Origin of the sequence: Chloroflexus aurantiacus J-10-fl (genome assembly GCF_000018865.1) — a bacterium.
Taxonomy (GTDB): domain Bacteria; phylum Chloroflexota; class Chloroflexia; order Chloroflexales; family Chloroflexaceae; genus Chloroflexus; species Chloroflexus aurantiacus.
Genome location: NC_010175.1, coordinates 4,152,348 through 4,267,690, shown reverse-complemented (window position 1 = coordinate 4,267,690; position 115,343 = coordinate 4,152,348). Strand labels below are relative to the sequence as shown.

Below are 115,343 nucleotides of genomic sequence, written 5' to 3'. Positions count from 1 at the left end.
TTCACCATTGAGTAGCGGTGGTAGTTCGCAAACTGAAACAACACCGCCGGGTACGACCAACGTCTTCGGGTTCTATACCTTTGGCACGGTCAGCGGACGGGTCTTCTTTGACGGCACCGCCGGCCCGGCAGACAACCTGGCCAGTGGTGAGCCAGGGATCAGTGGGGTAACGGTACGATTGCTTGATACAACAGACACCGTCGTATCAACCACAACAACCGATAGCAACGGTAACTTCACCATCAATAATGTTGAGGGAGCAAGCTATCGGCTCGAATTTGTCAATCCCGACTCGACCAATGTCAGCTTCGTGGCAGCGAATACCGGCGACAACAGCGTTGCGACGCTTGTTGGAAACAATGGACGCACCGATCTGTTCACGGTCACCGATGGTCAAACCACGAATCGCTCGGCAGCCATGATCGGCACCGGTACTGTCAACGGTATCACCTTCGTTGACGGCGACTATGATGGGCAGCGCGGTGGTACCAACGACGAACTGCTGGCAAATGTCACGGTCAATCTGACGGCAACAGTCAGTTTGCCCAATTTGAACACTACCATCACACGCAGTGTAGCCAGCGATAGCAGTGGAAACTACAGCTTTAGCGGCCTGCCTGCCGCCACCTTCTCGCTGAGTTTCACGCCGCCGACGGCGACCCCAGCCTATCAGATCACGCCGGCCGACCAGGGAAGTAATGCAACCGACAGCGATGGGACGGCAGAACTGACTAATCAGACGCTGAACGCCGGTGCGACCGAAAGTCGCGACCAGGGGTACTATCAGAATGTCACCGTCAGCGCACGGGTATTCAACGAAACAGTGACGATTAACAATACTTTTGAGAGCGGTGAAGCCGGCATCCGACTGATTCCAGTGTCGTTCAACGGCCCGGTTAGTGGCACGATACAGACCGATCTCTCTGGCATTGCGACCTTCAGCGGCCCGCCCGGCACCTACACGGTAAGCATCGTTAGCGATCCTTCCGGTTTCACTCGTTCGCCGGGTAATACCGGCACGGCCAGCACTGGCCCGGTTTTGAGCGGGCAAACAGCAGCAGTACCGTTTGGTTACTACCGCACAGCCCAGATCAGTGGCACTGTCTGGTTCGATACCGACAGCGATGGCCTGTTCGACAGCGGTGAACCTGGGATGGAAAGTATCAGCGTCAGGTTGATCGGAAGTAGCAGCGGCCCCGGTACTCCGGTTACGACTGACGTGAACGGTGCATTCGCCATCACCGGCATCGAACCGACCGGTCTGACTAACACGACATACCAGATCTGTATCACGCTTCCAACCGGCTTTACGCCAACAACCCAGGGTAGCACACTCACGACCGACAATAACAGTGATATTGACTCAAGCGGTTGTACTGCTACCTTTACCGTTGCCTCAGCGGCAAACATTACCTACATTGATGCCGGTCTGCGCGGTACGCTAGCCATTGGTGACCTGGTGTGGGAGGACACCAATGCCAACGGCATCCAGGATAGCGGCGAGCAGGCGCTCGATGGTGTAACGGTGACAGTTCTCGTCACGACGACCGGTAATGTCATTAACACAACCAACCCATCGTTCACATTGAGCACCGTCTCGACCACTGCCAGTGGTTTGAATCCTAACTACACCATTGGCAACATTCCACCCGGCAGCACAGTAACGATCCAGACAGTTGAGCGGTTCGGTTATCTCTTAAGTGCAGCTAACCAGGGTGGTAACCCGGCCACCGATAGCAATGCCGTTGGCAGTAGTGTCACGCTCAACGCCAACAACACGACAATTGACTTTGGCCTCTATCGCACAACGGCTGTTGGCGATACCGTCTGGCTTGATGTCAACGGTAACGGACTGTTCGACAGTGGTGAACCTGGCCTGCCTGGCATCACCATCACGCTGCGTGATGGTGGTGGAACAGCGGTGGCAACCACACAGACTCTGGCAAATGGGAGCTACACGTTCAGCAATCTCACCCCAGGCAGCTATTCGTTGCAGTTGAGCCTGCCCGCCGGCTACGCGACCACCAACAACGGCAGCGGTTCCATCACCGTTGACAACGACAACGATTTCCGCAATGATGGCACAACCGCGACCTTCACTCTCACCAGTGGACAGGCGTTGGCAGGCATCGACGCTGGCTTGCGCGGAACCGGCAACGTGAACGGTATCGCATGGTTCGACACCAATGAAAACAACATCCGTGATCCATCGGAAACCAACCGTGCCAGCAGCGTCAGAGTCACCGTCATTTACACGCCAACCCTGACGCCAACACTGCCGCAGACAGTTGAAGTCGCCACCGATACCAATGGTACCTACTCCGTAGCCGGTTTACCGCCGGGTCAGGTTACTGTTATCTTTGTCAATCGGCTCGGTTACCTGTCGGCACAACCCAATGTCGGCGATGACGCTACCGATAGTGACGGACCTGAAGTAACCTTCACGCTCAATGCCGGACAGAGTGTCACCATAGATATGGGTTACTACCCGCGGGTCATGCTCTTCTTGCCAATGACCATCGCGCAAGGTCCGCCGGATCTGATCGTCAGCGTACAGGCAACGCCAACCAGCCCGAACAAGAATATACCGGTCACCTATCGCGTCACGGTCACCAATGTAGGCCGCGAACCAGCCAGCAACTTCTGGGTTGATCTTTACGTCAACCCCAGCCGACCACCGAACGTTAACGAGCCGTGGAACGAGCTGGCACGGCAAGGACTCGCCTGGTTCTTTGATGGCACGCTCCAGCCCGGCGAGAGCGTGACCCTGATCAGCTTCCCACGCAGTACGACTAACCCGTTCGGATATGATCCGGCTGCCAGTTCACCGACGTGGAATGGACGCCTGCCACCTGGCCGCAACACAATCTATGTCTACGTCGATAGCTGGAACCGCAACGTATCGGGTGATATACGGTCACCGTTCGGCGCCATCGAAGAGGGTAATGAGACAAACAATCGCGCTGACATCACTATCGTGGTATCAGAATAGGTCAATACCCTGCGGGTTGTCAGCACACCTGCCATACAACCCGCAGGACACAACGGTGATATAGCATAACAGAGCGGCTGATGTTACAATTGTCTCCGTGGCGATTGTTGTCTGCGCCAGCCACACTTGCAACCGCTAAAGGGGTAAGGAGTTGCTTATGCAACGACGAATGATCAGCTTTGGTATGATGATTTGCGGCGTGATCGCAATGGTCATTGGTTTTACGTTGCTACCACTTCCCACGCCGTCGACCGCAGCACCAGCGCTGCAACCATCGCCACGCCCAACTATACCGCCGGTCAATATCGTGCCTACCAGCGAGCCAACGGTAGTACCGATGGGTCGGGTTACCGGGACGATTATAGATCTGCGAACCCATGCACCTGCACCCAATATCGCTGTGCAAGTTGGTGATGCAGTAGTTTACAGTGACAATAATGGTAATTATGATCGTTGGGTTGAGTCGGGGTTCTATGTGCTGGCCCTGCAATTAACCCCAGAGCAGGGATCACCCGGCCAGCCACCGCTGGAGATTGCCGTTGGCCCTGGCGATACGGTGGTTGCCCATCTCTTCTTTACCAGTCCGGCTCCCAATAACGCCACAGAGTCAGGGCTGACCGTGGAAGCTCCAACGGCGGCACCAGTTCCACCACCAGCAGTAGCTCCGGCCATACCTGAGTCCATTCCACCAAAACTGCCTTTTACCGGTATTGATACCGACAGCGAGTCGGCACCAGCAGGGAATAGCAATCAGTTGCCGAATCGCCTGCCCCGCACAGCCACAAACACACCGTTCAACGCCTCATTCTGGTTCGTGGTTGGCTTCATCTTGCTGGTCGGAGGTCTGGGGTTGCAATTCTGGCCGGTGCGTCGCCCTTCGGCGCCGCGCGCAGATCAGCTTCTCGCCGAATTGTTGACCACACCACCGGCATCAAGGGAAGAATTGTTGCGGCAGCTTCTCTCCAATCCGACCGAGCGCTGAAGAACACCGGCAGGAAGGAGTTACCCTTCCTGCCAATCTCCGTTTGCCCAAAGCATTTCGCACCGATAGTAACGTCGTGGTAACATCACATCAGTAGGGGCGCACGACTGTGCGCCCCTGTTCTACGCTCTGATGATCCATCGCGATGGCAATGTAGTCTGGAACACACAACGACCGTAGGGGCGGGTTCGGAACCCGCCCCTACCACCACACACGCCAAACATCAAGGATCGCAAGCTGCCGTATCATCCGGGTCAACATTACCGGGCAGACAAGGCCATGCCTCTACCTGCCCGGTAATGTGACGTGCCCGATTATCCCAATGACAACGGTTCAGCCTATCGCCTAGGGCACAATCACCGCTCTACCGGCAATTCGTCGGTTCTTGAAATCGTCAATCGCCTGGTTGATCTGATCAAGCCGGTATTGCTGACCGTGAAGCTTAACCCGACCTTCGGCATTCAGTTCCATCAGTTCAACCAGCTCGACGTAGTTACCGACCAAGCTACCTTCAATGGCTATTTCGGTAATGATCATGTGCACGGTTGGCACGTGAACCGCCCCACCATAGCCAACCACAAAATGGGTTCCGCCCTGTCGCAGCATTTGCCACGAGACCTGTTCAGCACCCAGTTCACCGACGAAGTCAATCACCACGTGAGCGCCACCGTGCGTTAGCTCCTTCACCTCTTGCACAATGGTATCACTGCCATCGAGCACGTAGTGCGCCCCCAAATTACGAGCTAACTGACGAGCCGCCTCTGAACGATCAATGGCGATAATGCGTGCCCCGCACAATTCGCGTACCGATTGCAGTGCAATATGTCCCAATCCACCAACACCGAGAATAACACAGTACTGGCCGGGATTTAATTTCCGGGCAGCCTTTTTGGCTACCCGATAGGCGGTAATGCCCGCATCGGCCAGGGGTGCAACATCAACCGGAGCCACGTTGGGATTGAGCTTAATCAACGCCCGTTCGTTGGTGAGCATGTACTCGGCGAACCCACCATCACAGTTGAGACCGGGGAAACTACCGTGCTCGCAGTACATGTCCTCACCGCGCCGACAACCAAGGCAGACGCCACACGAGCGTAACGGATGGCAAATAACTGGATCACCGACCTTGACTGAGGTCACGCCAGGCCCAACCTCTTCGACCCAACCTGCGTTCTCGTGGCCGAGGATGTAGGGGAGCAGCGTGCGTTGGGGGTCTTGAATATCTTTCCAAACCCCTTCGATGATGTGCAGATCGGTACGACACAGGCCGGCTGCACCGATGCGAACGATAACGTCACCGGGTTTGGTGATCTTCGGCAATGGCACGTCTTCGAGTTGCAGTTGGACATTAAGATGTTCATCGTACTCGTGGAGACGGGCAGCACGCATAGGTTTGTCCTCTCTATCCAATCATCAGGCGATCACCCACACTGGAATAGTCGTACTGACGTTCAGGAAAGAACTGTGTACGCAACAGTCCTTCACAAAGACTGGTGTTGAAGGCAATGTTGAGCCGGGCCGAGCGCGAGTAGCGCAGATAGGCAGGTAGTTCAGCTTCTGTAATAGGGCGATCTTCAACGGTTGTGAACAGGTAGGCATCGGCGGTTATTGCCAGATGCAACCGGCGTCGTTTGTGAAGATACCGGCGTAAATCGGCTGCGGCCAGCGCCACTCGCTGCGGTGGGGTCGTTTGCAGCAACAGATCCTCTCCCTGTACCATCACGTCACCGATGCGCAAGGCCAGAATCACCGCGTCGGCCAGGCCGGCCTGACGCATTCGCCGAATCAAGACATCCTGCCGCGCCAGAAAACCCTTGACGGTGAACGTATGACGCAATGCTTCAAGATCGGCCTGTCGATCAACGTCGTCGGGGAAGGTCTCGGCGAAGCTGCGACCGGCATTCACCCCACGGTTGATCTCGTCTTCCAGACAATTGTTGTGGACGATCACGGTAACCTGGGTCACGCCCGGAACCTGCGCTACCTCGTGGCGAATGTCTTGCGACATCATAAAGACGAAGTTTGGCGCACACCAGAATGTAGGCACCGTGTAGGTCACCGTGACATGACCATCGGCCACATGCACCTCATTGACAAACCCCAATTCGGTGATCGGTGTATCAAGTTCGGGATCGTACACCTCGGCCAGCGCACGATAAATCTCGGTAAGTGTCGGCATTGGCAGGTACCTTTCACGCAACCGCAGGTGTCGCACCATCAAGCACAACCGGCATATTCCGCAGTTGAGCCTTCTTCGCCTCAACATCGATACCGTAGAGACGGGCAGCATTCAGACCGAGAATCTTCTCCTTAGTCTCCATGGTGAGCTTTACTCCAAACTCAGCCTCGAGATCCGCCGGTAACTCAAACGCCATGAACTTATCGATCAGCCAGCCCGGCGTCCAGAGAGCGTAATCGCTGGCAAAGGTCAGCTTATCCGGGCCGAGCCAGTAGAGCAGATTCGCCATCACTTCGGCAAAATAGCGCGGGCGCGAGTGAATGAACGGCATTGCCACCGCCAGGCCACCCCAGACATTGGTCTCCTGGGTTGCAATCCAGCAGAAGTCTTCCAGGCGCGGCAAACCACAATGCTCGACGATAAAGGTCAGGCCGGGAAAATCGGTCGCCACATGATCAACATCGGCAACATCAAACGCATCGCGATCAAGCGGCCAGATGGTGGGGCCTTTGTGGATGTGAATGTTCCTGATGCCAAGCCGCTCACACTCTTCAAAGAAGCGGTAAGCTGCCGGATCATTCAACTTCCAGCCACGCGAGCCATTGTGCCACTCTGCGGTGTAGAGCTTGACACCCTGAATGTCATATTGTGCTTTTGCCCGGCGCAGGGCATTCAGACCAAGTGGGCCGTCTTCGCCATGGCGTGGATCGAATGAACCGTTCAGGATCACCCGCTCAGGAAACGCCTCTTTCAACTGGGCATTACGTTCGATAGGGTTAAAGCCGGTGTGGTAGAAATCAAAGAGGTTCGTTGACTGAAGAATGCACATATCAACGTACCCTTCGACAAACAGATCACGCGCCATATCGGTCACCGAATAGCGCTGATAGTGTTCGAGCGTCCAAACCTTATCGGCGGGTGACAGATTCTTGTGGTAAGCGTAGAAGCAATCGATCCAGCCTTTCCCCAGCTTACCGCGCTGATTCTCTGGGCTGGCATCCCACAAATGGGTGTGGGCATCAATAACGAAGATCTCACGACCATCAGCAGTGCGATACATAAGCGCCTCCTGTCCTCAATGACACTGATCACCGACCTTGTGACTGGATTCGTGGGAAGTGGGATGGCTTCATCGTAGCAGGGGCGGAGATGGGGTGCGGTGAAAAAGTGGTGAAAAAACGGGTGCAAGTGGTAGACGCTCTGATTGAGGTGTGGTATAACCAGATTACCGCAACCAGACAGGTGGATAACAGGTTTCAGGCGCAGGGAGGCGCTATGAGCGGAGCAACGCTGCATATAACGACCATGGCCGATCTTGACCCCCTGGTGTGGCAGATTGCGACGCTACGTGAACAGTTTCTCGCCAATACCGAGGTCGATCTCTCACCGATGCGTACCGTCATCCGCGAGTCGTGGCAACGGTGTCGGGCATTCGCCGTCAATGCCGATCTCAATCTGGCCCGCTTTGCGACCACCAGCGATCAACAATTGCGCGATCTGCACGAGCTGAACGTGGCATTCCTGCGTGCTGCCAGTCCGGTATTGCTCCGCTTACGAGCAACACTCGGTAATGCTGGCTACGTCGTTGCGATCAGTGATGCCGAGGGAACGCTGCTCGATGTCGATGGCGATCCTGCCTGTCGCCGTAAACTTGCTCGCAAAGGCTTACTGCCGGGTAGCAACTGGAGTGAAGCGGTAGCCGGAACCAATGCGATAGGTGTGGCGCTGGCCACCGGCCATGTGGTGCAACTGGTAGGCGCCGAACACTATTGCAGCGGCTGGCAAGACGTAACCTGCACGGCGGCACCGGTGTTCCACCCTGATAATGGGTCGTTGATTGGCGTGCTCGATATTACCGGCGACTATCGGCTGGTACGCCCTTTTTTAACCGGCATTATGGCTGCTGCTGCGGCTGAGGTTCAGCGTCGGTACCGCCTGGAGCGCATCAAACAACCGATCCGACCACGCACCTTTCCCGGCTGGACACCACCAGCAACGACCAATGCAACAACGACGAGTGGTGAGCCATCGAACATTCTTGAGCGCCTAACCGATGCGATACGGATTGTGAGTAGTGTGATCGATCCAGCTCACGCCCCCAACGTAATCACAGAACAGATGGGTCGCTTACTCAATGCCAGTGGTGTGATGCTCGTGGAAGGTCCTCCGGGAGACACACTATGCACGCACGTCTGGCATGCACCAGGAGAAATTGGACGTCACGCGCTGGCCTCGCTCCAACGGGCTATCAATGATCCAACCATTCTGACCTGGCGCGCTTCGCCTGGCCCGTTTCTCAAGCGTACATTAACCCCCACCGCCGAAGTCATCGGATTCCCACTACCCGACATTAGTGGCGTCATCCTGGCCGTTCGTCTACCGACACAGCCCTGGACCGAGATTGACCAACAGAGCGGCGCAACGCTGGCAACGCACAGTGCAGCCATCTTGCGGCATGCGCGTCTCTACACCGACTTACAGGCATACGCAGCACAGACCGAAGTGCTGAATACCCTGGCCCTGTTTCTCAGCACCCTCCTCGATCCGATTCGCCAGATCGATATTGTCCTGCAACGCATTCTGGCGCTCACCAATCTCGATGTAGGGATTATTGTGCTCAAAGAAGAGAAACAACTGGCAGTCACTGCCGTCCCGCAGATCGCCATTGATCAGACGCACATGCTGGCCTTAATCGACACCGTCATCAGCACAGGCCAACCGATCTGGCTGTGTCGTCAACACGCTGTTGCCCCTGAAGCCGCCCTGTTGCCGCTTCATGGATTTTGTGATCTGGTGGCGTTGCCCTTGATCCTCCACGCCACCAATGCCGGTGCCCTGGTAATTGGAAGTCGTGCGCATCGTCATATCAGCGGTGAAGACCTGACGCTGCTGTTGACCATTGCCCAACAATTGGGGCTGACCCTGAGTAATGCCCGCCTGCGTCAGGTAGCAAGCGAGAATGAAGCCCTACGGCAAGCGAACCATTTGAAGAGCACCTTCCTGGCCGGTGTATCGCACGACCTTCGCTCGCCGTTGACCGCAATTCGCGCCTCGGTCGAAGATTTACTAGAGCGGCAACATCACGTATCACCTGGTGAACATCGTGCCCTGCTATCGAATATTGCTCGGGAAACAGCACGCCTGAGTCGATTTGTCGATCAACTGCTCGATCTCTCGCGAATTGAAGCAGGGACACTCCCGCTCGACCGCGAGTGGGTGGAATTCAATGCTCTGGTACAAGACGTTGTCACCAGCTTTCACCAGCAATATCCGACCTGTCGCGTTGAGGTATGCGTATCACCGACACTGCCACTGCTGTATATCGACCCGTCACTTATCACGCAGGTGCTATGGAATTTGCTGGAAAATGCTCAGAAGTATGGGCCATCTGAGGGGCCGATTACGCTGGAAGCCTTCTGTACCCATACCGATCTGGTGCTGAGTGTTGGTGATCGCGGGCCGGGCATTCCGGCCAGCGAACGGCACCGCATCTTTGACCGATTTTACCGCTTAGAGCGTGATCGACGCAGTCACCGGAGCGGGAGTGGGTTAGGGCTTGCGATCTGTCATGGTATCGTTACTGCCCATCAGGGAAGCATCTGGGTAGACGAACGACCGGGAGGTGGCAGCGTATTTCGGATTACCCTACCGTTCATCAACGACCAACCAACTGCGTGGTGCCCGTTGGAGTTTCACGGAGGAGAGCAGGTATGAACCAGCGCATCCTTATCGTCGACGATGATCCGGGAATTGTTGCTGCGATCACGCCTTCACTGCGGGCACAGGGATACAACATTGCTATCGCGCACGACGGCGAGAGCGCATTGCAGAAGTTTAGTCACCTTGTTCCCGATCTGGTGCTCCTCGATCTCGTCATGCCATCGCTGCACGGCATTGCTGTCTGTCAGCGAATCCGCCAGCAACGTTCAACCCCGATCATTGTGATTAGTGTGAAAGGTGCCGAAGCGGATATTGTCACCGCCCTTGATAACGGTGCCGATGATTACCTGGTTAAGCCCTTCCGGTTGAGCGAACTGCTGGCCCGCATCCGGGCAGTCTTACGTCGTGGCCGTAGTGAACAGACGGTTATTCAATGTGCCGATCTGGTGATTGATACAAACCGCCGTATTGTGCAGCGTCAGGGGGAGACGATCAATCTAACGCCGATAGAATACGCGGTACTGGCCGAACTAGTCGCGCACCGCGATGGTGTCGTCACTGCGCGACAGATAGTGCAGAGAGTATGGGGGCCACAGTATACCGATTCAACTGACTACGTCAAAGGGGTTATTCGCCGTTTACGGGTGAAGATTGAACCAGACCCTTCGCATCCGCGCTACATCATTACCGAGCCACATGTCGGTTATCGATTCAATGATGGTGGGTAGAAGGCTACCGCATCGCCCACTTGTCGTGCCCATGACCGGCGAGCAACGTACCATCATACGCCTGGTCGCTCGTGGGTTGTCGTCGGCGTGCGGTAGGGGAACGGCGTGCCGCTGGCACATCTGGCTGCATGTGACCGATCTGCCGGATTTTCGTCGGCGTAGACGTAGGGGCACGGCTGCACGTGACCGATCTGCCGGATTTTCGTCGGCGTAGACGTAGGGGCACGGCATGCCGTGCCCCTACAAGGCCCGCCGTATGACATATACTACTCACCCTTCAGCATCCAGCGCCGTTGCAACTCGTGTAGCACACCCTGTTCCTTCAGCCGATCCAGCGCACGATTAATTTCACTTTCCAATTGAAAAGCTGACGCCGGCATAACCAGCACATACGGCTCGTAGCTGAGAGCGGTAGCAATCCGCAGATCACCGGTCGCCAATGCACCCAATGCGGTAACGTGGTCGAGAATAATCGCATCAACTTCACCGCGCTGCAATGCCTCGATCAGGGGGGCGGCTTCATCAGCGGTATAGCGGTGCAGCGGAGTTGTCTGCGCGAAGCGATACGCCAGCGCGTCACCCTCACTTCCCAGTACCACACCGATACGTTGCCCTCGCAGATCGGCAAGATCAGCGATAGTGCTATCGTTCCTGGTCAGTAGCATCAAGCCACCATCGAAATAAGGCTGGGAGAAGCGCGCACGGTACCCTTGCTCTGGCGCGTAAGGCAGAGCCGAGGCAATCAGATCGGCCTGACGACTGGTTAACTGGTCGTAGAGTGCATCAAACCCACTCCGCACGAACACAACCTCAAACCCTAATTCGTTGGCCAGCGCCGTAATCAGATCGATGTCAAACCCCACCAGCCGGCCACCTCGCTCCTCGACAAAGGGCCGGTAACCGGCATCAACCGCTACCCGCAATACCCCACGCGCACGGAGATCGGCATAAACCGGATCAATGGCAGTCGTACCAGTTTGCACACTCCAGGCCAGCCAGCCATAGGCCAGCAACACAACTACTGACAGACCATCAAGCCATCGCCGCCAGTCGCGCCACTGCATTTCCTTAACGCTTTCTCATTTTTCTCGCCTTGACCGAATAATACTCTGTCGGTATACTTCATTATAAAGCTATTGCATCAATCACGGCCTATTCCCCTTTGTAATTACTGTCGTCATACGCAGTTATTACGTCAATTCAGAAATGGGAGTCGCGCATGGCAATTGAGCCTTACCGCCCAACCCCCGATTCTTCCGCTACCAATCGCGAGCAAGAGCTGGAGAAGAAGATCGCCAAGCTCTTCGAGCGCTGGAACTGGAAGCTATTCCGTTTCCTGCGAGCAATGATCTTCCTGGCGATTGGTATCTGGCTGGCGGCTAATCTCCTACCGGGTATCTTCAACATCATCATCACCGGTGAAATCGGTGATCTCATCTTGCAGATCATCCCGGTGGCCGTTTACCTCTTCTTCTTTATCGGCTTTCAGTTCTGGCTCATGTACTTCTTCATGGCCCGTACCCGCATCTACTGGGTTAAGCCGGGAGAGACAGGCGTGAGCTTTAAGGATTATCGCGGTAATCCAGAGGTACTAGAAGCGGCTCGTCGGGTGGTTACCCTGTTGAAAGGTGCCAAAGAGTTTAAGCAGATGGGTGGTGAAGTCACCCGTGGCATTCTGCTGATTGGCCCACCTGGTACCGGGAAGAGCTATCTGGCGCAGGCTATTTCGACCGAGGCCGGGGTGCCGTTTGGGTATCTGAGCGCGCCCTCGCTACTCTCGGCCTGGATGGGCATGGGCAATATTAAGGTGATGAATCTGTACCGCAAAGCCCGCCGTCTTGCCCGTGAGTACGGTGCCTGCATCCTCTTTATTGATGAAATTGATGCGATTGGAATGGCGCGCAGCTCAAACCTGATGGGGACAGGAGCTGCTGGTGCCGGGATGAATAACCGCGAGAATGTGGTGATGGGGGTTGGCGGTATGATGGGTGGTGGTAGCAGCCTGCTCAATGAGTTGCTGCTCCAGATGGATCCACCGCCGCAAGAGCAGACCTGGTGGGGTAAGCTGCTGCGTCTGGTCGGTTTACGCCGTGGTAAGGCAGAGATGCCACCAGTGCTTACGATGGCAGCCACTAACCTTGCCGAGACTCTCGATGCCGCACTGCTCCGTCCTGGTCGCTTTGATCGCAAGATCGCGGTTGAGCCGCCCGATGCCGATGGACGCCGTGAGGTGATCGAGTACTATCTGAGCAAGGTGAAGCATGAACCAATGCCTATTGACCGGATGGTTGCCGACACCATTGGCTACACCCCGGTTGCGATCAAGTACGTGATCAATGAGGCAACCATTCATGCGCACTTTGACGGTCGGGCTGCAATCAATTATTGGGACTTCACCCAGGCGCGTGAAATTCACGAGTGGGGCTTGAAGCAGCCGATTCGCAGTATGTCGTATGAAGAGCGGCGCCGAATCGCGTATCACGAAGCAGGTCACGCCTACGCTGCGGTGAAGCTGTTGAAGAAAGAGCGCCTCACGAAGGTGACTATTGTCCGTCACGGCAATGCCCTTGGCTTCGCGGCATGGAAACCGGAAGAAGAGATTCACACCCGTACCCGCGAGGAGCTGCTGGATCGGATCAAGATCTCACTGGCCAGCCGGGCTGCGGAAGAACTCTTCCTCGGTACCCAGATGAGCGGTGTAACCGGTGATCTACAGAGCGCTACCGGCATTGCGGCGATGATGGTCGGTGCGTATGGGATGGATAACAGCTTCTTCTCGTACCTGCTCTTTGGGATGCAGGGCTTGTCGGCACCTGATGTCAAACCGCGCGTAGAAGCGATTCTGCAAGAGCAGTACCGCATCGTGAAGCAGATGCTCGAACAGAATCGCATGGCGGTGATTGCTATCGCTGAGGCGCTGATCCTGCGTAACGAGTTGACTGACATCGATGTGAAGGAGATTCTGGCACGGGTGGAGGCAGAGCATCCTTACCTACCACCGAACGAGAAGCCTGAACGACCGGCCTTCGGTTTTGCCGCTGCCCTGTCGCGCTCGCAGACCACGCTGGTACGCCGTCGCCGTGAACCGGTTGTGTTGCCGGCTCCAGAGCGGCCTGCACCGGAGATTACGATCATCGATGCTCAGCGGCGCAATGAAGCCGGCGGTGAGACGCCACCTGCTCCGTCTAACGGGTAATAATGTACGCAATCGGGTGGCGACGAAGCGGGGCGATGAACATTCGCCCCGCTTTGTGTTGTATAGACCATACCACCACCGCAGCCGGTATGGGTATCTGTCCGCCCCCTACGTTCCATGGGAATATCCACCTGCCGCGTTGGCATTGCCGCTGCTCCACCCGCACCCGCTAGGGGCGGGAAGTGCCGGGGCCGGATGGCTCTCGCTAGCGCGAGCTGGTGCAGGAGGGCGATACTCTGGTGGAAGTAGACATAGCTTGCCGCACCTGGTTGGATGCGCGCCGGAGGCGTGCGCTCATGGCCGTGTTTCCAGGAGGGGGCGCACCGGAGGCACGCGCTCCCGGTTGTCTCTCCAGTGGGGTGCGCCGGAGACACGCACTCCCAGATGTGCTTGTACACCACTCCACGCTACACGATATGGACATCACCGCCCACAGATGAAGCTGATAAGTTAACCGTTGCAGTGTCTATCCTGTTACCGGATTGTCGCGCAGTTTCGTGTATAATCGGCATATCTTTGACTTAACAACCAATCATGTAGAGGAACCATTATCTATGACCGATACCACAACCACAACGCAAGAACTCTTACACCAGCGTTACGGCAATGATATTCCGCCATCCATCATCAGCACCCCGATCATCGACCTGTTACTGAGTCACCGTTCTGTACGTTCGTACAGTAACGAACCACTGCCGGAAGGCACGCTTGAAACGATGATTGCAGCGGCCCAATCTGCGGCCACATCATCAAATCTCCAGACGTGGAGTGTGGTTGCGGTGACTGACCCCGAACGAAAGCATCGCCTGGCGACCCTGGCCGGTGATCAAAACCAGATTCGGCGGGCACCGCTTTTCCTGGTCTGGCTGGCCGATCTGCACCGCATTGCCCAGGCGGCTGATGCCCGGCAGATGCCACACGAGGGGCTTGACTACCTGGAAATGTGGCTGGTGGGTGTGATAGATGCGGCCCTGGCAGCACAGAATGCTGTCGTTGCCGCCGAGTCGCTCGGCCTCGGTACCGTCTACATTGGCGCCATTCGCAATCATCCACTGGAGGTAGCGGCTGAATTGCAACTGCCACCGATGGTGATGCCGGTGTTCGGGATGTGTGTGGGTCGTCCCAATCCGGCACGACCGGCAGCGATTAAACCACGTTTGCCCCAGGAGGCGGTACTTCACCGGGAAGTCTACCGGCCAGAGCAGATACCACCTGCTGTCGAACGTTACAACGCGACAATGAGCGCCTTTTACGCGGCCCAACAGATGAATGTAGAAGGCGATTGGGTCGATCACTCGGCACGTCGGGTTGCCGGGCCGCATACCCTTTCGGGTCGTGATGTCCTGCGTGAAGTGCTGCATCGACTCGGTTTTCGGTTGAAATAAGACAACTTTACGCATAAGTACGCGCTTCTCCCGCTGTATCGTCTTTGGTGCAGCGGGAGATATGTTATACTTTGAATAGGTTTAAACAGATTTAACAAGACTCCTATGAGCGACAAGGAAACAGCAACCTATCTTTCGCTGTCGGCAGCAAGTAAGCTTCTCGGCGTGCATGCCTCAACCCTCCGGCTCTGGGCAGATGAAGGTGCCGTGCCGGTGTATATCACGCCGGGTGGACACCGTCGTTTTGCCCGCGCCGACATTCTGGCCTTGGCTTCGCGCCGACCATTACCATCGCAATCGATCAGTAGTGTCCTGGCCAGCAAAGCATTGGCCCAGACCCGTAATGAACTGGCGCATTCGTCGTCGGCACCAGCCTGGATGCACGCGATGAACGAGCAGGAGTGGCTGGCATGGCGACGGGTTGGCCAGCAGTTGATGGGTGTTGTGTTGCGTTACGTCAGCACCCACGACGAACAGAGTCCACTCCTTGATGAGGCACGGGCGATTGGTCACAGCTATGCCCGTCTGGCCCGTGCGGCAGGACTGCCGTTAACAGATGCGATTGCCGCAGCGCTCTTTTTTCGCGATTCGCTGGTTGAGGCGGCGATGGATTTGCCTGAAGAAGCTCGTGTACGCCCCTCGGAGAGTGCGCGGCTGCTGCGACGCATCAGTCGCGTGGCTAATGAAGTCCAACTGGCTGTTGTGAGCGGATATGAAACAACAGAGGAGTAAAGTGTGGAACCGACGACTGAGCAACGATTGAATGTCCCACGGACTCTCAAGCTGGGTACTTTTCATATCGGTTCATCGTTCATCGATTTGTTGACATCAGGGGTTCTCAATCGAGTGCTGATCACCGACCTGGCGCTGGCTGCGACACCGGTTGCCCTTCTCTCGGCGTTGCGCTACCTGCTTGCTCCGCTCAGCATCTGGGCCGGTTACCGCTCTGATCTGCGCCCGCCGGGCACTTTACGCCGGCTCCCATTCATCTGGGGTGGGCGCTTGCCGATGCTGCTTTCACTGCCTTTATTGCCGATAGTGACGGCTCTGCTGGCAACCGATCCGGCATCGGTTGCAGGGTGGTCATTAGCATTTTTTGCCTTTCTCATTTACGGTGTTGGGACGCTCATTTCAGGGAGTACCTATCTCAGTCTGGTGCGCGATAGTGCACCGCCGGCCCGGCGCGGGCAGGCACTGGCGATTGTCCAGGTGTTCCTGGTGATCAGCTTCCCGGTGGCCGGTGTTATTTATGGTCGTTTGATGCCGGTGTACGATCAGGCCAGCTTCTGGCGGCTGGTGTTGATCGGGATGAGCATCGCCTTTGGCTTTATTGCCTTTGCACTCTGGCGAGCCGAACGACCGGCCAGTGCGGTCGAAACTGACCCGACTCCACCAGAGCCATTCTTGCCCCTCCTGCGGCAGATGTGGTCTGATGTGCGTGCGCGCCGCTTCTTCCTTTTCCTCGCTCTTGGTGCAGTCAGCGCCTTCGCCCAGGATGCCGTACTCGAACCGTTTGGTGGCGATGTGTTTGGGCTGGACAATGGTCAGACAACACGCTTCAATGCCTACTGGGGCGTCGGTGTGGTGATCAGCCTGCTGGCAACCGTCTACTTTACCCGTCGCCGGGCAGCCCACGAGCAGACCGGGGTGGCAATGCTGGGTCTTGCCCTGACTGCGCTGCCGCTCTTCCTTCCTGTTGAGTGTGCTGGCGATTACCGAATGGCAGGCACTGTTGATCCCGGTGCTGGTCATGTTCGGGCTTGGTTTTGGCATCTATACAGTCGGTGCGGTCTCGCTGCTGGCCGCAATGACCACCGAACGCCATGCTGCGGCCTATCTTGGCCTCTGGTCGATGACCCAGCTTCTCTTCCGAGGTCTCGGCATCTTCGCCGGCGGCGCAGTACGTGATGTTGCGCTCTGGATGAGCGGATCGCTGCCTCTTGCTTACGCCAGTGTCTTCCTGTTGGAAGCAATTGGGTTGCTGGTCTGTATTGTGATTTTGCAACGGGTTGATGTGCCCGGTTTTGCCCGTGGTGAAACCAAACCATTGGGTGCGGCAACGGCGCTGGCCGCCGCCGACGGGTAGAGGGTGGCAGTCGGTCAACACGTTGGTGTCGAGTTGTAGGGGCGACGCATGCGTCGCCCCTACTGCGCTGCAACCCGCGTCTGCGCAAGAGGACGGCTGTGCGGCAGCATGGCTGCCGCACTCCAAACGCTGCAACACGGGCAACCTGGTCGGGAAGCTGTATCCACGCCAGCGGGTGATTCTACGGTGTGAGCGGGAAAAGGTCGCCAGTCCGCGCTCGTGCATTTCGGTCAGCAGTGGGGCGGATCGGTATGGGTATGCGCTGCACCACGCGCCTGGGCAAGAGGATGGTTGGCGCGGCAGCGTGGCTGCCGCACTCCAAACTCGCGACACGGGCAACCTGGTCGGGAAGCTGTATCCACGCCAGCGGGTGATTCTACGGTGTGAGCGGGAAAAGGTCGCCAGTCCGCGCTCGTGCATTTCGGTCAGCAGGGGGGCGGATCGGTATGGGTACGCGCTGCGACCCGCGTCTGCGCAAGAGGACGGCTGTGCGGCAGCATGGCTGCCGCACTCCAAACTCGCGACACGGGCAACCTGGTCGGGAAGCTGCATCCACACCAGCGGGTGTTCCTACGGTGTGGGCAGCGAAAGGCTGTTGGCCTGTATTCGTGCATTTCGGTCAGCAGTGGGGCGGATCGGTATGGGTATGCGCTGCACCACGCGCCTGGGCAAGAGGATGGCGGTGCGGCAGCATGGCTGCCGCACTCCAAACTCGCGACACGGGCAACCTGGTCGGGAAGCTGTATCCACGCCAGCGGGTGATTCTACGGTGTAAGCGGGAAAAGGTCGCCAGTCCGCGCTCGTGCATTTCGGTCAGCAGGGGGGCGGATTGGTATGGGTACGCGCTGCGACCCGCGTTTGCGCAAGAGTACGGCTGTGCGGCAGCATGGCTGCCGCACTCCAAACTCGCGACACGGGCAACCTGGTCGGGAAGCTGCATCCACACCAGCGGGTGATTCTACGGTGTAAGCGGGAAAAGGTCGCCAGTCCGCGCTCGTGCATTTCGGTCAGCAGGGGGGCGGATTGGTATGGGTATGCGCTGCGACCCGCGTTTGCGCAAGAGTACGGCTGTGCGGCAGCATGGCTGCCGCACTCCAAACGCTGCAACACGGGCAACCTGGTCGGGAAGCTGTATCCACGCCAGCGGGTGATTCTACGGTGTGAGCGGGAAAAGGTCGCCAGTCCGCGCTCGTGCATTTCGGTCAGCAGGGGTGCGGATCGGTATGGGTACGCGCTGCGACCCGCGTCTGCGCAAGAGGACGGCTGTGCGGCAGCATGGCTGCCGCACTCCAAACTCGCGACACGGGCAACCTGGTCGGGAAGCTGTATCCACGCCAGCGGGTGATTCTACGGTGTGAGCGGGAAAAGGTCGCCAGTCCGCGCTCGTGCATTTCGGTCAGCAGGGGTGCGGATTGGTATGGGTATGCGCTGCACCACGCGCCTGGGCAAGAGGACGGTTGGCGCGGCAGCGTGGCTGCCGCACTCCAAACTCGCGACACGGGCAACCTGGTCGGGAAGCTGTATCCACGCCAGCGGTGATTCTACGGTGTGAGCGGGAAAAGGTCGCCAGTCCGCGCTCGTGCATTTCGGTCAGCAGGGGTGCGGATTGGTATGGGTATGCGCTGCACCACGCGCCTGGGCAAGAGGACGGTTGGCGCGGCAGCGTGGCTGCCGCACTCCAAACGCTGCAACACGGGCAATCCGGTCGGGAAGCTGTATCCACGCCAGTACGTGATGGCACTGGAGGCAGTCGTTAACACTCCTCGCTGCCATACCGGTAGACTGGGAGCATGATATACTGTCGTTAGTGATTGGCAAGGGTTCATGCGCCTGTGCGATGGTCGGGTAGCACGGCCACTCAGTTTGTATGAAATACGTTCCAGTATATTACCTTCACGACAAAATTATGCGCTTTTCTTTACTCCTGATACTCGTGTTCGTTGTGACCGGCTGTGGCAGTGCAGTACCACCAGTACCGACCCGCTCGGCAGTGGAACTTCGCCAGACTCAGGTAGCCTTGCAAGGTTTGCCTACCGTTCCCCCGGCCCCAACTGAACTGAGCCGTCCGACACCTACTCCTGCGCCACCTGTTGATTTGGTCGAACTGCTGAAGCTCACCGACGACGATCCACGGGCGATGGGTGATCCGAATGCACCGGTGCTTATGATCGAGTTTACCGATTATGAGTGTCCATTTTGTGCCCGCTTCGTTAGTGAGTCGCGCCCCCGGATTGTGCGCGAATTCGTTGAAACTGGCGTTGTCAGGCTCGTTGTACGTGACTTTCCGCTGACTTCGATCCACCCTTCGGCATTACTGGCAGCCGGCGTGGCCCATTGCGCCGCTGCACAGGGGCAGTTCTGGCCGGTGTATGAGATGCTGTTTCAAACCCACAATGTTGAGTGGGGCGGGGTGCCCAATCGTGACCGGGATGTGTTGATCGAGCTGGCCGGAAAACTCGGTGTGGATACAGCGCAGTTGCGTGCCTGTCTCGACGATCCGGCGACTGAGGCGACTATCATCGCCGAGGTTGAGACGGCTACCCGCCTGGGAATTAACTCAACGCCGAACTTTATCATTAACGGTCGGATTGTGCGTGGTGCGTTTCCGTTCGAGAGTTTTGCCAGTCTGATCCGACGGTTGGCCGAACTGCCGTGAGTCTTCCGCTTTGATCCCTCTCTGGATTGGCAGGGGCGAGCAGGTGGCCGGCGTATGCTATACGCCCCTGGCAGATGGACACGGAAGTGATGCGTCTATACACCAAATCCGAAACATACGGATGCGAGACCTGGACGAGTAGCGTTTGTTGCCCGGCGTAGTGTGGTATCATTATCAGCGATAACGCTCTCAATCTACCCGTTAGATAGTCACAAGGAGTAGTGTTTCCTATGCCACGCTTAAGCGAAGCTGAAATTGCCGAACAGTTGGCTCAGCGACCCGATTGGAGCCTTGAGAACAACGAGATTGTCCGTACTTTTCGGTTAGCTAATTTTCCGGCGGCGATTGCGTTCGTGACCCACGTTGCGTTTCTGGCTGAGGCTGCCGGCCATCACCCCGATATTGATATTCGTTATAACCGGGTGCGACTGGCGCTCACCACCCACGATGCCGGCGGGTTGACCGAGAAGGACTTTGCGTTGGCCGCCGCGATTGATGAGATTATGGGCTGATGCCACTCGTGACGACAACAGCCGGCGATCTGTTTGTGATGCGGCGAGGCACGAACGGGGTGCCGTTGATTTTTGTTCACGGTGCCGGGGGGAGTGGTCGCCATTGGGGCCGGCTATTTGCCCTGTTGCCGCCAACAGTTCAGTTTATCGCCGTTGACCTGCCGGGTCACGGTCGGTCACCACTGGCCGGCCCGATTACGATTGAACGCTATGCAGCGCAGATCGCTGCGCTTCACCAGGCACTTGCCCTACCACCAGCCCTGATTATCGGTCATTCGATGGGCGGAGCGATTGCCTTGCAGCTTGCAATCACGACGCCGCAGATCGTTGCCGGTCTGGGCCTGTTCGGCAGTGCTGCCCGTTTGCGAGTTGCTCCTGCGCTGCTCGATGGGTTGGCCGGCGACGAGGCTACCCGACAGGCAACCATCACCACACTGGTTACCTGGCTCTTTAGCCCTGCCGCCGACCCAACGCTTTTTGCTGAAGCCAGGGCCGAATACGCCGCGCTTGACCCGGCGATTCTGCTGGCCGATTTTCAGGCGTGCGATGGGTTCGACGTGCGGAACCGGCTCGGTGACATCCACTGCCCGGCGCTGGTGATCACCGGCAGCGACGACCGCCTTACCCCGCCCAAACTCGGCGCCGAACTGGCGAGCGGGCTTGGCGTACCACACCATCTCCTGGCCAATGTCGGCCATATGCCAATGTTGGAAGCGCCCGATCAGCTAAGCGAGCTGCTGCGTGAATGGCTGACAACGCTTGCTTGAGGTGAACAGCTCGCGTAGAATGGGATATAGCGGTCAGCGCAAGCGCAAATACGAATGAAGGAGGCGATCATGGAGTTCCAGCTTACCGAAGATCAGCAGATGCTCCGCGACATGGTGCGCCAGTTTGCCGAGAAAGAGGCCAAACCAACTGTCGCTGAACGTGATGAACATGCCCGCTGGCCTGCCGAATTGGTGCGCAAAATGGGTGAACTCGGTCTGATGGGTGTCGCCGTTAGCGAAGAGTACGGTGGCGCCGGAATGGATTATGTCTCGTATGCGATAGTGATTGAAGAACTCTCGCGGGTTGATCCGTCACTGGGTGTGATCGCCTCGGTGAATAACTCGCTGGTGTGCTACGGGATCGAGAAGTTTGGCACCGAAGAGCAGAAGCGTGAGCTGCTGGTACCGCTGGCAAGTGGGCGGATGCTTGGGGCATTCTCGCTCAGTGAACCGGGCGCCGGTTCGGACGCCGCAGCCCAACGAACAACTGCTGTGCGCGATGGCGACTATTACGTTATCAACGGCGTCAAGAACTGGGTTACTAACGGTGATCACGCCGACACCATTATCTTGATGGCGATGACCGACCCCAGCAAGGGTACGAAAGGCATCACCGCATTTCTGGTTGACACCCACGCGCCAGGTTGTCGGGTGGTCAAAGTCGAGAACAAGCTCGGCATTCGCAGTGCACATAGCTGCCAGATGGCGTATGACGACTACCGCATACCGGCGTGGCGGCGGCTCGGCGAAGAGGGTCAGGGTTTCAAGATTGCGATGACGATTCTCAACGCCGGTCGCATCGGGATTGCGGCACAGGCGGTCGGGATTGCGCAAGGCGCGTTCGAGGCGGCACTGGAGTACAGCAAAGTTCGTGAACAATTCGGCAAACCGATCCACGAATTCCAGGCCGTCGGCTTTACGCTGGCCGATATGGCAACCCGTATCAAAGCGGCCCGTCTGCTCACCTACGAAGCCGCCTGGCGCAAAGATCAGGGGCTTGATTTCATCAAAGACGCCTCGATGGCGAAGCTCTTTGCTTCCGAGACGGCGATGTGGGTGGCGACGAAGGCGGTGCAACTGCACGGTTCAAACGGCTACTCGAAAGAGTATCCGGTGGAACGGTTCTTCCGTGACGCGAAGATTACCGAGATTTACGAAGGGACAAGTGAGATTCAGCGCCTCGTGATCAGCCGCGAACTGGTACGCTGATCAGAGTAGACGGCGGCGCTGCGTCGCCCAACAGGAGTTATGCGTCTCATTCTTGTGCGACACGGCGAGACGCCGTGGAATCAAACGTTACAGTACCAGGGTCACGCGCCGATACCGCTCAACGAGCGTGGGCGCGAACAGGCCCGACGGGCAGGGATACGATTGGTTCGGAGCGGGGCAGTTGCTCTGTACAGTAGCGATCTGCCCCGCGCATGGGAGACAGCCGAGATTATTGGGTCACACGTCAATCTGCAACCGGTTGCTATGCCGGATTTGCGCGAGATTGATGTCGGGTTATGGGAAGGGCTAACCCCCGACGAACTCTATCAGCGCTTCCCCGACCATATGCGCGAATACGACCGCGACCCGGCACGAACTGTGCGTCTCGGCGGCGAAAGTTATGCCCAATTGCAAGCAAGGGTGCTGCGGGCGTTTGCCCGGATCGAGGCCGCTCACCGCAATGGTGAGACGATTATCGTGGTTTCGCATGGCGGCTCCATCCGCGCCTTGTTCTGTCACATCATCGGTCTCGATCTGGCAAACTTTAGCAAATTGTGGCTCGACAATGGTTCGTTGAGCGAAATCGTCCGCGGGCGAAGTGGCTGGCGGCTATTACGGATGAATGATGTCGCCCACCTTGAGGAACTGGTGGCGGAAGGCGGCGAGTAAACGTATGAGCGGACGAACCACTGCTAACGAACATGATCTGTTATCGGCAAACATTCGCGCACTAGGCGATGCACTTGGCCGGGTCATTATCGGTCAACACGGTAGCGAAGCACTGGCACTGGTGGAACAGGTGCGCCGGATGGCTAAAGACCTCCGCAATGCACCAACCAACACCGATCCACAGGCACTTCCCCAATTGATTGCCGATCTGGATTTGCCACAATTACGCAGTCTGGTCAAGGCATTCACGCTCTATTTTGGATTGGTCAATCTGGCGGAAGGGGTTGAACGTCTGCGCGTTTTGCGGGCGCGCGATCTACGCCATGCGCCCGCCCCCCGTGCCGAGAGTATTGCCGACGCTATCGAATTGCTGAAGCGTCACGGAGTACCGGCACCTGCGATCCAGGAATGGCTGGATCACGCGCTGATTATGCCGGTGTTGACGGCGCACCCGACCGAGTCGCGCCGGCGCACAATCCTGATTAAACTGCGGCGCATTTTTGATACGCTGGTCGATTTGACATTTGGAGAGCGGTTGGTCTTACCTGCCGACCGGCAGGCCGCGCTTACCCGCATCGAGCGGGAGATCGTCGGGTTGTGGCAGAGCGATGATGTGCGTAATCGGCGACCATCGGTGCTCGACGAAGTGGAGAATGGACTGTTCTTCTTTCAAACCGTCCTCTGGGAACTCCTACCGCACATCTATCGTGAGATGAGTGATGCGCTGCAAGCAGCATATCCGGATCACCCCTGGCGTCTGCCGCCATTTCTGCGCTTTGGAAGCTGGATGGGCGGGGATCGCGACGGCAATCCCTTCGTGACGCCAGAGGTAACGGTCGAGACGGTACGGCTGATGCGGAGCGCAATGCTGCGTTATCTGATAGATTGCCTTGATCGGCTGATCACCGATTTGAGCCAATCGGTGCAGCAGGTGAAGGTGGATACGGCGATCATTGATCGCATCGCCGAATATCGCGAGTTGATGCCAGATGCAGCAGCGACGCTCAACCCGCATTACCGCTGCGAGCCATACCGCCAGTTGTGCCATTTTATTCAGGCCCGGCTGCACAACACCCTTCAGTACACGTTGGACTACACGCCTCGTTGGGGGATCGATCCACCGCTCGCACGGCGACCCGACATCTACTACCATAGCCGCGAACTCTTAGCCGATCTCGACCTGATCGATGCCAGTCTGCGCAATAACGGCAGTACGTTAATCGCCGAGGGTCTGTTGCGCGATGTACGAACGCTCGTGGCAGTTTGCCATCTGCACACGGCCACCCTCGACGTGCGCCAGCACGCCAGCCGGCACACAGCAGCCCTGAGCGAAATCCTGGCCGCTGCTGGTGTGGTCGACGATTACGAAGCGCTCGATGAGGCAGAGCGGATTGCGGTGTTGAGCGTGGAAATTCGCCGACCGCGCCCACTCACGCCCAGCCGACTCAGTCATTTCAGTCCGGCGACGGCGGAAACCATTCACACCTTTCGGGTCATAGCGGCAATCAGCGAACAGCTCGACCCAGAAATCTTTCAGACGTACATCATCTCGACCACCAGTCAGGTCAGCGATCTGCTGGCAGTGTTGCTGCTCTGCCGCGATGCCGGTCTCTACCAGCCCGGTCAGGCCAGTCAGTTGCATATTGTGCCGCTGTTTGAAACGGGTGACGACCTGCAACGCGCACCGGCGCTCCTGGATGAACTGCTCCGCTTGCCGGTGTACCGTGAGCATCTGGCGCTACGCGACAACCTGCAAGAGGTGATGCTCGGTTATTCCGACAGCAACAAAGAGGGTGGCTTTGTGGCTGCAAACTGGGCACTCTACCGGGCACAGGTGGAACTGACAGCGGTCACAGATCGGCACGGCGTCCGCTTGCGCCTCTTCCATGGCCGCGGTGGCGCTGTTGGCCGCGGTGGCGCTGTTGGCCGCGGTGGCGGCCCTGCCGGACAGGCCATCCTCGCCCAACCACCCGGAACCCTCCACGGTCAGATCAAGGTTACTGACCAGGGTGAAATGATCTCAGACCGTTATCTCGATCCGCGGACTGCCCATCGTCACCTCGAACAGGTGGTTAATGCCGTGTTGCGGGCGGGCTTTCCCGGCATGGCGCGGCAGCCCGAACCAACCTGGCTGGCCGCGATGGAGGAGATGGCGACTACGGCACGTACTGTCTACCGGCAACTGGTTTACGAAGACCCGGATTTTCTGATCTATTTTCGCAGTGCCACACCGGTGGCCGAATTCAACCGGCTACGCATCGGCTCACGTCCGGTCTCGCGCCGCAAGAGTGATCGGATCGAAGACCTGCGGGCCATTCCATGGGTCTTTAGCTGGATGCAGAGTCGGCACACGATTCCGGGCTGGTTTGGCCTGGGCAGTGCGCTGGAAGCATTTGTGGAAGCCGATCCGCATCACCTGCATCTATTGCGCACCATGTACCAGCACTGGCCCTTTTTCAGCACGCTGCTGGATAACGCGCAGATGATCATGCTGAAAGCCGATATGAACATTGCCCGCGCTTACGCCAGCCTGGTGCCGGATCGTCATCTGGCCGAACGGATCTTTCAGCGGATCGAGAGCGAATTCCGCCGCACCGAACGTATGATCTGTCAGATCACCGAACGCAACGATCTGTTGGCCCATCAACCGGTACTTCAGCGGGCGATTCGGCAGCGCAACCCGTACATCGATCCACTCAGCTTTGTCCAGATTGAACTGCTCCGCCGATTGCGCGCTGCGCCGCCCGAAGAACAGGGCGAATTGGAAACGGTTTTGTTGATGTCAATCAACGGCATTGCTGCCGGATTGAAGAATACAGGCTGATGCATACCAAACGGCTCGACACCTCACCCGCTGCAATTGCCATGGCCGGCGAACTCCTCCGGCGTGGCGAACTTGTCGCCTTCCCGACCGAAACGGTCTACGGGCTAGGCGGGCATGCGCTCGACGAGCGTGCCGTAGCGGCCATTTTTACCGCGAAGGGGCGTCCGGCGAATGATCCGCTGATCGTCCACATCACGGCAGCCACCGATCTGCCACTGGTGGCTGCGACAGTTCCACCACTTGCCGGCAGGCTGGCAGCGGCCTGCTGGCCAGGCCCACTCACGCTGATCGTACCGCGCCATCCTCGTGTACCGTTGACAGTGACTGCCGGACGTGAAACGGTCGCGGTACGGGTACCTTCACATCCGATTGCCCAGGAGCTGCTGCGGGCTGCCGGTGTACCGGTTGCCGCACCAAGTGCCAACCGCTTCGGACACACCAGTCCAACCACTGCCGATCACGTGCTGGCTGATCTCGATGGACGGATCGCGGCGGTGATTGATGGTGGGGCGACGCCGATTGGCATTGAGTCAACCGTGCTCGACTGCACCACCGATCCGCCGACACTTTTGCGCCCTGGCGGGATTAGCCTTGAAACGTTGACCGACCTGATCGGCGAGGTGCAACTCCGTTCACAACCTACCGCCGATGAAGCGCATGGCCTGACCGCGCCCGGTCTCCTGGAGCGCCACTATGCCCCCGATCACGAATTATGGTTGTTTAGTGGCAAACCGGACTCGGTTCTCGCCCGGCTACGCGCCGAAACCGAAGCAGCGCTGGCCCGTGGACTGCGCGTTGGTCTCCTTTTGCCAGAGGAAGACCTCGCGCTGATGCACGACTTACCAGTTGAGCGGGAATCGCTCGGCCCAACTTCTGATCCGGCGATCATTGCCCGGCGGCTATACGCCGCGCTGCGGGCGCTTGACGAACGCCAGCCCGATCGCATGTTTACCCGCGATCTCGACGAAGCCGGCCTGGGGCGTGCCCTGCGGGATCGCCTGCGCCGTGCGGCAACGCGGGTGATTGTGGTTGACGAAGAGACGGGAAAACAGTAAAATACGAAACAATGTTCTTATTTTGTAGCAAGGCTGCGACGCTATGGACAACAACACAACGCTCATCCTGGGTGATTGTCGTGACGTTCTCAAAGATATACCGGACAACTCGGTTGACCTGATATTCACATCACCCCCCTACGCTGATCGCAGAAAAAACACCTACGGTGGTATTCATCCTGATAAGTACGTAGAATGGTTCTTGCCAATAGGTCGGGAGCTATTGCGTGTTTTGAAACCAGATGGCACATTCATCCTGAATATCAAGGAAAAAGCAGAAAACGGCGAGCGCCATACATACGTCATTGAACTGATACTGGCCCTGCGACAGCAGGGATGGTTATGGACAGAAGAGTTCATCTGGCACAAGAAAAACTGCTACCCTGGCAAATGGCCGAACCGCTTCCGTGATGCCTAGGAACGACTACTACAATTTAACAAAACAAAACGCTTCAAAATGTTTCAGGAAGAAGTGATGATTCCGATGGGACAATGGGCAGATAAACGGCTCAGAAATCTAAGCCAGACAGATCTGGTACGTGACAACTCACGGGTAGGGAGCGGTTTTGGCAAGCGAGTCGCAAACTGGCTGGAACGAGAGATGGTCTACCCGACCAACGTCCTTCACTTGGCGACGGAGACAAAGAATCGACGCCACAGCGCGGTATTTCCAGAGGCACTCCCAGAGTGGTTCATTAAACTCTTTACCCGCGAAGGGGACATGGTGCTTGATCCGTTTATGGGTTCCGGTACTACGATCAAAGTCGCTCGACGTATGAATCGTCGTGCAATAGGTATTGAGATACTACCTGAGTATTTTGCGCTGGCCGAGGAAGAAATTGCCAGAGAAGCACCACGACTCCTATGAGTAATTTTTACTGACAGACATCAGACAATATGTCCAGGAACATATTGGCAAGTTTCATGAAGCCAGGCTTAATAGTCTGCGAAACCTGGAGCTAGAGCAGATCTTGAGACGCAAAAATCCATACCTTTTTCGCGCAAAGAATATTTTAGTTGCATCTGATCTTGTTCGTTCTCTGCTTGATGCACATCTCTCTTCACAAGAAGAGACAATGTTTGGTGAGTTTTTAGAGGGATTGGCAATTCACATTTGCAAGCGTACATTTAATGGCAAAAAATCTGAACGACCCAGCATTGACTTAGAGTTTCAAACCGGGAATGAGTACTACCTGGTATCTATCAAGTCAGGACCGAACTGGGGAAACGCCGATCAAATTCGCAAGATGCGCGAGAACTTTCAGGCAGCAATTGCAGAGATTCGGCAATCACAGCCTGAGCTTCAGATTTTTGCTGTGAATGGATGCTGTTACGGTCAAGATACAGGGAACAAGGGAGATTATCAAAAGCTGTGTGGTCAGGCTTTCTGGTCATTTATTTCAGATGGTGTGGAAGAATTGTATACGCAGATTATAGAACCATTAGGATTTGAAGCAAAAGAGCGAAATGAAGCATTTCATCGGGCTTACGCTACGATTGTAAATCAGTTTACGCAAAGATTTATTGAGAAGTTCTGCAACAATGGTGAAATAAACTGGGAACTCCTGGTTACATTCAATTCAGCCCGCCCTGCATTGAGAGAACGAAGGCATCGGTACTCCTAAACATCTAGCCTGTTCCAAAAAACATCTCCCATTACTGATCGTCTCCATGAGTGTGACGAGTACGCACAGCATCCTCGTGACCGGCAGGTCAACGGCATGACGCGCACCGGATCGTGAGCACGGCTGCTGCGGCAGCATGGCTACCGCACTCCAAACGCCGCGCCACGCGCATGACGAGCGGGCAAGGCAACCAATCCAGCGCGTTATGGTACGGCTTGAGCTTCTCTCTACCAACGGGTCGGGAACAGGGTAGGTTTTCCCGGTACGCATGTTGTCCCAGTGATTCGAGAGTAAACCACTTCGCCCCATACCTGATCACGAGTACGGCTGGCACGGCAGCGTGCCAGCCGCACTCCACCATACCACGCGACACGAGTAATCCTGTCTGGCAATGGTATCCTCTCTGATATGCAATCCCCCTGTGTCCATGGCAGAAAGATCGACTCTCTGCCTCCGCGCTCAAGTATGATGCCAGAGTGATCATCGGATCACATGTTATGAAGTCGCTTGCACCAGATTTGATGCTAATAAGCGGTCAGGAGTGCGTCTGGTTAATCATATTGACCTGAAGATAGCCGGTGTGACACGCGACCGACGTAGAGCAAGGTTGAAGCGGAAACCTGGCTCCCGCACGCCAACGACTCAACACGCGCATCACGGAGCGCGAACGATTTTTAGTCCAGCGCGTGATTGGCTCAGCGTCAATTCTCAACCCGCCATGCCCTCACGTCACTCAACCCCACATCCAGCAACCACTCCCCATCGGGACTAAACATTAAGATATTCAGGCGAATTGGGCTGCCGCTCAAGATGCGTTTTCGCCGACCATCGGCAGGATTGCGCAGCGCAATGGTCTGGCGCGGCGGACCTGGCTCGAAAAACGAGAAGCTATCGCCAGGCGGAGGTCGGTTAGGAGTCGCCAGCCAGCGGCCATCAGGACTAATCGCCACTGGCATCTTGCGAGCAGCGATAAATTCCTGCGGTGAACGTTCTTCTTTCTCTCCGGGAAAAGAAATTCTATACGCGAGCTGCCAGGTTGCAGTATCGTAGACATGAATAAACTTACCACCCAGGACCAGACGAGAACCGTCGGGACTAAACGCAATGCTCCCGCTCGGCCTGGGCTGGATTTGCCGGCTAACGGTGCGTTGTGCGACATCAACCAGCCAGACACTGGCATCGGTACCAACAACCAGATGTTTACCATCAGGGCTAAAGGCAAGTGCGATGATGGTCGCCGCGTCAGGATCAGCGAGCAGGATTGAGTCAATCTGCCGTTGATTCATTACGTCCCAAAGCTGTACCTCCTGGCCCCGACTGTGGTGAAACTCACTGACAGCAAGGATAGATCCATCAGGGGAAAAAGCCAGGCTCATTGGATATACATGCTCACCCCGTGGCCAGCAATTGAAGGTTGCTTGTCGTTCGCCGCTTACAGGATCGTACAGCCAGACTGTACCCCAACTACCGATAGCAAGCAGGGTGCGATCCGGATGCAAAGCGAGGTAACCGCCGACCGGTAGAGTCTGAAGCACCTGATTGTCAGGAAAACGCCGGAACGTTGTCTGCCTGTCGTCTGCAACAGCGAGTAGATCATTGCGCAGGAATAACGCTGAGTTAATATTGTCAAGCTCCCAGACGATGACCGGTTGTTCTTCTCGTCTGAACCAGAACATGGCAAAGCCACCCAATCCACCTATCAGCACACACGCCAGCCCGACGATGCCAATCAGTACCAGAAATCGCCGCATAGACCCCTCTGGACGAGAATGGCAGATGCACTGCCTGAGCCGAACAGCCGCTGAAGGGGGCAGTGATTATTCGCCGGCCACCCTTCCCAATACCAAAAAGGCGATCACATCAGCTACCCGCGCTCGCCAGGCTGCTTCGTTGTGCGCTGCACCCGGAAACTTGCGCGTCAGCCAGTCATGCCCGTGACGATAACCAGCCTGCTCCAGCAGGCGGTCCATACGCTGCTGGAAGGGTTCATATTCTGCATCTAACCCAACCGTACCATAGTCGAAATAGAACCGATGGCGACCGGCAGGCGGCAAGAGGGCTGCCAGTTCATCGACCAGCAGATTACCGCCAGCCGGCCAGTGGGTCGAGAGACATCCGGCGCCAGCAAACAGATCGGGGTACTGGCACACGCCATAGAGTGAGATCAAGCCGCCCATGCTCGATCCCATCAAGAAGGTATTTGAGGCATCGGGTAGGGTAGGATAGTGGCGATCAACAAACGGTCTCACCTCTTCGACCAAAAAGGAGAGGTAGGCATCAGAGACCGGTTCGCCACCCATGCGTTCAACAATGCTTTCCCAGCCTCGCGTCTGCCGGAGAGCAGCAAAGGGCTTTTGCGGCGCATACTCGCGCCAGCGCTGATCGGTACACCAGACCCCGACAACAATCGCACCGGGCCAGTTGTAGGTAGCGCACAGCCGCTCGATGGCCTGATCAACCGCCCAGACTTCACCATCGGCGCGAAGTGTCGGATCGAAGAGGTTTTGGCCATCGTGCATGTAGATGACCGGTAGCGGTTGATCACCGGTTGCTGCGGGAAGCCAGACATCGACCGGACGAGAAGTGACGTAGCGACTCTGAAGATCGAGATGACGGTATAGTGGCATAGAACATCTTCTTTCTCGGCCAAAGCCTATGGAAGGAAACTACTCCGCTGATCAGCACTCAGTTGATAGGTAAGGATACCATCAGTTCGCGTACCGATCCATAGCAGATTTGAGCGATCTACCGCCAATGCTAATGGCTCGGCACCGGTAAAGCCTGAATTGCGTGGCAGATAGGAGTGCCATTCGCTCCCATCGTAACGCAACAGAAAGCCGCCCGTCGTCAATGGCCGGGCAGCCCCAACCCAAATCTCACCGGCAGCAGTTTCGAGCAGTGTCGTGATGGTCTGCGCCGGTAGCCGGCGATTAGCAGTGGTCAACCATTCCCAGCGCGTTCCATCCCAACGCGCCAGCCCTTCGCCCAGCGTGGCCGCCCATACCACGCCGTGTTGATCGATCAGAATTGCCGACACCCCGGCACCGGCAAAACCGGCTGTCCGTTCAAAATGTTGCCAGGTGTCGTAAGCCGGTAGATAGCGACTCAGCACACCGATCCCACCAAACCATACCGCGCCGGATGGCTCGATAGCAAGCGACAGTACCAGTCCCCCACGGCCAGCCTGCGGCAACCATTGCCAGCGACCATCAATGCTGCGCACCATACCACCGGCATTCGTGCCGACCCAGAGGGTACCATCCGGCGCCGCCGCAACTGTACGAACCAACAGATTCGGCAGCTCCGGTAAAGCTGGCGTTTGCCACGTCCAGTCGTCATCACCCTGTACCAGGGCCAGCCCCCGATCACTTGCCACCCATAGACCGGCAGTCGTTTCGGCCAGGGCATAGACCTGTCCCAGGTCCAGATGGCGCCAGCGTGGCGGATCTTCGCTCACGAGGGGCGCCTGCCAGATGGTCAGACCAGCTTCCCCACCCAACGCAACCCGGCCATCGCGCAAGGGCTGGATCGCGTACACCGGCCCTGGCGGAAGACCACCGGTTGTTGGAGGGATTGAACGCCACCCGATACTGCCGACGGTCACCATAATCAATGCACTGGCATACACCGTGCCGATGAACCCGACCAGCAAGGCGAGCGCAATTAATGCCATGCGGGGCGGGCGCAGCGCCATGATGGTGCTCCAGCCCCAGTAATCATTGAGCTGATACAGCCAGGTCACGAAACGCGACAGCAGGGGTGCGGCCAGCAAGACGGTCGGCGTAACCAGCGTCAACACATACTGTGGCCATTTCGTCGGCCAGAGCAGCAGGATAAGGATGCCGCTCAGGAACCAGACAACCAGGTAACGACGCTGGGGATCACGCCAGGCCATCGGCAGCGCAAGACAGGCCAGCAGCGTTAACCACGGATCGGGGCCGGGGAAGAAGAAAACCTCTGGATGCCAGCCCACAGCCGGTGCCGTTGCCAACCAGATGAGCGGCTGATACCAGGGATAGCCGGCAGCCTGCACCTCACTCCCTTGCATGTACGCTGTCCAGAAACCGGCCATAGCAATCAGGCGTTCCAACGGCTGCCGCCAGAGCGTGGGGTTGGCCGCGACAAAACTCAGAAGTGCAATCCCGGCCAGCACAGGTATGCGTCGCGCTTGGCCGCGCTGAATCAACAACACGATCATTGCCGGCGCGGCAATGATGGCGTAATTCATCTTGGCAGCGGTCGCCAGCCCCCAGGCAACCGCCCCCAGCCACCACCAGATGCGCTGGCGAGCAGGCTCCCGGCGTGAGGCGTATTCCCACGCGCCGACGGCAGCAATCGAGAGCGCCAGGGGCAATGCTTCGAGGTACGCCTGTGCCGTGTACTTCACTGTAAGGGTGTGAATTGCCAGCAAACCGGCTGCCAGTGGGCCGGCAGTGAAGGCCAGCAGCGCAACCGCAACCGTCCCCAGCAGAGTGGACATCAAGCGCGCCACGTAGAGGACTGTGGTTTGATTCGCGGCTTCACCGAGCAGTAACGCGCCACCAGCATACATCAACTTATGTAATGCCGGATGCTGACGATTACCGGGATAATCGATCACACCTGCCCAATCGCCCTGGCGCATGAGATTCGCATAATCAAGGGCAGCACCAACATACACCGGCTCATCGAAATCAACCGGCAACGTTAGTACTGCCCACAAGCGCAAGAGAGCGGCCAGGACGATCACGCCGATCAGTCGGCCACGAGAGACACCGGAACGCACGCTGATTTATCCCTTTACACCACCAACCGTTAATCCCGACACCAGGAAGCGCTGGAGCATCAAAAAGACAATAATGGTCGGTAGGATAATCAACAAACCACCAGCCGCAAAATTACCCCACGGCACGCTCTGGCTATTGGCAAGACTGAACAGGCCGGGAACCACCAGCTTCATGCTATCGGGAGCCGGTACCAGCACCGAGGCAAAGATGAAATCACCCCACCCGGCCAGGAAACCGAGCAGTGCGGTAACCGCCAGTGCAGGACGGGCCAGGGGCAATGCGATTAAGATAAACGACTGGATCGGACCACAGCCATCGATCATTGCCGCTTCTTCCAGCTCAATCGGAATGGTATCGAAATAGCCCTTCATATTCCAGGTACTAAAGACGAGGGTACCGGTTGTATAAGCCAGAATAAGCCCTTCGTGCTTGCCATACAGCCCCAACGCCGTCAGCAACTGGGCAACCGCAACCAGACTCAACACACCGGGGAAGGTCTGAATTGCCAGCAGCAAAATCAGAGCAAACTCGCGACCGTAAAACTTAAAGCGCGAAAAGGCAAATGCGGCTGAGGTAGTAATGACCAGCGAGGCAACCGTCGTCACACCAGCGACATAGATGCTATTACGCAACCACGTCAGGAGTGGCCGGTCGAAGATCATCGCCCGATAGTTCTCGAACGTCCATTCCGTGGGAATAAACATTCCGAGCAGATTGAGCGTGTAGAGGCGATCACCGGTACGACCAGAGGCGAGAAAAGCAAACCAGAGCGGATAGACAGCAAACAGCACGCCGAGAATAAGGATGGTGTACTGCAACACCAACACCGGTCGAGAAGGCTTGCGAATCATGACTCGTAGGCCCCTTTCGTGATGCGCGTCAACCGGAGGCTATAGAGGGTAGCCGTAAACAGGAAAATGAAGAGAATGACGGCAAAAGCGGTCGCGTTACCGTAATTCTGAGTTTGAAAAATCTGCTTGTAGGCGTACACAATCACAAACTCAGTTGCACCGGGCCGACCGACCTCATTCACCGGCCCACCCTGAGTGATTGCCCACACCGTACCGAACATCTGAAATGCGGTGATCGAGGTCAAGACCGTTGCCGGAAGTACTGCCGGACGGATCAGCGGCAAGGTAATACGGGTAAGCTGCTGCCACCAGGAAGCGCCATCCAGCTCAGCCGCTTCGTACACATCGCGAGGAACCGCCTGCAGCGCACCCAGAATCACGATCATAAAGAAGGGATACGAAAACCAGGTGTCAACCAGCACCACAATTGCAAACGCACTGACCGGATCACGGAGCCAGGACGGGCCGTCAATCCCAAAGATCGCCAACACCTGATTGAGGGTTCCCTGTTCGCGGAAGAAGAACTGCCAGATCAGGGCCATCAGAATCGCCAGTGAGGATGCAGCCCATGGCACGAAGAGCAACACCCGAAACAACGTGCGACCGGGGAGATAGTCACTGTTCAGCAGCAGGGCAAAGGTCAGACCAAGCAGAAAACTGAACGGCACCCGTGCAACCACAAAGAGCAACGTGCGGAAGACCACAACCACAAAATCGCCGCTGCGCATCAGCGTCTCATACGCATTGGCGACATTGATAACCGCCGCCAGGATAAAACCCAGCACCAACGCTCCCAACCAGACAATCGACGGCGCGACCGGCGGTTCCATCATGCGCTGCAAGCGTCGGTTCACGAACGCAGCCGCGACCAGGGGCACAAAGCAGAGGGCAATGGCAGCCATTGCCGACAACGCCTCTGGGGTAAAGAGATTACCGATCAGATTCGCGTAATTCGCAAAGAGAGGGTCTTGTAACCGGTACGGCTGTCCCAGACCAACCGGTGCGCTGGTACGGAATTGCGGCCAGCACAGCGGATCGAGGATACCGGTCAGAAACACGTCACAATCGGGGTTGGGGCGAAAACGATTACGATTGGTAAACGAGGTATATACACTGAGCAGAATAGGATAAATATTGAACAGCAAAATACCAATGATAGTGGGACCGGTGAAGAGCAGAACGGTGAGCGCTTTGCGGCGATTAGACCACGAGACCATGTGCGTACCTCACTGGAAGCAACCGGCAGGCCAGTCATCGGCTACCGGGCGCCCAACCGGCGCAGCGGGTGTAGTGAGTGAGCCGGACAGCGTGGTCCGGCTCGTGTTGTTGATAACGACGGCGTTCAAAAGGGGTGAGCGAACCTTGCTCACCCCTACACGGAAGGTTTACTTCATCTGCATAATCGCAGCTTCAATCGCCTGCTGGGCAGCGGCCAGCGCCTCAGCCGGCGTCTGCGCACCGGTCCAGATGGCAACGCTTGCCTCACCGACCGGACCCCACTGGGCCGAAGCGAAGGGGGTGTTGGCCATCGGCACACCCGTATTAAGGGCGGCACCAAAGCCGGCCAGCGTGGGCAGCGCGGCGACCTCGGGGTTCTGGAGCGCTGCGGTCGCTGCGGGCACCGTCTTGTTGGTCAAGGCCAGCTTCGCCTGCACCTCGGCGCTGGTGAAGTACTTCATAATATCGAGCGCCACCTCAGCATTGCCGCGCTCAACCGCATTGCGGGTCAGCATCAGGGTCTTGATACCGACGAAGGGCTTGCCCATCGGCAGAATGCCGTAATCAACACCATCCTGCTCGATACCGGCAATCGCCCACGGGCCGGTCCACCACATAGCCGCCTTGCCTTCAGCCAGAGCAGCCTTGCAGATGTCGTAGCTCTGCTCGCTGAACGAGACCTTGCTCATCTCGGCCAGCCACTCGCCACCCTTGATCATCTCCGGCGTGTTAACGTAGACATTGCCCTCATCGTCAACATAGCTCGGAACACCGTAGCCGAAGTAGATCGGAGCGACGTGGTACGCATCGTTACCACCGAAGCCCTGGTTGCAGACGAAGGTCTTGTCAGGGTTGGCAGCGCGGAAATCCTTCGCCATCTGCAACAGCTCATCGAGGCTGGTCGGCAACTGCATATCGCCCACGACTGCCTTGTTGTAGATTAGAGCAATACCTTCCTGGGTCTCCGGCAATGCCCAAATCTTGCCCTGCCAGATCACACCATTGACTGCAGCCGGCTCATAGGTGCTGCGCAGGAAATCCTCGGTGATGCCGTAATCGTTCAGCGCGACGATGTTGCCAACCAGTGCCTGCTGACCGATCTGGTCATTCGCCCAACCGATAATATCGGGGCCTTCACCGGCGGGAATCGCCACATTCAACGCATTGCTGACATCTTCCGGCTTCGAGAGATCGATCTTGACATTCGGATTGGCGGCTTCGTAATCACGGAAAGCCTGCTCAATCGCAGTCAGATACGCACCATCCCACTGATGCCAGATACGAATGGTAACCTGTTGAGCAGAGGGTGCGGTGGTGGGCTGCTCGGCAGGAGCGGTGGTCGGCTGCTCGGCAGGAGCGGTGGTCGGCTGCTCGGCAGGAGCGGTGGTCGGCTGAGTGGCCGTCTGATTCGAACCACATGCCGCCAAAATCATTGCGGCGGCGAGGAACAGAGCAATCAAAGCACGCTTCATTGCACTCACGGTTGTACTCCTTGACTGTGTCTTCTACGACAACAGCACAACAACGGAAATCTGGAATGACGAACAGATAGACAAATTCATCGAAAAGGCATTAGACCCGGTACGGTAGAGACAAACCACCTCCTTTTGGCACACAGTTATGTCAGAGCATTGTGTGCAGCAGGAACAAAACCGTCTGGTACCGAAGCAAGGTATGTTACTGCATCAATGGCAGCAACTGAGAGTCTGAGTACGGTTTTGCCCTGCCACTAATAGTTGTGTCTGACATTGTTTTGCTTACAACCTTTTCGCAAACAACTATACACCACTCTTGCCATGCTGTCAAGTAGGTGCCATGAAATTATACCGCAAAATGATCAGTGGAGACGGGTGAGGATAGGGAGATTGACCATAGAGACACGGAGAGCGCAGAGGAAGATCCGCTGTTGGGAGCCTGGACGGTGCGTTGTCCAGAGAGGTCAATACGATCAATTGCACTGTTCGGTGATGTAACAAACGTAGCGCAGACGGCGGCCTGTGGCGCTGGACAGATGGACGTATCGCTGCTGATCAGGCCAGTGAGGGGTACCTCGCTCCAGGGGGATGCTTCCCGTCCGCGCTTGTCTATCACCTGTACCTCTGCATATTGTTCATGCGACCGGTACGGAAATCGCTGTGACCAGACCTTGAGCCTGAGCACGGTTGGCGCGGCAGCCACGCTGCCGCACTCCAAACGACGCGACACGCGCATAATGGGCGGGCAAGGCAACCAAATCCAGCGCGTGATGGAATCAATGATGGTCGTCAGCTCTCCTCGCTGTCATACCGGCAGCCTGGAAGCTGTACCGTGCAGCGTAACTGTATGAACCGTTGGGGGCAGCCATTTCCCATACACGTGCTACTTGACGCCTTAAGAGCCTTTCGGGTTATACCCATTCTCTGTGTCCTCAATGTCTCTGTAGTGATAAAGGTAGCACTTGGGTTATTCCCGATATTCGTCTTACAACAGTCGGCACTACACAGTGCTGTCAGTACGTTGTTGAGCATCTTCTTGCCGAGCGCTGTGCCTTGTTATTCGCTGTACCCCAATCCAAACCAGGCCGGTTACCAAACCTTCACTCAGAATTGACATTCTGGGATGCGATCTTTCTATTTTGAGACTATATCTCTATAATGACATATCATATAATGTACTCAGTTCAGGTAGCAGCGTATTTAAGGAGATCGGCTATGCGCTTCGTGTTTTTATGTATCGAAGCGAACAACGCTCCCGCTCTACGGCAGGCAGCCGCGAGTATCGAGCGTGAGTACGGATTGCGGCTGGCAATTGATTACTTTACACCGTCGAACATGCACAGCGCGGCTGATTGGGAACACCTGGCAGCCGCTGTAGCGCGGGCCGATTTTGTCTTTGGTTCGATGCTCTTCGGCGAGGAGTATGTGCGCCCGTTGAGTGATATTCTCTCGTCGGCGTCCTGCCCGGTCTGTATGATTATGAGTAGCCCTTCGCTGATTCGCCAGACCCGCGTCGGTAAGTTTGATCTGCGCCCCAAACCCGCAGCCGAGCAGAGTGCATTTCGGCAGTGGCTGAGTCAGTTTCAACCCAAACACGGGCACGGCGAAATTCAACGCCAGATGTCGCTGGTGCGCGGTCTGAGCAAGATGCTGAAGTTTTTGCCCGGTAAGGCGCGTGATATTCACACTTACGTGATGGCGCATCAGTTCTGGGCCGCCAGCTCGCCGGAAAATCTGCGCCGTCTGTTGTTAATGCTCATCGAACGTTACGTGCCGGGCTATAAAGGAAAGCTACCGGTGCTCGACCCGCAGGACATCCCAGAGATGGGTGTATTTCACCCTGAGTCGCCAGCTCCCTTCGCCGATCTGGAGACTTATCGGGCCTGGCGGCGCAAACAGCGGCACGCTTTGCACAAGGGCAGTGTTGGCCTGCTTACTATGCGGCCCTTTGCGTTGTCGGGAAATCGTGCTCATCTCGACGCCCTGATTCGCGCCCTCGAAGCCCGTGGTATCGAGGCGCGCGCCGCATATAGCCCGACGCTCGATATGCGACCTACCGTCGAACGGTTCTTCACCAGACCTGCCCGGCAGCGAGGGCAGGCGCCGACTGCCGATGTCGATCTGCTGGTCAACACGACCGGTTTTGCTCTGGTCGGAGGACCGGCCAGTACTGATCCTGATCAGGCCAGCGCTACGCTTGATCAACTCGATACGCCGACACTCGATCTCTTCCCTCTGGTATTTCAACACATCGAGCAGTGGCGTACCGACGATCGCGGCATTGCTCCATTTCAACTCGCCCTGAATGTATCGCTCCCCGAACTTGATGGTGCCACCGACCCGCTGGTGGTCGGCGGTATGCAACGCGGACGCGAAGAGATTACGCCACTCCTCGCCGAGATTGATCTGGCCGCCGAGCGAATTGCCGCACGGGTTGCCCTGCGGCGCACACCACCTGCCGAGCGCCGGATTGCCATCACGCTCTTCAATTTTCCGCCTAACCTGGGAAATGCCGGGACAGCGGCCTACCTCGATGTGTTCACCAGTGTCTTTCGCCTGATGCAGGCGCTCCACGCCGCCGGCTACACAGTCGATCTGCCGGCAAGTGTTGATGATCTGCGACGGATGGTGGTAGAAGGGAATGCTCTGCTCTACGGAACCGATGGGAATGTCGCCGATTCGCTGCCGGTTGAGGAGTATCGGCGGCTCTTCCCGGATTATGTCGATATAGAGCCGTACTGGGGGCCGGCGCCGGGTGAGTTGCTGAGCGACGGGAAGCGTCTGCACATTCTAGGGCGGCGCTTTGGCAACGTGTTTGTCGGTCTGCAACCAAGCTTTGGCTATGAACGCGATCCCATTCGTTTGCTCATGAGCAAAGACGCGGCACCACACCACGGTTTTGCTGCGTATTACGTCTGGTTGCGCAAAGTCTTCCAGGCTCACGCCGTGCTGCACTTTGGCACGCATGGTGCGCTCGAATTTATGCCGGGAAAACAGGCAGGTCTTAGTGCCAAATGCTGGCCTTTGCGCCTGATCGGCGCGCTCCCCAACTTCTACTACTACTGCGTGAACAATCCGAGCGAAGGCAGCATTGCCCGTCGGCGCGGTATGGCTACACTGATCAGTTATCTGGTACCACCGGTACAGCAAGCCGGTCTGTACAAAGGGCTACGTGCACTCAAAGATAGTATTGATCGGTACCGCGCTCAGCCTGACCCTGGCTTGCTTGCCGATCTGCGCACGCAGGCCGAAGCGCTGCATCTGGTTGCCGAGGGTGAAGGTGATGCGTATGTAGCTGCGCTGAGTCACGAGCTATTGCAGGTCGAAGAGCGGATGATCCCGGTTGGGTTGCATGTGCTTGGCGAGCCGCCACAGACCGGTGAGCAGATCGATACGCTTAATCTGATCGCAACCTTTGCCCGTGTCCCAGGCGGCCCCAATCAGGCACCGCTCGAACCGTTGCCGGTATTGGTCGGGCGCGCATTGGGACTGGATTACGCTGCACTCACCGGGCGCCTGCGCCACGATCCGGCAGCGCAGCAACAGTATCGCCATATCGAAGAGATTTGCCGGGCGGCGATCACTGCCCTGGTCGAGCACGGTGACGGGCGGGCCGCCGATGAAGCGTTGAAGCGTTATGTCAATTTAAATCCTCACCTCCTCGCACCGCTGTGGAACTACCTGCTCGATATTCAACGCCGCATGACGACCGAGCGCGAAGTGAGCAGTCTGCTCCGTGCCTTGAATGGCGGCTATGTATTACCCTCGGCCGGGAATGATGTGGTGCGGAATCCTACCGTTGTGCCGACCGGACGCAATATTCACGCCTTTGATCCGTTCCATATTCCCACTCAGGCCGCAGCAACTTCCGGCACGGCAGTCGCCCATGAACTCCTGGAACGGATACGCGCCGAGCAGGGTGCGTACCCTGAAACGGTCGCGATGGTGCTGTGGGGAACCGACAACATTAAGACCGAGGGAGAAGGGATTGCCCAGGCGTTGGCGCTGATCGGTGCCCGTGCGGTTGCCGATGAACTCGGTCGGATCACCACTGTCGAACTGATACCGCTGGCCGAACTCGGTCGGCCACGCATCGACGTTGTGCTGACGGTGAGTGGTATTTTCCGCGATCTGTTTGCAGCGCAGGCGCGTCTGATCGACCGGGCGATTCGACTGGCAGCTACCGCCGATGAGCCGCCTGAGCAGAACTTTGTTCGCGCCCATGCCTTAGCCCAGGCTGCTGAATTGGGGTTGAGTGTCGAAGCGGCGGCGACACGTGTCTTCTCGAACGCCTCGGGCAGCTACGGGGCAAATGTCAACCATCTGGTCGAGAGCAGTACGTGGGAGGAAGATGGGCAACTGGCCGAAGCGTTTATAACACGCAAGGGTTTTGCGCTTCAGCCGGGTGGTGAATGGAGTGAGTCACGCGCCCTGATGGAGCGAGCACTGGCAACGGTGAGTGTCACCTTCCAGAACATTGATAGCGTTGAGAATGGCATTAGTGACATTGACCACTACTACGAGTATCTCGGTGGCCTGACTAAGAGCGTTGAGAAGACCCGTGGTGTGCGTCCGACGACGTTGATGGGTGAAGTAGCCGAGTTAGTCACGCCGGGAGCCAGTCGCGTTCGCTCGCTGGAACAGGTGGTACGTCTGGAGAGTCGGGCCAAGTTGCTCAACCCGAAATGGTACGAAGGGATGCTCAAACACGGCTACGAGGGTGTCCACGAGATCGAGATTCGAGTGAGCAATACCTTCGGCTGGAGTGCAACCGCGCAGGCGGTTGAAGACTGGGTCTACCAGGGAGTGGCCGAGACCTACCTGCTCGATCCGGCGATGCGTGAGCGGTTAGCCAGTCTCAACCCGCATGCCACCGCCAGCATTGCCGGACGGCTCCTCGAAGCCCATAACCGTGGGTTCTGGCAAGCCGATGAAGAGACGCTGGCCCAGTTGCGCGAGATCTATGCCGATCTCGAAGATCGGCTGGAAGGGGTGCGGTGACGGGGTGGAAGAGGGTGTAACTTCTTATGTCAAATCTTGAATAACATTGTGCAGCACTGCCTGGGACTGAATATGCGGTGATCTGTAGGGGCGGGTTTAGAACCCGCTCCTACGGGTGGTTGATGTGCCTATTCACCTTGCCATACAAGCGATGCGGCGAACCGGGAAGCCAAATTGGATTGTAGCAGATTTGATAGCAGAGACGCACCAACGAGTTCCAGATAACTTGCTATGACTTCTATCTATGACTTCTATGAAACCAGATTTGGTGTCATCCCCACCATGCTGGCGCTGCGCGCCGGTTGGGGGCGGGGAGTACGGTCGGCGCGGCAGCATGGCTGCCGCACTCCACACTGGCGACACGCTGATCCGGGGCGCAGAAAAGGGGTGATCCGTGACTATCCGTCCCACTCGCAACGATCCGTGAAGATCGGCGGCTTTATACGGAATGGGCAGGTTCCGTAGGGGCGGGTTCTAAACCCGCCCCTACGGGTGGTGGATGTGCCTGTTCACCTTGCCGCAGGTATTATCCCTGCTGATCTTCAGCCAGCAACTGGCGCAGCACGTACTGCAAAATACCACCGTGGCGGTAGTATTCGACTTCCTGCGGTGTGTCGATGCGGACACGAACCTGGAATTCGCGCACCGTGCCATCACCGGCAGTTGCCCGCACCGTCAGGATGCGCCCGTTGGCGAAGCCGCTGGCAATAGCATCGGCCAGACCGATAACATCATAGACTTCGTGACCGGTCAGGCCAAGGCTGGCCGCGTTTTCGCCGGGCATAAACTGCAACGGCACAATACCCATCCCGACCAGATTTGAGCGATGGATACGCTCGAAGCTCTCGGCGATAACCGCCTTCACGCCTTGCAGATACGGCCCTTTGGCTGCCCAGTCACGCGATGAGCCATTGCCGTATTCCTTGCCGGCAATCACCACCAGCGGCGTGCCATCGGCCTGGTAACGCATCGCCGCATCGTAGATCGTCATCACCTCGCCGGTTGGGAGATAGGTGGTGAAGCCACCTTCGGTACCCGGCGCCAGCTTGTTGCGGAGACGGACATTGGCAAAGGTACCGCGTACCATCACTTCGTGGTTACCACGGCGCGCACCATAGCTGTTGAAATCTGCCGGTGCCACACCATGCTCGATCAGATACTTGCCGGCGGGAGAGTTGACTTTGATGCTCCCGGCAGGGCTGATGTGATCGGTGGTGATGCTGTCGCCGAGGAACGCCAGGACACGTGCCCCATGGATCTCGGCCACCCGTGCCGGCGGCGTTGGACTCATCTGGTCGAAGTAGGGTGGTCGACGCACGTAGGTGCTCTGCGGATCCCAGGCGAAGCGATCACCGGCCGGCACCGGAATATTCTCCCACCGCTCATCACCCACAAAGACACTGGCATACGAACGGCGATACATCTCGGACTGGATGGCCGTCTCGATAGTTTGCTGGACTTCAGCCTGCGAAGGCCAGATGTCGCGCAGGTAGACCGGCTTACCATCCTTACCAACCCCAAGCGGCTCCTTGTCGAGATCGATGTCGATGCGACCGGCGATGGCGTAGGCGACCACAAGTGGCGGCGACATCAGATAGTTGGCCTTCACATCCTGCTGGACACGACCCTCGAAGTTGCGATTACCGGAGAGCACAGAGACCGCGACCAGACCAGACTGCTCGATGGTCTGGCTGATTTCCGGGGCGAGCGGTCCCGAATTCCCGATACAGGTTGTGCAGCCGTAACCGACGACGTGGAAGCGAAGCGCTTCGAGATAGGGCAGCAGACCGGCGTTGGTCAGGTATTCGGTCACAACCTTCGAGCCTGGAGCCAGTGAAGTCTTCACCCACGGCTTCACACTCAAACCGGCTTCAACCGCCTTTTTGGCCAACAGGCCGGCAGCCACCATCACCGATGGGTTAGAAGTATTGGTACAGGATGTGATCGCAGCAATGACTACCGAACCGTGATGCAGCTTGTAATCGGCACCGGGCACGGCTACCGCTGTGGCAGCAAAATCGGCTGCCGAGAGGGCGGTATCGGGCTGGGTTGGATTGATAATTGTCGGCACGGCCATGTGGAACGTGCGATTGACCTCGTGCAGCGGCACGCGCCCCTCTGGCCGCTTGGGACCGGCAACACTCGGCTCAACCGTGCTCAGATCGAGTTCGAGCACCGTCGAATATTCAGCTTCGGGAGTGTGCTCATCGTGGAAGAGGCCTTGCGCTTTGAAATAGGCCTCGACCAGCGCCACCCGCTCTTCACTGCGACCCGAGAAGCGCAGATAGCGGAGTGTCTCCTCGTCGACCGGGAAGATACCGCAGGTCGCACCGTATTCAGGTGCCATATTCGCAATCGTGGCCCGGTCGGCCAGCGGCAGATGGGCCAGCCCGGGACCGAAGAACTCGACAAACTTGCCCACGACACCCAGCTTGCGCAGCATCTGGGTTACTGTCAGCACCAGGTCAGTCGCGGTTGCCCCTTCACGCAAACGCCCGGTCAGCTTAAAACCAACCACCTGGGGGATCAGCATCGAGAGTGGCTGACCGAGCATCGCAGCCTCAGCTTCGATACCGCCAACACCCCAGCCTAACACACCAAGACCATTGATCATCGTGGTGTGTGAGTCGGTACCAACCAGTGTATCGGGATAGGCCTGTACCGGCCCGGTAGCGCGTGGATTCTCGTCGCTGGTGAAGACGACACGGGCCAGATACTCCAGGTTGACCTGGTGGACAATGCCGTTGCCGGGAGGCACGACCTTGAAGTTATCAAACGCCGTCTGCCCCCAACGCAGGAAGGCATAGCGCTCAACATTCCGCTGGAACTCCAGATCTTTGTTGATCAACAGAGCAGCTTCTGAGCCGTAGGCATCGACCTGTACCGAGTGGTCAATCACCAGCTCAACCGGCTGCAACGGATTGATGCGACGAGGATCACCACCCAATTCAGCCATCGCATCACGCATTGCCGCCAGATCGACAACGCACGGCACACCGGTAAAGTCTTGCAGAATAACGCGGGCCGGCATAAACGCTACTTCGCGTTCCGGCTCAGCCTGGGGTTGCCAGTTAGCGAGGGCCAGAATGTCATCGGCGGTAACGGTACGTCCGTCCTCGTGACGGAGAAGATTTTCCAGCAGAATGCGGAGCGAATAGGGCAGGCGGGCAAGATTTACACCATGGGCAGTCAGAGCGTCAAGTCGGTAGATTTCGTAGGTTCGGTCGCCGACCGTGAGAGTCGAGCGAGCACCAAAACTGTTGGCCATCGGTCATCTCCTTCGGTTGTACCTTTGCAACGGAAGGCCATTCCATCTTGTGGTAGAGCGATTATAGCACGACTGATAACAATGTTGTGATAGGCCACACAAACTTCCCAAAGCGTGATATAGCAGTAGAATTATACGACATCCGCTTGCAATCAATGCATGACACAGTACTTTCGGGTGATTATTTCTGTTGGGATATACGTTTAAGATCATAAAAGCCTGAAATGTCTAACCTTAAACTCTTTCTCGTCCTCATTTCAGGCGGATTGTTTCCGCGAGTATGGAGTGAGGAGGAGACCATGAGACTCAGGGTGCGCGCACAGGTATGGTTCACGCTGTTCATAATGAGTGCGCTGTGTCTGGCACTCTGGCCAGCAACTCCGGCACCGGCTCAGACCACGACATTCCTACCAGTCTTTCGCTTAACAAAATTACTCGTGAGCAATGACACCACCCAACAGTTAGGTGGCTTACTCGAAGGGATTGGTCGTACCGCAACCGCGGGTCAGGATGAATTCCGTGGCAAGAACCGCCTCTTTCGTTTGAACGAACAAAACCGCACGGTGCTGACTCAATATGAGGCATCAGGCGGTTTTTTCGCGTATGACATTGATGGTTTGGGACGTGAAACGCCGACTGGTGCAGTAGATGAAGAGGAAGCCAAACGCCTGGCCTGTCTCTTTCTCAGGAATAACGATCTGGTCAGCCACGACGGCACACTGATTGGAAACAGCCAGAGTAACTATCCGGTACGTCTGCCCACAATACCAGGCACGTGTAGTGACCCGAAAGACTTTGGCCGCACTATCCTCATCCGGGCAGCGCAGGTACCGGTCAGCGGTGCCGGCCTGGGCCAGGTTACTGAGTCGGTGGTTGGTGTGGTGGTTGAAGTACCGTTTGGTTTTGTCAATGGTCAGCAGTTCATCCCTATCGGTGGCGCGGGCGGCCATCTATCGCTCCTGTTTACGACAACCGACACGCTGCTTACTCAACAGGGAGGTGGAGACTCACTGGATAGTTCAGTCCCCGGTTTAGCGGCGATTGCCATGCCCTTCCATGGCAGGAGTCTTGATTTTGTAGCAGAGGTACCGGTGCGGAGCTTCGACCAGGTGCGCAACGAGGTGCAGCAGACCGTCGAGCGATCATACCCCGGCGCAACGGTGAATGTGCCCAATCCGGTATTGAGTTATCAGGTTGACGATTTCGCCGTTGAGCAGTCTATTATCGAACCAGAGGCTGTATTTGACAATATCACGGTCACGCTACCGGGTGGCGAGGAGATTGTGCTCCGCTCGTTCTCAGTACCTCTGGCAGCAGGTGGATCGGGAGGGTTTGCACCGACGGTCAACATTACCTCACCCACCAATGGCAGCACATTTCAGCCGGGTAGTGCAGTAACCTTCAACGGCACCATCGCCGATGGCACCGCTCCGTATACCTATCAGTGGTTCCTCGGCGATGAGACACCGCTGAGCAATCCGGCCACCCGCAACACTCCCGGCACAGTAACGTTAACGACAACCCTACCGGCGAGTCTGCGCGAGACGACACCAGACGCTCAAACCGTCATCTTGCGGGTGACCGACGACAATGGCGTGCAACGTGACGCGAGCATTAGCCTGACTCCCGATTTTCGGTTTCTTTATATTCCGGTGATCATTCGCGCGGGTACCAGTTCCAGTGCGATACCGCAGATCGAACTCAGTCAAGCCAGCTACACCTTCGGGATCGAAGGCAACTGGGACTATCCACCAGCCGGGACGGGAGGATCGGATCTGCCCGGTGTGATACCCGATGTCAATGGGTTACGGTTCGGTATGCTGAGTTACGGCTATACCCAGCGCTTCTTCTGGTCAAATTCGGCAGCCTGGGAGCGCGACTGGCGTGATTGCAGTCTGGGTGGGATTGATTGTACATTCGGTGTTGATCGGGCGGCCTTCGTATACTACGCCGGCCACGGTGGACCAGGTGGCATCTCAATGGCGTCAAACAAGGATAGCACCTGGTTTGATGGCACGAACGCCCGTTATCAATCTCTGCGCTGGGTCGGCTTCGCCTCGTGTCAGACGCTGCGGGTACAGGGATATGCAGCCGGTAGTGAGCCTATCCGACGCTGGTTTAACGCCTTTCAGGGTGCCCATATGCTGCTCGGCTTCAACAGCAACATGGCCGACGTCGCATTCGGTGGTCAGTTGATGAACAACATGCGGATGCCATCCTTCCTGGGGATTGATTTTCCGTGGGCACAACTTACGATTGCACAGGCGTGGGTGAAGACCGCCTTTGATATGAATGCCGGCAAGCCAGCCTATATCTACGCCCGTAGCACAACGGTGAACCCAATTAACGACAAACTGCCCAAGCCGGGTGGGGACTTCCCATCACGACCGTTCCCGGTGACATCATACAATTGGGTGTGGTGGGAGTTTTAGGAGGAAAAGGCTACAGGGGGTAGATATCCAATCTACCCCCGTAATAACCCAAGTCGCTACCTTTATCACCGCAGAGACACAGAGGACACAGAGGATGGGCATAACCTGAGTTACTACCGTAAGGCGTGAAGGAGCGCGTCTGATAGAGATATTTACAGGCGAAACCAATTGGAAATCAGGCTTTTGAGCGCAAAGGTTAACTCAGGCACACCAGCATTTGTGAATAAAGCAAAGCCCAGGTTATAGTCATGTGAGAGGGCAGCAATAGCATAAAATGTGCCGGTTGAACCGGCGTGCAGGCTCCAGCGCCCAAGCGACTCCATGCCGCGCAGCGCATTGATTCCCCAGCCCATGCCCTGTCCCAATGCTCCGTCGTTGTGAAGAGTCTGGATAAGCGCAGCAGGCAGAAGATCGTCTTTGCCTTGCAGCCCCTTCAGGTGGAATTGCAAAAAGCGGGCATAGTCTGGCAGGGAGATGCACATATCCCCAGCAGGTGCAAAACAAGGTGGAACAATCTCTTGATCGACAGCGCAGGGGTGATATATGCCGTTTTCAAACCAATGACCCCAGGGTTGCGCTGCATTTATGCGCGCTGGATGTTGTATGCCAGGATACGCCTGGATGTTGAGCGGCCTGAGCACAAGATTGTCCAAGAGAAGATTCCATGGGCTTTCGGCTGCGCGTTCCAGTATGGCAGCCGCCAGGCTGTAACCGGCATTGGAATAGGTGAATTGACTGCCTGGCGGATCGCGTGGCGGGCAGGTTTGCATCAGCCAGATCGCAAAGTGATTAACGTGTGCGCTATCAGGTACGTTATCGAAATCGGGCAGGATGAAATCGGGGCTGTCTGTGTCGGTGTAAGCGGGCAAACCGGAACGATGTTGCAACAGATGTCGCAGCGTGATGGTGCGGTAAGGGGGAAGGATTGCCCCTGACAGTTCGGGAAACAGGCTGGCGACGGGAGTATTCCACGTGATAAGCCCTTTTTCGACCAATGCAGCGCAGGTAGTGGCGATAAACGCTTTGGCGTTGGAGCCGATTTGGAAGTAATCTACCAGGGTAAGCGGGTCGTTTGGGTGATCAGCGTGGCGCAACCCAACCACATCCGCAGCGAGGGTGGACTCATGGCTGACAACAAAGGCAGCGAGGGCGGGTACGTTCATTTCGGTTCGCAGTTGTTCCAGATGGGCGCGCAGGTTCATAGTTTCAATTACATCCTACCAATAGTGATTATTCAACTCCATTGAACGCAGGGTGATAGCGGACGACACCCTTTCTACCGTTGAGCGCCCCACTACGCAATTCCTTCACCATGAACACTTCTTCAGGCACATCAATCTCCCACGCAATGCCAAATGGTTTAGACGGCTTAAACCCGAAGCGGGGATAGAAGCCGGGATGCCCCAGCACAACGACGACATCGTGACCGAGCTTGTTGAGTTCAGCCAGCCCGGCATGGATGAGGGCTGAACCAATTCCCCGATGTTGAAGCTGAGGCAGGACTGCCATCGGTCCCAATCCGACAGCCTGCCAGTGCGCGTCGGCATCGGTGATTACAACCGGTGAAAACAGGATATGGCCGACGATTCTATCCTCCATCTGTGCCACCAGCGACAAGATGATCGCTCCAGCAGAGCGCAGTTCCTCCACCAGGTGCGCTTCATTTTCGCGGTTGAATGCCAGTTGGTTGATCAGGTAAATGGCGTTGAAATCATCGGCTGTTTCAGGGCGGATCATCGTTTTCATTATCTCATCCCTTGTTTGAAATCGTTCATCATCACCGTACTAACTGCACCCACCCAGATCAGCAGCATGGGGAGGGAAGCGAACAGAATGACGGTGAGCATGGCATTGGTAAAGGCGAAACTGAGTCCGCCGAGCAGCAGAGCAATAGCAAGGACAATACCAGACCAGTTGACCCAGGCAGGGAGCAGATGGGTGCGCAAACCGATGGTGGAGATGGAAACGCTCAGCAAAGCCAGCGCCATCAACTTGAACGTGTCAATCTGGTTGATCAACACCAGCAAGGTACGAAAGGGAGTTTCGGCGGAAGTGAGTAGAGCCGAATTGACCATGGTCTGCTGAATGCTTGCCTGCACCAGTGACATTGTACCCGCAGCAATGCCTGCGCTCAAAACCACACGGGCAAGATTCTTTTCTCCTGGAGTCTGGAATAGACCGCATACTGCAACCGCGAAGAGCAGGATGGAAATACCCGCCACACCGTCAATGAGATAAACCTGTATCAGGCGCGCTGTTTGATTGGCAAGCAGCGCCTGACGAAGCTCTGCATCAGGCATAGATGGGGATAGCGTGCCTGTAGGGATTACCAACCCGATCAACCAGGCCAACACGTACACAACACCGAAAACTGCCAGCCAATTTCGTTTGTTCATTGTTGTCTCCAAAGTACTGTCAATATTTTGTTGACGATATAGATACCACCAAACGCGACCGATAGATTGACTGCACCTGTGCTATACAATGCCCAACACGCCAGCGCAAAGATGATGAGTTCGATCAGTGAGCGCCATGGTTCTCTCAGTCGCCGCGTGGATTTGGGGGCCAGGAATGTTCCCCACACCACAGCGAACAGGATAGGAACGCCAAGCCCAAGCAGGAATTTCATCATCATGTTGTCGCCGGTTTGGAATCCCCAATACCCAAACACGATGAGGCCACAGAGTTCAAGTAAGAAACGTAGCCCGCGATTGAATAACTTCAGCATTTCCATTTTTTCTCCTTAATTCTCAATTGCATGGCCCTGATAGACGTGAAGATGGAAGCGATGCCGTCTATCCCAGGATTTAAGTATCCAGAGCATATGGGTGCAGAGGATCAGAAGGTCTGTACACTACAGGAGTACAAACCGAACTATCGAACATGGAATCAGACAACTTATCCATTGTTATCCCTTTCAACGGGAACCTTCAATTTCACACACAAGATCTTCAAATTGAGATTGTGGGCACGAAAGAGTATGCCCATCAGTGCCGACTGATCGGGCAGTTCACCCGTCAGCAGGGTATTGCCGTCTTCGTCGTCAGTATGGGTCAACTCTGGAAACCATGCAGCCTGTTCGCGATCCAGTTTACCGCGTAGCCGAATTGTATACAACGATGGTTGTCGTGTCGTGTTCATATGCTCATCTTAATACAGCCCCATCAATCCCTCCATCTCCCCATGGAGGGATTGATGGGGGTAGTTTATCCCCCGACTGAAATCTCCCGATTGGGAGATGGAAAAAGCAGCTCCCCGCCCTACACTTGGCAGCAAGGAGGAAAAAATGAAAAACCTGATTACAAGACAACCGTTGGTATTTTCCGTGCTCGTCATACTCGTGCTTGAAGTGTTCGTTCTGGCGGGGTTCTTCTTTAGCAAGGCATCAGGTGTACCGCTGGTCGCGCTCGACCTGCCGCTGTTGATGCTCAACGCACTACTTGCCATCGTCATCCTTTCCGTTTTGGGCTGGTGGCGCGAGGCAGGCTTCAACGCGCCAACGCAATGGCAGAATGTACACCTTTTACTCGTGCCGCTGGTGCTGTTGATTGGACCAACGCTCTTGTTTCAACCGCAACTTCCCGCGCCCGGCAACATCATCGTCCTGCTTATTGTGACGCTGTTGATCGGTTTTCAGGAAGAAGCAATCTTTCGCGGCGTGCTGCTGCATGCGCTCAGACCACAAGGCGTAATGAACGCAGTGCTCATCTCGGCAGGGCTGTTTGGCATTATCCATATCAACTCGCTGTTGGTCGGGCGTGATCCTATCTTCGTGTTGGCGCAAATCATTGCTTCGTTTCTGGGAGCAATCGGTCTTGGCGCACTGCGCATCCGCTTGAACAGTGTCGTGCCGCTGGTGCTGCTCCATGCCTTCAATGACTTCCTGCAATTCAGCGCCACAGGCGGCATGGAAGCGGGCGAAGTGGCGCTGTACATCCCGATTTTGAAGGTCGTTATTTCGGGGCTGATGGCACTGTACGGTGTCTATTTGCTGCGCGGTTACAGGGAAGATATCGATCCTAACCGCGTGAATCATTGCCATTACAGGCAACAAGGAGAAACATCATGAAACAACTTATCGTTTGGTTACTCGTGTTCGTGGTTGCGCTTTCCGCGTGTAGTTTCACCCCGCCTGGCGCGGTGACCGGATCGGGAAACATGGTCACCCAAACCTTCGATGTACGCGATTTCGATCAGATCCGCCTTGGGACATCAGGCGTGATGTACATCGAACAGGGCGACAACTTCAGCCTGAGCATCGAAGCCGATGACAACATCCTGCCCGTTTTGCAGGTGGAGGTGGAGAAGGGCGTGCTGACTCTGCGTACCACCCCCGAGGTCTCCATGCTGCAATTTGAGACGCTCATCTACCGCGTGACCCTGCCCAAATTGAGCGCCATTGACCTTTCTGGCTCGGCGGATATCCGCGTGGAGGATTTCACCGCAGACTCACTGGACATCAACATCAACGGCTCTGGCGATGTGACCTTCGTCAACCTGGATGTGGCTTCACTCTCCGTCCGCATCAGCGGTTCGGGCGACATGATCCTGCCCAACGTGGCGGCAAAGACTATCCTTGCCGAAGTCAACAGCTCGGGTTTGATGGAGGCGGCGGGTACAACCGATAGACTACATGTAAAAGTATCTGGTTCTGGCGATCTGTTGGCAGAAAAACTCAAGGCATCCATCGTGGAGGTGGCGGTCAATGGCAGCGGTGATGTTACGGTCTGGGCAGTGGACACGCTGGATGTGTCCATCAGCGGTAGCGGCAATGTGAGGTATCTCGGCTCGCCTACATTGACCAAGAAGATCAGCGGTGGCGGCGATCTGAGCAAACTGGACAGCTAAAACTCGTGATAGGATTGACCTTTCAAATTGATGGAAGGTCAATCCCTGTTAGCAGAATTATCAATTCCAACGGAATAGAGTAAAACAAGAAAGAAAAATCAGCGTAAAGCTGCCAGGCAATATTCTGTTGGTCTCTTTCGGATTACTGATGATCTTTCACATTTTTTCTTGTCAGATAAGGAACAGTCGCCTTCGGATGTCCTTCATTTAAGTAATCCCAGTTCGCGTGCCATACCTGCCGCTTTCACACGGTCATCCACGTTCAACTTGCCGTAGATATGTTTGACATGGGTCTTGACCGTGCCAACCGAGAGAACAAGTTTTTCCGCAATTTCTGGGTTGGACAATCCTTCGGCAATCAACCGCAACACTTCGATTTCGCGTTCGGTCAGCGGCTCAATCAGGGATGATTGTACCACCTGCGCGGGTTTGCCAAATGCCGCCAGTAACTCTGCCACAAAATCATCCCTGCGCAACCTGTGGATCTGCGTCAGCAGATGTCTCATCTCTTCCCCTTCCTCAAGGAAGATGCGCACATAGCCGTTTGCCTTGCCAATTTCCAGCGCACGCCCCAGCATGTTCATTGCGACAGAAGGATTCCCCGCCTTCTGCTCTAGTAACGCGCTGACGATGTGCAGTTCCATCTCGTATTCGACATACCCCGCTTCGCGCGCCAGCCGCACCTGCTCCGCCACCAGACGGCGACCCTCATTCCAGGCTTTTTGGCGCGTCAGGTAACGCACTTGCAGCAGCGTCTGCAAGCGGTAAGGAAAGAACAGCGGCTGCTGCGGCGGTTGATACGTCCGCGCATACGAGTCGAACGCTGCCCAATCTTTGAGCCTGAACATCAACTCGGCGCGGACGGCATACGCCCAATCTATGGCATTGGTCACGCCACCGCGGTATGCCAGGGTAACCAGGTCATCGGCTGCCTGGCGAGCAGCGGCTTCGTTGCCGTTGAGCAGTTCAAGTCTGGTCAAGAGTGCATACAGGCGTAAACTGACATCAGGCATGCCGCTGCTTTGAGTTTGCAGGTTTTGCGTCATATTGACTTCCAGCCAGGCATGCTTCAAGTCATTGATCAGGTAATATCCAAGCGCCTGGTTGATATGTACCCAGCCGCGCACCAGCGCTGGTGCGCCCTGTCGCTCGATCATGTCGATCAAACGACGATTCAGGGTCATGGAACGCTGCAAGTCGCCGCATTCGCGCACTACCTGCACTCGTGCGCACTCGGCAATCCAGGCAGTGGTTGGGTCTCCCGCGGCACGGCAGAGCCGAATGGCTTCGTTGTATGCACGTTCCGTCTGGGCAAGACCCAGTCCCATCGAATGCGTCACAATGGCAATATTAGATTGGGCAAACCCGCGCCAGAGCAAATCGTGTTCGGCAAGTTGTTGCAATGCCTGTTCCGCAAGTAGCCAGGCGTGCGGTGCATCATTGTGGACTGCCCGGGCGATATAACTGCGGATGACCTGAAAACGTCCACGGGCATAGCTGGCTTGCGGCTCGTCCTTCAGGTTTCTTTCGGCGCGTTCAAGCAACGGCAGCGTGCGGGCATTGTCGTAACCAAGCCAAAGCCATGTCCAGCCGAGAAAGGCACTGAGGATGGGATACTTTGCCAGCACAGTATCGGGCAGCGCCTCGATTCGATGCATAAGACCGGCAAGCTCTGCATGTCCCCAGCTTTGACTGAGCGTGCGTTCCATCAAAGCAGCGACCCGTTCAGGCTCATCAGCAGCAATCCAGTGACGGATGGCGTCGAGCGTAAAATTGTTTTGCTCGAACCATTCCGCCGCACGGCGATGAAGATCGGTAATCCCGGCAGGGTTGGCCTGGGCAAGCCGCCGCTTCAACAGATCGGCAAAGAGATGATGGTAGCGATACCAGTTGGCATCCGAGTCGAGGGGAATGATGAACAGGTTGGCACGTTCCAGGTCTGTAAGTATGGATTCGGAACAGACACATTGTAAGAGATGATTACATAACGCTGCGTTGAACCGTTCAAGGATGGATGTTTTCAGCAGGAAATCGCGCAGCGACTCAGGCTGGCGCGCAAGCACTTCGTCGGTGAGATAGTCTGCCACGTAGCGATTACTGCCCGCGAACGCAGCAATGATTTGACCAGGGTTCGAGGATTTTTGCAGGGAGAGCGCAGCAAGTTGCAATCCCGCTACCCAGCCTTCGGTACGCTCCTCCAGAGTCCGGATGGCTTCGGCGCTCAACGAAAGCCCCATCGTTTGGTTCAGAAACTGCGCGGCTTCGGCTTCGGTGAAGCGCAAATCATCGGCTCGGATCTCGGTCAACTGTCCACGCACGCGCCAGCGCCCCAGGGGCAGGGGAGGATCGACGCGGCTGATGAAGACGAGGTGAATGTTGTTGGGGAGATGATCAATCAGATAGACGAGCGCGTCGTGGATGGGCTGCCGGGTGATGTGATGGTAATCATCGAACACCAGAACAACACTTCGGTCTGAAAACACAAAGAGATCGTTGAGCAGGGCCACGGTCAGCTCGCGGGGGTTGGCAACGGCTGCTCCAAGCGCAGACTCAAGTGCAGAAACAGGGGCTACGGTCTGAAGCGCAGCAGCAATACAGGTAAAAAAGCAGATGGGATCATTATCGTCTTCTTCCAGTGAATACCATGCCACATTTTCGGATGTATTCGTTGCAAGCCAGGCAGCCATTACAGTGGTCTTGCCAAAGCCTGGTGGGGCAGCGATAATAGTGAGCCTGTTATTAAGAGCGGTGTGAATCCGTTCAGTTAGCCGAGGGCGGGGGACAAAGCAGTCTGCGAGAGATGGTGGATGGAGTTTTGTTTGCAGGATGGGGATTGGCATACAGGTGATTAAGGTAAACTGCGACGTAGATTGCATAAAATGATAGACTGCAACCTGCGACCATCGGCTAAGGGCTTCATTATAACTTCATCTGTAACTCAAGTAAAATCCGAGCGCATCGTTGCGTACCCATCACTGCAATTCAGGCGGTTCACGCACCAGATGTTCAGGGTTTCCCAAATAACCTCAAGGCATCAGGTATGCATACCTGCGCCTGTCGCTACCGCTTCGGTAGTACGAACACCGATATGCACTTCAGGTCGAGTTGCCTCAACGCGATGCCCCGCCGCGCTGCGATACGCGGTGGGCGCGATGCCGATCAGGCGCTTAAACGCTTTGCTAAAGGCTGCCTCGGAGCGATAGCCTACACGAGCGGCAACCTCACCAACACGCAACGAAGGGTCTTCAATCAACAGGCGCGACGCTATCTGCATCCGCCAGCGCGTCAGATATTCCATCGGTGGCTCACCGACCAGCGCCGTAAAGCGGGCGGCAAACGTTGAACGCGAACACGCCAGCGCACGTGCCAGTGAGGCTACCTGCCAGTCCTGCTGGGGGTGTGCATGCATCAGTGCCAGCGCCTTGCCGATCAGCGGGTCGTGGAAGGCACCCAGCCAGCCACTACCTTGCGTGCCATGCATTTCCACCCAATACTGCACGATCTGCACAAACAGAATGTCGGCCAGGCGGCGCAAGACAACCTCTTTCGCCGGTCGTTGCGACTCGGCCTCATCTGCCATCAACTCCAGGACCCGATTGAGCGGCCGTGCTGCGTGGTACGGAATGTGAATCACGTCTGGTAGATACCGGAATAGCGATGCTGCATGCACATACTCGAAATCGAATGTGCCGCACAACAGCACCGCGCTGGGCATATCACTCCAGCGCATCAGGGCGCATTTCCCCCACTGATCGAGTTCCAGATTGCGCAGCGGATGCGTATCAGGCGTCTCTAGCAGGAGATGTTCCTGACCATGGGGTAAGAGTAACAGATCGCCTTCACGTAGCGGTGTCCATTCAGGTGTTCCTGCTACCCGAAAAAAGCCATTGCCACGGTGCAATACGTGAAAAACCGCGCAGGAACGTGAGGCAAAGTGCAGTCCCCAGGGTGAACCGAGTTCAGAGCGACAATAGACGCTACTCTTCAGGCGCGCAAGATTGAGAATGTAGGTAAGCGTATCCATAATCCCGGACGATTGGCAAAGAAAAACGGATTCATAGCTATAGACTGTCCAGATAGTGTGGATTATAGTCAAAGCATTCGGTTCAGTCAATGGAGGTCTGCGATGCACGTACCACCCGAAGGCGCACCACCCTTGATCTACACCCTGCTCGTATTCGTGCATATCTTTGCCACAATGGTTGCCGTTGGCTTGAATGCAAGTTATGTCATCTGGATTATCCGGGGCACAAAGGACCCGGCCAGCATGGCGTTTGCCCTGCGCGGCGTCAAGTTCATTGACGATTATGTCGCCAATCCGTGCTATCTCGCAGGCGGAGTCACCGGCGTACTGATGATTGCGATGGGCAAAGCCGTCGCACCTTTTCTATGGGTCGCCATAGGCTTGTACATCGTAGCAATGGCAATCGCCTATGGCGTGTATACGCCACTGCTTAGCCGTCAGATCAAAACCCTGGAAGCCAGCGGGATCAACGACCCAGAGTATCAAATGCTGGCACAGCGATCCAATCAGGTCGGTGCATTGATGGGCGTGCTGGTGGTGATCATCGTGCTGCTCAAGATCTTCGAGCCGCCACTATGGTAATTGCTTGCAGCAAAGGAGTTTCGCGTGAAAAGCATTCGCATCGTTCATCTGATATCCACGTTCGCAATTGGGTTGTTTGCCGGTTTGCTCTACACCTTTGAGCAGGGGGTCATCCCCGCCTTGATGACCCTGAACGCCACGGAATACGCCAGAGTCGAACAAGGGCTTATTCGCTCGCTCGATGCCTTCCCGACAGGCGTGATTGTCGTTGCCAATCTGGCGATGCTGTTGCCGTTGTATCCACTGGTGCGTCTGTGGCAACAGCGTAACACTGCCTATTGGCGTCTTACCGCACTGGGCTGGGCGCTCTTTTTCTTCGGGGTTGGGATATTCACAATTGTTCTAAATGTTCCAATCAATAATGCTGTACTGGCCTGGGATCCAGCAGCGCCGCCCGCCGACTGGGAGAACGCTCGCAGCACGTGGAACACGCTCAACGCCATCCGCACGCCGATTAATTACGTTAGCTTTTTGCTGATGATTTGGGCGTCTTTCGAGATGCCTGAAGGGTAGGCGAAGGGAACACCTTTCCTTGAGTCACGCTAGAGCAAAAACATTTACTAACCAAAGTTGCTACCTTTGCCACCACAGAGACACTGAGGACACGGAGTATGTGAATAACCCGGATTGCTATCGTGAGACGTGACGTAGCACGCCAATGGGAACTGGCTGCTCCCCACATCGCTCATCCGATCACGCCATCCGGTGTTGAGGGCAACGTCGTGCTGCTCATCATGGCGTGACACCCACCGGAACGTGTGCATGGCTGCCGCACGCCAAACGCTGCGACATGCGCATGAGGAGCTGGCAAGGCCACCCATCCAGCGCGTGATGGCACCGCAGATGGTCGTTAACCCTCATCTCATACTCACAACCGACAGCGTAACCGGTACAACACGCACCCAGATCGAGCACGGGATGTGCGGAGCATAGCTTCCGCACTCCAGATGTTGCGCATCACACAGCGTGGAAGTGGATGTCTGACATATACCAGCCTCTGCAAGGGATAAGCCATCTCAGTATCAGTCGCAAGTCGCTTTCGCCGGGCTAGACACGTTGCGTATAATTGAAACTATGAATATGACACGTTGGATTACAACCATCCGCGAACGACTGCAACGACCGGCACCGCCCCCTGAGACGCGCCGGATCGGGCTGGCCCTGAGTGGCGGCGGCGGCAAGGGGGCAGCGCACATCGGTGTCTTGCAGGTGATTCAGGAACTCGATATTCCGATTGACCTGATTGTTGGCACCTCAGCAGGAGGTGCGGTTGCCGTGCTCTACGCTGCGGGCTTTGATCTCGCTGCGATCCAGGACGTTTTTCGCCAGAGCGCATTGCGCCGTATTGCTACTCCCGACCCAACCGGCACCGGCATTATCGGCCAGCGGCGGCGGGAGGAGATGCTGTATCGTCTCCTCGGTGACCGCACCTTTGCCGATCTTAACCTGCCATGTGCGGTCGTGGCAACCGATCTGGTCAGTGGCGAGACGGTTGTCCTTAACGAGGGGCCAGTTGTGCCGGCATTGCTGGCAACCACCGCACTCCCGGCGCTCTTCCCACCGGTGCCCTACGGTGACATGCTCCTGGCCGATGGCGGCATTCTCAACAATTTACCGGTTGATGTGGCGTATGAGCTGGGTGCTCAGCGGGTAATCGCGGTTGATTTGCGCGATGCCCAGGCCGGGTTCTCGCTCCAACCTGAAGAGAACGATAGCCTGCTGGCGCGTTTTATGTTTGCGCCGAAGCAGTTTGCAGTTGCCCAGCGTGCGTTGAGTTTGCTGATGGCGGAAGCAACCGAGCTGCGTTTGCAGCAGCATCCGCCCGATGTGCTGATTCAGCCTGATGTTGCGTCCATCCATACGCTCGATTTGAGCACCCCCGAAAAGGGGTATGCCATCGGGCTGGAAGCTGCACGTGAGCTGGCCGGTGAGCTGATCGATCTGCGGCTGTGGCGGAACGGTACGCAACTGGCGGTTCAACCACAGCCGCGCCGTGCGCGCAAGATCGAACGGAAGCGTTCGGTAATGATTGGCTCAAACCGACTACCGGCGCGTTCACGTCCAGAAGCAGCGGGGACGGTGTAGTAGAAGATAGAAGATAGAAGATAGGAAATAGGAAATAGATAAAGAGGGTGAGGGGGCGCTGGGATAGCTCCCTCATTTTGTGCGCTAGAACTTATTTCATAAAACGCTGTACTATCGCGCTCTAATAACCATCTCCGGTGCCATCACGCGCTGGATTGGTTGCCTTGCTCGCTCATCATCCGCGTGTCGCGACGTTTGGCGTGCGGCAGCCATGCTGCCGCGCCAGCCGTACGCACGATCTGGCACGTGTCAGGTCGTTGACCCGGCTGGTCACGCGAATGCCGGATGTGCTCGTTATGATCATGGAACCGGTCGGCAACGAATGAGATACCCTCATAGGAGATGTTTTTTGAAACAGGTTCTAGTTTTTTGTTGCACCACAGAGACACGGAGGGCACGGAGGAGGAGATAGGAGATAGGAAAAGAGGGTAAGGGGGCGCTGGGGCGGCCCCTTCCTTCTGTGCGCTTGTTTTTTTGTTGCACCACAGAGACGCGGGGGCACGGAGGAGGAGATAGAAGATAGAAGATAGGAGATTAGAAGAGGAGAAGATAGAAGATAGAAGATAGGAGATTAGGAGAGGAGAAGATAGAAGACAGGAGATTAGGAGAGGAGAAAATAGGAAAAGAGGGTGAGGGGGCGCTGGGGCGGCCCCTGATTCCTGCCCCGAAAGTTTCCGTCTGAAACATCGACTTCACGGCTTGCATCACGCACAATTTCAAGGTACTATTTAATAGGGCAATATTGGACTATTCACCAATTTCCGTTGCGCTACGTCGGATACCGCCGGCCAACCAACCCTCTTATAAAGACAATTGGCGGCGATGGAGACGCAAATAACCCCCGTGCAAGCAGGTCAACCACACACGTATAACAAGGAGCCTTTGTGAGTCGCCAACACACTATCCTGATCACGATGGGCGTGATGATGAGCCTGTTTATGGCTTCGATGGAGTCGACCGTTATCGCTACAGCCATGCCGGGCATTGTGCGCGATTTGGGTGACATTGAGAGTTTTAGCTGGGTTTTTGCCATTTATATGCTGACCAGCACGACCGCCGGCCCTATTTTCGGGCGTCTGTCAGACCTCTTCGGACGCAGGCCGGTCTATATGGTAGCAATCGCTATCTTTAGCCTGGGTTCACTCTTGTGTGGGCTGGCAACCACAATGCCTATGCTAATTGCAGCACGCGCACTCCAGGGGTTGGGCGCCGGCGGACTGCTCCCACTGGCCTTTATCATCGTCGGTGATATTTTCACGCTTGACCAGCGAGCAAAGGTGCAGGGGCTTTTTTCAGGGGTGTGGGGCATCAGCTCGGTGATTGGCCCACTGATCGGCGGGTTTCTGGTTGATCAGATTTCATGGCACTGGGTGTTTTGGATTAACCTCCCTCCGGCGGCTATCGCTGCGGCACTGGTCTGGATAGCGTGGCGTGATCCGGTACGTGCAAACGCCAAACGACCACCCATCGATATTGCCGGTGCATTGTTGTTGAGCGTCGGAATTATTCTACTGCTGCTCGGACTCGATCAGCCAACAACGCCCAGCGGCATTCTTATGTTAAGCGCTGCTGTAGCAACGCTGGCCTTGCTGGTGATGGTTGAACTGCGGGCACCGGCACCAATTCTCCCGTTTCACCTGTTGCGTGACCGCACATTCGCGATTGCCTGTCTCCATGGCATTCTGGCCGGTGGTGTGCTGTTCGGCAGCATGAACTACGTGCCACTCTTCGCGCAGGGGGTGCTGGGCACAAGCGCAACCGAGGCCGGCACCACCCTGACGCCACTGATGCTGGGATGGGTCTTTACCAGCATTATCGGTGGCCGGCTGTTGTTGCGCATGAGCTATCGCACGCTCACGATTGGCGGGATGGTCATGTTTGTAGCGGGTGCCATCCTCATGGCCCGGCTACGCCCCGATATGAGTCGGCTTGAACTGGCCATTGCGCTGGGGCTGATGGGGATTGGCATGGGTGCCAGCATTCCCTCGTTTTTGATAGCAGTGCAGAGCACGGTGGCCCGCAACGTGTTGGGAGCGGCAACCGCGAGTTTGCAATTTTCGCGCACGATTGGCGGGACGATTGGGGTGGCTGTGCTGGGCACCTTACTGACGAACCGGTTGAGTGCAGAGCTGGCAGCACGCGGCTTACAAGCCGATGCCGTTCCGGTTGAAGCACTGATCGGCGAGGGAGCAACCGCGATGACCCTTGCCGGCGAGCCACGGCTGGCACTGGCGGCTGCGCTGACCGCAGTCTTTGCCGCGCCGCTGGTGTTTGCATTGCTGGCACTGGCAGTGACATTTCTGGCCCCTTCGCACAGCCCTGATGATCTGCGCCGTAAGCGTGAACAGCGCGAAGAGGTAACTACGGCGAAAGAAGTTGCGCCACAGCAGGCGGGGTAGGGGGAGGAGGTAGGAGGTAGGAGATAGGAGGTAGGAGATAGGAGATAGAAGATAGGAGATAGAAGATTAGGAGATAGGAGATAAGAGATAGGAAGTTCAAGGATGACAGGTGAGGGGAAACGGATGCAGGCGGCGTTACCGGCAAGTGTCCAGCCATCCCTGGACGCTGGGAGCGCGGGCCTCCGGCCCGCAAAAGAATGTTCATCCGCTGCATCCTCCCTCACCTCCCAATAACCCACCCCAGGCGCTGGGAGCGCGGGCCTCCGGCTCGCAAAAGAATGTTCATCCGCCGAGTCTTCCCGCACGTCCCAATCCTCCAGACACAATTAGCTATAGGCTCGCATGGCCAGGTGCTCCTACTGGTGATCTGCATTCATTTGACTGTTTCCTTGTGACCCTCACCACCAGCCCTTCTCCCGCGCTATGGGAATAAACCTGTGGATGGCACGAACTCTGCCAGGCCGGTCCGGTTGGCAAAGGATGGTCGCTTAATGTCAGGAGGATCGGTCATGCGTAACAAAAGCCTGACCGGTAGTGAATGGTCGTCACCGTCGCCCGCTGGGAGCATACCGTGGGCGGCGCAACGACGCACAGCTATCGGTTTGGCGCCGATGTCATCGGCGTGAGGCGCAGCGATCAGGGGACGTGGTATCTGCACAGCGACCAGGTGGGGAGCGTGAGCGCGGTGACGCGCAGCGACAGCGGGCTGAGCGGGGTGCAGTACGACGACCCGTGGGCCGCTGTGTGCAGCGGGAGGCATCCGTCCGACCACGTTCACCGCCATCGGACAGCACCTGGACGCCAGCGCATTGGTGTCGTATCATGCACGGTACGACGATCCCGACATCGGGCAGTTTCTCTCTGCCGACACCATCATCCCCGGCAGCCCGCCGCTCACCGTCTGGCCGAGCGATGCAACGGCGCAGGGGATGTGGCGCAGCGCCGGCAGCGGCCCGGTCAATCCGCAGGACCTGAACCGCTATGCGTATGCGCTGAACAATCCGCTGAAATACACCGACCCGACGGGGCATCTGCCGCTGCTGCCGGTGCTCATCGCTGGCGGGCTGGCGCTGCTAAAGGCGATTGACGACGGCTGGACGGCGTGGGATGCCTTCCAAGCCACCCGCACGCTGGCCGACCCGGAGGCTCCTGCTGAGGAGAAGCGCGCGGCGACCGCCAACCTGGCCCTGACCGCCGCGCTGGAAGCGGCCGAACCTGATGACATGCTGCCGGTCGGCTTGCCCCGCGATGACTTGCTTCGGGTTGGGATCATCGGGGGGAGCAAGGGGGCGGATGCGGGGCGGGTGGTGGCGCGGGGTGGGGCGGGGGCAGATGTCGTTGGCGGCACGCCTCCTCGATGGCCCCATACGCCAGAGGAGATGGATGATTTCCTCGGTCTGCAGGGAGAACGCATTCCAGATACAGCAGGGACGCCTGGAAGGAGCAAAGTGGTATGGAAGCCATCCGATACTGTGAAAATCACCTATGAACAGCATCCCTATCACACGACTGCGCCTGCTTACCATCGAGGGCCGCACTGGCATCTTGATACACCAGGCAAACCTCATGTCCGATATCTTCCGGGTGAGGATATACCGGGATTGTGGGTGGAGGTTCAATGACTTCGCAAGATATCGCAGTGATCCGTTTTACGGATGTCGATTCCCAAGAGGAAGCCGTGGTCCTCGTGCGTGTGGTGGGGGCGCAGATTGGCCTCTGCCTATCACGCGAGCATAACGGCGACATCGAAGTCTTCTTGGCAGAACAGGACTGCCGAGCGCTCATCGCAGCGCTGCAGGATGCACTCGCCGTGGTCACCAACGATCACTTATAGCTATTAGAGATGATCACAATGTATGGTATCCCGGTACTTTATCAGGATATCAAGACCAAAGTCGACTGTGCCTTGGCCCTTACCAGTTTGACTGTGGACGAGTTCGAGTAATCGGTTGAACCGCTCGCATGCACGTGTGTACGGCACCTGCACGCTTAAACACTGGAGGACAAACCGCAGAGTGGGCACAGCTATAGCAGTCCAGCAACAGTCCATCGCTGATGCTCCACAAACGTCCGCTGTTCATGCTCAGCTATCTTTAGGTAGCAACACGCCAGGGTTCCCACGGCGCAATAGTCGAGATGTCGCCGTCGAATACCAGCAAGGAGATCCACGTGTGACTGGTGGTACTCGCTCAGATGCTGAGCGATCGTGGCGATACGCCTGCCCGCTATCTTCACACACTCCGGCAACGCTTGGTTAAGCTACTGGACAGCGATGCAGGCGCTTCGTCGTCGATATCGCCCGCATCGCTTATGATCTTACGATGTCCATCAGAACGGCCTGACCTAAACCAGCGGATTGGCTTTGGCCACTAACCTGAACAGCCTGGCATTATCCACGCCGCCTCATCGCCGATGCGCTGTGCACCGCTGCCCACGCCGACACCATCGCCGCTACCCTGCCCACCATGGCCCACGCCGATGAGGCGGCGGGGGCGGCGCAGGCGGCGGCGCGGGGTGGGGCGGAGGTGGAGGCCGTTGCCCGGCTGGACGACGCTGATATCGTGATGCGTGTTGTTGAAGCAGGCAAACCTGGCTTTCAACTCTGTTCAGGTGAAACAGATCTGTTCGTCTTTGACAAGCGTATGATAAGCGCCGAAGAGGTCTTGCGGGAGCTTCGACCTGAGAGCACTACGGTGGAGCAAACGGTAGCACAGATCAAAGCGAAAGGATGAGGTGTTATTCGAACCCCTAGCGATCCAACCCGTCTCTCACCACGAGCCTGCCGTGCCCATTGTGAGATTGTTCCGGGACCTGGGATGACCCGCAATCAATACAAGAAAGCGTTGCGAGAACTGGAATGACCAGGAGGCAAGACGCCATGTGGCAAGAATTCGACGTACCGCCACCTCCGGTGGGACTTACTGACTCCCTGATTGCGTGGATCAAGGATGTCGAAGCGCGTCTGTACGTCACCATCGTCGACGGGCCCGGTCTCACACCAGAGGAGATTGAGCAGCTTGCGGCATTCTGTGGGGAACAACCGCATGCAGAGTTAGTTGATTACTACCGACTGTGTAGCCCGTGGGGATTGTATCGGGATGGGCTTACAATGTGGCAGAAGGTTCTGGATCGGGTCAAGGAGATCCAAGGAGATAATCTGTTCAGCGCGCTTGCCCCAGTGCTTTGGCCAGTAGCCTTGGGAGGGTCGATCACGATTGCGGCATTCATCGATCAGCGTGATAGGGTGGTGTGTATCGAGATCGGCGATCAGGACAGGCACCTCTGGCTGAGAAGTATCGGGGTGTGGGGCTACCTTGTCTCAACCATCGTTATTGAATTCCTGATGGATCGAGGAATACACGCATCATACGAGTACGCCGTTCGCGACCCACGCGTGCGAGCGCTGGCAGGTCTTGAGGATATTCCTGTGCATCCATTTCTACCAATCACCATGCGTTGAACACTACCAATGCGATTCGCTGATAGGAAGTTTGTATAGACCTTCTATACCTACCAGGCCGGTAATTTAGTTTTTGCGCAATACGTAGATTAGAGCCTGTTATGAACTTTGAACCATGAGAGCGACAAACCGATGGGCCAACAAGATGGCAACGGCAACGACATGCAAGCCGGCCAGCGTCGCTGCCACACGTTCGTCGTCACGCACCAGGCGACGGAAGCGCGTCATCCAGGCAAACCTGCGCTCGACCACCCAGCGCCGCGGCAGCAAGACAACGCCCCGTTTGGCGGTCGGCAGCGTGACCACCGCCAGGCGACTGCCGTGGGCGGCGGCATCGGCTGCCGGTTGCTCACCAGGGTCGCCCTGGTCAACGAAGGCCACCGCTACCGTGTCGCCAGTTACCTCTTGAATGCGCTGCGCCAGTGCCGCTACCTGCGCCCGGTCTTGGTCGTTGGCTGGCGTGACCAAAACCGCCAGCAGGTGCCCCAGGGTATCCACCGCCAGATGCACCGTCGAGCCTTTGCGCCGCTTGTGTCCATCGTAGCCAGCACGTTCCCCGCTTTCCGGCGTCGATTGGAGCGTCCGGCTGTCCATAATGACGGCACGGGGCTGGGGTGTGCGGTCGGTGATGTCGCGCAGCAGCATCCGCACATCATGCACCATCTGCTCAAACACGCCCGCTTTCAGCCAGCGCTGGGTCTGTTGATACACCACGTGCCACGGCGGTACGTCGTTGGGCAGCATCCGCCACGGCGCACCGGTACGCAGAAGGTAGCGCAGCCCGTTGTAGACTTCGCGCAGGGAATAGTTCCGCTGCGGCGCTGCTTCGTCCATCAGCGTCAAATAGGGCGCGACAAACGCCCACTCCTCATCGGAAACATCACTGGGATAGGCTTTTCGTGTCATAGCGTCAGGATATACGAGCAGAACCGAAAAGTCCATAACAGGCTCTAAGATCACCAATACCAGACACGTGTCAACGTTTGGAGAAATAAGGTGTAAACAGTTGCTCTAGCAGATCGGTCTGATCGGCATATTTATCTGCCAGTTGCTTGTAAAGGTTAGCGAGTTTTGCTGCCTGAAACCGCCGTTGCCACATCGCTTCGGCAAACTGGTCACTGTCAATCAAACCACGTTCTTTGAGAAAAGCATAGAACCTTTTTAGCGCTATGCAAATCTCTCGCACCTCGCTCCCTGAACTGTAAGCGTAATGATAAGGGTAATAATAAAACAAAAACTCGTCAAGCGTTGCGTAATCACCTTGATCCAGAGAACGGTCGTAGAATGATGCTAGAAAATCGGCATAAAGTCGTGGGGGCCTGGCGTAGTTGCGAGCAGTCGATAATTTTTTGCCAGTCTCTTGCAAATAATCTATGTACAGATTGATCAATGTCAGACTTTGATCAATCAGTTGAAAGTATCTATCGTCTTCCGTCTCATCTTCTATATCATCTTCATCAAATTCTGCATCCCAAAAATCATCATCCCAATCATCGCTTATCTCAAAGCCCATTTCCTCAAGGTTTTGCTGTTGATTGAATGATGTATCGACAGACTTTGGCAACGAAGATGTCGGTAAGTCTATCCTGGGAAAGAGATCAGGCGCCTTTTGAAACAGATACGGCAGTTGATTGCTCAAGATACCTTCCACTTCTTCTGGTTCGGCTTGAGCCAGTCTCCGTTTTACCTCTAACGGTAGCACTTCATTTAATCGCGCACTGATCCGATCAGCTTCACGCAGCATGGAATCCTGCCATTCAAAGAAGATGTCGTTGACAAGATCGTCCAATTCTTCCATCAGGACATCTTCTTCCTCTTTCAGATCCGCTTCCCGTGAACGGTTGGTCAGTATACCATTCCAGATTCCAGCTTGCCTGTCCTGTTCACGCGAATGCTGAATCTCTTGTTGTAATGCAGTAATTTCCGCCAGTATTTTTGCACGCAGATCGGCAGGCGATAAGGCAGGCGCCTTCCGTGATGCCGAAGTAGATGAAGGAGTAGCCGGTTTGAGATCAATCGGCAGATGTGATTGCAGTGTAGCAATGTCACTATTCATGGTCGCCGGCTGATGTAACGGCCCGCCTGAAGAGATCTGCAATCCGGTAGACTGAACAAGCAGGCCATCGGAAATCAATGCCAGACGACCATCTGCATGCAACAAATATTGCCACGGTCGACCAGGGTACGACGTTCGCCATGGCTTACCGGCAATGGCCGATAACACAATTTGATCAGAGGGTGTGGGTTGGTCACGACCGAGTTTTCTGTACTGTTCAACCGCCGCCTCGACCAATTCACGCTCCTGGTCAATGACTGCCTGAGCACGGAAGTCAGCCGCTCGTTCATGGGTAAAGTACAAATGTTGTTCGAGTCGAACACCGATCTGTCGATAGTGTATCTTCACAATAATACTATCGCCTGGAGCAAAATGTTGCTTTTGAAACCATTTCTGAAGTTTAACAACATGATAACTATCGACATCGTCCCGAAGGCTGATAACCGCTAGCGTTTTCTTTTCCTCATCGTAGATCCATGTTATTGAATCCTCAACACGAGACACGAAAGGATATAAGAGTATGAGAGGTATCGAACCACTTTCAATATGTTGCTGGCCAGGCCAGCAACGAAACTGTACTCCTTCAAGCGCTACCCGCAGCGGCAGGTATTGACTCTGGTTAATTCGTAACCATCCAAGCCGGGCATAATCATTCTTGAGGCGGGAACGGACGAAGCCGGCTGAAAAACGGATCGACCATCGCTCATTGATTACATCACACAGTTGCGTAATGCGCATTGGTTTATCTACTTCTGTAGCCAGTATTTGCAAGGCTAGCGCAATTGTGATGTTTGGTGACTCCATAATCCCCTCTCGTCGTGGTTTGTATATGTGATGGATCGATCACTACTCACTGTATAACAGCACTCGCTCCTGTCGGCCCCCAACCGGCAAACAGTTCGGGATGGATCATGGAAGCCAATAATTCCAGACTGTCAACGATCCGCGGCCCGGGTCGGCTAAAGTAGGCGTTACCATCTACCGCAAAGACTCTTCCCATTCGTACCGCCGGTAGCGCATCCCAACCGGCTCGTTGGGGAAGAATAGCGCGCGCTTCAGCAATCGTTCGCTCAAGCGTGAATCCACACGGCATCACAATCAATACTTCAGGCGCACTCGCTATCACATCAGTCCAGATGATCCGTCGCGAATGCCCACCCGCAGTGCCAAGGAGTGGCTGACCACCTGCAATTGCTACCATTTCGGGCACCCAGTGGCCAGGACCGAAAACCGGATCGAGCCATTCGATACAAACCACCCGTGGCCGTGAAGTTGCCTGCGCTGCCAGTGTCTTCACTCGCTCAACCCGCGCTGTGAGTTCGTTGACGAGATGTTCGGCCCGTTCAGCCACACCCAACGCACGCCCAATCGCTTTGATCGAACCAAAAATACCGGCCAGATCAACCGGTTCAAATGAAAGCACCTGGATCGCCGGGTTAGCCAGACTGGCCTCGACCTGATGCAGCGGTACAGCACAGACATCACACAACGCCTGGGTTAAGATAATATCGGGCTGTAACGATGATAGCAACTCCATGTCAAGCTCGTAGATTGATAGTTCATTGCGAGCACGTTCACGTACAGCCGTATCTATCTCGGAAGAGGAAGCGGTCTCTGTTTCGTCGAGCAGGCTCCGGGTTACAACCGGTAGTCCTTTCACCTCCGGCGGATAATCACATTCGTGGGTCACAGCTACCAGATGGTCAGCCAGACCTAATGCACAGACAATTTCGGTTGTTCCTGGTAGCAGCGAGACAATGCGCATGGTCTTCACGCTTGACATGGTCTGTTCTTTGCTACAGCGTAACACCCGATATGATGACTGTCAAGGATGAGCAGAAGAGAGAAGATAGGAAATAGGAAATAGAAAGTAGAGAAATGGCAAGGTGTTTCCGCGCTAATCCCCTTTTGCGCCCTGAACACACGTATGGCGCGTTTGGAGTGCGGAAGGCGGGCTTCCGCACTCACTGTTCTTCGATTGTAATCGTCTGACAAGTGTCTTTTGATCAGATGACGGGGCGTGCAGTTCCCTTCGTGGCCGAGCTTTTTGTTCTCGATGGTCATTGTGGACACTGATCATCATTGCCCGGCCTTGTAGGTTTCTGCAACGCACCCTACTCTATCGTGATCACCTTTAGGAAATTGGTCGGCCCGTAGCGGTAAACCGGATGGCCGCCGCTCAGTACGATCAAATCGCCTTTTCGAACCATTCCGGTTTCGCGCATCATGCGCACAATCTGTTGTTCAAGTTCGTCGAGGCGATCACGCGCCTCGATCACAATGGGGGTGACACCCCAGTAGAGACTGGTACGGCGGGCGGTCTCTTCACTGGGACAGAATGCCAGAATTGGCACTTCAGGCCGGTAGTGCGATACCAGACGGGCACTCGCACCGCTTTGGGTGAGAACGACAATGAAACGTACCGGCAATGAGTTGGCGATTGTGCATGCTGCTGCGGCAATGGCACGCGGCGTCGATTGCGCCGGCGCAATCGACCACCGCGGTGTTGTCGAGTGCTGGCCACCGGTATACGATGCTTCAACCGCATCAGCAATTAATGCCATCATCTGCACCGCTTCAATCGGATAGGCCCCAGCAGCGGTTTCGCCACTGAGCATAACGGCATCAGTGCCGTCAATGATGGCATTCGCCACATCACTGGCCTCAGCCCGTGTCGGTCGCGGGTTGTGGATCATCGACTCGAGCATCTGGGTCGCCGTAATGACCGGAAGCAGCGCCTGATTGGCGGCGGCAATAATCTGTTTCTGCACAATCGGCACCCGCTCCGGTGGCATCTCGACGCCCAGATCACCACGCGCCACCATGATCCCGTCAGCTTCAGCCAGAATCTCCGGCAACACGTCAAGCGCCTCCGGACGCTCGATCTTGGCGATGACCGGTGTTTGTTTACCTGCCCGCCGGATAAACTCTTTCACCTCACGCACATCACTGGCGCGCCGAACAAACGAGAGCGCGACATAATCTACTCCCTGTTCGAGACCAAACGCCAGATCGGCCAGGTCTTTCTCGGTTGCAGCCGGAGCACTGACCCGCACTCCCGGCAGGTTAATCCCTTGATGTTCGCGGAGCCGACCACCGTGAACGACTTCCGTCTCCACTTCGGTGTCGGTATGGCCGGTCACAACCAGCTCGATCAGGCCATCTGAGAGAAGAATCCGATCCCGCGGACGAACATCGAGTGGCAACGCACGATAGGTGGTACTGACTCGATGCGCATCGCCAACGATCGGCTCAGTCGTAATCACAAACCGCTGTCCGGCAACCAGTTCAACCGGTTGCCCATTTTCAAGTGGCCCGGTACGAATCTTCGGGCCTTGCAAGTCCTGCAGAATCGCTACATGCCGTCCAGCCTCCGCCGCTGCCCGTCGCACCATTGCAATCCGTGCTGCGTGCTCGGCATGGGTACCATGCGAGAAGTTGAGCCGAGCGACGTTCATACCGGCCCGAATCAGTCCGGCGATCCGTTCAGGGGTGCTGGTCGCCGGCCCTAGAGTGGCAACAATCTTTGTGCGACGCATATACCTCCGCATTTGACGCTATATGCCTGTACCGGCTTCTTTCATCTGCTTCACAGGTGCAGTTGAGCAGTTATCGGGTTTGTAGATACCCTTTGCAATCATCGGCTCGATGAGTAGAGATCAGAGCGTGTAGCGCATAGTAAAGACATTCGCATCAGAACCTTTAGTTGATCCACTCAGCGCTTCAACAAGCACTTGCACCGCCATCCTGCCGGCAGAGGGTATGCCCGGCATTCCTGCCCATCACCTGTGTGCCACTGCGAGTATATGCTACTATGCTATTTTGTGCAAGGTTGTAAACGAAATAGTTGCCTACGGGCCGATTGTGACAAGCGGCGCAATCTGGGCAAAGAGTTTCTCACCGATCCCGCTCACTTCCCGCAGTTCTTCCACACTACGGTAAGGGCCTTGCGTTTCACGCCGTTCAATAATGCGGGCAGCCAGTGTTGCCCCAACGCCAGGTAGCTCTTCGAGATCGGCAGCACTTGCACGATTAAGATCAAGCAATCCTGTCTGTTGCACATCGGCTACCAGTAACGCAACAGCTTCACCCGCAAACGGCACCCGGATATGCTCGCCGTCACGAACGAGAGCAGCTAAATTGAGGCCGCTGATGTCTGCCTGATCGGTCAGACCACCCGCTGCTTGCAGTACGTCAATCACCCGTGCATTGAGCGGTAGCCGATAGACATCCGGCGCGGCGACTGCCCCTGAAACGTAGACGACTGCCAAGGCGACGGTAGGGGTTGGCAGCTTCAGCATCTGATCATCGAGGACAGCAGGTGCTTCGTCAGACGCGATGATGAACCGCATCTCTGGGCCAAAGGCAATTAACAGTCCCCCAATGACCGCACATACAATCGCGATCAACCGTTGCGGTCGGCGATACCAGGGTAACGCAGGAATATATTGATCGTCCACGGTTGCCCCCTTTGCTCTGTACATGTCGTCATATATGAAACCGTGAATCAGGGGCAAAAGTAACGCACAATTCTGAGATTTCCAATAGAACGTTAACATTGCACTATCGCACGACAGATACCGCAATGCTACAGTAACATCAGCACAAACTGTTAAGGAGGTGGACGTATGTCCTTCAATACAAATCGTTTTACGCAAAAATCATACGAGGCCATTGCCGCAGCACAGGCAGCAGCCGAGCGGCTCGGCAATGCGGAAGTTCAACCGGAACACCTGCTCTACGCGCTACTCGACCAGAGTGACGGTGTTGTCCCCCAGGTTCTGGCGAAGCTGAACCTGCCGGTTGGCGCTTTGAAGCAGCAGATTAATAATGAGATTAGCCGCTTCCCGCGGATGAGTGGCGGTGGCGCTCAGGTACAGCTCGGTTCGCGGCTCCGCACCGTGTTGATCAAAGCCCACGATGAGCTGGCTCAATTCGGTGATGAATATGTCAGCACCGAGCATCTTTTGCTGGCGATCCTCGATCATGCCGGCGGCGGTGCCGAGCGAGTTCTCAAACAGGCCGGTCTGACCCGCGATAAGCTGTTGATGGTGCTGCGTGAAGTACGAGGTGCTCAGCGCGTTACCAGCCCGACGCCCGAAGGCACCTATGCGGCGCTGGAACAGTACGGACGTGATCTGACCGAGCTGGCAGCGCGGAATAAGCTTGACCCCGTGATCGGGCGTGATGAAGAGATTCGGCGTGTAATCCAGATTCTCTCACGGCGCACGAAGAACAACCCGGTGCTGATCGGTGAGCCGGGTGTTGGTAAGACGGCCATCGTAGAGGGACTGGCTCAGCGCATTGTACGCGGTGATGTGCCAGAAGCGCTCAAGAATAAACGGGTGATTGCACTTGATCTAGGCGCCCTGATTGCCGGCGCTAAATATCGGGGTGAGTTTGAAGAACGACTGAAAGCAGTTCTCAAAGAGATTCAGGAGCGCGACGATATTATTCTGTTCGTCGACGAGCTGCATACCGTGGTCGGTGCCGGTGCAGCCGAGGGGGCAATGGATGCCGGGAATATGCTGAAGCCAATGCTGGCCCGCGGTGAGCTGCACATGGTTGGCGCAACCACGCTCGATGAGTATCGGAAACACATCGAGAAAGATGCCGCGCTTGAACGACGCTTCCAACCGGTGATGGTTGATCCACCGTCGGTTGAAGACACCATCTCGATCTTGCGTGGTCTGAAAGAGCGCTACGAGACCCATCACGGTGTGCGCATTACTGACGGTGCGCTGATCGCGGCGGCAATGCTCTCGGATCGCTACATCTCGGATCGGTTCCTGCCCGACAAAGCTATTGACCTGATCGATGAAGCAGCGGCCCGTCTGCGCATGGAGATCACATCCGATCCGCAAGAGCTTGACGACCTCAAGCGGCGCATAATGCAATTGGAAATTGAGCGGGAAGCGCTGCGCAAAGAGAAAGATCAGGCCAGCAAAGAGCGGCTGGAGAAGCTAGAGCAGGAGCTTGCCAATCTGCGCGAGCAGCGCAGTGCGCTTGAAGCGCAAATCCAGCGCGAACGACAGGAACTTGAGCGTATCCAGCAGCTCAAAGAGAAGATCGAACAGACGCGCGCTGCCATCGAGCAGGCCCAACGGCAGTACGACTACAACAAGGCGGCTGAGCTGCAATACGGTACTCTGGTCAGCCTGGAGCGCGAATTACAGGCTGCCGAAGCTCAACTTGGTAGCCAGAGCCGCCTGTTGCGCCAGGAAGTGACCGAAACCGACATTGCCGAGATCATCTCGAAGTGGACGGGTATTCCGGTCACGAAGCTTCTCGAAGGTGAGCTAGAGAAGCTGGTGCATATGGAAGAGCGCCTGCATCAGCGGGTAGTCGGTCAGGATGAAGCGGTGATTGCCGTCTCGAACGCAGTACGGCGTGCGCGCGCCGGCTTGCAAGACCCGAACCGTCCGTTGGGTAGCTTCCTCTTCCTTGGCCCAACCGGTGTGGGTAAAACCGAGCTGGCTCGGGCGCTGGCCGAGTTCCTCTTCGACGATGAGCAGGCGATGATCCGGATCGATATGTCCGAGTACATGGAGAAACACTCCGTTGCTCGACTGATCGGTGCGCCTCCCGGCTACGTTGGCTACGACGAGGGTGGTCAATTGACCGAGGCGGTGCGGCGCAAACCCTACAGCGTCGTTCTGTTCGATGAAATCGAGAAGGCGCATCCCGATGTCTTCAACGTCTTGCTGCAAGTGCTCGATGATGGCCGCCTTACCGACGGCCAGGGCCGGATCGTCAACTTCAAGAACACGGTCATCATCATGACCAGTAACATTGCCAGCACGACGATTCAGGAATTGACGCGCGCCGGCGCCGGCCAAAGCGAAATCCGGGCGGCGGTTATGGAAGAATTGCGGGGTGTGCTCCGCCCAGAGTTCTTGAACCGGATCGATGAAGTGATCGTCTTTTCGCCGCTCAGCCGCGAACACATTGACCGGATCGTTGAGATTCAGCTCAACCGGTTGCGCAAACTGCTGGCCGACCGTAAGCTCAATCTGGTGCTGACCGACGCAGCCCGTGCCCAACTGGCTGCCGAAGGCTATGATCCGGTCTACGGCGCTCGCCCGCTCAAGCGGGTCATCCAGCAACGCATCCAGAACCCGCTGGCGCTGCAATTGCTCCAGGGGGCCTTCCCGGAGGGCAGCACGATTGTGGTTGATGTCGAGAACGGGACGTTTGTCTTCCGCCGCAGCTGAAAAGTACGTTGCTGAATCTGCATCCAGGACAGACAACCAAGGTTGTCTGTCCTGGATATTATTATGTCAACTTGTTGTCCTGCTCTATCGCCCCTGACGAAGCGCCGCTACCACCTGCTGCACCAGTTCAAGCGGTGTTTTGCCATCGGTGGCGATAATTACATCAGCCACTTCAGCATACAGCGGTGTGCGTCGCGCACGTAATTCGGCCAGTCGCGCCGCGGCATCGCCGTGCAACTATCGCGGTTGAAAAGAACGCTAATGAATCTGCATCCAGGGCAGACACCTGACTGAGGTTGTCTGTCCTGGATTTTATTATGTCAACTTATCGTCCTGCTCTATCGCCCCTGACGAAGCGCCGCTATCACCTGCTGCACCAGTTCAAGCGGTGTTTTGCCATCGGTGGCGATGATTACATCAGCCACTTCAGCATACAGCGGTGTGCGTCGCGCACGTCATTCGGCCAGTCGCGCTGCGGCATCGCCGTGCAACTATCGCGGTTGAAAAGAACGCTAATGAATCTGCATCCAGGGCAGACAACCGGGGTTGTCTGTCCTGGATATTATTATGTCAACTTGTTGACCTGCTCTATCGCCCCTGACGAAGCGCCGCTATCACCTGCTGCACCAGTTCAAGCGGTGTTTTGCCATCGGTGGCGATGATTACATCAGCCACTTCAGCATACAACGGTGTACGTCGCGCACGTAATTCGGCCAGTCGCGCTGCGGCATCGCCGTGCAACAATGGGCGTTGTTCGGCATCGGCAGCCAGCCGGGTCAGGATCGTCGCATCAGCAGCATCCAGCCAGATCACCGTCGCATATTCGCGCAGCATACGTCGGTTTTCCGGCTGCAAGACAATGCCACCGCCGGTAGCAATCACCTGCGCTTCACGCAGTGCTTCGGTCAGCGCGGCTGTCTCGCGCACGCGAAACTCGGCCTCGCCATAGGTCTGAAACAGATCGGCCACACTCATACCGGCGGCGGCGGCAATCGCCGCGTCGGTATCGTACCAGGGCCAGCTCAGGGCGCGTGCCAGCAACCGGGCCAGGGTTGACTTGCCACATCCACTTAAACCAACCAGTGCTACAGGCCGATCCAGCCAGTTTGGATCCCACACCATAACCTGCTCCTATGCAGTGGGCTGCGCTGCGATCCGTTGCAGGCGCAGGCTCCAGATCACAAAAGCCGATAAAGCATATGCAACTGCTGCCGCGATAATCTGCGGCCCATACCCGAAGAGTGGGGCTACCCAACCCCAAATGACTGCCGAGATTGCCCATCCCCCTGCCCAAAGCAGACTCATCAAGCTCATCGCCAGACCACGTTGGGCCGGTGGGGTTGCCCCCATCACCAGTGCATCATTCATGGGGTAGCTGGCGGCGATAAAGAAGCCACGGGCGAAGAAGCCGATGATCGCTGCCGGTAGCCACGGTGTAAGCATCAAGAGCATCGCTGGCGTTGCGCCCAGACGCAGCAGAGCCGCTCCACGCTGCAAGCCAATCCGCCGAACAACCGGCGCACCCACTAGCGCGCCGATACCGGCACCCAGTGAGGATAGGGCCAGTGCCAGGCCAACGCCGGCATCGCTCAGCCCAAACTGATCACGAAAGAAGAGATTTTGGAAGGGCAGAATCGCACCACCACCAATACCGAGCAGCAGGGATGGTACCGCAAACCAGACCAGGGTGAGCCAGGAATGGCGCGTTGCCTGCCCATCGACATCACCAGCAGTGCTGGTCTCGACCACCGCCGGCAGGCGGGCAAGCACCGGGAGCAGCGCGATAATACTGCATCCGATCACCGAGACAAGTGCCAGACGGTAGGCAGCCGTCGATTGGGGATCGACGGCAATGATTCCCGCCGCCAGCATCGGCAACACACCCCCAACGGCACTGCCAATCAGGCCGACGATCAGGGTCGCCGAGGCATTCATGCCGAAGACCAGCGGGCGCTGCTCTTCTGTGGTTACCAATGCCATCAGCGGAGTAACCGCAGTTGCCGCCAGCAGATAGCTGGCTCCCACTACAAACTGCGCCGTGATCAGCCATGGTAATGAGGGCGCCTGCAATAACGCTGCCCAACCCAATGCGAAGACAACAACACCGGTGATCATTGCCCGTTGCGGCCCCAAACGGTCAATCAACCAGCCGATTGGTAATCCCATCAACATTCCGGCTGCCCGGCTCACCATTGATAACAGGCCAACATCGTTGATGGTGTAACCCTGACTGACAAGGTAGAAGTTAAACAGGATGTCGGCAATACTCAGGGCGAAACCAAAGATGAAACTGTGTGCCAGAATACGCCAGACCGCAAGCGGAATTCGAGTCAGTGAGAGACGGACATTGGCGGCAAGGGCAATCATACATGCTCCACGACGTTTGAGCAGGTCGCACCAATTGTTTAGGATACCATAAGTTATGCTGCGTGCGGTAAAGGTGGCGCCCTGAATGCCAGGACACCGGTCGTACTGTTAGCATGTGACCAGTGAGTCTCTTATAGGTTCTTGCAGACACACTGATCGGTTCAGGGCCATCGCACGCACGTGCAGGGCCAGGGTGGTGCGTGGCGTGCGAGGTTTGCCGGCGCTGTGACCAGCAATGATTTACGACACGCTCCCCACCCTGACCCGCCCCCGCTGGGGGCGGGAATCACCGGTGTGGGATGACTCCCGCTAAAGTGCACTGGCGCAGATCATGAGCGCGCCGGATGTGCGCGCTCCCAGGGGCTGGTGCAGGCCGGTGCCGTGGTGCTGTGACCAGCACTGATTTACGACACGCCCCCACCCTGACCCGCCCCCGCTGGGGGCGGGAATCGCCGGTGTGGGATGACTTCCGCTGAAGTACGCCGGTGCAGGTGGGGAGCGCGCCGGAGGCGCGCGCTCCCAGGGGCTGGTGCAGGCTGGTGTTACGACCAGCAATAATTTACGACACGCCCCCACCCTGACCCGCCCCCGCTGTGGGCGGGAATCGCTGGTGTGGGATGACTCCCGCTCTCGCACACCGGTGCAGACGATGAGCGCGCCGGAGGTGCGCGCTCCCAGGGGCTGGTGCAGGCTGGTGTTACGACCAGCAATAATTTACGACACGCCCCCACCCTGACCCGCCCCCGCTGTGGGCGGGAATCGCTGGTGTGGGATGACTCCCGCTGAAGTACGCCGGTGCAGGTGGGGAGCGCACCGGAGGCGACGCTCCCAGGGAACGTGGAAGCGCAAAACTGGCGTTTCCGTTCTGTACGCCAGACCATGCGCCACAGATAATCCAAGCAGGAAACCGTATCTGCCGCGGTGTGTGCAGTAGTTACCCCACCCGCCTCAATACGCCAGCAGATCACGGGCTGCGGCCAGAATTTTGGTTGCGTTGGGCCGGTAGGCATCTTCCAGAGGTGGACTGTACGGCACCGGCGTATCAGGTGCGGCCAGACGGATAATCGGCCCATCAAGATACTCAAAGGCGCGTTCAGCAATGATTGCAGCCACCTCACCACCTACGCCGCAAGTACGATTCGCTTCGTGAACAATCAAAACCTTGCCGGTTTTACGCGCCGTCGTCAGAATAGCATCTTCGTCGAGTGGTTTGAGGGTACGCAGATCAAGCACTTCGACGCTATGCCCTTCCTGTTCAAGGGTCTGGGCTGCACTTAGCGCTTCTTGCACCATCGCTCCGTAAGTAATAATGCTCACCTCCTCACCGGTACGTCGCAGTGCTGCCTGCCCGATTGGTACTGGCGCATCGCCTTCCGGCACCATCCCTTTGAGCGAACGGTAGAGGTACTTTGTCTCGTAGTAGATCACCGGATTGGGGTCACGAATGGCGCTGAGCAGCAGACCGTAGGCGTCGGCGGGAGTCGCCGGGGCAACCACCTTCAGACCGGGAGTATGGATAAACCAGGCTTCGTTCGATTGCGAATGGAAGGGGCCGGCCCGCAAGCCGCCGCCACCGGGAGCACGTACCGTAATCGGCACCGGTTGACGCCAGCGAAAATGGTTGGTCGCCGCAAACTGCACCAGAGCATCAAAACCGGTTGAGATGAAGTCGGCGAATTGCATTTCGACCACCGGCAAGAAGCCCTCGAACGACATGCCAATCGCTGCGTAGAGCATGGCCAGTTCGGTCATGGGGGTGTCGATCACCCGATCCTCACCGAATTCATCAATCAATCCCTGGGTTACCTTGAATGCGCCACCATACACACCAATATCTTCACCCATCACCAGCACACGCGGATCACGCTGCATCTCGTAACGCAGTGCGGCCCGGATTGCCTCCAGATAGGTCAACTCGCGTGTCCCCTGATCGTCACTCAGGACGGTTGTCGATTTATGTAAACCTTGATCCCACGTCATTGCCTGCCTCCTGCTCGTGGTTCACGCATAGACGCCATCGGTCAGCGTTGCCGGATCGGGATACGGTGAAGCTTCAGCGAACGCCTGTGCCTCATCAAGCTCGGCTTCGATCCGGGCCAACAGGGCAGCCAGCTTTGCATCATCGAGTAAACCACGGCTGCGCAACACTTCCTCTATACGGGCAATTGGGTCGCGAGCTTCCCATTCGGCGAGCAATTCTTTCGGCACGTAGGCCATATTGTCGTGAATGGCGTGACCGCGCATACGCATCGTCTTACATTCGATGAATGTCGGCCCACCACCAGCGCGTGCCCGTTCGACCGCTTCTTTGGTTGCACGATACACTGCGGCAAAATCGTTGCCATCTACAATCACCCCCGGCATCGCGTAACCGGCTGCCCGCTGGGCAATATCTGTGATTGCCATCTGCCGGCTCAGCGGGGTTGAGTAGGCGTACTGATTATTTTCGCAGATAATCACCATCGGCAATTTAAAGACACTCGCCCAATTCATCGCTTCATGAGCCAGTCCTTGTGAAGCACTGCCATCACCAAAAAAACACATGGCAACCCGTGGTTCGCCTTTGAGCTTGATTGCGTGAGCAACACCGGTGATCACGCCGGTCGAAGCCGGCAGATGGCTGATAAAGCCAATAATGCCCAGGCTTAGATCACCCATACCGTGTAGATTCGCGTCACGTCCACGGGTCACACCGGTCTCGCGTCCTAACCACTGAGCAAGAATACGCTTCGGGGTCAAGCCACGCACCAGGTAGGCCCCCAAATCGCGGTGCATCGGCGCAATAATATCGCGTGGCCCCAGGCTTAGCGCCGCTGCAACACTGAGCGCCTCGTGCCCGATTTGCGAAAAGTAGCCACCGACAATTTTGCTCTGCTTGTGCAGAAACGTACCCCGGTCATCGAGCGCACGGGTAAGGCGCATCCAATAATGGGCCTGTTGCAATAACTCATCATTAATCTCGTCCATGCCATCTCCTTGCCGGTGAAGGCACCGCTTGCCCGGCGTCCATTGCCGTTTTTCGCCATTCAAAGGGATATGTTTCTATTGTACTCGATTTACGTAGCCGGAAAACAGAACAGCGCGTGAGGAACTATGCCTCACGCGCTGTGACTTCAACCGGTGATGCTGGTGCGACGACTATTGGGCGACGTTGACTGCGATCTTGCGCGGCTTGATCTCTTCAGCCTTCGGCACGGTCACCGTCAGCACGCCATTCTCGAGCCGGGCCTCAATCCGATCCGGATGGATCTGATTGGGCAGGCGAATGCTGCGGCTGAAGCGACCGAAGCGGCGCTCGGTGACGTGATACTGGCGCTCTTTGCGATCGCTGCTCTGCGTAATCTCGCCACTAATTGTGAGCACGTTGTTCTCGAAGGTAATGTTCAGTTGATCGGCGGTCATGCCCGGCACTGCCATCTCGATGTGATAGGCATCAGCCGTCTCGCTGAGATCGAGCGCCGGCACCAGGCTGCCGTTGCGGGGCAGCACACCGGTGAAGCCGGTGAAGAAGGTGTCGTCGAGCAGTTGAGTCATCTCACGGAAGGGATCCCAACGGGTCAGGTTCGTCATAGTCGTCCTCCTTGCATCCTCGTTTTTTTATTGTCTATCGTTTCTTGTTGTTTCCACTGGTCGTGCTCTCAATCGAGCCTGGCTATACCATAACAAACCATTGTTAGAATGACGTTGGCGAACTGTTAAAGCTCTGTCTACGTTTAGAGAGCAAGTTTAATCTGGCGTTTCCGTGCTAAAAGCCCGGCGTTCGATGGTTGAGAGGAATTATTCTCCATCGGCTAGCTAAAATCACCACCGTGAATGGGCACAGGAAGAAGACGAAAAAAGCCTGTCTGGTTACCTTTGACCTCATTTTTGCTCTATGCAGTTTGAGTGCAGCGTGCTACAATGCAATCACACCATTACTGGCACTATCACAAAGGGGCACAAACATGGCACGCTCGATCAATATCGACTTACAGGGAGGTGTGGTTCCCATCTCACAGGCGGCAGCCAGTCTGGCCGCACTGATCCGGCGAGCAAAGGTGAGTGGACAACCGGTCGTGATTACGCAGAAAGGGTATCCATCGGCTGTGCTCCTGAATATTGAGCTGTTCGAGCAATTGCGAGCACTGGCCCTGCAGGCAGAACAAAGCCATCAACAATAGAAGGTGTAAGCGAACAGGCTACCATGTTCGCCGGTTCAGGTAGTGTAAAGAAAGCCGGAGTGGAGGTAGCAGATGGCAACCACCCATACACCTGCTGCCCGCCGTAAGCATGTCTGACGGGCAGCAGGTTCTTCCAGTAATTACCCTATTTTCGACTATCCTGCGCGGCCATTAGAGCGGGCATTATCCGTTGTTCAGCCTGCGCCGGTACAAGAGTGACTCGTGCCTTACTTTCGGCCAGGTTTTGCAGTTCGAGGATAGTGAACAGAGCATCACGTACTTCGGGGTCAGCCCCAATGCGGGCCAGCGCCTGCCCTAAAATCTGCGGTCGCACTGCCTTGGCACGGGCAAACTCAATCGCAGCTTTTCGTTCGGCAGTACTGGTGATAATATTCACCCGATTGGCACCATCTTGTAAAATTGCCGATGTAACCTGGCGGAGCCGATTAACGACCTTCGCTTCGATCTGGCGGATCATTGTCTGATCGCGAAAATGCACTTTCCGAATGTACACCGATCCCAACCGGTATCCCCACTCAGAAGCCTTCGGTGAAACCTCAGCTCGTACTGCCTGGCTCATCGCGTGGCGATTTTCCAGCATTTGAGCCAACGGCATGTTGCTCAAGGTACGTACCACGGCATTACTGACGTTGGCAGCCAGCGAACCCTGTGGATCGGCGTTCTTGAACAGATAGGCTACCGGATCGCTAATCGACATCTCGTACCAGACCCCGATCCCCATTGGTGCGCCCTCTTCCGAATTGACCGGCTGGCTGCGTAGATAGCGCTGATCGAGGCGCATATCGATCACGTACCGCCGACCAAAGAAGCTGATCAAGAAGGCATTGACGCCCAAATGGAATGGCAAGATCACCAGCCCCGGCTCGCGCAAGACACCAACCACGCTGCCGAAGAGCGTGTACACGTGGCAGGTACCCTCCTGCACAATCGTGTAGAAGCCGAACAGACGGAGCAGACCGAAAAAGGTTGGGGCAAGAATAAATGCCAGGACAAAGGTGATCGAAGCCACCACAATGGTTGAGAGCACGAAGGTCATTGTTCTACCTCCATGATTACCCGTTCAGCCTGTTGATAGAGACCAAGCCGTACATTCCGCAGATAGGCCTGCAGGACCTCAGGGCCACCGTTGCTCTTCAGCGCGCGCAACTGTTCGGCCAGTGCCAGCAACGGTTCCACTTCAGCCTGGGCCTTGAGCGTCTCGATCTCCACTGCCCGCTTCGACTGCACGATCTTCTGGTCGGCTGCGGCCTGGGCCAGGCTAATATCCGAAGAGACCTGGTTGTGCGCCGTGTTGATTGCTGCCATCGCCGCCTCCACCTCCGGCGGTGCATCAATCTCGGTGATCAGCGATGCGTCAAGAATGATGCCATAGCGTGCCGCTGAGGAAAGACACTCGCGATCCATCAGCTCATTCAGATCGCGGAGATTCTTGCGCAGATCGTTGATCGAAACCCCACTGACATCAGCTCCATCACCCGCTGCCATGCTCAACTGGCCGGTATCAGTAGCCGGTGCGGCGAAATTGGCGATCCGTTCGCGCAAAATCGAGATGAAGTAACCCATCACATGCACGACCGGGTTCTTCACCCCAAAGAGGTAGGCGTAGAGGTGTCGTTCCGAAACGCGATAGCGAATTTGACCACGTAGACCAACGTTGAGCTGATCCTTTGTAACCGCTTCCAGCATGGTTCCGCCGTGATTCGCTCGCGGATCTTCGAGATCGAGTGCCATATTGATGGTCTGGGTCGCAATTGAGACCTTATAAATCCGCTCCCACGGCCACTTGAAGTACGGTCCACCTGGCGGAATCACCCGTAACTGCGGATAGCGGTAGCGCTCACGCTCTTCGGGACGCATGTATTCAGCGAACGGGTCTTCTACCGGAGGGCCAGGCAGACGCTCTGCCCGACCAAAAATGGTCTTTACTGCCCGCTCGTTTTGATCGACGGTGTAGAAGCTGAAGGCGATGTAGCGAACGATAAACCACGCCAGCAAGCCCAGCACAATCCCCAACGGTAAGGCCATACCTCCTCCTTGTGGACTAAGTGACCATAAAACAACAAAAGTTCACGGGTTTAGATACCGTGAACTCCATAAAACGTGTGCAGCAAAGCGCATTGTATTGAGCGATGGTACATCATTCAGGAAACCTTTCACTTTGCAGCTTTCAGTATAACATACGCAGTAGCAAAGAAAAGGTTGCGCGACTTGTGCTATAATCGCGCCAATCCAACGTGTTTGCGGGCATCAGTTGATGCTCCAACCGGGAAGGGCCATGTCGCCCCCATGGCGCTTCTTATTGGATCCGATCGTTGTAGATCAGGAGAATGGAACATGCGCAAGACTCTACTGACGCTGGTAGCACTCTTTACGCTTCTGGTACCGCTACTCGCTGCGTGTGGTGGTCAACCAGCAGCAGTCCAGCCTACGGCAACAACAGCGCCGACTGCTGCGCCAACCGCTGTACCAACAACCGGCACCACAGATTCCTCCAAGCCCCGGATCGCATTGGTTACCGATCTGGGCAAAGTGAATGACGGCACCTTTAACGAGTTTGCCCACCTCGGTGCGTTGCGGGCGGCGCAAGAGTTTGGGCTGGAGTACAAGTACATCGAGACCCAGGCGCAGGCCGACTACGAGAAGAACATTCAGACCTTCGTCGATGAGGGCTTCGATGTGATTGTGACCGTCGGCTTCCTGATTGCCGATGCCACCAAGAAGTTTGCCGCCGAACATCCCGACATCATCTTCATCGGTGTGGACCAGTTCTACGAGCCGGGCACCGTCACCGACAATCTGGTTGGCTTGCAGTTCCGCGAAGACCAGGCCGGCTTCCTGGCCGGTGCGCTCGCCGGGATGATGACCCAAACCGGTACCGTTGGCGTCGTAGCCGGGGTTGAGATTCCACCGGTCAAGCGCTTCAAGAACGCCTTCGACAACGGTGCGCGCTATGTCAAGCCTGACATCAACCTGCTCGGTGTCTACCTGCCCACCTTCATCGACCCGGCGCTGGGGGCAAGCACGGCGCAGCAGATGATCGGTGAGGGTGCCGACGTGATCTTCGGTGCTGGTGGCCCGACCGGTTCGGGGGCGATCAAGGAAGCGGCTGCCCGTGGCGTCTACGTCATCGGCGTTGACCAGGACGAATACGTGACCACCTTCGCCAACGGCACGGCTCCCGGCGCCGACCGCATCCTCTCCTCGGCTATCAAGCGGGTTGATGTGGCCGTGTACGACCAGATCAAGGCTGTGGTCAACGGCACCTTTAAGGGCAATGGTATCGCGCTGTACGAGGCCGCCAACGGCGGTATTGGCTACGCCGATTACCACGACACGGCTGATGATGTCCCGGATGCGGTAAAACGCCGCATGGAAGAGATTCTGGCTGCGCTGACGACGGGTGAATTGACCACCGGTGTCGATCCGGTCAGTGGTGATGTTGATCCGAACACCATCCCTGAGCCACAGCCGTTCCGTCCAGCAGATGTGAAGTTGCCCAAGATTGCTCTGGTCACCGATCTGGGCAAAGTGAATGACGGCACCTTTAACGAGTTTGCCCACCTCGGTGCGTTGCGGGCGGCGCAAGAGTTTGGGCTGGAGTACAAGTACATCGAAACCCAGGCGCAGGCTGACTACGAGAAGAACATTCAGACCTTCGTCGATGAGGGCTTCGATGTGATTGTGACCGTCGGCTTCCTGATTGCCGATGCCACCAAGAAGTTTGCCGCCGAACATCCCGACATCATCTTCATCGGTGTGGACCAGTTCTACGAGCCGGGCACCGTCACCGACAATCTGGTTGGCTTGCAGTTCCGCGAAGACCAGGCCGGCTTCCTGGCCGGTGCGCTCGCCGGGATGATGACCCAAACCGGTACCGTTGGCGTCGTAGCCGGGGTTGAGATTCCACCGGTCAAGCGCTTCAAGAACGCCTTCGACAACGGCGCGCGCTATGTCAAGCCTGACATCAACCTGCTCGGTGTCTACCTGCCCACCTTCATCGACCCGGCGCTGGGGGCAAGCACGGCGCAGCAGATGATCGGTGAGGGTGCCGACGTGATCTTCGGTGCTGGCGGCCCGACCGGTTCGGGGGCGATCAAGGAAGCGGCTGCCCGTGGCGTCTACGTCATCGGCGTTGACCAGGACGAATACGTGACCACCTTCGCCAACGGCACGGCTCCCGGTGCCGACCGCATCCTCTCCTCGGCTATCAAGCGGGTTGATGTGGCCGTGTACGACCAGATCAAGGCTGTGGTCAACGGCACCTTTAAGGGCAATGGTATCGCGCTGTACGAGGCCGCCAACGGCGGTATTGGCTACGCCGATTACCACGACACGGCTGATGATGTCCCGGATGCGGTAAAACGCCGCATGGAAGAGATTCTGGCTGCGCTGACGACGGGTGAATTGACCACCGGTGTCGATCCGGTCAGTGGTGATGTTGATCCGAACACCATCCCCGAACCGCAGCCATTTCAGCCCTAAACGACCATAAGAAAACGCTACATCTCAATGGCACCGGCGTGACAGCTTTGTAACGCCGGTGCTATGTTTTTAGAACACAGGTCAAGCCTTGCCAGACAGGCAACGCAACTACGCTTTGGCGAAATGATGAGTGCGAAGCCAGATTCCTGCACTCTACGTGAGAATTGTTGCAGATTACTCAAGACTCACGAGATAGCTTCCCCGAAGCATAACTTTTTTCAACAACGGGCGACAAAAAGAGTGGAACTCGTTCAAGGCTTACCGAAAGGAGTACCCGATGAACCTGCAACGCTACTCTCGTTTGTTGCCCACAGCACTGGCTATCAGCCTGGTTTTGGTTATTATATTAGGTGGAAATGCCGCAGCTCACTGGCTTGAGAGTCACCCAATCTTTTCACAGTCGCGCCGTGAGCAGATCATCACCGATAACAGAACTGCACCTACGACAGTATCACAACGTAACGATCAGGATCAGCACAACGACGACACTACTCCCGATGACCGAACCGATGACCGTGGCCGCGGTGACGACACCACGCCCGATGACCGCACCGATGACCGTGGCCGTGGCAACGACACCACGCCCGACAACCGCACCGATGACCGTGGCCGTGGTGACGACGACACCACCCCCGATGACCGTGGACGCGGCAGCGACGACACCACGCCCGACGACCGTGGACGCGGCAGCGACGACACCACGCCCGACGACCGTGGACGCGGCAGCGACGACACCACGCCCGACGACCGTAATGATGACCGTGGCCGTGGCGACGACACTACGCCCGACGACCGTAATGATGACCGTGGCCGTGGCGACGACACCTCACAAGATGACCGTCGTCCAACACCAACCAGCCCGCCAACTGTTGTGCCGACGCCAACACCAACCAGCCCGCCAACCGTTGTGCCGACGCCTGAGCCAACCAGCCCGCCAGCCACTACACCGGGCTACGGTGATGATCATCGCGGAGGCCACCATGACGATGACGACGATGACGACGATGACGACGATGACGACGATGACGACGATGACGACGATGACGATTAATCAATGATAATGAGCAACGGAACGTACCACAACCATCACTGAGGGGGAGCGGACGGAATGAATGCAGCTCATTCCGTCCTAAAAAGCGATACCAATCAAAGGAGTTGCTGTGCTCGACGATGCAGAACTGCTCCGCCGGGCGTATGAACTGGATACTGATGCGTTGGCGGCAATTCACGATACATATTATCAGCCACTTTACCGATACATCTCTTTCCGGGTAGGTGACCGTTACACATGTGAAGATTTGGTCAGCGAAGTGTTTACTCGTTTTCTCAGTACATTACGCCAGCGTAAATCGCTACCAAACAATTTACGTGGATGGCTCTTCGGGGTAGCGGCCAATGTTGTGAGCGATCACTTTCGACGCAGCTATCGTTCCCCGCAGACCAGCCTTGATGAACAACTTATGAGTCGCGAACCACTCCCATCGGAAATAGCTGAGAAAGCTGCGACAAATGAAGAACTACGCCTGGCAATCAGCCAACTAACACCTGATCAACAACACGTTTTAGCTCTACGTTTTGCTCAAAATCTACCAATTCAGGAAGTCGCCCGTATTCTTGGCAAAACTGAGGGTGCTGTTAAACAACTACAGGCACGTGCGATTGCGGCACTGGCACGCCAAATGACACCGGGGGTGGTCGAATGACAGACAAATCGTTAGACACCATCTTAAACGATTGTATCGATGCCCTCGCCGCAGGTGCAACGATTGATGAAGTATTGGCGCGCTACCCTGAGCAGGCTACAACTCTGCGGCCAATGCTGATTGCTGCGGCATCGCTCTTTGATCTGGCATCTGACCCAACCCCGGAGGCGAAAATCGCCTCACGACGGGCTTTCCTCCAACGAGCTGCAACGCCGCAACCGCGCATCATGCACTGGCAACGGCTGGCAATGATTGCAGCCAGTCTCATCCTTGCCATGCTTCTCTTCGGAGGCAGCCTGAGCTGGGCGGCAAATGCGGCATTGCCCGGCGATCCGCTCTACGGAGCAAAACGCACGGTGGAGCGTGTCCAGCTTGCGCTGAGTGGCAATGATGAACGCCTCAAAGCCTCGCTTGAAGAGCGTCGCCGCAGTGAGGTGACGACCCTGATCGAACGACGACGCAAGGAAGCTGTTGAGTTCCAGGGTGTCGTTGAGCAAGTAAGCTTAGCGCAGTGGCAGGTCAGTGGTATCAACGTCATTATTGATCCTAACACGCAAATTCGTGGTCAGGTAGCACCAGGAGCCGAGATACTGGTGCGTGGACGTACAACAGATGATGGTGTTCAGGCGATAGAGATTATCGTGGAAGTAGACGATGACAGACGGGACGATTTATTCGTCACGCCTACGCGACAACCTGTCTCGACTCCTTCACCGACAGTAGTGACAGTAACCCCGTCACCAACCACGTCGCCAACTGCATCACCGACTGCATCACCAACTGCATCACCAACTGCATCACCAACTGCATCACCGACTGCATCACCGACTGCATCAGCGACTGCATCACCGACTGAACCACCGCCACCGCCACCACCGCCACCACCGCCACCGACGGTCGCACCACCACCGCCACCGACGGTCGCACCACCGCCACCGCCGCCACCGCCACCACCGCCACCACCGCCGCCACCACCCGGTGATGACGATGACGACGATGGCGACGATGACGATGACAACGATGATGATTAAAACCGTCTGATCACAAATCAGACATCAACATCAGGAACCGTACAATGAGTGTATCGTCCGGTTCCTGATCTTTTTTTCATAAAAATTCCTTTGCAGGTCTCATTCGAGATGCTATCATAAGAACAGTTTTCAGATCAGGCTTGTTTCTAAGCGTAATCTCTTTGTCCAACCATCAGGATCGTTCGATGACCAAATATCAGCTTATTACACCACCAACCTTTTTCAACGAACTTCTTGGGCTACCGGGCAAAATCCAGAAACTGGTCACCCAGAAGGTCAAAATCCTTGAGCATGATCCTGTTTCAGCCCAGGGTGATGCCAAAAAGCTCAAGAATCGTGAACCTCCACTTTATCGAATTAGAATTGGCGACTACCGCCTGATTTATACATTTGGTGCGGGATGGGTCAAGCTGGTTGCTATCCGTAAACGTGATGATCAGACGTATCAGCGCGATTTTGGTCACGTTGATCTGCCCGATACCGATCTCTCTGAGGCTGTTGCAATAGCTTCGGCGAGCGAACCGCTCACTGCGGAGCCTGAACCAACACCACCTCTCCCCCGACAGCTCTCGCCTGATGAAACCATAACAGGTAGTCCATCGCAACCACTGCCATACCAGTTGACTGCCGATAATTTACGGCGCTGGTTGATCCCAGAGCAGTATTGGGACACACTCATACAGATACAAACCGAAGACGATTTAATCAATGCTCAGGTACCGTCACAGGTCATTGACCGGCTACTCGATATTTTGTATCCACGGAGCGTTGACGAGATTTTGCAACAACCGCAATACCTGATCGCTGAAGCAGACGATCTCGACCGGTTTGTTGCCGGTGAACTGACCGATTTTCTGCTGGTTCTTGACCCTGAACAGCAACGGCTGGTCACAGCATCACTCGAAAGTCCCGTTCTGGTACGGGGTGGACCGGGAACCGGCAAATCAATCGTTGCCCTCTACCGCGTGCAACGCCTTGTTCAGCAAGGCATGACTCCAGTCTTATTTACAACCTTCACCAACACATTAACCGCCTATTCGGAACAATTACTGGAGCGTCTGCTTGAAGGTGATCTGACCAGCAACGGGGTAGAAGTCAATACTGTCGATGCGCTAATGTTTCGCCAGTATGCCGCCACCTACGGCACACCGCGGATTGCCACTGAAGAGCAGATGATCCAGATGTTGCGTGAGGCACTGCACACCGCGATCCTACCGGCGACAAACGAGCACGAACGACTGCGACGGCGTGAGGTGCTACAGACCCTTGGTGAAGCCTATCTGCTCGATGAATTTACCAGTGTGATTGAGCATTGGGGCTTGCAGAGTCGTGATGAATACCTGACCAGACCAAGGACAGGCCGTAAGCTTCCGTTACGACCCCCAATTCGGGAAGCGATCTGGGCAGTATACGAGACCTGGAAGAGCATGCTCCAGCACCAGCAATTGACGACTTGGGGACAATTTCGCCAGCGTGCACTCGAACTGGCATTACGGCAATCTCAGCGACCGTATCGCGCCATTGTTATCGACGAAGCACAAGACCTGTCGCCGGTCGCATTGCGTTACCTGCTGGCCCGTGTTGAGTCGCCCCGTGCGGTCTACCTGACTGCCGACGCCGGTCAGTCGCTCTATCAACGTGGTTTTTCGTGGCAACAGATCGATAGCGAATTGAATGTTCGTGGTCGCAGCTTTGTTTTGCGGCGCAACTATCGCAACACAGCCGAGATTGCCACTGCCTGCACATCCATTTTGGGCACGACTGAAAGTGATCAGGAAGTAAGCGCCGTTCATCACGGCTCTCTGCCGGTAGTGCGTTTTTGTCGTAGTGTTGCAGAAGAAGCCCAGGCGATCCGTAGCTTCTTCATTGCTGCCGCTCGCCGCTGGCGACTGCCTGCACACGCCGGTGCAGTGCTTTGCCATAGCAAACAAGTGGCCCAGCAAATCTGCGACCAGTTGCAACAACTTGGGATGTCGGCGGAATTTATGGAAAAGCGGCAGATCGACTTGCGAAAGCCGGTTGTCAAAGTATTGACGATCCACTCAGCAAAGGGATTGGAGTTTCCGTTTGTGGCGGTGATGCGATTAGCGCAGGATCATCTGCCGCACAACTACGATCATCTACCGGTGGAAGAGCGCGACGCAATGATTGACCAGGAGCGGCGGCTGTTTTACGTCGGCTGTTCGCGAGCCATGCGTGCTTTACTGGTCTGCGCCGATGCCGATCAGCCATCATCGTTTGTGCTGGAATTGCCGACAACGCTCTGGCAGCGCGAGGGTGAGATGAGTAGATGACAGATAACGTCATTCACCGGCAGAGCTTGACACCTGGAAAGTGAAAGCGGGAACACTGGGCTGACCCGGCGCGTTCCCGCTCCTGCTGAGTTCGCCAGTGACCCGTCTCTACTCCTGCTGACTTTCCAGGCGCACGAAGGAAAAGATCGCCGCAATGAGTCCCGTCCCGAAGCCAAACCAGGTACTTACCTCAGAAATGTGATACTGCTGCGCTTCGGCGGCCAGGCGGAGAGCACGCAGATTGGTATCGGCCAGGCTCATCACCCCTTGCTGCAATGCCTGGCGGGTGGCATTGATAAGCTCTTGTTGGTGAAGCAAGAGCCAGACCGATCCTGCCGCGCGTGCTGCCAGATAGGCGAGAATACCAACCAGACAACCGATAACGAGTGCCAACAGCAGGCGACCAAGCCAGGACTGAAAGGTGTCAGTCGATTGTTCATGAACAACCATACCCATTACTTACCTGTCTCCGTCACCGGTAATTTGTCTGCGTGCTCGCTCCTTGGCAGCACGTAACCGGCTCAACGCATCGTCAGTCGGAGGTGGTGCAGGTGGTGGTTGCGGTTCAGATGATGCTGTTTCAGTTGGTGGTACCTGAATCCGCTCACCGGCTATCTGTTGGCGAACCTGATCACGGGCGGCCCGTAACCGGCTGAGCACCGGGTCAGGCGCGACCGGCGTCGCGCCTGCCGGTCGCAATCGGCTGGCAAGCGAACCCAGGGCGCCGAAATCACTCCGCCGCAACATCAACCGCCGCAAGGCAATGTCAAGCGGTAACAACATCAGGGCCAGCCAGAGCAGTGGCAACGCCACCTCCTGCGCCGAAAAGACGTGGTTCAAACGGTCGAAGACATCTGCCGGTTCATTCAACAACCGACCATTGGTCGTCGCTGCCAGTTCTGCCAGCAGGCCAGGATTGGCTTGCGCACTACGATATTCCGACGAATAGGGGACAACCATCCCGGCAGTCTCTTGCACCACCACGCGATCAGCGCTGGTGCCGGCAATCTGCACCAGGTAGGTTCCCGGAGCAGGGCTTTCCAATCGCGCCTGATATTGATTCGGAGCCACCTGCATAAGCGGCACTTCACGCCGCGAGCCATCACCACCGATCAGGGTAGCAACAACGGTTAAGTCATTCTGGGCTGTGGCTGTGACCAGCCGAATTACCGTCTCGCCACCAACAACGGAGACTTCCGTATTGACATTCTGCCCACCACGTGGCGTCAAATCACCAACCAGTTGAGCAGCAAAACGTGGAAAGCCTTCCCACGTGATCCAGTCACGTGCCCACTTCCCCTTAGTGTCACTCAACCAGGCTGCACTGCGCCCCAGGCCAAATTGCCAGGTCGCCAGGATTGGTTGTTGATCTTCAGTAGCCAGCAGTAACTGCGCAGTATCTTTCAACGTGCTGCCATTGTAGCCATACAACGGTGGCGTGGCATTGATACCGGCCAGGATCGGACTATTGCTATACCGTACCGGCACAAATGGCTGTTCAACGATATAATTCCCAATCGCGGTAATGGTTTCCTGAACGAAGATTTGTGGCACCTCGGCCATATCCGCAGCCGGATAATACCGACCACCACCTTCGGCAGCCAGTTGTTTCAGATAGGCTGCCGAACCACTCCCGGCAGCTACCACGGTCAGAGTAATGCCTTGTTCGCGCAAGCGTGCTGCCAGATCAAGCTGATCGCCACCACTTCCCCACCCATCGGTGAGCAGGATCATGTGTTTGATCCGGGCATCGACCTGCTGCAACATCTCTTCGGCCCGCAGCAAACCGGCGCGAATGTTAGTTGGCCCACGCGGTTCAACACCGCTGACTGCATCCATAACCTGTTCGACCGTAGCCCCGCGTGTGGCCGGAAAGGTTGCAGATGCTGCACCATCAAACGTCACAACACCAACAGTATCTTGCGGGCCAAGCAAGGCGGCAGCCTGCACAATTGCATCTTTGGCAATATCGATCTTGCGTTCGGAAGAAGATGTGATCGGCGCACCACGGTCAGGATCGGCACAGTGGCAGGCGTCCATCGATCCTGACTTATCAATCACAAAGACAATTGCCAGGTCGGGACGCAACTCACGGTTACGCACGTCCATGTACACCGGCAACGCCTCTTCAACCGCAGTCCGACCATATCCACCGACACCAAAGCTGTCTTCGCCACCAATCATTAACAAGCCACGACCCAGATCGCGCACATAACCGGGAATCGCCTGCATTAGACCAACCGGTAACATCCGTGCCGGCGTATTCACTAGCACCAGCGCATCGTAGGTACTAAGATCGGCCAGTGTACGCGGTGCAGCTTCGGGTGATACCAGCTCGGCAATTATGCCGGTAGCGGTCAGTGCAGTCATCAAGGGGCGGGCATCGGCAGCAGTTTGCGCAACGAGCAGAATACGCGGCGGCCCCTGCACACGGATCAGCGCGGCAGCTTCATTATTTTGCACACGGCCATCACTGGCCGCCTCAACCTGCACGCGATAGCGCCGAAAACCACTGCCTTCAACCGGTACCAGAAATTCGACCCGCGTCGTTCCCGGCGTTAATTCAAGGTTGCGTTCCTCAATGACTCCCAGGTCATCGATCAGACGCACAACTGCCGACTGTGCGACATTACTCTCTACATTCGCTACAATCAGTGCTTCTTGACCATCACGCACGTTATTCGGTGCTTCAACACTGGCAATCAACGCCTCTGCATCAGCATCAACCAGGGTGAGATCAACAATATCGATTGGGATACCGCGGCTGGCGGCCAGGCGGGCGGCATCAATTGCCCGCCCGCTGTTCTCACCACCGTCCGAGAGAAGAACCAGTCGCTTTTGCGTATCGGCGGGAAACAGTGCCAGGCCGAGCTGAATGGCCGCCTCGATATTGGTGCGATTGGCGATTGGGATAGACGTAATTCGCCCTAACCGGGGATCACTTTCGGGAGCACGCTCAACCAGCGCATTATCGCCAAACACGATGATTGCCGCCTGATCATCGGCAGGCATCGCTTGCAACGCATCGCGAATAAATGCCTCTGCCTGGGCACGGGTCGAGGCCGGCATCGAGTCACTACCGTCGAGGAGAAAGACAGTCGTTAGCCGATCTACCGGTCGCACAAATTGAATACCGGCAAAGGCAAAGACCAGCACTACCGCAATGGTAGTACGCACGGCAAGACTACCCCAGAATCGAACTGGTGACAACCGACGTGGAGACAGCAGCGCAAGCACCACCATCCCAATCGGTATCAGTAACAACCAGAGTGCTTCAGGGTAGATAAAAGAGACATACGGCATAGGCAATCTCGCGATGGATGATCATACAGGCATTGTACCGGGAACGACCGCCGCTGGCAAGACAAAATAGTACCTCTTTCGTTAGACGAAGTCATCCCCTGTAGAGTTCCCGTTGACGAAGTAGCACAGGCTGATGCCTGTGCTACTCACCATAACAGTTAGCGCACGCTGTGGGTGTTATGCCGGTACAGCTTCGGTCTGTGGTTCAATCTCGATCTTTGCACCGAGTACCTTGAGGAACTGAGCCAGCCACGCCGGATGAGCCGGCCAGGCCGGTGCCGTGACCAGGTTGCCGTCAGTAATTGCCTGATCGGCAGGTAATTCGTGATACTCCGCCCCGATCAGCGGCAGGTCTGGGCCGACAGCCGCATACGCGGTGCAGCGGCGACCGTTAAGTACCCCGGCGGCAGCCAGGACCTGAAGACCATGACAGATTGCAGCTACCGGTTTATTCGCAGTGAAGAAGTGGCGGGTGATTTCAAGCACCCGTGGATTGAGCCGGATGTACTCTGGCGCACGACCACCGGGAATGACCAGCGCATCGTACTCGTGCTCATTGACTTCATCGAAGGAGTAATTCAGAGTAAAGTTGTGACCACGTTTTTCGCTGTAGGTCTGATCGCCTTCAAAATCGTGTACCGCCGTCCGCACGAACTCTCCCGCCTTCTTCCCCGGACAAACCGCGTGAACCTGATAACCAAGTGCGGCCAGGGCCTGAAATGGTACCATCACCTCGTAATCTTCGACATAGTCGCCAACGAGAAAGAGGATTTTCTTCGCCATCGCGTACTCCTCCTGACGGTATGCAGTTGACTTCACTGTCAGTAGATTGCTGGCTGGGATGATTCTACGGTAACACAGTGGCCGATAACTGTCAACGGTGATTTTCGTGTCGGCTCTGGCTCTCCGCAAATAGTCTGAGCGTCTCGGTAACCGCGTATTGCAGAGCATCAAAAAGCGGTTCGAGCTGCATCCGTGCCGTTGCTGCATGTTCGAGAGCTTTTGCCGCGTGTGCTACCCGTACTGCTCCGATCTGCCGCGCACTGCCTTTAAGCCGATGGGCCAATCGCTGCACCTGTTCGACATCACCACGCGCAATCGAAACACGCAGTTGGTCAAGTTGCTGTTGAAATTCGTGTTGAATGAGCGCCAGGGTTCTGGTTACGATCTCAGGTTGTTGATCAACGAGAGCTGTCAATAGTTCACCAAATACCGTCCAGTCGATGACGGGATCACTCTGCCAGGTATTGACAGTTGACGGTTGGGATGGCACAGGGTTCGTAGACAACGCATTGCGTAAATCTTGCAGACGTACCGGTTTAGTAAGAAAACCATCCATCCCGGCTGCCAGGCAACGTTCGCGTACATCGGCTAACGCATACACCGTCAGGGCAATAATGCGCGGTTGCTGAATCTGGTTGCCCAATGCCCGAATCCGGCGCGTAGCCTCTTCCCCATCCATTTCCGGCATCTGGACATCCATCAAGATGACATCAAATGATTGTTGCTGCACTTTCTGCACGGCCTCAACGCCGTTCGCCACAATCGTAACCTGATGCCCCAGCGCCTGAAGGAGACGAAGCACCACCTGCTGATTAATTTCGTTGTCTTCAGCAACCAACACCCGCAGGACTGCCGATTGTCCACTCGCTACCGACTGTCCTGCGGTCACCGGCGGCGAGTACGCTACCGGCTGAAGCGGTAGCGTTACCGTGAACGTTGAACCCTGCCCCGGCTGACCAGCAACCGTTAATTCACCGCCCATCAAATGTGCCAACTGAGCGCTGATTGCCAGCCCTAAGCCAGCGCCGCTTTGTCGAGTTTGATCATTATCAACGTGATTGAAAGGCTGAAACAGGTGGCTACGCTGTTGGGCCGAGATACCGGTACCGGTATCTCGAACGGCAATTTCCACCTGGGGATGATCAGTAGCCATCCCTATCACACTGGCCGTGATCAGGACGCCACCGCGGTCGGTGAACCTGATTGCATTACTCACCAGATTCATCAACATCTGGCGCAAGCGAGCCGGATCACTGACAATGAGTGCTGGCAGGTGTGGATCAATCACTGCTTCGATCAGGAGACCTTTCTGATCGGCTTCTCGCTTGAACAGATTAAGCACTGCGTGCACGATAGCGCGCACATCGGTTGGTTCGGCAGCAATTTCCACCCGGCCCGCTTCGATCTTCGAGAGATCGAGTACATTATTCACCAGCGCTAGCAGAGCCTCGCCGCCAATTCGTATTGTTTCGATCAATGAGCGCTGCGACGGGGTTAAGGTATCGGTTAGCAACAGCTCAGCGCTGGCGATCACCGCATTGAGCGGTGTGCGCATTTCATGGCTGATTGCCGACAAAAACGCCGCTTGTGCTCGTTCGGTCCGTTCCGCAGCCTCTTTCGCCCGCAAAAGATCGGCGGTAATCTGCCGCTCTGCCGTGATATTACGGCCCACAATCAAACCACCGCTTATCTGACCTGAAGCACGTTCAATCGGCATAATCGACGTGTCGAAGATTTCCCCACGGAACGTGTAGTCAATGCGTGATGATTGGCCGAGAAGAGCCTGATAACAGAGCGGTAGTAGTACCGAGCGATGAGGTTCATCGAAGAGATCGGTCAGACACTGACCTTCAAATCGGGCTGCATCGATGCCAAGCCGCTTGAGATCAGCCCCGGCAACCAGAGTCAGCCGCAGGCCGGTATCGAACATGAACACGATAGTACCCGGCAACATATCGGCCAGCATGCGATACCGCTGCTCACTTGCTCGCAGTGCCAGTTCGTTCTCTTTGCTGCGAGTAATATCTTGAAACGTACCCCGTAGCTTACGAATCTGACCATCTTCCCAGACCGGCTGGCCAATAGAGCGCACCCAACGGGACTGGCCACGTGCGGTACGAAACGGCAATTCAATATCCCATTCGGCACCGGTTGCAAGGCAGCGTTCAAAGGCTTCGCGCACAAGATGGTGTACTTCCGGGGGATAAAACCACAAAGCAACATCTGGTGTCGGAGGCTCGCCTATCGGCAACTCATGAATCGCAAACATCTCTTCCGACCAGACCATGCGTTGCGTGACCAGATCAAGCTCCCATCCCCCGATCTGAGCCATCTTACCCACTGCGCGCAACAACTGTTCACGTTCAGCCAGCGCTTGCTCAACCAGCACCTGCGCCGTCACGTCTGTTTGCAAGCCGATGAAAGCCGTCACCCGCCCCTGATCATCACGAACCGGACTGATCGCAATCTGACTCCAGAAAGGTTGACCATCTTTACGGTAATTGAGCAGACGTTCGTGAACAGGACGCGCGGCAGCGATGGCTTCACAGATCCGAGTCACGGCAGCCTGATCAGTACCTGGCCCCTGCAAGAAGAGACAATGACGACCAATCACCTCTTCTGGAGCATAGCCGGTGATGGTGCAGAAAGCCCGGTTGACGAAGGTAATAGGGTAATCGGGTTGCGCATCAGCCACAATCACACCGCTGGTCATTTCGTTGACCACCGTGCGCAGGAAGTGATTCTGCAACCGCAAACGTGTCACTTCTGCTTTTAGGGCTGCCAATGGGTCAGAAACATCAAGCTGTTGTTTTAGCGGGTGAAGAGAAGGTTCGATCACTTGACGCTCCGTGGCATGATTTCTTGTATAGACCGGTAGGCGCCGGTCGCGCTTGCTCCATCGCTTATCTGACAACACCAGTAGCGTATCAGTGCGACATCACACACAACCGGACGAAGTCAGGATGCCGTATGTTGCCGGCACAGGATTGCAAAAAACGTATCTCCACCTGCCGGCGTGGCCGCACCACAACTACCATCACCCCAGGAAAGTGCGGCAGGGTACCTGCCGCACACAGTGTGGATACTACGTATTTTAGTATATGAATTGGTCTTACGGAAGTGCTACCAGGAAGCAAATTAGCTATTTCGCTGCCGGCTCGATCTGTACCGGCGGTGCAACAGACACCTTTTCGATCAAGACTGCCAGTGCCCGCGGTTGAATTTGATACATTTGATCGGTTACCGGTAGCGGTGTGGTAAGGTCAGGCCGGGCCGTATCGATAACTACATGCCAGCTTGCATCGTCTGGCCAGTCGGGCAGAATGAATGGTACCGGCTCATCGCCGGCATTGATCAATACCAGTAACACATCATCACGCATCGATTCGCCGCGTTCGTTGCGATCATCGATAACCGCACCATTGAGTAAGACGCCAATACAACGCAATTCAGGATGTTGCCACAACTCTGGACTAACCTCCTGACCATCAGGACTGAGCCACTCAACATCGTATTCGGCGTTACCGAGATGGCCAACGAAGAAGCGACGGCGACGCAACACCGGATGTTCACGACGAAAGCCGATCAGGCGTTGAGTAAACGCAAGTAACACCTCGGCTTCTGAGTCGGGTTCCCAGTCAACCCACGAGATCGGGTTGTCCTGACAATAGGCGTTGTTATTTCCTTGTTGGGTTCGCCCACGCTCATCACCGGCCAGTAACATCGGGGTGCCCTGTGACAGAAAGAGCGTAGCGATAAAGTTCATCATTTGTCGCAGTCGCAACGCCCGAATGTCGGGGTCATCGGTTGGCCCCTCTACCCCACAATTCCACGAGTTGTTGTGGCTATCGCCATCACGATTATCTTCACCGTTGGCTTCATTATGCTTTTCGTTGTACGACACCAGATCGCGCAAGGTGAAGCCATCGTGCGCCGTCACGAAATTGATGGAATGATATGGACGACGGCCATTGTGATGGTAGAGATCCATCGATCCCATAAAACGCGAGGCAAAATCGGCGGCCTGACCGGGATCACCCTTCCAGAAGCAGCGCACGGTATCGCGGTAACGACCATTCCATTCTGCCCAGGGTGCCGGAAAGCGACCTACCCAATAGCCATCAAAACCAACATCCCACGGTTCGGCGATCAGTTTCACCCGCGAGAGCACCGGGTCCTGGCGAACAGCCGTGAAGAAGGGACTGGGCAGGTCAGAACCGGCCGGGCCACGGGCAAGGGTACGGGCAAGATCAAACCGGAACCCATCAACATGCATCTCAGTGACCCAATAACGCAATGAGTCGAGCACTAACTGAAGCGTGCGTGGATGGTTCAGGTCAAGGCTATTGCCGGTACCGGTGTCGTCAAGGTAGTAACGCGGTTGATCGGGAACGAGGCGGTAATAGGCCACGTTGTCAATCCCGCGAAAGCTCAGCGTCGGCCCCAGGTGATTACCTTCACCGGTATGGTTGTAGACCACGTCGATAATGACTTCAATCCCGGCGGCGTGGAGTGCCTTAACCATTGCCTTGAACTCATTCACCTGTGCCTGCGGATCGGACTGACTGGCATAGCGCGGCTCCGGGCTGAAATAGTTGATCGGCTGATACCCCCAATAGTTGGTCAGACCACGATCAGCCAGGAACTGATCGGTAATGAAGGCATGGACCGGCAAGAGTTCAACCGCTGTCACCCCTAATTGCTTGAGATAGTCAATAACTGCCGGCGATGCCAGACCGGCGTAGGTCCCACGCAGATTTTCGGGTACTTCTGGGTGAAGCCTGGTGAAGCCTTTGACATGCAGCTCGTAGATAACCGAGTCGGCCAAAGGAATATTGGGATGGCGATCATCGCCCCAATCGAAGGTGGGATCGATAACTACCGAACGTGGGATATACGGTGCGCTATCCCGCTTACCGATGGTCAGATCACCGTATGGACTATCAACGCGGTAGCCATAGTTTGCCTTATCCCAGGTCAATTCGCCGCAGAGAGCACGGGCGTAAGGATCGATCAACAGCTTATGTGGATTAAAGCGATGCCCCTGTTGTGGCAGATACGGGCCGTGGACGCGATAACCGTAGAGCTGACCAGGTCGCAAACCGGGAATGTAGCCGTGCCAGACATCATCCGTACGTTCTGGCAAGGCGATACGTACCGCTTCACGAGGTGCCGTTGGACTATCAAACAGACACAACTCGACGCGCGTGGCATGGGCTGAGAAGATAGCGAAGTTTACCCCCTCACCGTCCCACGTCGCGCCAAGCGGATATGGTAGACCCGGCCAGATGTCGGTAATATGCATTGTCACAATCCTCCTGCAATAAGAAAGGCAGCCGTGTTGACCTGCAACGATCAACAACATGCCGCCTTGCAATAGACGTTAAGCAATGATCATGAGCGGATACAAGCCTATAGAAACAACGTTCAACGTTCCTCTTTTCGTTCACGCGAACGGAACACGATCACGATTGGCGTGCCCTGAAAACCATAACGTTCGCGCAAACGATTTTCGAGGTAGCGAGCATACGACCAGTGGACTAACTCACCATCGTTGGCAAAGAAGAGAAAAACCGGCGGCTCGGTTTGTGGTTGCACTGCATAGTACAGGCGCAGATGTGCTCCCTTCTTGACCGCCATCGGTGGCTGTTGCAACATCACTTCCCGCAAGAAGTTGTTCAGCTCGCTGGTCGGCACTCGCTTCTGCCGCTGGACATACACTTCACGCGCATAGTCGAGCAGGTGCGAGACGCGCTGACCGGTCAATGCCGACACAAAAACAATCGGTGCATAATCGACAAACTTAAATGCCTCGCGAACCTGATCCTGGAATGCGTAGTAGGTATGCGAGTCTTTCTCAATGGCGTCCCACTTATTGACGACCAGGATCAAGCCTTTCTTGGCCTCAACCACCATACCGGCAATGTGGGTATCCTGGGCTGTTACCCCTTCAGTCGCATCGATCAGCAGCAGCGCTACGTCGCATCGTTCAATTGCCCGCAATGTGCGCAGCACGCTATATTTCTCAATACCACGCTCGATCTTTCCGGCCCGCCGAATACCGGCAGTATCGATCAGTGTAATCGGTTCACCGTGATAGGTAATGGTGGTATCGATAGGATCGCGTGTAGTACCTGGAATCGAGCTTACGACGCTGCGCTCTTGACCGAGCAGACGGTTCAGCAGCGAAGACTTGCCTACATTTGGTCGACCGACAATCGCAATCCGTAGATGGCGCTCTTCCTCTTGGGTAAAGGTCTTTGGCGGCAGATACTCGGTCAGGCGGTCGAGCACATCCCCCGTTCCCAGGCCATGAAATGCGCTCATCGGGATCGGTTCGCCAAGATTGAGCGCATAAAACTCAACCGCATCGAGCATGCGTTCCTGACTGTCACACTTGTTGACGGCCAGCACAACCGGTTTCGACGTGGTGCGTAACACGTCGGCAACATCAGAATCAGCGGCAGTCAGACCGTCACGACCGTCAACAATAAAGATGATCGCGTCTGCCTCAGCAATCGCGTGTTCAGCCTGAGCACGGGTACGACGGGCAATCTCGGCTTCGGGCAGGTTCGGATCTTCACCACCGAAGAGGACACCTGCCGTATCGACGACGGTGAACTCGCGCCCATTCCAAAAGGTATCACCATAGAGACGGTCGCGCGTCGTGCCGGGCAGGTCCTCGACAATCGCGCGCCGCTCGCCAATTAAGCGGTTGAAAAATGTCGATTTACCAACGTTTGGGCGGCCAACAATGGCCACAATCGGTTTTGTCATAACTCCTCCTGGACGCCAGTATGGGTGCGTCCTCTGCCTTCTATTATAGTAGGGATCGCAAACGAAGTGGTCAGGGTTTGCGATTGTTGTCGTAGAAGGGAGGTATCCGTCGTGGTTGATGCCATTTTGGGACTGTTGCTTTGCCAGCTTATCGGCGAAATCGTGAGTCGCGCGCTTAATTTACCGGTTCCCGGCCCAGTTGTCGGTATGCTCCTCTTATTCACCGTATTACGCTGGCAAGGCAAGGTGCCAGCACCGCTTGAAACAACTGCTCATAACATCCTGGCCCATCTGCCGCTACTGTTTGTCCCTGCCGGTGTAGGCGTGATCGTCCATCTGCCATTACTCAGTCGCGAGGGGGCGCCACTGCTGGCAGCGATTGTTGTCTCAACGATGGTAACGCTGTTAGTAACCGGTTTGACCATTCGCCTTCTGCGCAATCGAAAGGGTTAGACCATCATGGATGAACGAATCTTTTCAATCTGGGTCTACCTCGCTCAAACCCCATTGCTCTGGCTAACGGCAACGATTGCCGTCTATCGCCTGATGACAGTAATCAGCCGTCGCCTCGGCTCATCCCCGTTGTTGAATCCAGTTTTGTTGTCAATTGTAACGATAGTAAGTATCCTGCTACTGACCAATACTCCCTACGCAACCTATTTTGACGGGGCGCAATTCGTTCACTTTCTGCTGGGGCCGGCAACAGTTGCACTGGCGATCCCGCTCTACGAAGCGGAACGAACGCTACGCAGAATCTTCTGGCCGGCCCTGACCGGGCTGGTCGTTGGCTCGGCAACCGGGATTGCGGCGGCAGTATTGAGCGGAAGGCTTTTCGGTTTATCAGACGTAACTCTACGTTCATTAGCTCCCAAATCGATCACAACCCCAATTGCAATGGGCATCGCCGAGCAGTTGGGTGGACTGCCATCGCTGACAGCAGTGATCGTGATCGTCACCGGGATGGTAGGGGCGCTCCTGGGCTGGGAGTTGCTGGGTCTGGCCGGAGTTCGCGACGATGGTGAACGTGGCTTCGCACTTGGCCTGGCCTCACACGGCCTCGGTACTGCGCGGTCGTTGCAATTCAGCAGCGAAGCCGGTGCGCTGGCTGGCCTGGCAATGGGGCTTAATGGCGCAATGACATCATTGCTGGCACCGGTGCTTACGCACTGGCTGGGGCTTTAGAAGATTGACAAAGATTTCCATCTGAGCGCAGCGCACAGTATTGAATTGTACCGTCGCTGCGCTCTTGCAGCAAACCTAATGGACGGCTTCGGGACAGGCAATGTCAGGCTGCTCGATCACTGGCGCTCCATCGTACCGTCAGGCAACCAGCGAATGCGAACACCATTGATCTCCGTCCATCCTTCGAGATCTTCCTCTTCCTCTTCTTGTGGAACGAGCACTGGACCACGATCCTGCGACCAGAGGATTAGCTCTTCGATTGTATACCATCCTGCTCGATAACGTACCTGATCGGCAGGGTTGAGCCAGAAGCGAATCTGACCGTCCATCCATTGCCAGCGCTCGAGCGAACGCCATTCCTTACCCTGATCACTCAGGATAATCTTGACCTCCTCCAGCATGCGTAACAGTTCTGGCAGCGAACGCGGCGTACTGTAACGCAGTTGGAGCAGGCGCTGATTAATTGCGTCCCGCAGCCGTTCGAGCTCAGGGATGCTCAAACGTTCCAGATCGAAGTCAGTCACTGCGGCTTCCTTTCCTGGGATGTCGATCCGGTCTACCGTAGCTGGTATGGTTCCGGCCCGCCTCGACACCCATACATAGAGAATCCTGGACCCGGTAGAGCGCACTGCGGTGTGCGTTGATCGTCTACCTGATCCTCACATGTATCATACCCTAATTTTGTTACAAGAATCTTTCCATGTGAGGGGGTAGCCACGATCTCTTCTCTGCAATAATAACGCAAATTCGGTCAATTGAGTTGCAACTTACGACCGATTCAGATAACATTTCAGTTATTTTTCAGGTTGGGTCATTAATTCGAGCGCCGTCAGTAGCCGCAGCGCCTCTTGAGCGTTACGGCCACACATATCGGGGTGTGGACGCAGGCTCACACATACCGCTGGACGTTCTGGTTTGCCGTACAGGGCACACCGGTTATCAGCAGTTAACTGCACACAGCGCACACCAGCCGGTTTACCGTTCGGCATCCCAGGAATTGGCGACGAGATTGAGGGTGCAATGCAACATGCGCCACAACCAACTCGACACTCCATACTCATCGTCTTACCCGTGATCAGCATGGTCAACAGCGTGACACGCGCCTGCTACAAAGCACGGCTGCTACGGCAGCATGGCTGCCGTACCCCAAATACCGTGACACACGCATCACGGAACGTAGAAGGGTGCTAATTCAGCGTGTCATTGAGGCGCAAATGGACGACAGGCTACTCCATTCCTTTCGGTCGATCTGAAAGTAGCATATGCTGTCTAAGGTACGTTGTCAACATTCACCAGGCCATTACGACGGGACAGCTTTACAAACTCTAGAACTTACCCTCCTCCCTCACTCCTCGTCCCTATTTTCTATTTCCTATTTCCTATTTCCTCTCCCCTAGTCCTCCATCACCCGCTCGATCCGTAGACCGCTAATCGTGCGGCCACGAGCGGCCCAGCGGCGATGGTAATGCGACTCGAAGACTGCCAGCTCCTCTACCGAAGCCGGTGTGGCACGCAGCGCAGGAAAGGCGGGTAAGAGTTCTTGCATCAAGGCGAAGAGGGCCGGATGATCGGTGAGAAAGCTGAGATAGCCGCCAGGAACGAGCGTGCGCGCCGCACACTCCAGCAATTGCGGCGAAACGAGTAACTGATTGCGCTGACGATTACGCAGGAGTGGTGGTGGAAAGTGGAGAATAATGCTGTGCAATGCGGCAGTAGGGATGCGCTGATAAATAAGCCGGGCATCGGCATGAATGAACAGGATGTTCGAGAGATTTCCTGCCACGGCCCGCTCAACGGCGCGGTAGAGCGGCTTGGCAACAATATCGATGCCCACAAAGCAAGAGGATGGCTGGGCGGCTGCCAGTGCACACAAGTACTCACCAGTTGCACAGCCAAATTCGAGCGTCAGTGGTGCATTGTAGCCAAACAACCCCTCCGCGCTCACGGGTGGAAAGTGTTCCGGCGTATGGTAAAGTTCTTTTGCCGGCCACGAACGATAGTAGCGCGCCGCAATCTCAGGTGGTGGCGCAGTAACGTACAGGCGAGCTGGATAGCGACCTCTTCCCATAGGATTTAGAAAATAGAACGTAGAAAATAGAAAATAGGGTTGGAGGTGATTCCTTTAGGGATAGCCGAATGTTGTTTTGGTGATCACCTCTGCAAACGCAGCAGGGCCAGCGCGATGACGGTTGCCCAGGCCAGTACCTTAAACTCACCGGCGGCTAGTGCCTGCTGCACATCATCTATTGATAATAACACCAGTTCTTGGGCTTCGAGATCATCGCTCTCGCCTTTGCCGACAAACGTCGCCTGGCGGGCGAGGAAGAGGTGCGCAACTCCAGCACCCCGGTTGCCATCAACCGCATAGCGCCCCAGACATTCCCATTCCGATGCAACGTAGCCGCTCTCTTCCCGTAATTCGCGTTGGGCGGCCAGCAGTGGATCCTCGCCAGGTTCGAGATAGCCGCCTACCGGTGCCAATGAAAGCCCTTCCACTGCATACTTCTCTTGCCGAAACAGGACAAACCGCTGGTCAACGGTGATCGCTGCCACATTCACATATTCTGGCGTAATGATCCACTGCCAGTTAGGAATGTCACGCCCATCAGGTAATTCGATATGATGACGTTCAACCGTCAGAAATGGCGGTTGATGCAATACAATTTCACGGTTGCGGAGTTTCCAGGCCTGCATATTCTCTTCCGTTCTCTTGCTTCCAGCGCGGGATTATCAACTGGACACGGGTACCTCCCGACAGATCGGGTTCAATCCGTAAATGACCATGGTGAACACGGGCAACCTGACGTGCAATTGCCAGTTCCAGTGTGTGGGCACGGCGCGTTTGGCCTGACAACGCCCGGAGATCGGTGTTTGGGGGTAGCGCAGGATCGATAACCTCGATCCAGGCGTTATCGCCATCAGCACCGCCACTGACTGTGATGATACTGCCAGCCGGCAATTCCTGTGCAGCCGAGACAATGAGACCAGTCAGCGCTGTATGAAGCAGGCTCTCATCGCCGGCTACCGATGGCAAAACGGGCAGGTTCACGACTACCTGAACATGATCCGGTTGCGCGAGTGCACGCCGGGCCATTGCTACAGCGGCGAAAGCAACTGTCGCCAGGTCTACCGGATGTGCAGCAATGTGATCAAGCTGGGCGAACCGTTGCAAACGACGGGCACTGCCGGCGCCGGTTTCAGCGGCGGTTTCGATCATCTGCAGATCGCTGATCTGCTCGTCAATTGCATCGAGTTCGAGGAGTTGGGCACGACCAAGAATCACTGTCAGCAGGTTGTTCAGATCGTGGGCAATGCCGGCGGCTGCCAGACCCAACACCCGTGATCGAGTAACCGCCGGATGGGCAATTGCCAGCGCCAGCTCGATGAAGTGCACCTCGTCAGGCCAAAATGGTCGTGAGCGCCCATACGGTTCCCCTTGATGTTCAAAGGTGTACGGAATGGTCACCTGCGCCTTTGTCATTGCTTGTGGGACAAGCCCCAGGCTACGCGATAACACTTCACTCAGTAATGCAAATCGCTCTTCACCAGCAGCATAGCGCACGTTAATCTGAGCAAGCAAATGTTGCCAGATAACCTGGCGAATTGCCATTCGGCGGACATAGATACCTTCAACCAGCAAGGCAAGCTGGTTGATCAGCGACGACGATATTGAGGTGTCAGATAACAGAATCAGACCGCCAACGGTACGCCCATGCGATGTCAGCGGCATCCAGAAGCCATCAAGGTTATCGGCTCCATCGGTAGCAAAGGCGACGCCCAGAGGCGTCGCTGTTGTCGGCAACGGCCAAAATGGGGTTGGTTGGGCAGCACCATCGACAATCGTCCAGGTCGTTGGCCCAATCACAAGCCACTTTGCTGTCGGTAGCAGCGGAGCCAATGTACAACACAACTCACGTTCAGTAACCGTAAGGGGCGAGAGCTGGTTCAACCTGGCTTCCTGATCTGTGACCAAACTATCATCCTGGTTCATAACGACGAAGCCAGCCAGTTACTCACTCTGGGGCAGCATCGGCTTGCGCAAACCGCGGAGTCGCTGCACAACGAAAACTACTACAGCGATGGCCAGTGCCACCAGCACCAGCTTCTGATACTGATCAACGATCTCAATTACAAATTCCCAGTTGGCGCCAAGAATGACGCCGCCAATAGTCAGCAGCGATGTCCAGATCGTCGAACCAATGGTGGTAAAGAGCAAAAACCGGCTCAGCGGCATGCGATTCATACCAGCCGGCAACGAAATCAGGCTGCGAATGATCGGGATCACACGGCCACCCAACACGATAATCTCGCCATGGGTGGTAAACGCATTAAGGGCTTTATCGAGGTCTTGCTCGGAGAGCAGAAAGAAACGGCCATAATGGCGGAAAAAGGGCCGTACCAGCGGTTCACCGGCCAGCATGCCAATGTAGTAGAGGACAATTGCACCCAGAACTGAACCGAGCGTTCCCGCGGCAATAGCCAGAAAGAGGTTCATCTCACCGCGCCCTACCAGGAAGCCGGCAAACGGCATTACCAGCTCAGACGGGATAGGAGGAAAGAGGTTTTCGGCGAGCATGACCAGCGTAATGCCAGGATAGCCGATGGCGAGAATAATACTCTCAATCCACAATCCGAGTTGTTCCAGTATTCGACCCATTCTATTCTCCGTTTTAGTTGTCGTTCCGCACCAGGCTGTGCTGTCTGGTATGGTAGATGATGGATCGGTTGGCGTCAAGTAGGCAGGAAGGTGATGAGACGTTATTTATAATGCAGTCATCGCTGCCTGACACCATCGTTTGTTTATTCATGCGTATGGACGGCCCAGAACCCGATAGGCGAGTATAATAAAAGGTAGTCTGACACCCCTACCAGCTCACGAGGCCGTATGAATAGCGTTCATCGTTCACCACGCTTTTGCCCGAACTGTGGTGCGCTCTTGCCCAACGGCAACCCGCGCTTTTGTATCGAGTGTGGGCATCAGCTTCAGCCATTGCCGGCACCGGAAGCAACATCGTCTTCTCCAGGCAGTATCATGACCGTTCGCTTACCGAACGCCCGCGTCGAACAGAGCGTGATCGGTGGAACCATCCGGTTGCCCTCATCAGGAGCTATTCCGCCGGGTATGTGGGTGCTCGACGAACCACCCGGTGCGCAGCATGTTGTAGCCATCTACGCACCATTACGGGCGGTTGTTGGGGGATGGAGCGGCTTGAGCGGCAATGGCTGGCGCCGCGAAAAGCGCTACGCCATCTCCGGTTCACGTATGGCACATACCTTTACTGCTGAACGAGTCTGGTTTCCGGCCCCAGGTTGTGGTGGCGGCATTCAGCTCCACGTCACGATTGCGGCGACTGCCGAGTCCGAAGAGGGCAAAAGTCGGCTCGGTTTTCGTTACCGTGAAGGAAGCGATCCACCGATGCAGGTAATCCGTGCTGAGTGGCGTAACGCGAATGGTGAGGTGATTCAGCATCAACCGCTGCCGGAGATACAAATTATGGCGCCACCGCGCGTCTTGCGGGTGTCAGATGTTCGTGAAACCATTAGACAGATGTCTGCCGACGAGATGAAGCACTGGCTTGCCGGTAGCGCTGTGCAGGGAACATACCGCCTTGTGGGGGGCAATGTTCAGCAACGCACGCCGGCTGGCAGAGGACTGGTGCTGACCGAGGTCGCAACCGATTCGACGAAACGACGAAGCTGGTGGCAACGCCTGCTGGTGCCCGGCCCTACGCTGTATCACGTTCGGGTTGAACATCCGCTCACTATTGAGTTGGGTGAATGGAAACGACAGGTAAAGCAGATAAAGCGCGAAGCAGCAGGGCTGGGGCTTGATATCGAGACTGATGCCGTGATTGAGTGGTGGCTTGACCGGTACGCCTATGACGGGGTTATTTTTCACGGCGCCGCGCAGCGCTATCAGTTCGACCGGGTGATTGTTGTCTTTCGCCGTGGTCAGCTCGCCGCAGTGTAAAGACGGTGGCCGTAATCAATGCGTATCAGGTGCCACTGTAGCCGGCCAGTAACTCTACCACTGCCAGGAGTCGCTCAGGCCATTGCGATCCGAGGAGCCGGCGGTCAAGACGGATCGATTGCGGACCAAAGGCAATCGCGGCATCACGCGGAAACCGTCGGCGCAATCGTTCGCGCACGCCCGCAGCGAGCGGTGTTGACAGCCGGATGAAGAAGACATCGCCTTCTGTCGTAATCGAGGCCACGCCGGCCTGCAACGCCAGCAGTCGAATCTGTAACCACAGGATCAGGTGTAACACCGGTTCGGGTAACGGCCCCCCAAAGCGGTCGATCAGCTCCTGGCGCAACCCACGAACTTCATCAAGGGTGGTTGCATCAACCATACGTTGATAGACGGCCAGCCGCACAGTTTCATCGCTGATGTAGTCGGGCGGCAGGTAAGCAGTAAGCGGCAGATCAATCGTTACCAGCGGCGCTACCAGCACACGTTCCGACACGTTTGGCGCACGCAGACTCTCGGCCATCACCGCCGGCGTAACCGAGCTATCGGTCGCCGTTTCTGCCAGTTCATCCACATCCTGCTTCAGTTTTCGCACAGCCTGTTCCAACAACCGCGAGTAGAGATCAAAACCGACGGCAGCAATGTGGCCCGACTGTTCAGCACCAAGGAGATTACCGGCACCGCGAATCTCCAGATCACGCATGGCAATCCGAAAACCGGCGCCGAGTTCAGTTGCTTCCTGAATCGCTTCCAGGCGCAAACGTGCGTCGTTGGTCATAACGCGGGCTGCATTGTATAGCAGGTAGGCATAGGCTCGGGTTGCACCGCGCCCGACCCGACCACGTAACTGATAGAGCTGGGCCAGGCCGTAATTGGTCGCGTCGTCGATGATGATGGTATTGGCATTCGGCACATCGAGACCACTCTCGATAATCGTGGTACAGACCAACACATCATAGCGACCCTCGAAGAAGTCGATCATTACCTGCTCCAGCTCGCGCTCGGCAAGCTGGCCATGGCCGACCGCAATGCGGGCTTCCGGTACGAGCCGGCGCAACCGTTCGGCCACGTGATAGATGCTCTGCACCCGATTGTGGACAACGTACACCTGTCCTTCGCGTTCGAGTTCACGCCGGATCACCTCCTGGATAAGGTGATCATCGGTCGGCACCACGTAGGTCTTGATCGGGATACGGTCTTCGGGAGGCGTATCAATCACGCTCAGATCGCGAATACCGGCCAACGCCATATGCAAGGTGCGCGGGATGGGAGTGGCGGTCAGGGTTAAGACATCCACTTCGGTGCGCATCAACTTGAGGCGCTCTTTGTGACGGACGCCAAAGCGTTGTTCCTCATCAATAATCACCAGGCCAAGGTTGCGAAAGACAACGTCGTTGGAGAGCAGCCGATGAGTGCCGATAATGATGTCGATCTTACCCCGCGCCAGATCGCGGATAATTGCATCTTGTTCTTTCGGCGAGCGAAACCGCGAGAGCATTTCAACCGTCACCGGAAAGGCCGCCATGCGCTTGCGGAAGGTGTCGAAATGTTGCTGAGCCAGTACAGTAGTCGGCACCAGAATAGCCACTTGCTTTCCGTCCTGAACCGCTTTGAAGGCAGCACGCAAGGCGACTTCTGTTTTGCCAAAGCCTACATCACCACACACCAGGCGATCCATCGGCGTTGGCTTCTCCATATCGGCCTTGACCTCGGCAATTGCCCGGAGCTGATCATCGGTTTCCAGATAGGGAAAACTGGCTTCAAGTTCACGCTGCCATTCGTTATCGGGGGAAAAGGCGTAGCCGGATTTAAGCTGACGCTGAGCATAGAGGCGTAGCAGCTCTTCGGCCAAATCCTGTACCGCAGCCCGGACTTTGCGCTTGGTACGCTCCCAGTCCTGGGTACCGAGGCGGGTCAGCGTCGGTGGGCCATCACCAGCGCCGATATAGCGGGTTACCCGGTCGATCTGATCAACCGGCACGTAGATTTTGTCTTCACCAGCGTAACGAAGCACCAGATATTCGCGCTCGACTTCGCTGACGGTACGACGAATCATGCCGTCGAAGATGGCAATACCGTGCTCGATATGTACTACGTAATCGCCCGGCTTTAACGTGCGCAGAAATGCAGCACGATCAGTCGTACCGGTTTTACGACGACGCTCGGCGAGTGGCCGGCGCTGGCGCACACCAAAAATCTCGCTGTCGGTGAGTAGGGTCAGGTGAAGATCGGCGAGTGTGAAACCGGCTTCGAGTCCGCCGTGAATCGGCACGAAACGGCCACTGACTGTTTCCTGTGCCAACCGCTCACCCACCAATTCTTGCAGGCGCGCCGCCTGTGCCGTAACTGCGACCACCAGCTCTCCGCCCCGTACCTGCTCAACAACCGTATCAATCAGGCGGCGTAATTGCCCACCGTATAGCGGCGGAACACCAAACGACAACGGGGGCAAAGCGTCAGGATATTCGTTGTGGCTTAGATCAACAACGACGAGCTTCGCGGATTCCTTCAAGTGCAACTCACTCCAGCGCAGATAAGGGCGTGGAAAGTCAGGCGGCAACTCACCCAGCGCCAGCAATTGATCCCGATAGCCGGCGGCCTGCACATCAATTTCATCGGCATGTTGGGCAAGAAGATGACCTTCCGCCAAAGCCACCATGCTCTGCGGTGGCAGGTAATCCAGCAGGGTCGCCGTCTGATCGTAGAAGAATGGGGCATAGAAGGCCCTCCCCTCAAAGCGCTGACCACCGGCGAGTTGTTCACGAGCGACAGCCCATTCATCGCGAACTTCACGACGAAGCTGACTCATATCAAGGGCATCAATCCGGCGCAGTGCCTCATCACGGCGCCAGAATGGAATTTCGTGGGGTGGACCAATGTCGGCCCGCTCCAGGCGCTGCTCGCTGCGCTGGGTTGCCGGATCAAACCGACGCAGACTGTCGATCTCGTCATCAAACCACTCAATGCGCAACGGTAGCTCATCACCTGGTGGCCAGACATCAAGGATCGCGCCACGCCGACTCAGCTCACCTGGCTCTTCGACCATCGCCACCCGTTGATAGCCGTTGTCCAGCAGGGTTACAACGGTCTCCTCAATCGACACCTGCATCCCACGCTGAAGCCGGATCGTGGCGTTCGCCAGATCAGACGGTGGCAACGTTGGTTGCATCAGCGCCTTCACCGAAGTTACAATCACCCCGGAAAATGACCCTGTCTGCAACCCACGCAACACAGCCAGTCGTCGCGCAAGGACATCGCGACCGGGAGACATCTGCTCGTATGGCAATGCATCGGCGGGAGGGAAGAGCCAGACCTGATCCGACCCTAACCACTGCCGGAGATCGTCGGCTGCACGGAGCGCGCTCTCGGCACTGAGAGTGATGTAGAGGGTTGGGGTCGTGCGGTGATAGGCCAGCGCAGCAAGCAATGCCGGACGGGCTGCCGCCGGCACTGGCGCAATCGTTTGATAGCCAGGACGTAGCGACGCTGCCAGCGCTGCAATGCCCGGCAGGTCAGCCAACACTTTGCCGAGTGCCTGAACACTTGCGAGTTGATGGAATGTTGCTGGCAATGGTGTTACCATTGATAACCTGAACACACGACGAACCGCTGACCGAGTACCGGCGGTTGCAAAGATTTACATTCTAGTATAGTACCACGAGAAACGACACCGGTCACGGACGACGGGTCAGCAAGACCCCGCTGACGATCAGCAAGCCACCAATACCCTGCACCCATGTCGGCTGTTCACCGATGAGCGGCCAGGCAATAAGGGTTGCTACGAGCGGAATGGCGCAGCCGTAGATCGCCGTGCGTGCACTGCCGGCCACACGCACACTGTTATTCCAAAGGACATAGGCCAGCACCAGTGCCAGTAACGTCGAATATGCCAGTGCAAGCCACGCTTGCAGGCTCACCTGATCCCAGACAACTGTTGACCAATCCGGCAGGCTAATCAAGATCATGCCCGGCACACCGGTTACCATCGTCCAGGTTGTGATAGCCAGTGGAGATAGACCCTGACCGAGAGTACGGACGCCGAGGGTGTACATCATCCAGCAGAATGCAGCACCGAGCATCAGTAGATCACCCAGCAATCCCTGACCACCGAGACTCAGACCACGTTCGGCCACCACCAACGCCACCCCGCTAATCGCCAGCGCAATCCCAACTGCCATAACGCGACGGATCCGCTCAATACCGAGCAACGCTGCCGCCAAAGCAACCAGCGCCGGCGTTGTAGCAATAATCAGCGAACCGTTCGCTGCCGTGGTCATGGTCAAACTATACGTGAAGAGCGCCTGATAGATTGTATTGCCGACCACACCAATCCAGGTCAACTTCCAGAACGTGCGCCGATCAGGGAGTGCTCGCTTCCCTTCACGCCAAAACATAAAGCCCACTAAAAGCACACTCGCACTCGTAAAGCGTAACGTCGCAAACACCAGCGGGGGGATTTCGGTTAACGCAGCCTTCACAATGCTAAAATTAGCACCCCAGATCAACACGACAAGTAACATTGTCAGATCGGTTGGGGTCAAACCGGCAAACAAAACCGGCTGTTCAACGCGGGTGGTAGTAGTTGTCATACATCCTCGGCTTCCAGAGATGCAGCTTACGTGGGTAAGGTACCACAAATATATCTGTCATGACCAGCATCTCCAGACGGATATTTGGCTTGTCAAAGGAGTGAGGATGCAAGTAATTCCCTCTTTCATCCCACCATCTGGAAACCTTGCCGCAAACCTCACGCTGTCGTAGAATGGCAGAAGTAACTGATTGAAGCCTACGGGCAAGGAACACACATCATATGGCTATTCGACGTATTTTGCGGATTGATGATGCTGAGGATCGCAAGATCCTCAAGATGCAATGTCGCCCGGTCAAGTTGCCAGATCGCAATCTCAAGCAACTGGTGGCCGACATGTTTGAAACCATGCGCGCTGCTCACGGAGTCGGGCTGGCCGCGCCCCAAATTGGCATTCCCATCCAGCTTTGTATTATTGAAATCCCTGCCGAATATGAGGAGCGTGCCGACGGCAGTGTGGTTGAAGTGGCACCAGCCGAACCATACGTGTTGATTAACCCGCGCATTGTCAAGATGAGCGGGGAAGAGGTCATGCGCGACGAAGGGTGTCTCAGTCTGCCCGGCTGGTACGGGATGGTGCCGCGTCAGACCTGGGTAACAGTTGAGTTTCAGGATTTGAACGGCAAACACCATCGCTTGCGCCGCGCCGGTGATCTATTGGGCTGGGCCATTCAGCACGAAGTTGATCATCTCAACGGGATTCTCTTCACGGAACGGATCCGTGATCTCAGCACGTTGCGCGATATTACGAAGGAGCGTGACGCACAACCGGTTGACCAGGCTCCGTAGCCATGGTAGTGCGTCACGTGACATCTGGCCTGATCTGAACCGGTATGCAAACACCTGATCTGGTACAGGCTGCACTCTTCTTTGCTGCCCAGGCTCACAATGGCCAGGTGCGCCCTGGCAGTACCTGGCCGTACCTCGTGCATCTATGCGACGTTGCCCTGGAAGTGGCGACAACGCTGATGATTGAGCCAGGGCACGACACAACGCTGGCGCTTTGTTGTGCGCTTTTGCACGATGTGCTTGAGGATACTGATACTGACGAGGCGCAGTTGTCTCAGCTCTTCGGTTCGGCAATCACGGCAGGAGTGCGGGCGCTTACAAAAGACCTGACTCTCCCCCAGGCCGAACGGATGGCCGACAGCCTGCGCCGTATCAAGCAACAACCGCACGAAGTCTGGCTGGTGAAGCTGGCCGACCGGATCAGTAATCTATCAACACCACCTCCTGACCATTGGTCGGCGGAACGGATCGCTGCGTATCGTGCTGAAGCTGAACTCATTCTCGCCGCCCTCGGTTCGGCCAGTCCACATCTGGCTGCACGACTCCGAAACAGGATTGAACAGTATGGAGCATCCTCCCCAATGCCGGGACGGTGAGAGCCATACAGTTGGAAAGGATGTCGTATGCGGATTGCTGTAGGGAGTGATGAACGGACTTACATGACCGATGCGCTTATCACCGAACTCAAACAGCGTGGTCATGACGTGATCTTGTTTGGACCACTTGCCGGTACATCAGACCCATGGCCCGATGTTGGACGGGCAGTTGGCGAAGCTGTGGCCACCGGGCAGGCCGATCAGGGTATTGTGTGCTGCTACACCGGTACCGGTGTAAGTATCGCCGCCAACAAAGTGCCCGGTATCCGTGCAGCCCTCTGTCACGATGCACAAACGGCAGCAGGAGCGCGAAAATGGAACGATGCGAATGTGCTGGCACTGAGTCTGCGTACCACAACGCCTGAACTGGTGCGCGAAATTCTCGACGCCTGGTTCGCCACCGAATGCCCACCAGAGGAACAGGTCACTATTGACCGGTTGCGCGCCTTCGATAAGCTATAAACCCACTTTGCGCTTCACCCTTGTCCTGAGAACCATGATCAGACAAGTAGCGCCTGTACCTGTGGTATAGTACAAAAGGATGTACGTGACACGAGAAGACCCCGGTTGATGTACCGGGGTTTTTGTATGAATGAGGCAAGTAACGATGGAGCAGATAATGCAAGGCAAGACGGTGATTGTCACCGGTGCTAATTCGGGTATTGGTTACGTTACGGCACGCGAGCTTGCCGCGATGGGAGCGCGCGTGATCATGGTTTGCCGTTCGCAGAGCAAGGGTGAAGCGGCCCGGCAACGGATCATGCAAGAAGCTAAAGGAGCACCAGAACCAGAGCTAGTACTGGCCGATTTTGCCTCACTGGCATCAGTACGCCGTGCTGCCGGTGACATTCTGGAGCGCTGCCCACGGATCGATGTCCTGGTTAACAATGCCGGTCTGTTTGTATCAGAACCCCTGGCCAGCGCCGACGGTTACGAAATGACCTTTGCCGTTAATCATCTGGCACCCTTCCTGCTCACCAACCTGTTGCTCGAACGGATTATCGCCAGTGCGCCGGCCCGTATTATCAACGTTTCTTCTTTCGCGCATGTCGCCGGCAGAATCGCAATCCCACAGATCGCTTCTCCCCAGCG

89 protein-coding genes and 3 pseudogenes (2 of these 92 cut by a window edge) are annotated in these 115,343 nt (G+C 56.3%); 46 read left to right on the top strand and 46 right to left on the bottom strand.

What is annotated here, in order from left to right; genetic code table 11:
- The 3 genes and pseudogenes from CAUR_RS16705 to CAUR_RS16700 form a co-directional block, all read left to right on the top strand.
- Positions 1-2,422, top strand: a pseudogene (locus tag CAUR_RS16705) (SdrD B-like domain-containing protein) (its annotated part extends 3,305 nt beyond the left edge of the window); the annotation flags it as partial.
- Between the two features lie 162 nt (positions 2,423-2,584).
- Positions 2,585-2,992, top strand: a complete 408-nt coding sequence (locus CAUR_RS21945; RefSeq protein ID WP_423191608.1) for a hypothetical protein — start codon at positions 2,585-2,587, stop codon at positions 2,990-2,992.
- Positions 2,993-3,149: 157 nt separating this feature from the next.
- Positions 3,150-3,974: a hypothetical protein gene (locus tag CAUR_RS16700; protein WP_012259026.1), complete on the top strand. Its 825-nt coding sequence runs from the start codon at positions 3,150-3,152 to the stop codon at positions 3,972-3,974.
- A gap of 345 nt (positions 3,975-4,319) precedes the next feature.
- Here the strand turns inward: CAUR_RS16700 and CAUR_RS16695 are convergent, their stop codons facing one another.
- Genes CAUR_RS16695 through CAUR_RS16685 form a run of 3 tightly spaced genes read right to left on the bottom strand, consistent with a single transcriptional unit; the run spans position 4,320 to position 7,213 of the window.
- Complete coding sequence (locus CAUR_RS16695) at positions 4,320-5,363, bottom strand: NAD(P)-dependent alcohol dehydrogenase (RefSeq protein ID WP_012259025.1); 1,044 nt, start codon at positions 5,361-5,363, stop codon at positions 4,320-4,322.
- 13 nt (positions 5,364-5,376) lie between these two features.
- On the bottom strand, positions 5,377-6,153 hold the full coding sequence (locus tag CAUR_RS16690; protein WP_012259024.1) for a metal-sulfur cluster assembly factor: 777 nt from the start codon (positions 6,151-6,153) through the stop codon (positions 5,377-5,379).
- Positions 6,154-6,166: 13 nt separating this feature from the next.
- Positions 6,167-7,213 (bottom strand): amidohydrolase family protein, encoded by a 1,047-nt coding sequence (locus CAUR_RS16685; RefSeq protein WP_012259023.1) that lies wholly within the window; start codon positions 7,211-7,213, stop codon positions 6,167-6,169.
- A 215-nt stretch (positions 7,214-7,428) separates the two neighbouring features.
- Between CAUR_RS16685 and CAUR_RS16680 the strand changes: the two genes are divergently transcribed.
- Together CAUR_RS16680 and CAUR_RS16675 are read left to right on the top strand one after the other, a co-directional pair.
- A complete protein-coding gene (locus tag CAUR_RS16680) occupies positions 7,429-9,867 on the top strand; it encodes an ATP-binding protein (protein ID WP_242604954.1) in 2,439 nt (812 codons plus the stop codon).
- Entirely contained in the window at positions 9,864-10,541 is a 678-nt protein-coding gene (locus CAUR_RS16675; RefSeq protein ID WP_012259021.1) for a response regulator transcription factor, read from the top strand. The genes CAUR_RS16680 and CAUR_RS16675 overlap by 4 nt, the downstream gene beginning before the upstream one ends.
- A gap of 266 nt (positions 10,542-10,807) precedes the next feature.
- Here the strand turns inward: CAUR_RS16675 and CAUR_RS16670 are convergent, their stop codons facing one another.
- Positions 10,808-11,605 (bottom strand): ABC transporter substrate-binding protein, encoded by a 798-nt coding sequence (locus CAUR_RS16670; RefSeq protein ID WP_012259020.1) that lies wholly within the window; start codon positions 11,603-11,605, stop codon positions 10,808-10,810.
- A 155-nt stretch (positions 11,606-11,760) separates the two neighbouring features.
- On the opposite strand from CAUR_RS16670, the gene CAUR_RS16665 reads away from it, so the two are divergent.
- From CAUR_RS16665 to CAUR_RS16605, 14 genes and pseudogenes are all read left to right on the top strand, one after another.
- Entirely contained in the window at positions 11,761-13,737 is a 1,977-nt protein-coding gene (locus tag CAUR_RS16665) for an AAA family ATPase (RefSeq protein WP_012259019.1), read from the top strand.
- A gap of 554 nt (positions 13,738-14,291) precedes the next feature.
- Positions 14,292-15,122, top strand: coding sequence for an NADPH-dependent oxidoreductase (locus tag CAUR_RS16660; protein WP_012259018.1), 831 nt, complete (start codon positions 14,292-14,294; stop codon positions 15,120-15,122).
- A 105-nt stretch (positions 15,123-15,227) separates the two neighbouring features.
- Positions 15,228-15,854: a MerR family transcriptional regulator gene (locus CAUR_RS16655; RefSeq protein WP_012259017.1), complete on the top strand. Its 627-nt coding sequence runs from the start codon at positions 15,228-15,230 to the stop codon at positions 15,852-15,854.
- A gap of 3 nt (positions 15,855-15,857) precedes the next feature.
- Positions 15,858-16,760: pseudogene (locus CAUR_RS21795) on the top strand (MFS transporter); the annotation flags it as partial.
- A gap of 64 nt (positions 16,761-16,824) precedes the next feature.
- Positions 16,825-17,208: a PucC family protein gene (locus CAUR_RS21790; RefSeq protein WP_341271316.1), complete on the top strand. Its 384-nt coding sequence runs from the start codon at positions 16,825-16,827 to the stop codon at positions 17,206-17,208.
- A gap of 1,867 nt (positions 17,209-19,075) precedes the next feature.
- Positions 19,076-19,864 carry a DsbA family protein gene (locus tag CAUR_RS16645; protein ID WP_012259015.1) on the top strand — a complete coding sequence of 263 codons (789 nt, stop codon included), beginning with the start codon at positions 19,076-19,078 and terminating at the stop codon, positions 19,862-19,864.
- A 230-nt stretch (positions 19,865-20,094) separates the two neighbouring features.
- Positions 20,095-20,376, top strand: coding sequence for a 4a-hydroxytetrahydrobiopterin dehydratase (locus CAUR_RS16640; RefSeq protein ID WP_012259014.1), 282 nt, complete (start codon positions 20,095-20,097; stop codon positions 20,374-20,376).
- Positions 20,376-21,143: an alpha/beta fold hydrolase gene (locus CAUR_RS16635; protein WP_012259013.1), complete on the top strand. Its 768-nt coding sequence runs from the start codon at positions 20,376-20,378 to the stop codon at positions 21,141-21,143. The genes CAUR_RS16640 and CAUR_RS16635 overlap by 1 nt, the downstream gene beginning before the upstream one ends.
- Positions 21,144-21,212: 69 nt before the next feature.
- Positions 21,213-22,352, top strand: coding sequence for an acyl-CoA dehydrogenase (locus tag CAUR_RS16630; protein ID WP_012259012.1), 1,140 nt, complete (start codon positions 21,213-21,215; stop codon positions 22,350-22,352).
- Positions 22,353-22,391: 39 nt separating this feature from the next.
- Positions 22,392-23,021, top strand: coding sequence for a histidine phosphatase family protein (locus CAUR_RS16625; protein ID WP_012259011.1), 630 nt, complete (start codon positions 22,392-22,394; stop codon positions 23,019-23,021).
- Between the two features lie 4 nt (positions 23,022-23,025).
- Positions 23,026-25,845: a phosphoenolpyruvate carboxylase gene (gene ppc / locus CAUR_RS16620; protein WP_012259010.1), complete on the top strand. Its 2,820-nt coding sequence runs from the start codon at positions 23,026-23,028 to the stop codon at positions 25,843-25,845.
- A complete protein-coding gene (locus CAUR_RS16615; protein ID WP_012259009.1) occupies positions 25,845-26,900 on the top strand; it encodes an L-threonylcarbamoyladenylate synthase in 1,056 nt (351 codons plus the stop codon). Before ppc ends, CAUR_RS16615 begins: the two co-directional genes overlap by 1 nt.
- A gap of 43 nt (positions 26,901-26,943) precedes the next feature.
- A pseudogene (locus CAUR_RS21620) lies at positions 26,944-27,768 on the top strand (DNA-methyltransferase).
- Between the two features lie 10 nt (positions 27,769-27,778).
- On the top strand, positions 27,779-28,525 hold the full coding sequence (locus CAUR_RS16605; RefSeq protein ID WP_044233708.1) for a PmeII family type II restriction endonuclease: 747 nt from the start codon (positions 27,779-27,781) through the stop codon (positions 28,523-28,525).
- A 701-nt stretch (positions 28,526-29,226) separates the two neighbouring features.
- On the opposite strand, the gene CAUR_RS16600 is transcribed toward CAUR_RS16605, so the two are convergent.
- The 6 genes from CAUR_RS16600 to CAUR_RS16575 all read right to left on the bottom strand — a co-directional run bounded on the left by CAUR_RS16600 (position 29,227) and on the right by CAUR_RS16575 (position 36,832).
- Positions 29,227-30,276, bottom strand: coding sequence for a WD40 repeat domain-containing protein (locus CAUR_RS16600; protein WP_012259007.1), 1,050 nt, complete (start codon positions 30,274-30,276; stop codon positions 29,227-29,229).
- A gap of 66 nt (positions 30,277-30,342) precedes the next feature.
- Positions 30,343-31,152: an alpha/beta hydrolase gene (locus CAUR_RS16595; RefSeq protein WP_012259006.1), complete on the bottom strand. Its 810-nt coding sequence runs from the start codon at positions 31,150-31,152 to the stop codon at positions 30,343-30,345.
- Between the two features lie 26 nt (positions 31,153-31,178).
- On the bottom strand, positions 31,179-33,290 hold the full coding sequence (locus tag CAUR_RS16590; protein ID WP_012259005.1) for a transcriptional regulator: 2,112 nt from the start codon (positions 33,288-33,290) through the stop codon (positions 31,179-31,181).
- A gap of 6 nt (positions 33,291-33,296) precedes the next feature.
- On the bottom strand, positions 33,297-34,142 hold the full coding sequence (locus CAUR_RS16585) for a sugar ABC transporter permease (RefSeq protein ID WP_012259004.1): 846 nt from the start codon (positions 34,140-34,142) through the stop codon (positions 33,297-33,299).
- Positions 34,139-35,359: a carbohydrate ABC transporter permease gene (locus CAUR_RS16580; RefSeq protein ID WP_012259003.1), complete on the bottom strand. Its 1,221-nt coding sequence runs from the start codon at positions 35,357-35,359 to the stop codon at positions 34,139-34,141. The genes CAUR_RS16585 and CAUR_RS16580 overlap by 4 nt, the downstream gene beginning before the upstream one ends.
- Positions 35,360-35,527: 168 nt before the next feature.
- On the bottom strand, positions 35,528-36,832 hold the full coding sequence (locus CAUR_RS16575) for an extracellular solute-binding protein (protein ID WP_012259002.1): 1,305 nt from the start codon (positions 36,830-36,832) through the stop codon (positions 35,528-35,530).
- Between the two features lie 1,161 nt (positions 36,833-37,993).
- Between CAUR_RS16575 and CAUR_RS16570 the strand changes: the two genes are divergently transcribed.
- On the top strand, positions 37,994-41,836 hold the full coding sequence (locus CAUR_RS16570; protein WP_479722942.1) for a magnesium chelatase subunit H: 3,843 nt from the start codon (positions 37,994-37,996) through the stop codon (positions 41,834-41,836).
- Between the two features lie 526 nt (positions 41,837-42,362).
- Here CAUR_RS16570 and acnA read toward each other — a convergent pair.
- Entirely contained in the window at positions 42,363-45,104 is a 2,742-nt protein-coding gene (gene acnA / locus CAUR_RS16565; RefSeq protein ID WP_012259000.1) for an aconitate hydratase AcnA, read from the bottom strand.
- 299 nt (positions 45,105-45,403) lie between these two features.
- Between acnA and CAUR_RS16560 the strand changes: the two genes are divergently transcribed.
- Positions 45,404-47,536 carry a DUF6345 domain-containing protein gene (locus CAUR_RS16560; protein WP_012258999.1) on the top strand — a complete coding sequence of 711 codons (2,133 nt, stop codon included), beginning with the start codon at positions 45,404-45,406 and terminating at the stop codon, positions 47,534-47,536.
- A gap of 152 nt (positions 47,537-47,688) precedes the next feature.
- Here CAUR_RS16560 and CAUR_RS16555 read toward each other — a convergent pair whose 3' ends face one another.
- The 5 genes from CAUR_RS16555 to CAUR_RS16535 all read right to left on the bottom strand — a co-directional run bounded on the left by CAUR_RS16555 (position 47,689) and on the right by CAUR_RS16535 (position 50,677).
- Positions 47,689-48,738: a serine hydrolase domain-containing protein gene (locus CAUR_RS16555; RefSeq protein WP_012258998.1), complete on the bottom strand. Its 1,050-nt coding sequence runs from the start codon at positions 48,736-48,738 to the stop codon at positions 47,689-47,691.
- Positions 48,739-48,766: 28 nt separating this feature from the next.
- Entirely contained in the window at positions 48,767-49,282 is a 516-nt protein-coding gene (locus tag CAUR_RS16550) for a GNAT family N-acetyltransferase (protein WP_012258997.1), read from the bottom strand.
- A complete protein-coding gene (locus CAUR_RS16545) occupies positions 49,282-49,890 on the bottom strand; it encodes a hypothetical protein (protein WP_242604953.1) in 609 nt (202 codons plus the stop codon). The genes CAUR_RS16550 and CAUR_RS16545 overlap by 1 nt, the downstream gene beginning before the upstream one ends.
- Before the next feature lie 38 nt (positions 49,891-49,928).
- Entirely contained in the window at positions 49,929-50,270 is a 342-nt protein-coding gene (locus CAUR_RS16540; RefSeq protein WP_012258995.1) for a YrdB family protein, read from the bottom strand.
- A gap of 164 nt (positions 50,271-50,434) precedes the next feature.
- Positions 50,435-50,677, bottom strand: a complete 243-nt coding sequence (locus CAUR_RS16535) for a hypothetical protein (protein WP_012258994.1) — start codon at positions 50,675-50,677, stop codon at positions 50,435-50,437.
- A 145-nt stretch (positions 50,678-50,822) separates the two neighbouring features.
- Between CAUR_RS16535 and CAUR_RS16530 the strand changes: the two genes are divergently transcribed.
- Together CAUR_RS16530 and CAUR_RS16525 are read left to right on the top strand one after the other, a co-directional pair.
- Positions 50,823-51,605 carry a CPBP family intramembrane glutamic endopeptidase gene (locus tag CAUR_RS16530; RefSeq protein ID WP_012258993.1) on the top strand — a complete coding sequence of 261 codons (783 nt, stop codon included), beginning with the start codon at positions 50,823-50,825 and terminating at the stop codon, positions 51,603-51,605.
- The gene (locus CAUR_RS16525; protein ID WP_012258992.1) at positions 51,602-52,384 is read left to right on the top strand and encodes a head GIN domain-containing protein; all 783 of its coding nucleotides are present in this window, start codon (positions 51,602-51,604) and stop codon (positions 52,382-52,384) included. The genes CAUR_RS16530 and CAUR_RS16525 overlap by 4 nt, the downstream gene beginning before the upstream one ends.
- Positions 52,385-52,587: 203 nt before the next feature.
- Here the strand turns inward: CAUR_RS16525 and CAUR_RS21785 are convergent, their stop codons facing one another.
- Both CAUR_RS21785 and CAUR_RS16515 read right to left on the bottom strand, forming a co-directional pair.
- The gene (locus CAUR_RS21785; RefSeq protein ID WP_273067051.1) at positions 52,588-55,071 is read right to left on the bottom strand and encodes a winged helix-turn-helix domain-containing protein; all 2,484 of its coding nucleotides are present in this window, start codon (positions 55,069-55,071) and stop codon (positions 52,588-52,590) included.
- A 347-nt stretch (positions 55,072-55,418) separates the two neighbouring features.
- Positions 55,419-56,408, bottom strand: a complete 990-nt coding sequence (locus CAUR_RS16515) for an AraC family transcriptional regulator (RefSeq protein WP_012258990.1) — start codon at positions 56,406-56,408, stop codon at positions 55,419-55,421.
- A gap of 102 nt (positions 56,409-56,510) precedes the next feature.
- On the opposite strand from CAUR_RS16515, the gene CAUR_RS16510 reads away from it, so the two are divergent.
- From CAUR_RS16510 to CAUR_RS16490, 5 genes are all read left to right on the top strand, one after another.
- Positions 56,511-56,990, top strand: a complete 480-nt coding sequence (locus CAUR_RS16510; protein ID WP_012258989.1) for a DUF2269 family protein — start codon at positions 56,511-56,513, stop codon at positions 56,988-56,990.
- 24 nt (positions 56,991-57,014) lie between these two features.
- Positions 57,015-57,503: an anthrone oxygenase family protein gene (locus CAUR_RS16505; protein ID WP_012258988.1), complete on the top strand. Its 489-nt coding sequence runs from the start codon at positions 57,015-57,017 to the stop codon at positions 57,501-57,503.
- A 249-nt stretch (positions 57,504-57,752) separates the two neighbouring features.
- Positions 57,753-57,923: a hypothetical protein gene (locus tag CAUR_RS16500; RefSeq protein ID WP_015909360.1), complete on the top strand. Its 171-nt coding sequence runs from the start codon at positions 57,753-57,755 to the stop codon at positions 57,921-57,923.
- A gap of 147 nt (positions 57,924-58,070) precedes the next feature.
- Entirely contained in the window at positions 58,071-59,075 is a 1,005-nt protein-coding gene (locus CAUR_RS16495; protein WP_242604952.1) for a patatin-like phospholipase family protein, read from the top strand.
- 884 nt (positions 59,076-59,959) lie between these two features.
- A complete protein-coding gene (locus CAUR_RS16490) occupies positions 59,960-61,474 on the top strand; it encodes an MDR family MFS transporter (RefSeq protein WP_012258986.1) in 1,515 nt (504 codons plus the stop codon).
- A 421-nt stretch (positions 61,475-61,895) separates the two neighbouring features.
- Here CAUR_RS16490 and CAUR_RS16485 read toward each other — a convergent pair whose 3' ends face one another.
- A complete protein-coding gene (locus CAUR_RS16485) occupies positions 61,896-62,258 on the bottom strand; it encodes a hypothetical protein (protein WP_015909357.1) in 363 nt (120 codons plus the stop codon).
- A gap of 145 nt (positions 62,259-62,403) precedes the next feature.
- On the opposite strand from CAUR_RS16485, the gene CAUR_RS21600 reads away from it, so the two are divergent.
- The 4 genes from CAUR_RS21600 to CAUR_RS16465 all read left to right on the top strand — a co-directional run bounded on the left by CAUR_RS21600 (position 62,404) and on the right by CAUR_RS16465 (position 64,934).
- Complete coding sequence (locus CAUR_RS21600; RefSeq protein ID WP_273068715.1) at positions 62,404-63,096, top strand: RHS repeat-associated core domain-containing protein; 693 nt, start codon at positions 62,404-62,406, stop codon at positions 63,094-63,096.
- Positions 63,093-63,308 carry a hypothetical protein gene (locus CAUR_RS16475; RefSeq protein ID WP_015909355.1) on the top strand — a complete coding sequence of 72 codons (216 nt, stop codon included), beginning with the start codon at positions 63,093-63,095 and terminating at the stop codon, positions 63,306-63,308. The genes CAUR_RS21600 and CAUR_RS16475 overlap by 4 nt, the downstream gene beginning before the upstream one ends.
- Before the next feature lie 631 nt (positions 63,309-63,939).
- On the top strand, positions 63,940-64,206 hold the full coding sequence (locus CAUR_RS16470) for a hypothetical protein (protein ID WP_012258984.1): 267 nt from the start codon (positions 63,940-63,942) through the stop codon (positions 64,204-64,206).
- A gap of 146 nt (positions 64,207-64,352) precedes the next feature.
- On the top strand, positions 64,353-64,934 hold the full coding sequence (locus CAUR_RS16465; RefSeq protein ID WP_012258983.1) for a hypothetical protein: 582 nt from the start codon (positions 64,353-64,355) through the stop codon (positions 64,932-64,934).
- A gap of 99 nt (positions 64,935-65,033) precedes the next feature.
- Here CAUR_RS16465 and CAUR_RS16460 read toward each other — a convergent pair whose 3' ends face one another.
- The 5 genes from CAUR_RS16460 to CAUR_RS16440 all read right to left on the bottom strand — a co-directional run bounded on the left by CAUR_RS16460 (position 65,034) and on the right by CAUR_RS16440 (position 71,450).
- Positions 65,034-65,840: an IS5 family transposase gene (locus CAUR_RS16460; RefSeq protein WP_012258982.1), complete on the bottom strand. Its 807-nt coding sequence runs from the start codon at positions 65,838-65,840 to the stop codon at positions 65,034-65,036.
- Between the two features lie 70 nt (positions 65,841-65,910).
- Positions 65,911-67,794, bottom strand: a complete 1,884-nt coding sequence (locus CAUR_RS16455; protein WP_012258981.1) for a hypothetical protein — start codon at positions 67,792-67,794, stop codon at positions 65,911-65,913.
- A gap of 46 nt (positions 67,795-67,840) precedes the next feature.
- Entirely contained in the window at positions 67,841-68,773 is a 933-nt protein-coding gene (locus CAUR_RS16450; RefSeq protein WP_242604951.1) for a cobalamin-binding protein, read from the bottom strand.
- Positions 68,774-69,104: 331 nt separating this feature from the next.
- Complete coding sequence (gene pyk / locus CAUR_RS16445; protein WP_012258979.1) at positions 69,105-70,529, bottom strand: pyruvate kinase; 1,425 nt, start codon at positions 70,527-70,529, stop codon at positions 69,105-69,107.
- A 312-nt stretch (positions 70,530-70,841) separates the two neighbouring features.
- Positions 70,842-71,450, bottom strand: coding sequence for a ComEA family DNA-binding protein (locus CAUR_RS16440; protein WP_012258978.1), 609 nt, complete (start codon positions 71,448-71,450; stop codon positions 70,842-70,844).
- A 168-nt stretch (positions 71,451-71,618) separates the two neighbouring features.
- On the opposite strand from CAUR_RS16440, the gene clpB reads away from it, so the two are divergent.
- Positions 71,619-74,204: an ATP-dependent chaperone ClpB gene (gene clpB, locus CAUR_RS16435; RefSeq protein WP_012258977.1), complete on the top strand. Its 2,586-nt coding sequence runs from the start codon at positions 71,619-71,621 to the stop codon at positions 74,202-74,204.
- A gap of 84 nt (positions 74,205-74,288) precedes the next feature.
- On the opposite strand, the gene CAUR_RS16430 is transcribed toward clpB, so the two are convergent.
- From CAUR_RS16430 to CAUR_RS16400, 6 genes are all read right to left on the bottom strand, one after another.
- Positions 74,289-74,441 (bottom strand): hypothetical protein, encoded by a 153-nt coding sequence (locus tag CAUR_RS16430; protein ID WP_242604950.1) that lies wholly within the window; start codon positions 74,439-74,441, stop codon positions 74,289-74,291.
- Positions 74,442-74,792: 351 nt separating this feature from the next.
- Positions 74,793-75,326 carry a shikimate kinase gene (locus tag CAUR_RS16420; RefSeq protein ID WP_012258976.1) on the bottom strand — a complete coding sequence of 178 codons (534 nt, stop codon included), beginning with the start codon at positions 75,324-75,326 and terminating at the stop codon, positions 74,793-74,795.
- A gap of 9 nt (positions 75,327-75,335) precedes the next feature.
- The gene (locus CAUR_RS16415) at positions 75,336-76,571 is read right to left on the bottom strand and encodes an MFS transporter (protein ID WP_012258975.1); all 1,236 of its coding nucleotides are present in this window, start codon (positions 76,569-76,571) and stop codon (positions 75,336-75,338) included.
- Positions 76,572-77,519: 948 nt separating this feature from the next.
- On the bottom strand, positions 77,520-78,551 hold the full coding sequence (locus tag CAUR_RS16410; protein ID WP_012258974.1) for an alpha-ketoacid dehydrogenase subunit beta: 1,032 nt from the start codon (positions 78,549-78,551) through the stop codon (positions 77,520-77,522).
- Between the two features lie 21 nt (positions 78,552-78,572).
- A complete protein-coding gene (locus tag CAUR_RS16405; RefSeq protein WP_012258973.1) occupies positions 78,573-79,538 on the bottom strand; it encodes a thiamine pyrophosphate-dependent dehydrogenase E1 component subunit alpha in 966 nt (321 codons plus the stop codon).
- Positions 79,539-79,709: 171 nt separating this feature from the next.
- Positions 79,710-80,141, bottom strand: coding sequence for an Hsp20/alpha crystallin family protein (locus CAUR_RS16400; RefSeq protein WP_012258972.1), 432 nt, complete (start codon positions 80,139-80,141; stop codon positions 79,710-79,712).
- A 374-nt stretch (positions 80,142-80,515) separates the two neighbouring features.
- On the opposite strand from CAUR_RS16400, the gene CAUR_RS16395 reads away from it, so the two are divergent.
- Positions 80,516-80,731, top strand: coding sequence for a type II toxin-antitoxin system prevent-host-death family antitoxin (locus CAUR_RS16395; RefSeq protein WP_012258971.1), 216 nt, complete (start codon positions 80,516-80,518; stop codon positions 80,729-80,731).
- A gap of 145 nt (positions 80,732-80,876) precedes the next feature.
- Here CAUR_RS16395 and CAUR_RS16390 read toward each other — a convergent pair whose 3' ends face one another.
- Positions 80,877-81,788: an SPFH domain-containing protein gene (locus tag CAUR_RS16390; protein ID WP_012258970.1), complete on the bottom strand. Its 912-nt coding sequence runs from the start codon at positions 81,786-81,788 to the stop codon at positions 80,877-80,879.
- On the bottom strand, positions 81,785-82,777 hold the full coding sequence (locus CAUR_RS16385) for an SPFH domain-containing protein (protein WP_012258969.1): 993 nt from the start codon (positions 82,775-82,777) through the stop codon (positions 81,785-81,787). The genes CAUR_RS16390 and CAUR_RS16385 overlap by 4 nt, the downstream gene beginning before the upstream one ends.
- A gap of 309 nt (positions 82,778-83,086) precedes the next feature.
- Between CAUR_RS16385 and CAUR_RS16380 the strand changes: the two genes are divergently transcribed.
- The 5 genes from CAUR_RS16380 to CAUR_RS16360 all read left to right on the top strand — a co-directional run bounded on the left by CAUR_RS16380 (position 83,087) and on the right by CAUR_RS16360 (position 90,262).
- On the top strand, positions 83,087-85,234 hold the full coding sequence (locus CAUR_RS16380; RefSeq protein ID WP_012258968.1) for a BMP family lipoprotein: 2,148 nt from the start codon (positions 83,087-83,089) through the stop codon (positions 85,232-85,234).
- A 277-nt stretch (positions 85,235-85,511) separates the two neighbouring features.
- Positions 85,512-86,285, top strand: coding sequence for a hypothetical protein (locus CAUR_RS16375; protein ID WP_012258967.1), 774 nt, complete (start codon positions 85,512-85,514; stop codon positions 86,283-86,285).
- A gap of 109 nt (positions 86,286-86,394) precedes the next feature.
- The gene (locus CAUR_RS16370; RefSeq protein WP_012258966.1) at positions 86,395-86,937 is read left to right on the top strand and encodes an ECF subfamily RNA polymerase sigma factor, BldN family; all 543 of its coding nucleotides are present in this window, start codon (positions 86,395-86,397) and stop codon (positions 86,935-86,937) included.
- Positions 86,934-87,968, top strand: a complete 1,035-nt coding sequence (locus tag CAUR_RS16365; RefSeq protein ID WP_012258965.1) for a DUF5666 domain-containing protein — start codon at positions 86,934-86,936, stop codon at positions 87,966-87,968. Before CAUR_RS16370 ends, CAUR_RS16365 begins: the two co-directional genes overlap by 4 nt.
- 185 nt (positions 87,969-88,153) lie before the next feature.
- Positions 88,154-90,262, top strand: a complete 2,109-nt coding sequence (locus CAUR_RS16360) for a 3'-5' exonuclease (RefSeq protein WP_012258964.1) — start codon at positions 88,154-88,156, stop codon at positions 90,260-90,262.
- 108 nt (positions 90,263-90,370) lie between these two features.
- Here the strand turns inward: CAUR_RS16360 and CAUR_RS16355 are convergent, their stop codons facing one another.
- The 6 genes from CAUR_RS16355 to der form a co-directional block, all read right to left on the bottom strand.
- The gene (locus tag CAUR_RS16355; RefSeq protein ID WP_242604949.1) at positions 90,371-90,712 is read right to left on the bottom strand and encodes a hypothetical protein; all 342 of its coding nucleotides are present in this window, start codon (positions 90,710-90,712) and stop codon (positions 90,371-90,373) included.
- 9 nt (positions 90,713-90,721) lie between these two features.
- Positions 90,722-93,565, bottom strand: a complete 2,844-nt coding sequence (locus CAUR_RS16350) for a VWA domain-containing protein (protein ID WP_012258962.1) — start codon at positions 93,563-93,565, stop codon at positions 90,722-90,724.
- Between the two features lie 177 nt (positions 93,566-93,742).
- Positions 93,743-94,348: a DJ-1/PfpI family protein gene (locus CAUR_RS16345; protein WP_012258961.1), complete on the bottom strand. Its 606-nt coding sequence runs from the start codon at positions 94,346-94,348 to the stop codon at positions 93,743-93,745.
- A 91-nt stretch (positions 94,349-94,439) separates the two neighbouring features.
- Positions 94,440-97,187, bottom strand: a complete 2,748-nt coding sequence (locus CAUR_RS16340) for a PAS domain-containing protein (RefSeq protein WP_012258960.1) — start codon at positions 97,185-97,187, stop codon at positions 94,440-94,442.
- A gap of 303 nt (positions 97,188-97,490) precedes the next feature.
- On the bottom strand, positions 97,491-99,653 hold the full coding sequence (glgX, locus tag CAUR_RS16335) for a glycogen debranching protein GlgX (RefSeq protein WP_012258959.1): 2,163 nt from the start codon (positions 99,651-99,653) through the stop codon (positions 97,491-97,493).
- A gap of 122 nt (positions 99,654-99,775) precedes the next feature.
- Positions 99,776-101,125: a ribosome biogenesis GTPase Der gene (der, locus tag CAUR_RS16330; protein ID WP_012258958.1), complete on the bottom strand. Its 1,350-nt coding sequence runs from the start codon at positions 101,123-101,125 to the stop codon at positions 99,776-99,778.
- A 111-nt stretch (positions 101,126-101,236) separates the two neighbouring features.
- Here der and CAUR_RS16325 point away from each other — a divergent pair, with 111 nt between their 5' ends.
- The gene (locus CAUR_RS16325) at positions 101,237-101,578 is read left to right on the top strand and encodes a CidA/LrgA family protein (RefSeq protein WP_015909350.1); all 342 of its coding nucleotides are present in this window, start codon (positions 101,237-101,239) and stop codon (positions 101,576-101,578) included.
- Positions 101,579-101,584: 6 nt separating this feature from the next.
- A complete protein-coding gene (locus CAUR_RS16320; protein WP_012258956.1) occupies positions 101,585-102,307 on the top strand; it encodes an LrgB family protein in 723 nt (240 codons plus the stop codon).
- Between the two features lie 116 nt (positions 102,308-102,423).
- Here CAUR_RS16320 and CAUR_RS16315 read toward each other — a convergent pair whose 3' ends face one another.
- The 6 genes from CAUR_RS16315 to CAUR_RS16290 form a co-directional block, all read right to left on the bottom strand.
- Entirely contained in the window at positions 102,424-102,831 is a 408-nt protein-coding gene (locus CAUR_RS16315; RefSeq protein ID WP_012258955.1) for a hypothetical protein, read from the bottom strand.
- Positions 102,832-103,101: 270 nt separating this feature from the next.
- On the bottom strand, positions 103,102-103,389 hold the full coding sequence (locus tag CAUR_RS16310) for a YkgJ family cysteine cluster protein (protein ID WP_242604948.1): 288 nt from the start codon (positions 103,387-103,389) through the stop codon (positions 103,102-103,104).
- A gap of 311 nt (positions 103,390-103,700) precedes the next feature.
- Entirely contained in the window at positions 103,701-104,375 is a 675-nt protein-coding gene (trmB, locus tag CAUR_RS16305) for a tRNA (guanine(46)-N(7))-methyltransferase TrmB (RefSeq protein ID WP_012258953.1), read from the bottom strand.
- An 83-nt stretch (positions 104,376-104,458) separates the two neighbouring features.
- Positions 104,459-105,001 carry an NUDIX hydrolase gene (locus tag CAUR_RS16300; RefSeq protein WP_012258952.1) on the bottom strand — a complete coding sequence of 181 codons (543 nt, stop codon included), beginning with the start codon at positions 104,999-105,001 and terminating at the stop codon, positions 104,459-104,461.
- Positions 104,973-106,280: a sensor histidine kinase gene (locus tag CAUR_RS16295; protein WP_242604947.1), complete on the bottom strand. Its 1,308-nt coding sequence runs from the start codon at positions 106,278-106,280 to the stop codon at positions 104,973-104,975. Before CAUR_RS16295 ends, CAUR_RS16300 begins: the two co-directional genes overlap by 29 nt.
- A 36-nt stretch (positions 106,281-106,316) precedes the next feature.
- Positions 106,317-106,964 carry a DedA family protein gene (locus CAUR_RS16290; RefSeq protein WP_012258950.1) on the bottom strand — a complete coding sequence of 216 codons (648 nt, stop codon included), beginning with the start codon at positions 106,962-106,964 and terminating at the stop codon, positions 106,317-106,319.
- A 228-nt stretch (positions 106,965-107,192) separates the two neighbouring features.
- Here CAUR_RS16290 and CAUR_RS16285 point away from each other — a divergent pair, with 228 nt between their 5' ends.
- The gene (locus tag CAUR_RS16285; protein WP_012258949.1) at positions 107,193-108,278 is read left to right on the top strand and encodes a zinc ribbon domain-containing protein; all 1,086 of its coding nucleotides are present in this window, start codon (positions 107,193-107,195) and stop codon (positions 108,276-108,278) included.
- A gap of 25 nt (positions 108,279-108,303) precedes the next feature.
- On the opposite strand, the gene mfd is transcribed toward CAUR_RS16285, so the two are convergent.
- A complete protein-coding gene (gene mfd / locus CAUR_RS16280; RefSeq protein WP_012258948.1) occupies positions 108,304-111,861 on the bottom strand; it encodes a transcription-repair coupling factor in 3,558 nt (1,185 codons plus the stop codon).
- Between the two features lie 91 nt (positions 111,862-111,952).
- Positions 111,953-112,867, bottom strand: coding sequence for a DMT family transporter (locus tag CAUR_RS16275; RefSeq protein WP_012258947.1), 915 nt, complete (start codon positions 112,865-112,867; stop codon positions 111,953-111,955).
- 221 nt (positions 112,868-113,088) lie between these two features.
- Between CAUR_RS16275 and def the strand changes: the two genes are divergently transcribed.
- From def to CAUR_RS16255, 4 genes are all read left to right on the top strand, one after another.
- Positions 113,089-113,655 carry a peptide deformylase gene (gene def, locus CAUR_RS16270; RefSeq protein ID WP_012258946.1) on the top strand — a complete coding sequence of 189 codons (567 nt, stop codon included), beginning with the start codon at positions 113,089-113,091 and terminating at the stop codon, positions 113,653-113,655.
- A gap of 44 nt (positions 113,656-113,699) precedes the next feature.
- Entirely contained in the window at positions 113,700-114,251 is a 552-nt protein-coding gene (locus tag CAUR_RS16265; protein WP_012258945.1) for an HD domain-containing protein, read from the top strand.
- A gap of 27 nt (positions 114,252-114,278) precedes the next feature.
- The gene (locus CAUR_RS16260) at positions 114,279-114,713 is read left to right on the top strand and encodes an RpiB/LacA/LacB family sugar-phosphate isomerase (RefSeq protein WP_012258944.1); all 435 of its coding nucleotides are present in this window, start codon (positions 114,279-114,281) and stop codon (positions 114,711-114,713) included.
- Positions 114,714-114,870: 157 nt separating this feature from the next.
- Positions 114,871-115,343, top strand: the 5' portion of a protein-coding gene (locus CAUR_RS16255; protein ID WP_044233703.1) for an SDR family oxidoreductase. Its footprint extends 379 nt past the window's final position; the window shows 473 of its 852 coding nt (coding positions 1-473); it begins with the start codon at positions 114,871-114,873; the stop codon falls past the right edge of the window.

What these genes read in the sequence shown, in the direction of transcription:
- CAUR_RS16700 (WP_012259026.1), top strand. Translation starts at nt 3,150, where the DNA reads ATGCAACGACGAATGATCAGCTTTGGTATGATGATTTGCGGCGTGATC.
- CAUR_RS16695 (WP_012259025.1), bottom strand. Translation starts at nt 5,363, where the DNA reads ATGCGTGCTGCCCGTCTCCACGAGTACGATGAACATCTTAATGTCCAA.
- CAUR_RS16690 (WP_012259024.1), bottom strand. Translation starts at nt 6,153, where the DNA reads ATGCCGACACTTACCGAGATTTATCGTGCGCTGGCCGAGGTGTACGAT.
- CAUR_RS16685 (WP_012259023.1), bottom strand. Translation starts at nt 7,213, where the DNA reads ATGTATCGCACTGCTGATGGTCGTGAGATCTTCGTTATTGATGCCCAC.
- CAUR_RS16680 (WP_242604954.1), top strand. Translation starts at nt 7,429, where the DNA reads ATGAGCGGAGCAACGCTGCATATAACGACCATGGCCGATCTTGACCCC.
- CAUR_RS16675 (WP_012259021.1), top strand. Translation starts at nt 9,864, where the DNA reads ATGAACCAGCGCATCCTTATCGTCGACGATGATCCGGGAATTGTTGCT.
- CAUR_RS16670 (WP_012259020.1), bottom strand. Translation starts at nt 11,605, where the DNA reads ATGCAGTGGCGCGACTGGCGGCGATGGCTTGATGGTCTGTCAGTAGTT.
- CAUR_RS16665 (WP_012259019.1), top strand. Translation starts at nt 11,761, where the DNA reads ATGGCAATTGAGCCTTACCGCCCAACCCCCGATTCTTCCGCTACCAAT.
- CAUR_RS16660 (WP_012259018.1), top strand. Translation starts at nt 14,292, where the DNA reads ATGACCGATACCACAACCACAACGCAAGAACTCTTACACCAGCGTTAC.
- CAUR_RS16655 (WP_012259017.1), top strand. Translation starts at nt 15,228, where the DNA reads ATGAGCGACAAGGAAACAGCAACCTATCTTTCGCTGTCGGCAGCAAGT.
- CAUR_RS16645 (WP_012259015.1), top strand. Translation starts at nt 19,076, where the DNA reads ATGAAATACGTTCCAGTATATTACCTTCACGACAAAATTATGCGCTTT.
- CAUR_RS16640 (WP_012259014.1), top strand. Translation starts at nt 20,095, where the DNA reads ATGCCACGCTTAAGCGAAGCTGAAATTGCCGAACAGTTGGCTCAGCGA.
- CAUR_RS16635 (WP_012259013.1), top strand. Translation starts at nt 20,376, where the DNA reads ATGCCACTCGTGACGACAACAGCCGGCGATCTGTTTGTGATGCGGCGA.
- CAUR_RS16630 (WP_012259012.1), top strand. Translation starts at nt 21,213, where the DNA reads ATGGAGTTCCAGCTTACCGAAGATCAGCAGATGCTCCGCGACATGGTG.
- CAUR_RS16625 (WP_012259011.1), top strand. Translation starts at nt 22,392, where the DNA reads ATGCGTCTCATTCTTGTGCGACACGGCGAGACGCCGTGGAATCAAACG.
- ppc (WP_012259010.1), top strand. Translation starts at nt 23,026, where the DNA reads ATGAGCGGACGAACCACTGCTAACGAACATGATCTGTTATCGGCAAAC.
- CAUR_RS16615 (WP_012259009.1), top strand. Translation starts at nt 25,845, where the DNA reads ATGCATACCAAACGGCTCGACACCTCACCCGCTGCAATTGCCATGGCC.
- CAUR_RS16600 (WP_012259007.1), bottom strand. Translation starts at nt 30,276, where the DNA reads ATGCGGCGATTTCTGGTACTGATTGGCATCGTCGGGCTGGCGTGTGTG.
- CAUR_RS16595 (WP_012259006.1), bottom strand. Translation starts at nt 31,152, where the DNA reads ATGCCACTATACCGTCATCTCGATCTTCAGAGTCGCTACGTCACTTCT.
- CAUR_RS16585 (WP_012259004.1), bottom strand. Translation starts at nt 34,142, where the DNA reads ATGATTCGCAAGCCTTCTCGACCGGTGTTGGTGTTGCAGTACACCATC.
- CAUR_RS16580 (WP_012259003.1), bottom strand. Translation starts at nt 35,359, where the DNA reads ATGGTCTCGTGGTCTAATCGCCGCAAAGCGCTCACCGTTCTGCTCTTC.
- CAUR_RS16575 (WP_012259002.1), bottom strand. Translation starts at nt 36,832, where the DNA reads ATGAAGCGTGCTTTGATTGCTCTGTTCCTCGCCGCCGCAATGATTTTG.
- CAUR_RS16570 (WP_479722942.1), top strand. Translation starts at nt 37,994, where the DNA reads ATGACATATCATATAATGTACTCAGTTCAGGTAGCAGCGTATTTAAGG.
- acnA (WP_012259000.1), bottom strand. Translation starts at nt 45,104, where the DNA reads ATGGCCAACAGTTTTGGTGCTCGCTCGACTCTCACGGTCGGCGACCGA.
- CAUR_RS16560 (WP_012258999.1), top strand. Translation starts at nt 45,404, where the DNA reads ATGAGACTCAGGGTGCGCGCACAGGTATGGTTCACGCTGTTCATAATG.
- CAUR_RS16555 (WP_012258998.1), bottom strand. Translation starts at nt 48,738, where the DNA reads ATGAACCTGCGCGCCCATCTGGAACAACTGCGAACCGAAATGAACGTA.
- CAUR_RS16550 (WP_012258997.1), bottom strand. Translation starts at nt 49,282, where the DNA reads ATGAAAACGATGATCCGCCCTGAAACAGCCGATGATTTCAACGCCATT.
- CAUR_RS16540 (WP_012258995.1), bottom strand. Translation starts at nt 50,270, where the DNA reads ATGGAAATGCTGAAGTTATTCAATCGCGGGCTACGTTTCTTACTTGAA.
- CAUR_RS16535 (WP_012258994.1), bottom strand. Translation starts at nt 50,677, where the DNA reads ATGAACACGACACGACAACCATCGTTGTATACAATTCGGCTACGCGGT.
- CAUR_RS16530 (WP_012258993.1), top strand. Translation starts at nt 50,823, where the DNA reads ATGAAAAACCTGATTACAAGACAACCGTTGGTATTTTCCGTGCTCGTC.
- CAUR_RS16525 (WP_012258992.1), top strand. Translation starts at nt 51,602, where the DNA reads ATGAAACAACTTATCGTTTGGTTACTCGTGTTCGTGGTTGCGCTTTCC.
- CAUR_RS21785 (WP_273067051.1), bottom strand. Translation starts at nt 55,071, where the DNA reads ATGGCTGCCTGGCTTGCAACGAATACATCCGAAAATGTGGCATGGTAT.
- CAUR_RS16515 (WP_012258990.1), bottom strand. Translation starts at nt 56,408, where the DNA reads ATGGATACGCTTACCTACATTCTCAATCTTGCGCGCCTGAAGAGTAGC.
- CAUR_RS16510 (WP_012258989.1), top strand. Translation starts at nt 56,511, where the DNA reads ATGCACGTACCACCCGAAGGCGCACCACCCTTGATCTACACCCTGCTC.
- CAUR_RS16500 (WP_015909360.1), top strand. Translation starts at nt 57,753, where the DNA reads ATGGCTGCCGCACGCCAAACGCTGCGACATGCGCATGAGGAGCTGGCA.
- CAUR_RS16495 (WP_242604952.1), top strand. Translation starts at nt 58,071, where the DNA reads ATGACACGTTGGATTACAACCATCCGCGAACGACTGCAACGACCGGCA.
- CAUR_RS16485 (WP_015909357.1), bottom strand. Translation starts at nt 62,258, where the DNA reads ATGGCGGTGAACGTGGTCGGACGGATGCCTCCCGCTGCACACAGCGGC.
- CAUR_RS21600 (WP_273068715.1), top strand. Translation starts at nt 62,404, where the DNA reads ATGTGGCGCAGCGCCGGCAGCGGCCCGGTCAATCCGCAGGACCTGAAC.
- CAUR_RS16475 (WP_015909355.1), top strand. Translation starts at nt 63,093, where the DNA reads ATGACTTCGCAAGATATCGCAGTGATCCGTTTTACGGATGTCGATTCC.
- CAUR_RS16470 (WP_012258984.1), top strand. Translation starts at nt 63,940, where the DNA reads ATGGCCCACGCCGATGAGGCGGCGGGGGCGGCGCAGGCGGCGGCGCGG.
- CAUR_RS16465 (WP_012258983.1), top strand. Translation starts at nt 64,353, where the DNA reads ATGTGGCAAGAATTCGACGTACCGCCACCTCCGGTGGGACTTACTGAC.
- CAUR_RS16460 (WP_012258982.1), bottom strand. Translation starts at nt 65,840, where the DNA reads ATGACACGAAAAGCCTATCCCAGTGATGTTTCCGATGAGGAGTGGGCG.
- CAUR_RS16455 (WP_012258981.1), bottom strand. Translation starts at nt 67,794, where the DNA reads ATGGAGTCACCAAACATCACAATTGCGCTAGCCTTGCAAATACTGGCT.
- CAUR_RS16450 (WP_242604951.1), bottom strand. Translation starts at nt 68,773, where the DNA reads ATGTCAAGCGTGAAGACCATGCGCATTGTCTCGCTGCTACCAGGAACA.
- pyk (WP_012258979.1), bottom strand. Translation starts at nt 70,529, where the DNA reads ATGCGTCGCACAAAGATTGTTGCCACTCTAGGGCCGGCGACCAGCACC.
- clpB (WP_012258977.1), top strand. Translation starts at nt 71,619, where the DNA reads ATGTCCTTCAATACAAATCGTTTTACGCAAAAATCATACGAGGCCATT.
- CAUR_RS16420 (WP_012258976.1), bottom strand. Translation starts at nt 75,326, where the DNA reads ATGGTGTGGGATCCAAACTGGCTGGATCGGCCTGTAGCACTGGTTGGT.
- CAUR_RS16415 (WP_012258975.1), bottom strand. Translation starts at nt 76,571, where the DNA reads ATGATTGCCCTTGCCGCCAATGTCCGTCTCTCACTGACTCGAATTCCG.
- CAUR_RS16410 (WP_012258974.1), bottom strand. Translation starts at nt 78,551, where the DNA reads ATGACGTGGGATCAAGGTTTACATAAATCGACAACCGTCCTGAGTGAC.
- CAUR_RS16405 (WP_012258973.1), bottom strand. Translation starts at nt 79,538, where the DNA reads ATGGACGAGATTAATGATGAGTTATTGCAACAGGCCCATTATTGGATG.
- CAUR_RS16400 (WP_012258972.1), bottom strand. Translation starts at nt 80,141, where the DNA reads ATGACGAACCTGACCCGTTGGGATCCCTTCCGTGAGATGACTCAACTG.
- CAUR_RS16395 (WP_012258971.1), top strand. Translation starts at nt 80,516, where the DNA reads ATGGCACGCTCGATCAATATCGACTTACAGGGAGGTGTGGTTCCCATC.
- CAUR_RS16390 (WP_012258970.1), bottom strand. Translation starts at nt 81,788, where the DNA reads ATGACCTTCGTGCTCTCAACCATTGTGGTGGCTTCGATCACCTTTGTC.
- CAUR_RS16385 (WP_012258969.1), bottom strand. Translation starts at nt 82,777, where the DNA reads ATGGCCTTACCGTTGGGGATTGTGCTGGGCTTGCTGGCGTGGTTTATC.
- CAUR_RS16380 (WP_012258968.1), top strand. Translation starts at nt 83,087, where the DNA reads ATGCGCAAGACTCTACTGACGCTGGTAGCACTCTTTACGCTTCTGGTA.
- CAUR_RS16375 (WP_012258967.1), top strand. Translation starts at nt 85,512, where the DNA reads ATGAACCTGCAACGCTACTCTCGTTTGTTGCCCACAGCACTGGCTATC.
- CAUR_RS16365 (WP_012258965.1), top strand. Translation starts at nt 86,934, where the DNA reads ATGACAGACAAATCGTTAGACACCATCTTAAACGATTGTATCGATGCC.
- CAUR_RS16360 (WP_012258964.1), top strand. Translation starts at nt 88,154, where the DNA reads ATGACCAAATATCAGCTTATTACACCACCAACCTTTTTCAACGAACTT.
- CAUR_RS16355 (WP_242604949.1), bottom strand. Translation starts at nt 90,712, where the DNA reads ATGGTTGTTCATGAACAATCGACTGACACCTTTCAGTCCTGGCTTGGT.
- CAUR_RS16350 (WP_012258962.1), bottom strand. Translation starts at nt 93,565, where the DNA reads ATGCCGTATGTCTCTTTTATCTACCCTGAAGCACTCTGGTTGTTACTG.
- CAUR_RS16345 (WP_012258961.1), bottom strand. Translation starts at nt 94,348, where the DNA reads ATGGCGAAGAAAATCCTCTTTCTCGTTGGCGACTATGTCGAAGATTAC.
- glgX (WP_012258959.1), bottom strand. Translation starts at nt 99,653, where the DNA reads ATGCATATTACCGACATCTGGCCGGGTCTACCATATCCGCTTGGCGCG.
- der (WP_012258958.1), bottom strand. Translation starts at nt 101,125, where the DNA reads ATGACAAAACCGATTGTGGCCATTGTTGGCCGCCCAAACGTTGGTAAA.
- CAUR_RS16320 (WP_012258956.1), top strand. Translation starts at nt 101,585, where the DNA reads ATGGATGAACGAATCTTTTCAATCTGGGTCTACCTCGCTCAAACCCCA.
- CAUR_RS16310 (WP_242604948.1), bottom strand. Translation starts at nt 103,389, where the DNA reads ATGCTGATCACGGGTAAGACGATGAGTATGGAGTGTCGAGTTGGTTGT.
- trmB (WP_012258953.1), bottom strand. Translation starts at nt 104,375, where the DNA reads ATGGGAAGAGGTCGCTATCCAGCTCGCCTGTACGTTACTGCGCCACCA.
- CAUR_RS16300 (WP_012258952.1), bottom strand. Translation starts at nt 105,001, where the DNA reads ATGCAGGCCTGGAAACTCCGCAACCGTGAAATTGTATTGCATCAACCG.
- CAUR_RS16290 (WP_012258950.1), bottom strand. Translation starts at nt 106,964, where the DNA reads ATGGGTCGAATACTGGAACAACTCGGATTGTGGATTGAGAGTATTATT.
- CAUR_RS16285 (WP_012258949.1), top strand. Translation starts at nt 107,193, where the DNA reads ATGAATAGCGTTCATCGTTCACCACGCTTTTGCCCGAACTGTGGTGCG.
- mfd (WP_012258948.1), bottom strand. Translation starts at nt 111,861, where the DNA reads ATGGTAACACCATTGCCAGCAACATTCCATCAACTCGCAAGTGTTCAG.
- CAUR_RS16275 (WP_012258947.1), bottom strand. Translation starts at nt 112,867, where the DNA reads ATGACAACTACTACCACCCGCGTTGAACAGCCGGTTTTGTTTGCCGGT.
- def (WP_012258946.1), top strand. Translation starts at nt 113,089, where the DNA reads ATGGCTATTCGACGTATTTTGCGGATTGATGATGCTGAGGATCGCAAG.
- CAUR_RS16265 (WP_012258945.1), top strand. Translation starts at nt 113,700, where the DNA reads ATGCAAACACCTGATCTGGTACAGGCTGCACTCTTCTTTGCTGCCCAG.
- CAUR_RS16260 (WP_012258944.1), top strand. Translation starts at nt 114,279, where the DNA reads ATGCGGATTGCTGTAGGGAGTGATGAACGGACTTACATGACCGATGCG.